Below are 115,343 nucleotides of genomic sequence, written 5' to 3'. Positions count from 1 at the left end.
ACTTGATGAAGCCGGTCAATAGCGCGCGATCGGCAATGATATTTATTAATCGCGGATACCCTTTGGAGAATCGATAAATTTTTCGTATCGCACTTGCTTTAAAAATTTTTCTGGTCGCCCCGGCAAAAGATAGACGGTATTCAATATATTTTTGCGTCTCCTTCAGCGATAGCGGCAAAATATTAAAATTTACCTCGATTCGCTGCCTGATGGCCCTGTTTTCAGGGCGAAGGAGAATATCATTGAACTCAAGCTGACCGACAAAAAATATGTTGATGAGCTTTGTGCCCTTTTTTTCAATATTTGAAAAAAGCCGGATCTCTTCCATTAGTGCCGGGCTTAACAATTGACATTCATCAATGATCAATACCACACGTCTACCCTGGTAGTAGGCATTAGATAAAAAATCATTAAAAGCGTTAAGGAAATCTCCCTTTGTTTCAAACGCCGCTGACAATCCATACAGTTTCGCCAGGTAATTAAAAAAATCAAGCGGCTCGAAAACCGGATTGTGAATCACCGCTACCTGGTCATTCTTATCAAGCATCTGGAGAAATGCATTGACAATAGTGGTTTTTCCGACCCCTACATCACCGGTTAAAAGCAAAAAACTTTTATTTTCCAAAAGTCCGTATTGAAGTGTGGCCAAGGCTTCCCGGTGCTTCTCGCCAAGCCAGAGAAACTCGGGGTCCGTATTAATCTGAAACGGTTTCTGTGTGAGCCGATAATGTTCGAGATACATGTTGCTTCCTTAAACTATATTGACCAAAATCTTTAACATTATAACTTGGGACTAGGTTTTGGGTATTAGGTAATAGGTATTAGGTTTTAGGTTTTGGGCATTAGGTATTAGGTTAATGAAATCAAAAAGTTATGGTCGGCACGGTGGCCGACCCTACGATGAATCGGGTTTTTCCCCATTCGTAGGGCGGGCCACCGTGCCCGCCTGAAAAATAGATAGAACAAATTTACCGTGCCTCCGTGCCTTTAAAGTTATTTATAGGCTCGGTCCCGGGCGCACGGCCCGGGGGGAATACTTCTAAATATACCCATCCGGATTCTTGGACTGCCAGCGCCAGGTATCCCGGCACATGGCATTAATATCCAGTTCCGCTTTCCAGCCCATCTCCGCCTCGGCAAGCGACGGATCCGCGTAGCAGGTCGCAATATCGCCTTCCCGGCGGGCCGTGATTTTATAAGGTATCGGTTGACCGGACATTTTTTCAAAGGCTGAAATCATTTCAAGCACGCTATAACCTCGGCCGGTCCCCAGGTTATAAGTTACCAGCCCCGGGTTTTTCTTAAGTTTATTCAGTGCGCAGATATGGCCGGCAGCCAGATCCATTACATGGATATAATCCCTGACCCCTGTGCCGTCAGGGGTCGGATAATCGTTGCCGTATACGGACAACTCCGGCAGTTTGCCCACCGCCACCTGGCTGATAAACGGCATCAGATTATTGGGAATATCATTGGGGTCTTCGCCGATCATTCCGCTGGGATGGGCGCCGACCGGATTAAAATATCTGAGAATGGCGATATTCCAGTTCTGATCGGCCGTATAAAGATCGCGCAGAATATTTTCAATATGGAGCTTGGTTTGCCCATAGGGGTTTGTCGGACAGACCGGAAAAGTTTCTTTGATGGGCACCCTATCGGGCTCACCGTAAACCGTGGCCGAGGAACTGAATACAATGTTTTGCACCCCATAGGCATTCATTAACTCCAATAATACCAGGGTGCCAGCGATGTTATTCCAGTAATATTTTAAGGGCATTAAAACCGATTCACCGACCGCCTTAAACCCTGCAAAATGAATCACCGCATCAAACGAATGGGCCTCAAATACTTGTGCCAGCGCTTTTTTATGCGTCAAGTCGGTGCAGGCAAATTCCAGATTGCGGCCGGTGATTTCCTGGATGCGCTCTAACGGAACCCGCTTGCTGTTGGATAAGTTATCCACCACGCACACATCATAGCCTGCCTCAAGCAGCAAAAGGCAGGTATGACTTCCGATATAGCCCGCTCCGCCGGTAACAAGTATTTTCATTTAGTTCGCGCGTAAAGTCTGTTAAAAATTTTTGTGCTTACCCAAAATAATCAGTTTTTAAATTTAACACTTTTAAGCCTTCAAGAAAACCCGGAAAAGGAGAACCGCAAGTTCTTTGGAAGTATTCCCCCCGGGCCGTGCGCCCGGGACCGAGCGTATAAATAACTTTAAAGGCACTGAGGCACGGTAAATTTGTTCTATCTATTTTTCAGGCGGGCACGGTGGCCCGCCCTACGAATGGGGAAAAACCCGATTCATCGTAGGGTCGGCCACCGTGCCGACCATAAATTCTTGATTTCATTAACCTAATACCTAATACCCAAAACCTAATACCCGTGAAGTTACTTAGAGGAAATATCGTAACCTAATCCGCATCATCCGTCTTGGCTGCCTGCCAGATCGCCTCCTTTTCATCCATCGGCATTTCGGACAGCCGTTTGCCGGCCTGCGCCGCGGTTTTTTCAATCGCATAAAACCGGTGGGCGAATTTCCGGTTGGAACGCCGCAACGCCGCCTCCGGGTCGATATCCAGTTTTCTGGCCAGATTGACGACGGAAAACAGGATATCCCCGATTTCCTCGGCCATATCCCGGCTGCTTTCCCCGTCCATGGCCGCAGAGAGCTCAGCCAGCTCTTCATCGATTTTTTCCCGGACCTGGGCCGGATGCTCCCAGTCAAACCCCACCCGGCTGGCGGTGGATTGAATCTTTAGCGCATACAAAAGCGCCGGCAGGCGCTCAGGCACGCCGGACAGAATGGATTCGCGCTTTTGCTTGCCGTTTTCTTTGCGCTTCAGCCGGTCCCAGTTGCGGATCACATCCCTTGCACCGCTGACCTGCGTGTCGCCGAAGACATGCGGATGCCGGTAAACCAGCTTATCGCACAAATAGTTGATCACATCCGTGACTTCAAACCGCTCCGCCTCTTTGGCCAGGGTGCTGTGAAACACCACCTGCAAAAGCACATCCCCAAGCTCCTCCATAACGGCTTCCGGGTCATCCTTATCGATCGCCTCCGCCAGTTCATAGGCTTCTTCAATCAGGTTTTTAACCAGGCTTTGATGTGTCTGCTCCGCATCCCAGGGGCAGCCACCCGGGGCCCGCAGGGTTTCCATAATTTTTACGAGTCGGTCAAATGCTTCCATTCAAATTATCCTTTATCTATATTTATTGTCCGGGGATATAGGACATTCCAAAAACAAGATCAAGCCGGATGAGCAGAACAGATTTTTAATAAGCCGCCAAGCTAATACCTAACACCAAAACCTATAATCAATCGAATATTGACAAATATATATTCAATATCTATTTTCACTTGTTAATTGGTAATCCTTTGACCGATTGGACATACACGGTGAGGCGGTTGCCATGAACTCCCTCTGAATTCTCCCCCCTGCCAGTAAACGACAGGAGAGAATTCAAACATGCATCCATTTCCATAGACTTTTAAATAGTGGTATATGACGGACTTTAAAAGCTATATAAAACTCAACGCTATTAACTTAAGATTAAAAATAGGCTCGGTTGTCATTTCGAGCGCCAGCGAGAAATCTTATAATTGGATGATTTTATAAGATTTCTCGTCACTGTCGTTCCTCGAAATGACAGCGGCTGAAGGCTAAAGTTAATGACATTGATATAAAACTCAACACTACGTTCCAAGCATAACGGTATGAGCAAAGGAGAGGGGCATGATTCATGTCGACAACCTGACCAAATTCTACGATGGCTTCTGTGCGGTGGACGGAATCTCCATAGATATCCAAAAGGGTGAAATCCTCGGGCTCCTGGGCCCAAACGGCGCGGGAAAAACCACCACGCTTAAAATGCTCACCGGCTATTTTCCGCCCACCTCCGGCACCATCGCGATAAATGATCTAAACATCAGCGATCACCTGCTGGAAATCAAGCAGATGATCGGCTACCTGCCGGAATCCTCCCCTTTTTACAAGGATCTCCTGGTCTATGACTATCTGGACTATGTGGCCAAAATCCGCGGCATTCCAAACACTGAACGCCACACCCGGATTAAATACCTGGCTGATCTCTGCGGCTTAAACCATGTGATGCACAAGTCCATCGGCGAGCTCTCCAAGGGGCTCAATCAGCGGGTGGGGCTGGCCCATGCCATGATGCGCGATCCCGAGATTCTTATCCTGGATGAGCCCACCCAGGGCTTAGACCCCAACCAGATCGTTGAGATCCGAAAAATCATCCGCAAAATCGGCGAAGAAAAAACCATTATTTTTTCCACCCATATCTTAAGCGAGGCGGAAGCCACCTGCGACCGGATCGTGATTATCAATCAGGGTAAAATCGTGGCAGACGGAGAGACGGAAACCCTCAAGCAGTCCGCCGGCCGGGAATCCACCATCCAGATAACCCTGGAAAACGCCGGATTTGATACGGTCAGCCAGACCTTAAAGCCGATAGAGGGCGTGGATTCGGTGGAAAAAATCGAGCAGACCGATGACGGGCGCCTGTCTGTTAAAATCGCCTGCCGGTCTGAATCCGACCGGCGCGAAGACATTTATAAAGCCATCAAGAACACGGACTGGGTGCTGCTTGAATTTTACCAGGAGACCCGAACGCTTGAAACCATCTTCAGCGATCTGACCCGGCAAATCAACAAGGACCTAACTTGAGCGTTCCAAATTTTAAAAAAGGGAAATTTTAATACTCTTTTTAGGGAGAACTGAAATGCGGCAAGCTACATACATCCTGCAAAAAGAATTAAAGGATTACTTTGTCACGCCGATCGCCTACATCGTGATCACCATTTTTCTCGTGGTGACGGGCTGGTTTTTCTTTTCCACCTTCTTTCTCTACAACCAGGCCAGTCTTCGGAATTTTTTCAACCTGCTGCCCCTGATCTTCTCGTTTGTGATTCCGGCGGTAACCATGCGGCTCTTTGCCGAGGAGCTGAGCAAAGGCTCATACGAGCTGCTAAGGACCATGCCCATTACATTCGGGGACATAATTGTCGGTAAATTCCTGGCCGGGGTGGTTATGGCCGCTGCCATGCTGCTGCCCACCATCGCCTACCCCATCTCGATTTCGTTTCTGGGCGAGCTTGACTGGGGACCGGTAATCGGCGGCTACATAGGCGCGATTCTCTTAGGCGGGGCGTTTTCCGCCATCGGCCTGTTTGCCTCGGCGGTCACCCACAACCAGATTGTCGCCTTTATCGTGGGCGCCGCCATCTGCTTTGCCCTCACGCTGGTTGACAAGATGCTGTTTTTCTTTCCGGAAGCGATTTTAAGCGTCGTGGAGTATCTGGGGGCGGATTTTCATTTCTCAAACATTTCCAAAGGGATCATCGACTCCCGGGATCTGATTTATTTTCTAAGCGTCATCTTTATCGGCCTCTACGCCACCTATCTGGTGCTGATGCAAAAAGAATAGTATAGGAGTGATCTATGAACCGGGCGGAAAAATATATCAAGTTTCTCATCTACGCGGCGGTGATCATCCTGATCAATGTGGTTGGGATCACCCTGTTTTTTCGGATTGATCTCACGGAAAACAACATCTACTCCCTGTCCAGGGCGAGCAAGCAGGCGGTGGCAACGATTTCCGAACCCATGACCATCAAGGTGTTTTTCACCGAAAACCTCCCGGCCCCGCACAACAACACCCAGCGCTACCTCCGGGATCTTCTGGAGGAATACGCCATTCATGCCAATGAGTACTTTAATTACCGCTTCTATAACGTGAGCCCCAGGGAGGAAGGCGTCACCCAGGAGGCCCGGGAGAATCAGGAGCTGGCTGAAAACTACGGCATCCGGCCGGTTGAAATCCGAACCGTGGAGCAGGATGAAATCAAATTTAAAAAAGCCTACATGGGCCTTGTACTGATCCACGGGGATCTGATTGAAAAAATTCCCGCGCTCACCTCAACCGAGCAGATCGAGTATGAACTGACCACCGCGATCAACAAGTTAAACAACAAAATCAGCAAGCTGGCAGGCCTGGAGGAGAAGGTGAACATCAAACTCATCATGTCCTCCTCCCTTGAGACGGTCGCCCCGTATATGGGCCTCAAGCAGCTGCCGCAGCTGCCGGAAAAGATCAAGGAAGCCGTGGCGGCGTTAAATGACAAAAACTACAACCAGCTGGCCTATGACTACGTGGATCCGGGCCAGGGCGATGAACTGGATCAAACCCTTGATAAGTACAATGTGATGAGCCTTAAATGGCCGGATATTCCTGAAGAAAATATCCGTGCCGGCCGCGGCGCCATCGGGCTTGTTATGGAACACAAAGACAGGGTCAAGCAAGTCCGGCTCATGGATGTGGTCCGGATGCCCATCATCGGCACCCGCTATGAGCTTATTGATACGGAGAATTTAAATGAAATCATCAATGAAAACATTGAAACCCTGATCGGCATCAATGAAAATATCGGCTACCTGGCCAGTCACGGGGCGCCTTCCCTTGCGGGGGGGATGGGGATGAATCAGCAGCAGGGCGAGAGCCTCCGCAACTTTAACATGCATTTATCGGAGAGCTATGCGGTCAAGCCGATCAACCTGTCCGAGGAGCCGATTCCGGAAAGTTTAAACTGCCTGGTCATCGCCCAGCCCACGAAAAAATTTTCCGATTACGAGCTCTTTAAGCTCGATCAGGCCCTGATGCGGGGCACCAACCTGGCGATTTTTACGGATGCCTACAAAGAGAGCGAACAGCCGCAGCAACAGCAGCAGTTCAATTTCAACCAGCCGGGGTATGAGCCCTTTGATTCGGGATTAAAAAAGCTTCTGGCCCATTACGGGGTCAGGCTGCGCGATGCCTTTGTCATGGACAAAAACTGCTACAAGCAGACCCTGCCCGCCCAGGCCGGCGGCGGCGAGCGGCCCATCTACTACGCGCCGGTGATTCAGCACCAGAACATCAATAGCGAGCTTGATTTCATGAAAAGCATCAAGGGGATGATCACCCTGCAGAATTCGCCGCTGGAGTTGGTGGACGAGCAGATCAAAAACCAGGGCTTACAGGCGCATGAACTGTTCGCCTCATCCAAGCAGTCCTGGCTAAAATCCGGCAAGACCAATTTAAACCCGATTTTCATGCAGCCGCCCCAGGCAAATGAAGAATTCAAGTCCTATCCCCTGGCCTACCTGGTTGAAGGCGAATTCAAGAGCTATTTTGAAGGAAAACCGATTCCGGCCAGGGATGCGGATGAATCTGAAAAAGAGGCATCCGCAGGCGATGAAAACGCTGACAAGCCCTCTGAAGCAAAAGAAGGTCCGGGCGATCCGGAAATTGACCTTTCCAAAATCGAAAGCGCCCAGGAGTTCGAGGCCGCCGGCCGGCCGGCCAAGCTGGCCATCATCGGCTCATCCGCCCTTTTAAAGGACAACCTTGTGGATCAGGAGGCCCAGAGCCCGAACACCACGTTTCTCTTAAATGTCATCGATGTATTAAACCACCGCAGCGATATCGCCGCCATGCGCGGCAAAACCCAGCGGTTCAATCCGCTGGATGAAACCCCGGCAGTGACCAAAACCGGCGTTAAAATCATAAACATCGCCGGCCTCCCGGTGCTGGTGGTGCTCTTCGGGCTGATTGCCTGGCGGCGCCGCCGGGTCCGCAGAAAACGAATCCAGATGATGTTTCAAGGCTGAAGAAAAATAGGAGAGGCAAACCATGAAGTCCAAAAAAGAATATATCATTCTGATTGCGGTTGCGATTGTCCTGATAATGTACCTGCTGCTCCATCAGTCCGACCGGACCCTTTATCAGCTGCCGGAGATGCCGGATCTTTCGGAAAAGGAAATCAGCCGGCTGGAAATTAAAACCCCGGATGAGACCATTGAGCTCAAAAAAGAGGCCGGCCAATGGGTTATCAAGCCGCAGGGCTACAAGGCGGCGGGCAAGAAAATTGATAAAATGATCGATACCTTAAAGGATTTCCAGTTAACCGCCCTGGTGTCGGAATCAAAAAGCTATACCCGCTACGAGCTGTCTCCTGATAAAAAAATAATGGTCAAGGCCTGGGCGGGGGGTGAGACGGTCCGGACCTTTGCCGTCGGCAAAGCCGCCCCGTCGAACCGGCATACGTTCGTCAAACTCCCGGATAACCCGAACGTCTACCATGCCCGAAACAATTTCCGCCGCAATTTTGACCAGCGATTGGCCGACCTGCGGGACAAAACCGTGCTGGCATTAAAAGCCGATGAAATTCAGGCCGTTGAAATAAACGATACGGACAGGCAGCTGAAAATCGCCCGCACGCAGACCGAAGCCGAGGTCGACGTTTCTTCTAACGCATCCGAAAAAACGGAAAAAACAAAGGAAGATACACCGGAAAAACCGGTCTGGCAGGATACCAAAGGCAATGAAGTGGAAGCATCCCAAGTGGAGGATCTCTTAAACAGCCTCTCGGGGCTCAAATGCAAAAGCTTCATCAATGACCGGGAAAAATCCGATTTTACCGATCCGATATATGAAGTCACTTTGACCGGGCCGGAAACCCATACACTGTCCATTTTTGAGAAGGCGGCAGAGGAAGATAATACCTATCCGGCGGTCTCATCCGGCAGCCAACACCCGTTTAACCTCTCCGCCCAAAAGGCGGAGAGCATTATGGAAGCCATTGATGAGGAATAGCCCATGACCCCAACCTCCCCCATTCGCATCGGCGCGCTGATTTCCGGCACCGGCTCCAACCTGGAAGCCATTTTAATGGCCTGTGAAACCGGCCAAATAAAGGGGAAAGTGGTATTTGTGGGCACAGACAACCCCGGGGCCAAAGGGCTGGAAAAGGCCGAAAAGCGGGGCATCCCCGCATTTGTGGTCGATTATTCAAAAATTATCCGGGATTTCAAGCAGAATCCGGATCCCATGCGGCTGCCGGATGACTATGACGGCGGCGAGATCATTTCCCGCCAGTCACTGTTTCCAAAGGAGGCGAAGCCCGAGAGAGTGGCCACCTATTTTGCCACCCGGGCCCTGGCAGAGGCTGAACTGCTTTCGCAAATGGCCGACCACCCGTTTGATCTGCTGGTGCTGGCGGGCTTCATGCGGAATTTAAGCCCCTATTTCATCGACCGGGTCAACACCGATCATATGCGGCCCAAAATCATGAACATCCACCCCGCCCTTCTCCCGGCATTTCCCGGCACTGACGGCTACGGGGATACGTTCCGCTATGGCTGCAAGGTGGGGGGCTGTACGGTGCATTTCATCGATTACGGCGAGGATACCGGCCCGATCATCGGACAGCGGGCATTTCCGATCGATGCGACCGACACCATCGAGAGCATCAAGAAAAAGGGGCTGACCCTGGAATGGGAACTCTATCCGGCATGCATCGCGCTTTTTGCCGAAAACCGCCTGGTGCCGGTCAAAATGACTTACACCTTAAAAAACGGCGAGACCCGGCAACGGACGGTGGTAAAAGTTATAGAAAATGATGTTTTCAAATAATCTCTCAAGTGCCGAGCACTTTGAGCATCAAAGGCAGCGCCAGAAAGGTGCCGATGCCGCTGCCCAGGTTGGCGAGGACAACGATAAGCAGGATGCGGGTGACGTTATTTTTCCAGAATCCCCGCACAGACAGGATATCATCGGACAGATTTTCAAAATCCTTGACTTTGGGCTTTCTGACAAACGCCTCCACCAGACCGGCCACCCAGCCGGCGGCAATCATGGGGTTTAAAGAAGTAAGCGGCGCGGCCACAATGGTCGCCAATATGGTGAGGGGGTGGGCCAGGGCAATAATGGCGCCCAGACCGGCAAAAATGCCGTTGACCGCCACCCACCAGGAAATCATGTCTTTCCCCTTTTCCGCACCGCCGAAAAAAAACCCCGTGACAATCAGCAGCAGAATAGCCGCGGGAATCAGCCATTTGAAAACACCCGCGCCCCGTCCCTTAGGGGGCACCGTCTCAAGCGGGGCGATATCAATATCTTCTGCGATATATTTCTGAATCCCGGGCACATGGCCGGCGCCCATCACGGCCACGGTCTTTTTGCCCGGCGCATGGCGGATCTTATGGGCCAGATACCGGTCCCGCTCATCGATCAAGATTTTCCGAAGCGAAGGATGGCTCTTTTCCAGTTCTGACAGGATGGACTCCAGCATATCCCTCTGCTTCATCTTCTCGATATCCGCCTCGTCAATCTCATCCACGCCGCCCATGGAAAGCAGAAGCTGGAAGAGCAATTTCAGCTTGCTCCACGCCCCGGTACTTCGCCAGGTGCGGGAAAGCGTCACGCGAATATCGCGGTCCGCGAGGCAAATCTCCGATCCGGCCGCTTCCCCGGCATTGATGGCCCGGATCATCTCCTCGCCCGGCTTGATGCCCAATTTATCCCCGATCCGTTTCTGAAACGAGGCCAGCAGAAAGTTGGCAAACAAGAGAAAGGCCTTTTTCTCCTTGATTACCTTGACGATATCCATCTCCTGCCACTGCTTCTGCTGAGTAATGGCCTGATACCGGGAGGGGCATAACTCCACACACACGGAATCCGGCTGTTCCGCTTCAATCAAAGCCTCCGCGGCCTCCGCGCTTTCCCGGGATACATGCGCGGTGCCCAGAAGTACAATTTCCTTCTCATCAACAGTCAGCCGATAGGTCGCGGCGTCCCCGCCTGATTCCGTCATCTATTTGTATTCCTTGTTAGATTGAGTCCGATAAATCCCCCTGCAAATCAATTTGGGATGCACACATTTTAGTGCGGATGTCAAGAAAAGACTGATTCCTGTTGCGTTGGCACCCATTGCTGATTAGTTTATTGTTGTTATGGCAGCGCTCATTTATAACGACATATACTCCTGGCAGGGCTGGGGCGGCAAATTGAAGCTGGCCAGCGGCAAATGCTGGCTGCGCATTTACGACCGCTCGCGCGGCGAGGGGCATTCGGTTCCGTTTCTCCGCCCCTATGTGATTATTGTCACTGACGTGGCGGAGAGCAAAATGTCCATCCGGAGCTGCGCCGGCCACATTGCCACCAACGTGACCCGCGAATTTGATATCGACCCGCACCGGATGCTCTATGTGGAGTATTACCCGGAGGTCACCTACGGGTCCAACAACCAGCACACCATTCCCGAACAGTATGTGGCGGTTGATTTCACCTGGTATGAATCCAGAGCCTTAAATCCCAAATGGCGGCAGCTAAAGCCGCCGCTTTTAGATATTGTTAAATCCCTGGTTGAAAATACCGAAACAATACATCAAGCAAGTACTTAATATTGATAATTATTTAATTTGCTTAGAAATAACTTTAAAGGCACTGAGGCACGATAAATTTGTTCTATCTATTTTTCAGGCGGGCACGGTGGCCCGCCCTACGAATGGGGAAAAACCCGATCCATCGTAGGGCCGGCTACCGTGCCGACCATAAATTCTTGATTTCATTGACCTTACACCTTATACCCGATACCTTAAACCGTGAAGAAGCATGTTACCGGAAAACGAGTTAAAATCCCAGCTCCGGCGAATTAACGGCAAAGGCTACAAGGCCTACAAGGACATCAAAGGCAGCTATCAATTCCCGAATTACCAATTAATGCTTGACCACATTCAGGGCGACCCTTTTGCTTCGCCAAGCCGCGCCCGGGTGCGCGTGGATCGCCAATCCGCGGGCTTTGCGCCGGCTGTCACCCAAAATAAAAGCCGGCAGGTGGCGGCCTGTGATTTTTTGACCCGCCGGTTTTTTGCCTCCTGCCGAAAAATTTCCAAAGGCCGCCGGGGCACCGGCAAGGGCGGCTTGATCACCATTGACGGACCGGGCCAGGAAATCCTTGAGCGCACCGCCATGGTGATCACCGACACCTATGTGGAGGCCCGGTTCCGGATCGGGCTTCCGGCCCATGGCCGAAAAATCGCCGGAAATGACGCGGAGGCCATGTTCTTTGACGAGCTGCCCCGAATCGTTAATCAGTCGCTTTTCAGCAGAAACCTGGACATGGAGGCGCTCGACCGGCATATCCAAACCGCCGAAGATGCGGATACGGCCAGATCCCTCTTGCCCGGGCACGGCCTGATCGCCTTTGTGGCAGACGGCAGCCTGCTCCCCCGGCGAAGCGGCATTGATTCCCGCCCCATGCCGGCCAAGGAGGCCATCGCCTTTCAATCGCCTGAGACTTACCGGGTTACGCTTGAGCTTCCCAACGCCGGCAGCGTATCCGGCATGGGCATCCCGGCCGGCGTCACCCTGATCGTGGGCGGCGGCTATCACGGCAAATCAACGCTTTTGGCCGCCATTGAACTGGGCATTTACAACCATATCCCGGGCGACGGCCGGGAACTTGCCGTAACCATAGAAAATACGCAAAAAATCAGGGCCTGTGACGGCCGGAATATCGAAAAAACCGATATTTCGCCGTTTATCAACAATCTGCCCTTTCAAAAGGAAACCGCCGCATTTTCCACCGAAAACGCCAGCGGCAGCACCTCCCAGGCGGCAAATATTGCCGAGGCCATTGAGGCGGGCGCCGAGGCCATCCTTTTGGATGAGGACACGTCTGCCACCAATTTCATGATCCGGGACCATCGCATGCAGCAGCTGGTCAAAAAAGCGCAGGAGCCCATCACCCCGTTTATCGACAAAGTGCGGCAGCTTTTTTCGGATAAAAACATATCCACGGTCCTGGTCATGGGCGGCTCAGGCGATTATTTCACTATGGCCGATCATGTGATCCAGATGACCGAGTACCAGCCCTATGATGTCACCGCCGCGGCCCGGGCCATCGCCATGGAAACCGGCACGGACCGCTGGAATGAGGGGGGCGGACAATTCGGCGACATCCGGCACCGCACGCCGCTTCCGGAAAGCTTTAATCCATACAAAGGCAATAACAAACTAAAAATCGCCGCCCGCGGGATTAATGAAATCCAGTTCGGCAGCGACAATATTGACATTTCCGATCTGGAACAGCTGGTGGATATCTCCCAGATTACCGCCCTGGGGCATGCCATCCATTATGCCGCAGGACATATTGACGGCCGCCGATCCTTAAAAGAGCTGGTCGAACAGGTTCTTGCGGATATCAATGCCCAGGGGCTGGACGCCTTAACCCCCTACATCACCGGCGAGATCGCCGAATTCCGGGCTCTGGATCTGGCCGCCGCCATCAACCGGATGCGGTCGCTCAAAATGCGGCAGTCCGGGTAAATTTTAACAATCAAAGCGAATTCACCCGGTCTACATACTGTGCGATTTTAAACTTTCGCTCAAGCCCCCTGGCATTCATGTAGCGGACCTTGCCGAAAATTTCCCGCTCCTGCCACGGCCGGTCGTGTTTGCCGAAACACCAGGCCACACCGGTGAAGCTGTTCGCATCCCGGCCGTCCAGTTCGTATTTGTTGTTTAAATAGAGCATGATGTCAAAGGCCTCGGCCGGATCTTTGGTCCATTCGATAATTTTTTTTCCCCAGTACATGCGCATGTAATTGTGCATCTTCCCGGTTACCATCATCTCCATCTGCGCGGCATTCCAGTAAGGGTCATGGGTTTCAGCCGCCTCAAACTGATCCCGGGTATAGACATAGGGGCGGGGATCTGACTGATGGGCTTTCAGGCTTTTCTGTGCCCACTGCGGCACGGCGGATTCATAGCTGTCATAGCCCGGATTGTGGTAAACAAAATTGATGCCAAGCTCCCGCCGGACCAGGAGCTGTTCAAGAAATGCCCATTTAGCGGTATCCGGCGCATCCGCACGGCTCACTTCCTGGTATACGGCTATCGGCGAAATCTGCCCGAAATGAAGATAGGGACTCAAATCCGACTGGCATTGGGCCACCGGATCCCGGGCCAGGGTTTCATAATCCGTCAGTTTTTCCCCGATAAACCGGTTCAAAAGGACCTTTGCCGCCTGCTGGCCGCCCTTAAATGCAGATACCGGGGAAACACCGGCATCTACCGATATTTCGGAAAGCAGCCGGGCCGGATCAACCGCCTCGGAAATGCCATCCGGCAGCGCCGCCGGAAGGCCGCGGCCGCGGGGAGCGGGAACCGGATCAAAAAATTCATCTTTCCGCTTTAAAACTTTGGGCCGCAATGTGCGGGCGGCGGTTTCCTCTTTTTCCGAGGCCACGGCCACCGGGACGATCACATCCGTCTCCACCGCGGTAAACGGACAGGTGATCGCTTTGGCCACTTTATCCCGCCACTCGCGTTGAATTCTTAAATACCCGACATCCGTTACCACCCAGGCCGCCTTTTCGGCCAGCTTGACAACAGAGGCGACCATTTCGCCCATCCGAAGGACAAAGGGGATATCCGCCCTGTCAAGGCCTGCCTGGACATCCCGGATGCCTTCCAGCATAAACTGGTAGTGGCGCAGATTGGCCTCCGGAAAATCCGGGGTCAGCACAAATCCGACAACAAGCGGAAGGTCCAGTTCATCCGCGGTTTGAGCGGCAAAGGCCAGGGCGTGATTGTATTCCGTGCGCTGGGCCTGCTGCATCCAGTACAAAACATAGGATCCGTCCCGGGGCGGGACCCCGATCAAGTGGCGTATTCGGGCCTCATGAATCATGTTTCCCTGCCTTTCTTTCAAGGAACTCAACAAAATATGTTTTTATTCCAAATAGTTTTGCCACTGTCATTCCGAGGAACGAAAGTGACGAGGAATCTTTATTTAAAGATTTCTCGCTGTCGCTCGAAATGACAGTATGGACGAATTTTGAAGGCCTTTTTTAGTTACTTTCTGCAAAAATGCCGTAGCGGCGGAATAAGCCGTTTTTACGAAGCCATCAGAAACTAAATATCCAGGACAGATCCGCGCCGATCATATCCGCCTCGGATTCGGGCTGATAGAGATCATACCCGCCGCTTTCCACCCGGTCAGAGGCCTTAAACCGAAGGGATTCATAAAAAATCCGAAATTTAAGCTGCCGCCACCGCCATCCGATGTGGGCAAACGGCGAAATGTCCGGTTCCGGTTCCAGATCGATATCCGGGCTTCCCTGCACAAAAAAGATGGCCTCGTTTCGCGTATAAATCGGCCATTTGATGCCCGCGGTCAGAAAAAACCGGCCGAATCGTTGCACTGGATAAACCGCGCCGGCGCCGATGCGTCCGCAGATTGTCCACCACCATTCCTCCACGCCGCCCACCCGGGTGCCCAGCTCAGTCCGGGTATCATCCAGATCCCGCAGCCACAGCCGGCCGCCCAACCCGGCAATGCCTTTTATCAGAAGGCCGGACGGCCACTGATATCCCGGCTCAAGATCAAAAAACGCAGCGCCCCCGATATAAGTCACATCGGTTTGAATCGGCAGAAGCGTCCAGGTATAGCCCTCATAATCCACCTCCCCGTAAAAAAGCGAAGCCCCCTGCCGCCAGCCGAACATCCCCTTGCGATAGGCCAGTTCCTGCTTCAGCCCATACAGAAGCCCGGTTTCCTCAACCAGCTGAATGCCGCCGGCACCGTATTCAGACCACTTAAAATGCTGGAGCCGAACCCCCAGGTCCAGCTGATAAGGCCCGGATTCCGGATTGGATTCAGCAACACCCGGGGCCGGCATCAGTAAACTGAATAGGAACAGCCCCAGCCAAACCAAATAAGACAATATGGATCGCCCGAACAGCAATCGCCCCGTCGGGCAAAGGCTGCCTTCTCCTGCCCCCCGTACCATCAATTACTGCCCCTCCCTTTCAGATGCCTGCCGGCTGCGTTTAAATCGACCCGTTTCAAGAAATGCGGCCACCTGGCGGCATACCTCAGCACTTTCCGCAATAAAGTTATGGGTGCGCGGCAGCACCAGAAAATCATTCATCCCCGGCAGTATTGTGCTTTCGACAGCCACCCGGCCGTCATCTTTTCCAGGAATAATCCATGAACCGATCGGATTAAAACTCCGGCTGCCCGCAATAATCCCGATTTCGGCATCTACTGGCGCAAGCCGCTTGGGCAGGCTTTGCGGGCCGGTGCCGAGGGTTTTGCCCGCCGGCCCGTAAATCCATTCAAAAAAGAACCAGCCGCCGAAGACATCCACCAGTTCGCTTCCCTGGTTGGGCGGACTGATCATTACGATACGGCTGCCCGGGGGCAATTGATGGGCCTGTAAATATTGGCGGAGGACAATACCTCCCATTGAATGGGTGACAAAATGGATTTTTTTATGTTCGTTCTCCCGGCATCGCCCCATTATCTCGGGTATATGCGTTTCAGCGATTTGTTTAACCGGATACCGGGTGGAGGGGTATTTAGCGTTTACCACCGTATATCCGGCTTCGGCCAAGCAAGCGGCAATCGAATCCATGGAAGACGGTCCCCGCCCCAGGCCATGAAGCAAAACCACGTATGCCGCCCTGTTTTCCGAAGCCGTGGGTTTAACCCGCGAGCAGCCCGTCAGCAGAACGGCAAACAGTCCAAGGACCAGTACGCCGCGAAAACAAAGACAGCAAACAAAGCCCCCAAGCCGCATATGATTGGAATGACACAACAAATTCATAACCCTGTTAAAATAACCGGACCGCCTTTCAGCGTCCCGCCGGCACCGGCCCCAAAATAATTCAGTAGATCTGCGTATCCTTTAAATTATGCCGCGCAATCGCAAAAAGGCAAAAAAATAATCATCTTTGGGTTTCCCCATAGATTTTGATGGTTGTTGCGGATAAAGATTTCGTGTTACAATTAAACTCAGTTTATATGTATAAACACAATTTCGGATTTATCGACGCCATGCCATTGCCTCATTTATGCGGCTATTTAACCCGCAAATATCAAGCCATCGCTTCTTATGCTAACAGATTATTTTCCCATCAGACACAAAATCCGAATAAAAACCGAAAAATCCGGGTTTTATTGGTCGTTTCAAATTCACAATTAAACACATAGGAGGTACAATGAAACGCATTCATTGGTTACTGGTAATTTTACTGGCAGCGGTTATCGCTCTGCCCGCGACGTCTGTGGCCGAGGTCACGACCGCCCGGGATGACAAAGGGGTCTGGTTTATCAAGGGCCATGAGTCGGACAGCATCTATGATGTATTCAAAGAGATGGGCTATGCCGTGGCCACGGACCGGCTCTGGCAGATGGAGAAATACCGGCGGTCCGCTAATGGGACACTGGCTGAAATTCTCGGGGCTGGTGAAAACAATAAATTTCTCAACCAGGATATTCTGGTTCGGGTCACCGGCTACAGCGACACGGAGCTGAGCGAGGGCTTTGATGCCCTGGATGCGGAAACCCGGGAGATGATCCAGGGCTATGTGGACGGGGTTAACCAGCGGATTAACGAGGTCTCAGCCGACCTGACCCAGCTGCCCATTGAATTTCATGGGCTGGGTCAAAAGCTTGGATTGGGCGGCCCCCTGGTGCCGGACCAGTGGACCCCGGAAGATATCCTGGCCTGGGAGGCCGCATTGCTGCGTCAGTTCGATCCGGGCGCCCAGTCGAGGGGGCAGCTTGATAATGCCCGGTTAATCCAGTATCTGCAGACCGCATTCGGAGAAAATTTGGGAATGCAGATGTTTAATGATCTGCGCTGGAAAAATGATCCGGATGCCCAGACCTATATCCCGGAATCCAAGGCCAATACCAATACAACCGCGGCAGCCGGCCCAAAAGCCGCCGAAACCCGCAAGGTTGCCAACGCTCCTTCAACTCCGGCTGAAAAGGAAAAGGCAATCGCCAATGTTCAGAAAATCAGCGAGCCCATGGATAATCTTTGGGCGAACCGGGTGGAGACGCTCAAACAAATAAACGCCTATGTTAAGATGGGCTCCTATGCCTGGGTGGTCGACAAAGACAAAACCGCCTCCGGCCGGCCGATTATTTATTCCGGCCCGCAGATGGGATTCTCCGTTCCTTCCATCGTCATGGAGGGCTCCATAGAGGCGGCCGGCTTAAACATTTCCGGCATGGCCATACCCGGCCTGCCGGGCATCGTCATCGGCCGCACCCCGCATCATGCCTGGTCCATGCAGGTGGGACATGCCCATACCGTGGACTATTATTTTGAGACGCCGGCGGAAGTTACCTTTCATCGCACGGAAACCATAAAAGTGGCCGGCCAGGAAAATGTTGAATACCCGGTTTTCCGCTCCGACCACGGGCCGATTATCTCCCCGCGGCCCTATGATCCGGCAGGCTATAATCCCGCAGAAGATGATCCCCTGATTGCCTGGCGCTATTCGCACTGGGGCAAGGAGTTTGAAACCATCAAGGCCTTCCTCAACCTGGCGCGGGCCCAGAGCATGGACGAATTCGGGGCGGCCTTGAGAAACGTCGCGGTCAGCCAGCATTTCTGCTATGCGGACCAAGACGGCAACATCGCCTACTGGATGTCCGGCATGGATCCGGAGCGGCCCGATGGATTCGACTACCGCTTTCCGCAGGGCATGCTGGGGCCCCAGGCGGAATGGAACGCGGACGAGCTTAAGCCGCTTTCCACGGACAGAAATACAGAACAGGGCTTCTACTGCGGCTGGAACAACAAGTCGAGCCCGGATTACCCCAATTCGCTAAACAACATGAGCTATTTCTTCGGCCCCTTTCACCGGGCCCACGTGATCGAGGAGTACCTGGAAAGCCACGACAATCTGACATTTGAAGAAATCCGGGATCTGGCATTGAATATCGCCACCACGGACTCCATCCGGGACGGCGGCAATCCCTGGGCCTTTGTTGAAACCTATTTCCGGGATGCGGTCAACAAAAACCAAACATCTGAAAGAACCCGGGCTTTGGCGATCATGGACGGATTTGACGGCCATTTTGTGAAAGGCGGAAAAGACAAATGGATGGACGGCAAAGACCGATCAGACGCCTGGATGCTCGCCAACATCTGGATCCAGGAGGTAATTGATCTCACATTTACGGATGAGCTGGGTAACGAAAACTCCGGGGTCTATGATCCGGAGGCGGCGGAAAACGACAACAACGTATATGATGCGGATACGGAAAACCCGGAGAAATGGAAAAACCCCACGGTGCTGTTTAACGTCATCCTCCACGGCCTGAATCCGGACAGCGCGATTTCAAACAACCACAGCTGGTTCGATAATGTGGGGACCCCGGATAACGTTGAAACCGCGGAAGGGATTATCGTCACCGCTCTGGATAGAGCCCTGGATAAACTCGGCGGACGTTCATGGGGCGTAAATAAGCGCGGGGTGATTGAATTCAAGCATGAACTGCTGGGCGAGGTCGTTCACACCATCCCGTTTGCCTCCCGCTCCACCTACGCGCACTGCGTTGAAATGGGCGGATCCGGCCCGCGACGGATTGAAAGCATGTTCCCGCTGGGCCAGTCCGGCAGTATTCTGGCCGGTCCGAATGGGGAGCCCCAGCTTGATGGGAATTTCCTTTCCATGATCGAGGTCTTTTACACATTCGCCCACCGGGATTTCCCGACCTTTGACTCCGGGGATGACGATGATGACACCTGCTTTATCGATGTCATCCGGCCAAGGTAAACGCGCCTTTGTAAAAATCTGCCGCCGCAAGCCCATACGGCCTGCGGCGGCAGCAAATACCTATTACATCATTTCAATTACTGACGCCATGGACACACCACCCCCGCCGCAAAGCGTGGCCATGCCCAGGGATTTTCCCTGTTTTTTCATGGCATACATCAAGGACACCATAATCCGGGCGCCGGTGCAGCCCACCGGATGGCCCAGGCCGATGCCGGAGCCGTTCACGTTCACGACTTCGCGGTTTAACCCCAGCTCCTTTTCACAGCCCAGATACTGGGCGGCAAAGGCTTCGTTAAGTTCGATCAGCTCAAAGTCGTCCAGCTTGTAATCGCTTTTTGTCAGCAGGTCCTTCACCGCGGGCACCGGGGAAAGTCCCATCACCGAAGGATGGCAGGCGCCTTTGCCGGTGGCCTTGATGCGTGCCAGGGGCTTAAGGCCAAGCTCCTTTGCCTTTTCCGCGGACATGATCACCATGGCGGCGGCCCCGTCATTAATCCCGCTGGAATTGCCGGCGGTCACCTTGCCGATTTTGGGCACAAATGCGGGCGGCAGCTTCTTGAGATCCTCCATGGTCAGACCGGGACGGAAATGCTCGTCCTTGTCAAAGACAAGCGGGTCCTTTTTCTTCCGCGGCACGGATACCGGCACCACCTCATCGGCAAAATCGCCTTCCTTGTTGGCCCGCTCCGCATTGTTGTGACTCCGCAATGCCACCTCATCCATTTCCTCCCTTGAGATATCGTGTTTCTGGGCGATGAATTCCGCTGTGTGGCCCATGATGTAGGGTTTTCCCACAAAATAGGAAAGCGGCGGCTGGGTCTCATCCACCGGCCCGTCCTCCGGATGCGGGATGACGTGGGAACCGCAGTGCAGCCCGCGGATCAGCGCATCCACCATCACGTCATCCTGCAGCCGGCAGCCCCAGCGGGCATTGGGCAGTACATAGGGGGCGCCGGACATGTGCTCCATCCCGCCGGCCAGAATCACATCCGCCATCCCCGCCTGGATCATGGCCATGCCGGAGAGCACGGACTCCATGCCGGAGATGCACACCCGGTTGATGGTTACCGCCGGAACAGTATCCGGGATGCCCGCCAGAAGCGCCGAAACCCGGGTCACATTTAAGGTGTCAACCGGCTCCATACAGCAGCCGAAGCGGATATCATCAATAATGCCCGATTCAATGCCCGCCCGGTCAACCGCCTCTTTCATGGCGATACTGCCGAGATGCGCCCCGTTCATATCCTTCAGGGTGCCGCCGAAAGCCCCGATGGCCGTCCGGCAGGCGGATACAATGACAACTTCCTTCATGGTCGTCCTCCTTTTAACCTTCTTTTAACCTTTGTTTTTTGCGATTGAACTGAAAAACGCGATAGCGTAAAAAACGTTTATGGGTCTTATTGAAATTATTTTAATCGCCGTCGGTCTCGCCATGGATGCCTTTGCCGTCTCCATTGCCGCCGGCACATCCGGCAGGCTCGGCGGCAAACGCGCCATATTCCGCCTGTCCTTTCACTTCGGCCTGTTTCAGGCCATGATGCCGGTAATCGGCTGGTATGCGGGCGTTTACATCGCCGCGCTGATTTCCGCCGTCGACCATTGGGTGGCTTTTGGCCTGCTGCTGTTCGTGGGCATCCGGATGATCAAAGGCGCATTTGAGACCGACACGGACGCATTTAAAGACGATCCCTCCCGGGGCGCAAGCCTCGTGATCCTCTCTGTAGCCACCAGCATCGACGCCCTGGCCGTGGGCTTAAGTCTTGCCATGCTGGAGGTCAACATCTGGTATCCGTGCGTCATTATCGGCGTCATCACCGCCGGACTCTCTGTCCTCGGCATCCAGGCCGGCAAATTTTTCGGCCGAAAGCTTGGCTCCCGCATGGAACTCGCGGGCGGCGTAATTCTGATACTTATCGGCTGCCGGATTCTTATCTCCCACCTGATCCAGGAGCTATGAGGCCGACTGATCAATCCACCGCGTAATACCCGGCACAGTCGTTTCCGCCCAGTCCTCTGAGAGCCGCTTTTGAATGAACTGCTGATACAATTGATGCACCAGATCCGCGGCCCGCTCCACATGCGCGATCTGCTCAAGCACCCGCTCTTCGATATCCTCGCTTTTCTCGGCCGGATTCTTCTCCGGCGGCTTTAGCCCGGTGATATTTAAGCTTTCGCCTTTGAGCTGGAACCGCCACTCCGCCTCGGGGGCCTTCATGATCAAACTGATCTCGGTAACCAGCGCCCCCTTTTTAAGGGCGAGCACCCCTTCCTCAAGCCCGGCCCCGTCCCCTTTGATGGTAATGGTTTCATCACGGTTCTGCCGGTGGTTTTCCAGCACAATCCGGTTGCCGATCTCAAGGGCTGTGCTTTCCGTCTCCGGAAATGCCAGACCGGAGCGGTCTGTTTCCATCATGAACCATAGCCAGGTCAGAAACTCATTGCCCAGGTATTTATACCGATTGTATGCCACGGCCACATCAAGCATTTGAACCTCCCTGGAAAAACGTCGGTGCCGCCTTATAGAGCAGGTCCTTCTGTTCATCCGTCAATCCGCAGGTTATCTCCGCCTCGGTGAAGGGAAACATCCGGATAATGGAGAGCTTAAAGGTCTTTGCAAAAATTGATTCCAGCTCCTCGTTGGCTGCCTTCTGCGTGGAAAAAAACCAGAGCGCCTGCCCCTCATAGTTCCAGATCACCTCGTAGACGTTAGGGGTGGCCGGGATTCTGACATAAAGACGCCGGGCCACCTCGTCGCGGAGTTCCTGCTTTTCGTTTTTGGTCAAACTGCTGCGCTCGGACTGCTTAAGCCGCTTTATCACCGCCATGTCCAAATGTTTTTTAAGCACCTTGGCGGGAATCTGTTTTTTATCGATGCGCAAAGAGAAGACCAGATAGGTGCCGAATACCAGGTTGACATTGTCAAAATCCGGCTGAAACGGATTCTCAAAGCAGGTCCAGCCGACGCTTTTCTCGGCCGGATCATTGTCAATTTCGCGGATGGCGTGATTTTTCAGCCGATCCCGCACCGTTTCAAGAAACGGGTCCGGAATACGGCCCTCCACCCGGTAGCGGGCGAGAGACATGGTAGCGGACAATAAACCCATAAAGATAAACCTTTAAAATAAATTTTTTTGAGATTTGGTGCCTGGAATTTGAAATTTTACATACAAAATGCCAAGGCACACCCATTTTTATCTCTGAGATAGCCCAAAGAAGCAAGTTTTTCGAAATAAAATATCCCCTTCTCATAAACCGCGAGCCGCTGTCCAGGCAAGTATTTTTTCCTGTAAAAAATCGGCCGGAATTGATATGAATGGAACCTGATGTCTATTCAGATATTTGAAATTAAATGAAAATCAGGAAGCGTCACCATGTATTTCATCGCTGATCTGCATATCCACTCCCGGTTTTCCCGGGCCACCGCCAAAAACTTAAATTTTGAAAACCTCTATATCGCCGCCAGGGAAAAGGGGATCACCGTGGTGGGCACCGGGGATTTTACGCACCCCGGATGGTTTGAAGAAATCCAGGAACGCCTTGTTCCGGCGGAACCCGGACTTTTCAAGCTCCGTGAGGATCTGGAAGCGGCATGCGAAAACCAGGTCATGGTAAAAGACCGGTTTCCTGTACGGTTCATGCTTTCCTGCGAGATCAGCAACATCTACAAAAAAAACGGGGTGACCCGTAAAACCCACAACCTGATTTTCCTGCCGGATTTGACCGGGGCCGCCCGGTTTAACAGCCGGCTCGAACAAATCGGCAATATCCGCTCAGACGGCCGGCCCATTTTGGGCCTGGACAGCCGGGATCTCCTTGAAATTCTCCTTGAAACATCAGACGAGGGCTTCCTGATCCCCGCCCATATCTGGACCCCGTGGTTTTCCATGTTCGGCTCAAAATCAGGCTTTGACACGGTCGGGGAGTGCTTTGAGGATTTAACCCCGCATATCCATGCGGTTGAAACCGGCCTTTCATCAGATCCGCCCATGAACTGGCGGGTGGGAAATATTGACGGGCTGACCCTGGTTTCCAATTCAGACGCCCATTCTCCGGCCAATCTCGGCCGGGAGGCCAACCTGTTCAACTCGGAGCTCAGCTATCCGGCAATTAAAGCGGCCATTGAAACCGGGGATTTGGAGGCTTTCGGCGGCACCATCGAATTTTTCCCCCAGGAGGGCAAATACCACCAGGACGGCCACCGCAAATGTCATCTCAACCTCCCCCCCAAAGAGGCGATCGCCTTAAACGGCATCTGCCCGGTATGCGGCCACCCGCTGACCCTGGGGGTGCTCCACCGCGTCGAGGCGCTGGCCACCCGGCCGGAGGGCGAAAAGCCGGAAAAGACGCATCCCTATTACAGCGTGATCCCGCTGGCGGAAATCCTCTCTGAAATCGTGGGCACAGGGCCGAAAACCAAAAAGGTCCTCTCCTATTATCAAACTGTGCTTGAAGCCCTGGGTCCGGAACTCGCGGTGCTGCATACCCTGCCGGTGGATGCGGTTGACGAAGCCGGGATTCCGCTTTTAACCGAAGGGATCCGGCGGATGCGGGCCGGCAGCGTGCATATCTTCCCCGGATTTGACGGCCAGTACGGGGAGATCAAAGTCTTTACCCCGGAAGAGCGCGACCGGCTCATCGGTCAGCAGGCGCTTTTTCAGGTGCCCAAGGCGCCTTCCAAAAAAACAACCGCCGGCCGGACGCCAGGCAAAAAAAAAACAGAAAAAAATGAGCCGGCAGGTGCGTCATTAAATGCCCCGCCGGCGGCGAAAAACCTCGAAAACGCTGCGGATACAGATTTTCTGGCCGGCTTGAATCCAGAACAGATGAAGGCGGTCAACCATGGCACGGGGCCGCTGATGATCGTGGCCGGCCCCGGCACGGGAAAAACCCGCACAATCACCTGCCGTATCGCCCGCTTGATTCAAACCGAAACCGCCCGGCCGCACCAGATCCTGGCGGTGACGTTTACCCACAAGGCGGCTGCGGAAATGAGCGAGCGGCTCGCCGCGTTTCTCGGAAAAGATGCGAAGCAGCCGCTGGCTGCCACCTTTCACGCCTTCTGCCATCGGTTTTTAAAAGAAACCGGGATTTCCGGTGAATTCTCCATTATTGATGATTACGACCGGCTGCAGCTGGTCCGGGAGGCCATGGCGCAGGTCAAACAGACGGACGCTGATATAAAGGGCCGGGCCATTGCCGTCAGTGACCAGATTGTCTGCGCCAAGCAGCAGATCTTAAGCCCCTGGGATGACCTGTCCGCTACTGCCGGCATTCTTGATGCCGATCAACTGGCCAGGGTCTACCAGGCCTATCAAGACCTGCTGGCCACCCAGCAGGTCTGCGACTATGAGGACCTGATTTTTAAAACCGTGGGGATTCTGGAAAGCGACAGGACTGTCCGGGAGGCTTACCAGCAGCGGTTTCCCTATGTGTTTGTGGATGAATACCAGGATTTAAACCATGGCCAGTACCGCATCATCGGGGCGCTTACCCGGGCGGAGGGAAATATCTGCGTCATCGGCGATCCGGACCAGTCCATATACGGATTCCGGGGTTCGGACGTTAAATTCTTTACCCACTTTACGACCGACTTTCCAGGGGCCGCCCAAATCCGCTTAACCCGGAACTACCGCTCGGCGGAGACAATCCTTGAGGCTTCGCATCAGGTGATCCAAAATCACAGTTTAAACGATCAGACCGGCCGGGTGACCTCCGGCATTTCCGGCCCGGAAACCATCCGGCTTTTTAATGCCGCATCTGAGAAAGCCGAGGCGGTTTTTATCGGCAAGACCATTGAGCAGATGGTGGGCGGCACCGGGTTTGATTTTGATGATTTCGGCGGCCATGAAGCCCGCCGGCATGGTGATTATAATGCCTTCTCCGATTTTGCCGTGCTTTTCAGAACCCGCGCCCAGGGCGATATCATCGCTGAGACCCTTACGCAGGCGGGCATTCCGGTCCAAATCGCCACCAAGGAAAACCTGTTTCGCCGCAAAGGAATCCAGGAACTCATGGCCTGCCTGAAGCTCCTGGAAGGCCTGGCCACCTATACGGATTTTGAGCAGACGGCCGGCGCGCTGGCACCGGATTTGACGGCAGAAGCCATCAAAGCGGTCAAAAACTGGGGATATGCCAACCACCTGACGCTAAACGGTCTGCTGACAGAAGCGGAAAGAATTCCCGTCCCGGAACTTACTGCCGCCAGCCAGGACCGGCTGAACACATTTTTTACGCGCCTTGCGGCCTGCGCCCGGGAGAGTTCGGGGCTTACCGTTTCCCAAAAACTTCAGTATTTAGAAGAGAAGCCGGGCTTTCAGTCTTTATGCCGAGTGGATGCCCATGCAAAAGAGGCGTTTTCCCGGCTCCTTGCGTCAGCCGCCCAATTCGGGGATGATACCGCCGCTTTTATTGAATCCGCCGCGCTTCAAACCGATCCGGACAGCCATGACAGCCGTAGCCAGAAGGTCTCGCTGCTTACCCTGCATGCGGCCAAAGGGCTTGAATTTCCGGTCGTTTTTATCGCCGGGTGTGAAGACGGCTACATACCGCTCCGGCATGCCGGGGGCCATGTGAGCGAGCCGGCAGAGGAGCGCCGCCTGTTCTATGTGGCCATGACCCGGGCCAAAACCATGCTTTTTTTATCCCGGGCCAAAAACCGGCGGATCTACGGGAAAAAAGAAGAAAGGCGACCCTCGCCCTTTTTAACCGATATTGACGCCCGGCTGCTGCAGGTGGAAGAAAGCGCGGCCAAACCCAAACCGGCCACGCAGAAACAGTTGAACCTATTTTAAAGGACTTTTTTATATGGAAGAACAGCTTATCAAAGAAATACCGCTTGAAAACAACCTCCGGCTGGAAATCTATGATGCCTCGCGGCCGCTGGCTGGCGACCGCTGGCTGGTTAAACTGACCGCCCGCATCCACATCCCGGTGGATGAGGCGTTAACCGATGCGGAAGCGGGGCTTCCGACCCCCTCGGCGGTCAAAGAACTGATCGGCGACAGCCTGGTGTTTGAGCAGAATAAAATCCGGCATTTTATTGACGAACGCGAAAAGGACGATATCTTTCAGGCCATGCTGGATAATTTGCTCAACCATTCGCTCACCTATCTTTCCCATCCGGAGTTTGCCAAACGCTACACCATTAAAACGTTTAAGGAGAAGGAAAAGCAGAAAGCCTGGCAGAGCAAGGCATGAAAACCACGGCCTTTCTATATATCCGGCTGTCCGGGATGCGCTGGTAAGGCGCCAAAATGCCGGTTGAATAATTCTTTTGGATTTGCCAATATAATCGAACTCAAAAAAATTTTATAGATTATCCATATGAAAGCCCGTATATACTCAGCCATGCGGCAGGGGCCGCGCAATACCCAGGAAGACTGCCTGCTGGCCGTCCAGGACATCTTTCAATCCGATGCGATTGAAAAAGAAAGTGAAGCGGAAGCGCAATCCCTGATATTTGCGGTTTGCGACGGGCTTGGCGGACACCAGGCCGGTGATCGGGCCAGCCATTTTGTCTGCAAACAGCTTAAAGCCAAATACCAGGCAAACGACTTTGAAACCCGGGACATCCCGGTGATAATGAGAAACATCCAGAATGCCGCCAGTCATCAACTGCCGGCCAATTCCGGCACAACCCTGGCCGGGCTGTTTGCCACCCATGAGATGATCCATGTGTTTAACACCGGGGACAGCCGGGTATACAAGCTGGATAAAAGTGCGGCCCATTATATCTCGCATGATCATTCGGTGGTGCAGGAGCTGATTGATAACTACCTGATTCTCCAGCAAACCGCCAGACACCACCCCTATCGGAACCTGGTGGATTTCGGGATCGGCCCTCTGTTTGTCGACGCGTGGGAAAATCATGCGGTGTTTGTGCACTCAGAGGCCTATCAAGCACCCGCCACCTTTCTGCTCTGCAGCGACGGATTAAGCGATCAAATGATGGAGACGGAAATGCATGACATTTTAATGCCAAGTCCTGTCAAAAGCGGCAGAAAGCTGTTGTCTGAAGTTTCTGAAAAGGGCCTGATTGATAATACCAGCTTTATTATTGTCCAGTTTTTATAATACAGAGATGATAACTGAAAAATTTTTGATCAAATTGACGCCCATTTTTCAGGCGGCAGGATAGGCGGAGCGGACAGAATGGAAGATATCATCAAAAAATGCCTGCCCACCTATGAAATTATCAGCCGCATTGGCGAAGGGGTCAATGGCGTTGTCTATCATGTCCGCGACAACCTGAAGGAACGCGCCGTCAAGGTGGTGCCGATCATGGTGGAGCGCTCCATCAACTATAAAACCACCAAGGATCTGGATTCCAAAATATCCCATGATTTTCATGCCGTGCAGGCCTATTACAGCAAAATCAAAGGCGACGGCGTAGTTGAAATTCATGATTTTCACCTGGTGGACAAGCAGGTATCCAAACAGGAGGCCAAAGCCTATCTGGTTCTTTTAATGGAGTACTGCCCGGACAACCTCCTGCATTACGTGCTCGACCATTACCCCCTGGCCCCGGACACATGCCAAAAACTGATGCGGGATCTGGCGGAAATATTAAAGCGGCTCTCGCACAGCCGCGTGGAATCATTTATTGTAAAGGATCTAAAGCCCTCCAACCTTCTGCTAAACAACGCCAACCAGCTGCTGATAGGCGATCTCGGAGGTCTGCAGCGCGTAAGCAGCATTTCAGCATCGCCCAATGCCCAGTTTACGCCCAACTGGTCCGCCCCGGAGATACTCATTCGCAGTGAAAGCACGGGCATTGCCAGCCTGGTCTATTCCTATGGGTTTGTCTCCTACTTTATCTGGTTCGGCGCACTTCCCTATGAAAATACGGATTTTAACGAACGTATCCGCCGGGTAAAATCCGATGGACTGGAATTTCCCCGAAAGGACATGCCAGAGCCCATCCAGCGCTTGATCCGGGAATGCGTCAATTACGCCCCAAAGGACCGGCCCGCGGATTTTGAGGCCATTTTAAACCGGCTGAACGGTAAAGCTGCCCCGAATAAGGAAAGGCCCGCCTCAGAGGACGCATCTACCGCCAAGCCGGCTAAAAAGACGCAAAAACTCAGGCCCCAATCGAGGCGATCCAAAAATAAGGACACCAAGCGCTCGGACATGCATAAGGCCGGGGATATCTGGGTGGAACCGGTAACCGGAATGGAATTTGTCTGGATCCCGTCCGGAGCCTACCGAATGGGCTGCGGCAACTGGGATTCAGAGGGCAACCGGGATGAATTCCCGGTGCATGAAGTTTATATCGACGGGTTCTGGATGGCCCGTTATCCGGTCACCCAGATGCAGTGGAAAAAGGTTATGTCCTCTTCCCTCTGGAAAATGGTCAAGGCGAATAATCCGGCCTGGTTCAAGACAGGGGATGCGCACCCGGTTGAGCAGGTATCCTGGCATGATACCCATGAATTCATCCAGAAACTTGCCTCGACAAACAAAGGGCGATACCATTTCCGGCTGCCCACCGAGGCGGAATGGGAGTATGCCGCCCGGAGCTGCGGCAAAGCGCATAAATTTTCCGGCGGCCAGGATCTGGACAAACTTGCCTGGCATTACGGCAACAGCAGCATGACCACCCAGCCGGTGGGCCAAAAACAGCCCAATCAGCTGGGACTATACGATATGAGCGGAAACATTTATGAATGGTGCCTGGATGTCTACCTGGAAGATGCCTATAAAAGACATGACCGAAAAAACCCGGTCATCAGAAACCAATCCGGGCGAAGGGTTATCCGGGGCGGCAGCTGGTCCAACTCCGCCCATGAGGTGCGCTGCGCCTACCGGGGCAATGTGTCACCGGATTTCAAGGGCAATTATATCGGCTGCCGCCTGGTCATGACCCCGGTCAGCCGGAAGATGGTGTTAGAATAACAAGAGCTGAACGATCTGATCGGCCAGCCCGCTAAGATTTAAGCCTTCCCCGGATCAAATTTTCGAATACGTCCACCGCATACCTTATTTCCCCCCACCCGGCGCGTTTGAGGTGCATGCCCACGGCCTGATAGGAAATCGGCTTGTTCCAGCCGGCAGCTATCTGCTGCTGGGTCATACCGGCCAAAGCACCCATTACCGCCCTGGCCTGATTCGGGGTCCAGCGCCCGGCAATGGCGCCGGCCAAAAAAAGCATGCCGTCTATGGCGCGGGTTGCGGCCTGGCCGTCCATGGCAAAGCGCAGAGTGCCTGACCCCGGTGCGGCCATGGATTCAAGGAGTTTTCCGGATCGCCTGAAGGCCGCCCCGTCCCCGCCGGAAATATTTCCCGCCGGCACATAATCCACCGGCCCGACCCCTATGGCCATCCGCACATCCGTCTCGCGCACCGGGGCATGCGCCCGGATAAATGCCCGAAAATAGAGCCCGGCCCGAAGTGCCGCAGCCGGTTCGGCAACAAGCATCTGCCAGCCGTCCCCCCGGAAAACATCCACCGGCTCGGGCATGGCCGCCCCAAACACCTGGTTTAACCGGCGCCCGCCCTCAAGTACCAGGTGATAAAGTTTTTGACGAGTTTCGGCCGACAAGGGGGAGAACCCGATAAAATCCCCCGAGATCACCGCATAATCGGCAGATAAACGGACTTGCATACCCAACCTTCCATCAACCACTATTTGTCCGGGTGCTGACCAGGAAAAAACACACCCCGATCAGCATGATTACCGCCCCAACGGAAAAGGCAAACTGCAGCTCAATCGTATCCATTATAATACCGCCGCAAAGCGAGCCGAAAAGCATGCCCAGGCTGTGGGCCACGGTGACCAGAGACATCACCGAGCCCATGGCCTGCCGACGGTTGCCGGCAATGACCGCCAGCGCCATGAGCGCCGGCATTGATATCCCCCCGCCCACGCCGAATATCATATTGGCGGCAAAAAGATCCCAGAACCCCTGGGCCAAAGCCAAAAGCAGCGTGCCGCCCGCCGCAATCAAACCGCCGAGCATCACCAGCCGCCGTTTATCCATCCGATCGGCAATCCAGCCCATGGGAATATGGAGCAGGCCGCTTACAAAAACGCCCAGCATGACCAGGATGCCAATGGCAGAGCCGGAAAGGGAAAAGCGGATATCCCCGTAAACCGGCAGAAACCCCCAGATGATGCCGATACACGTGGCATAAACGAGCCGGAAAACAAAGAGGCTCAGAATCATCCGGTCAACCAGCAGCTGGCGCCAGGGGCGGGGCTGATAGCCACTGACCACGATATACTCCCCGGCTCGCGGCGGCAAGCAGAAAAACGTCAGAAAAAAGGCCGTCAAGGCCAGTCCGCCCATGCAGGCAAAGGCCACCTGGAGGCTGAAAAAATCCTTGATCACCCCGCCCAAAAGCGGGCCCAGGCTTAAGCCCAGGAACACGGACATATTAAACATCCCCATGGACAGCCCTTCTTTGCCGGTAGGCGTGATATCGCCCACATAGGCTTGGGCGACCGGCATAATCATGGCCGAGGCAATCCCCTGGATGATACGGATCGTAATCAGGGTTTCAATGCGGGTGGCCATGATAAATGCAGCGGCCACCAGGAAATATCCGAACAATCCGAGCGTGATAAACGGCTTCCGTCCCTTTCGGTCCGACCAGCGGCCGAACCAGGGCAGAAAAAAGGTCCGGGTCAGGGAAAAACCGCCGAAGATAAGGGCGATGTATAGGCCGCTCGCACCCAGGTCATGGGCATACACCGGCAAAAGCGGTACAACAATGCCCACCCCGGTAAGGGTGGCAAAAATCGAAAAAAACAGGGTTGAAAATATTTTCGGGTCCATACGTTCCATACGGGCTACCCCATAACACCCATATTTATTATGCACAACGGAATTCGGCCGGGTTCCCACGGTGAATTTATTCTGGCGAGAAACCCCATAACCATGGGGTTTCTCGCATGTGAGGTCGGCACGGTGGCCGACCCTACAAAATGTCGGCATTGTCGCGTAGGGCGGGCCACCGTGCCCGCCTGAAAAATAGATAGAACAAATTTACCGTGCCGGGTTCCGATTTTGTCATGGGGCTTATTTATGGGGCTTATTTATGTTTGACACATCACCAAATCTCATGTAACCGATTTAACTTGAAGTATAAGTTCAGAATGGTTGCAGATCGCAGTGCCGGGAGAAACCGGTGCTTCAGGAAAATACGGTTTTATTTGAGGAGGTGTCGATGAAAAAATGGGGCGGAATCCTATTCGTACTTCTCTGCACGGCTTTGTTATTCCTAATCTTTAACGACCCGGCGCTTGCCACGGAGGCCGCGGAGGGCACTGCCGCCGCTGACCCCATAGCTGAACATGCCTGGTGGTTCTGGCCGGTGGTGCTGTTCGTTGTGACGTTTATAATGGGCATATTCGCGGTTTTGGGCGGCGTTGGCGGCGGGGTGCTGTATGTCCCCATTATCAGCGGTTTTTTCCCGTTTCATCTGGATTTTGTCAGGGGCGCGGGCCTGCTCGTGGCACTGACCGGCGCCCTGGCTGCCGGCCCCGGGCTTTTAAAATCCAGCCTGGCCAGTCTTCGCCTGGCCATTCCGGTGGCGCTCATCGCCTCTTCATGCGCGATCGTGGGGGCCATGGTCGGCCTGGCGCTGCCCACCAATCTCGTCCAGATCTTTCTCGGCGTGGTCATCATTTTTATCTGTATTTTGATGCTGACCGCCAAAAAATCCACTTTTCCTGATATCCAGCAATCTGACAAGCTGTCTTCGGTTTTAAGGATTTACGGCGTCTATTACGAAGACAGTCTGGGCAAGGACATTGACTGGAAGATTCACAGAACGCCGATTGGCCTGCTGCTTTTTATCGGTGTCGGCCTCATGGCGGGCATGTTCGGCTTAGGTGCCGGCTGGGCCAATGTGCCGGTTTTAAACCTCGTCATGGGGGCGCCGCTTAAAATCAGTGTGGCCACCAGCAAATTCCTGCTCTCAATTACCGACACCTCCGCTGCCTGGGTTTATTTGAACAAAGGCTGCGTCATCCCGCTGATGGTGGTCCCCTCGGTGGTGGGCATTATGCTGGGATCATTCGTCGGCGTTCGGTTGCTAAAAATCGCCAAGCCGAATATGATCCGCTGGATGGTCATCGCGATTCTGGCGTTTGCCGGCATCAAGGCACTTCTTAAAGGACTCGGAATCGGATAGCGATCAAGAATAAATTACAGGAGGCATCAAATGGCTCAAGTTGAAATCGATCTGGAAAAAGCCAGTAAAGAACAGCTCCTTTATGCCAATGTGCTCGAGAAAGGCATGTACCTCGGGCTGCTCGCCCTTCTTATCACCTTTGTCATCTATGTCACCGGAATTATGCCGCTTCGCATCCCGATGGAGGAGCTGCCGAAATACTGGCAGATGAGCTCCAGCGACTATCTGCAAATCGCCGGCATTGAGTCCGGCTGGGGATGGGCAAAACTGCTGGGATACGGGGATTTTCTGAACTTCCTGGGTATCGCCTTTCTGGCCGCGGTGACCATTATCTGCTACATCGCGATCATCCCCACATTGGTAAAAAAGAACGACTATGTCTATGCCACGCTGGCAGGCATTGAAGCCGCCGTCCTGCTCCTGGCCGCAAGCGGTTTGCTGGCAGCGGGGCATTAGCGCCCGTCGCATCAAAGGACTTTTTGCGAAGCCGTCAAGGTTTCAGGATGGGCATGCCACGCGCCATCCTGAAACCCGGGCGCCGCTTAAGAAAATCAATTAAGGCTTTTTTAGCTCAACAATCGTTGCCCCCCAGCCCCCGCCCGTCGCTTCCGCATCGGCAAACCGGGCGACCCGGTTATCTTTTTTCAGTATACTGTGCACCCGCTTTTTCAACACCCCCTGGCCTTTGCCGTGGATGATGCGAAGGGAATAGATCTCTTTTTCCAGGCAGGCGGCGATATAGTCATCCAACAGGTCTTTAACTTCCGCCGGCCGGAACGTATGCAAGTCAAGCGTGCCGTCAATGGGGATTTCGATAGGCTCCATGATCTTTCCTACAGACTTCTTCAAATTTGATTTTGCCATGCATTATGGAAGCCTAAAGGCTTCCGCTACATTGTCTCTGCTGTTAAGATAACTCATTGGTATTTCTATAATATTGGCATCACCCAATGTAGGGGCGGCCTTTATATGCACGGTGAATTTGTTCTATCAATTTTTCAGGCGGGCACGGTGGCCCGCCCTACGCGACAATGCCGACATTTTGTAGGGTCGGCCACCGTGCCGACCTTAAATGCGAACAACCCCATGGTTATGGGGTTGTTCGCCAGAACAAATTCACCGTGCCTTTATGTGCTGTTCATTTGTATTATGCCGGAGAATAAATTATGATATATATATACTATGGATTTTATCTTTTTGACAAAATTGGCCGGCATTGTCGGCATCGCCTATCTGCTGGGCGCCGTCCCGTTTGGCCTGATTCTGGTAAAAACGCTGAAGGGAATGGATCTGCGCCGAATCGGCAGCGGCAACATCGGCGCCACCAATGCCCGCCGGGCCGGCGGCTGGCCGCTGGGGCTGGCCACCCTGTGCCTGGATGTTTTAAAAGGCGCGCTGCCGGTATATCTGGCTGGCGCGGTATTTTCCACACCCCAAGTTCTGCCGGCGATGGGATTGACCGCCATAGGCGCCTGCTGCGGGCACCTGTTTCCGGTATATCTTAAATTTAAAACCGGCGGCAAGGGTGTGGCCACCGCGGCCGGCTGTTTTTCGGTTATTTCGCCCATATCCCTTTTAATTGCTTTCGCCGTGTTTATGTTCCTGGCCCTTCTCTCAAACCGGGTTTCCGTGGGCTCCATGGCCGCGGCGGTTTCCCTGCCCATCGCCGTGATGCTGGTTGAAAACGCATGGGGGCTTGCGGGATGCGCGGGAGTTATCGCGCTGCTCATCATTATCCGGCACAAAGACAACATCCAAAGACTCCGGACCGGCACGGAACCCACCATCACCTGAATTGGAACGCTCAATTTAGATATCAGATAAAGATGAGCGAGCCGATCACGGCCAGGAGGCCGGCCAGAATGAAATGGCTCTCCATTAAAAAACTCTGGCGAAATCCCGGCGAAAACTCGCCGTGTTCATGGATATAGAGAAAAATCATCATCATGAGCGGGCTCCAGCCGATCAGCAGCCCGGGCAAAGCGACCAATCCCGCGGCACTGGCGGCCCAGATAAAAACCGCCATGGCGCCGGACAGAATCTTTAACAGCCGCATGGTCCGTTTTTCGCCCAGCAGAATCGGTATGGTCTCCTTACCCACAATCCGGCTTCCCTGCATATCCATGATGTCAAAGAAAGCGGTCTGCACAAAGACCAGGCAGAAAATCCAGAAAAACACGGCCGTGGTCGACAGCTGAATACCGCTTCCGTGATGCAGGGCCGGCAGCAGCGTGGTCACAATTCCCCAGGCCAGGCCCACCAACACGGTTTTTGAACCGGGTATGTCCCGAATTTTGCTCTTCCGCCGGGCGCCCACGCCCTGGGGCACCAGGCTGACGTTGTAAACAATGCCCAGGCATCCCATAAAAAAAAGCAGAATAAAAAGAAACGGCCCTCTGGCATAGGCCAGCAAAAGCACGCCTGCACCTGCGGCAAAGGTCAGTGCGGACAGCCACATCCGATTGGCCTGATAAAATGTGGCCCGGTCCGGATCACTGTAGCGGTCCGTGGAGATATCGATCAGGTTGTTGAAGGTATGCATGCACAATAGATAGAGCATGGCGATCAGGAAATCCGAAAGCGCGGGGGTGATTTTCAGCAGGGCCACTGCCGCATAGGTCAGGCAGCCGGCGCCAAGCGCAAGATAAATATTGGAGAGCAGCAGATAACGCTGTACCTGAAAGGCCCATCGCCGAAAGCGCTGCCCCTTTCGCATCAACTGGTTTTCAAGGGCCCGGTAAACCCGCTTGATGATCCAGTTCGGCGTGGAAGCCCCGGCGGTAATACCCACATGCCGGCAGTTTTCCAGCTGCCGGATATCGAGTTCCGCTTCGGTTTCAATATGCTGGGCGGGTTTTCCGGTTGAGGCGGCAATGTCATAAAGCCGCCGGGTGTTGCCGGAGTCCCGGCCGCCCACCACCACCACCGCATCCACCGATGCCGTCATCGAATGGACTTCGGCCTGACGGTTCTCCGTGGAGTCGCAGATGGTATTAAAAACCTTGTAATGGGGATGGCTCTGCCTGACCCACTCGCGGACCTGTTCGAAAAATTTGGTATTCTGGGTGGTTTGGGCGACGATGATCGCTTTATCAAAATCCGGCAGCTGATCCAGGGCCTCGATGCTGTCCGCGGTATACCCCTCGCCGCCGGCATAGCCCAGCAGGCCTTTGACCTCCGGATGCTCGCGGTCGCCGATAATGATGGACGCATATCCCTGCTTGGCGTGCTTGGCGATAATGGACTGAACCTTGATCACCCGGGGGCAGGTGGCGTCAATCACCTGAAATCCGGCATCTGAGAGGGCCTGCCGCTGCGTCGGCGGGATGCCGTGGGCGCGAACAAGCACAATGCCGTCGCCGGATTCGGGGATTTCGTCAATGACCGTAATCCCCTTCTGTGCCAGAATGGAAAGCACCTGGGGATTATGAATCAGCGGGCCATAAGTATATATGGGCGCCCGGGATTTGTTTGAGGCGTCCAGGGCCATTTCCACCGCCCGCCGCACACCCATGCAGAAACCAGCGGTCCTGGCAATCGTGATTTTCATCTACTGGGGCGTTTTTTTGAAAAAAATCTTATGATCCACCAGGGCCAGAGAGTAAATTGCGGCCCTGACGAATTTTTGTTCACCGAAAATATTGATTAACCGGTAACCGCCCTCTTCGGGTTCAACGGTATCTACGGCTTCCATGATCAGCTCCTGCTGGTCGCCATCGATCATGTATGCACTGGCTTCGCACATAGTTCTATCCTTATATATTTGATTGCTACCGGGCTAATGCCGGTTTTAAATAAATTTCAATCAGTTCCTCGATCAGGTGGGGCAGCGGAATCGATGCGGTTCCGATGATCTCCGCATTTTCCTGGGACAAGGGGATCAGATATTTTTTGGCCGCACTTGAGGCCACCGCCTCAGCCATCCGGGGTGTCACCTCGCCCATCATGGCATTGGCCATGATAATGCCCACCGGCCCGATGATCATATCCACCCGGGAGACCGTCTGGACAATCGCGTTTTCCCCGGATGCCCCCCGGTTGGCACGGGCTTTGAGCATCTGGGCCGTGGCAATGGCATTGGTGCCTAACGCAATGATATCGACCTGCTCCTCAAAAAAATCCCGCAGGCGCTTGATGACCGTTGCCCCGATGCCCCCGCCCTGACCGTCAATAATGCAGATTTTAACCATAGCCCCCTGCTCTGGCTTTTCTTTAAAAATGCTTAATTTTTAAAAATAGGAATAATTCTATCGAATGCAAGTCATGGATCAATGCCATTAACTTAAGACTGAAAGTCGGCTCGGTTGTCATTCCGAGCGACAGCGAGGAATCTTTTATTTGCATGGCTTTTTAAGATTTCTCGTCACTGTCGTTCCTCGAAATGACAGCGGCGGAAGGCTAAAGTAAATGACATTGAGTCATAGATTATTCCACGCGGAAAAAGTTACTCATACAACAGCGGCGGTATAAATCGCTTAACACTCTGTCATAATTTGCGGATCTTACGCTGATGCTTCCGCTTCTGCTTGGGCGGCTTCTTGCCCGGCCCCTTTTTGCGGGTATCCAGCCTGCCTCCGGCATCCTCTTCCGCTTCCGGGGAAAGCCCCTTTACGTTCATATATTCCGCCATCTCCAGCTTCTGTTCAAACTCCAGAGAGTCAATAACGGCTGCCCCGTTGGATTCGGAGAACCCGGTGACTTCCCGGTCCGAGCTCACCACCAGGGCTTTTTGTCCCTCCCGCTTTGCCATGCGCTTGATCACGGCATCCGCTGACTCCCCGTGCCGGGAGAATCTAACATTAATGCCCTTTTCCCGGTCCGTCCGATCAAATACCGAATACTGGGCCGCCCCGTCAAACACCACGGTGATCTGATGCCCCTTCATCCGTTTATACGCCGCCAGCCGTTCCAAAAGCGTCTGGCGGCCGAGTTCCAGATCCTCTTGATCCATCGGGCCCATCGCGCGGGATTGCCGAATCAGATTATAACCGTCGACGATGATATGAAGTGCCATAAGTTGATGGACTCGTAAAAAATCGATTCCGGGACGGCAAAGAAAAAAGTTCAAGATCGCGGCGCGCAAATCCCGAGGAATGCAGCGTACTGACTCGTACGTGAAATTCCGAGGGATGCAGCGCAACAAAGATATTGGACTTTTTGCGAAGCCGTCATAAGTTACTCGGTTTTAAGCAGATTCAGAAGCCGGTCCAGGTCTTCATTACTGTAGAATTCAATCTCCACCCGGCCCTTCTGGCCCCGCCGGCGGATCTGGACCTTGGTGCCGAAGCGGTGCGACAAGTCCTCTTCAAGACTTGAAAAATAGATATCCTCGGGGCGCTTGGAGGGCTCCGGCTTGGGCTGGGCCTGGGCGTTTAACCGGTGAATCAGCTTTTCGGTCTCCCGGACCGAAAGATCCCTGGACAGCACCAGCTTAAAGGCCTTGCGCTGGATGGCGGCATTTTCCGCCCCCAGAAGCGTCCGGGCATGGCCCATGGAGAGCTTTCCCCCGCGGATCGCCGCCTTGATTTCATCCGGCAGATGGTTGATGCGCAGAAAGTTGGCGATTGCTGACCGGCTTTTGCCCACCCGCTCCGCGATATTTTCCTGGGTAAGCTCAAATTCGGTCATCAGCCGCTGATATGCCTCAGCCTCTTCCATGGGGTTTAGGTTTTCCCGCTGGATATTTTCAATGATGGAAATCTCGATCAATCCGGCGTTGCTGATGTCTTTTAAAACAACGGGCACCTTGTATACGCCCGCCATGCGCGCCGCCCGCAGCCGGCGTTCGCCGGCGATCAACTCATAGCCCCCTTTTGATTCCCTGACCAAAAGCGGCTGCAGAACGCCTTGGGTCCCGATGGATTCAGCCAGATCCGCCATTTCCTTTTCCGCAAATTCCCGGCGCGGCTGATAGGGATTCGGATGAATGCTGTCGATATCGCATTCAAAATAACTGACCGGTGCCTGGTCATCTGCATCGCCAATATCCGGAAAAAGGGCATCCAATCCTTTGCCCAGTCCGCTCTGGCGGCTTTTTTTGCGCTTTCCGGCGTTATCCTCCGCCTCTGTTTTTCCCTTCGGCATGATCATTCCATCCCCAAAAATCGTGGTTATTTGCCGCTTTTATGGCCGTTCATGATCTCTGCGGCCAGCGCTTTATAGCTTTCAGATCCGGGTGATGCGGGATCATAAAAAATAATCGGTTTACCGTAGCTGGGCGCCTCCCCCAGCCGAACCGTTCGCGGAATGCGGGTTTTAAACACCATGTCCTTGAAATAGGTTTCCGCGTTCTCCGCCACCTGTCTGGCCAGATTGGTCCGTCGGTCAAACATGGTCAGAAGGATGCCTTCGATTTTCAAGGCTGGGTTCATTCCCTGTTTGATCCGCTTGATGGTCTGGAGCAGCTGGCCAAGCCCTTCCAGTGCATAGAACTCGCTCTGCAGCGGAATGAGCACCGAATCTGAGGCAACCATGGCGTTCAGGGTCAAAAGGCTCAAGGAGGGCGGACAATCCAGAATGATATAATCATATCCGTCGGCACAGCGCGACAAAAGGGAACGCAGCACCTTTTCCCGATGGTCATCCGCCATCATTTCAACCTCAAACCCGATCAACTCCACCCGGGAGGGAATCATGGAAAGGCCCTTTACATCGGTATCGACAATAATGTCTGAGACCTCGGACTGACCGATCACCCCTTGGTAGAGGTTCCGGTCGATGGAGGCCTTGTCGATGCCCATACCGGTGGTGGCATTGGCCTGGGGATCACAGTCCACAAGCAGGGTCCTGGCCCCGGCTACAGCCAGTGCGGCGGAGAGGTTGATCGCCGTGGTGGTTTTACCGACCCCCCCTTTTTGATTTGCGATACAGATAATATGTGTCATAATAGTGCCTTTTAGCATAAAAAATGCCATTTGAAAAGCTGATAGAGCTGACATATATTATAGTTGTAAGAAATCCGGCAAATTTGCCGAACATGACAACCATACAGGAATTAAATGATAAAATTTCGCCAACCGATTGCGATTGGCATTGCCATCGCGTTTTTCATCACCGTTTCAATGCCCGCCGGAGTTTCCGCCATCACCGTGCAGGAGGAAAATGAACTGGCCAGGGAATTCCTTCAGGCGGTTAACCAGCAGTATAAAATCATCAAAGACCCGGCCATTGCCGACTATATCAACAAGATCGGCCGGCGCGTGGTGGCCGAGCTTCCGCAGCAGCCGTTTACCTATCACTTCTATGTGATCGAGCAGGACACCTATAACGCCTTTGCCGGCCCGGCCGGGCATATCTTCGTATTCAGCGGCCTGTTTGAAGCCCTGGACCACGAGGGCGAGCTTGCCGCGCTCCTGGCCCATGAAATTGCCCATGCTTCCTGCCGGCATATTTCGGAGATGATCGAATCCTCCAAAAAGACCAGCCTGGGTACGCTGGCGGGCGTTGTGGCAGGCATCCTGGTGGGGCTTGGGGGGGCTTCCGCCGTGGGCAGCGCCATCACCATCGGCTCCATGGCAGCCGGCGAATCCGCCGCCCTTGCCTACACCCGGGAAAAAGAAATGCAGGCGGACCAAATCGGCCGCGAGTATCTTCAAAAAGCGGGCTATGATCTGCACAGCATGCTCTCCCTGCTGAAAACCATCCGCTCCCAGGAATGGTTCGGCACGGATCAGATCCCCACCTACCTGCGGACCCACCCGGCCACGGAGGACCGGCTGACCTATCTGAACAACACTTTGTCAAACAAGCCGGCCCCGCCGCCAAAGAACACTTATGAATTCAAACGCGCCCGCATCCGGGTCTCCGCCCTTTACGGCAATCCGCGGGAGTCCCTGCGGCAATTCCAGCATTCGGTCAAAACCCAGCCGGAGGATCCCATGGCCCATTACGGCTACGGCCTGGCCCTTGAGCGAAACGGCAACCCCAGGGCGGCGGCGGAGCATCTGGAAACTGCCTACCATGCCTATGCCAGTGACCCCTATATGACGGAAGACTTGGGCAGGGTTTACTTTTTAAACGGTGACTATGAAAAGGCGCTGGAATTTCTTAAAAAAGCCGCCCAAGAGGTAAAAAACGGGCCGGACAGCCGGCTGTATCTCGGCCGGACCCAGCTGGCCATGGGCCGGACGGAAGCTGCCACGGACACCTTTTCCCGCCTGGCCGACGCGCACCCGGATTATCTGCCGGCGCTCTATTACTTGGGCAAAAGCTACTCGGAACAGGATGATCCGGGCAATGCCCATTATTATTTAGGCCTCTACCATATGGGCAAAAAGGACCCGAAAAATGCCGCCTTCCATTTCAAACAGGCGCTGAAAACCATCACCGATCCGGAGAAAGTCAAAAAGATCAAAGGCTTATTGGATAAATTGTAACCTTACACCTTATCAAAATGCGAGAACTTCATGGTAAAATTGCCGCGGCCCTGGGAGGCGGATCGGAGGGCGGTGGAGTAGCCGAACATCCTGGAAAGCGGCACACTGGCGGAGATGACCTGAATCTCGCCTTTGGCGGAAATCGAGTCAATTTTGCCGCCCCGGGCGTTTAAATCCCCGATCACCTCGCCCATAAAATCCTCCGGCACGAATACTTCGGTGTCCATGATGGGCTCCAGCAGATAGGGCTCTCCATTGCTGAAGGCCTCCCGGCAGGCCATGGTCGCGCACACCTTATACGCCAATTCCGACGACAAATGTTCCTTGAAACTCCCGCCGGTTAAGACCACCTCCACGTCAACCACCGGATACCCCATCAGCTCACCGTATTCCATGGCATCGTGGACGCCCTGGGAAACCGCGGGAATGTAGATATCCGGTATTTGCGCATCTGAGACCTTGGAGCGAAACGCCGTCCCGCTGCCCCGGGAAAGGGGTTTTACGGTGAGCTGCACTTGGGCATAATGCCGGGCGCCGGCGATTTCCCGGTCGAACTCCGCGGATCCGGCCGCCTCCCGCGCCATGGTTTCCCGGTATACCACCTGGGGTTTGCCCACATTCACATTGGTGTTGTACTCCCGCTTCATCCGGCTGATGACAATATCCAGGTGGAGTTCGCCCATGCCGGACAATATGGTCTGGCCGGTATCCTCGTCCTGCTTGACATGAAGGGTGGGGTCCTCATCCATTAACTTGGAAAGCGTGTGATCGAGCTTCTCCTGGTCATCGTGGGTCTTGGGTTCCACGGAGACGGAGATCACCGGCTTGTAATACTCGATGGCCTCCAGCAGCGCCGGCTCATCCGCCTGGCAGAGGGTCTGGCCGGTGCCGGAATCTTTCAGGCCCACCACGCCGACGATACTGCCCGGACCGGCTTCATCCAGCCGCTCCCGCTTGTTGGCATGCATCTTTAAAATTCGGGAGATTTTCTCTTTGCGTTTAAGGGTGGGGTTGTAAACCTCGCTGCCCGCCTTCAGATAACCGCTGTAGACCCGGACAAAGGAAAGTTTGCGGCCCTCAAACATCGAGACCTTGAAAATAAGCGCCACCAGCGGTCCCTTCTCTTTGGCGGAAAACGAGAGGGGTTCCTCGGTGTCCGGATGGATGCCCTCGATGGGAGGCGCCTCCACCGGGCTTGGCAAAAAGTCGATGACCGCATCCAAAAGCGGCTGAATGCCCTTGTTGCGCAACGCGGCCCCGCACAACACCGGGACCAGGGAAAGATTCAGGGTGGCGCGGCGGATGGCGGCAACAAGCTCCTGCACGGGAATTTCCCGCTCCTCGAGAAATGCCTCCATAATGGCGTCATCGGTTTCAGCCACCTGCTCGACCAATTTTTCCCGGTACGCCGCGGCCGACTCCATGAACTCCGGGTCAATATCCGTGGTATGAATCGGGGTCCTGGGGTCACTGGTCTCCCAGGTCATCTGCTGCATCTTCAACAGATCGATTACCCCCCGGAAATGGTCCTCACTGCCCACCGGCAGCTGGATCAGTAGCGGGCTGGCATTTAACCGCTCCGTTATCATCTCCACCACATTGAAAAAATCCGCACCCACCCGGTCCATCTTGTTAATAAAGGCGATTTTCGGCACCAGATACTTATCCGCCTGGTGCCACACGGTTTCGGACTGGGGCTCCACCCCGCCGACCGCGCAGAACACGCCGACCGCGCCGTCAAGGACCCGCAGGGAGCGCTCCACCTCAATGGTAAAGTCGACATGCCCGGGCGTATCAATAATCTGAATCTCCCAGTCCTTCCAGCGGCAGGCGGTCACCGCGGACGTGATGGTGATGCCCCGTTCCTGCTCATCCGGCATCCAGTCCATAACCGCTTCCCCGTTGTGGACCTCGCCGATTTTGTGCGAACGGCCGCTGTAGAAAAGCACCCGCTCGGTCACGGTTGTCTTGCCCGCATCAATATGGGCGACAATGCCAATGTTTCGAATTTTATCAATTTTTCTGCTTGGTTTCATCGTACCAACAACATATCTGCGTTTAATGGAAATCGGATATCGATATGCCCGGCCAGGGTATCGGCTTCCTGCCCGTCAATGAGCAGCTTCACGCGGTCCACGGCAGAAACATTCAATATCAGCGTATTAACAATCGAATAGACCGTCATCAGCTCCGTGCGGACCCCGCCAGAATGGCTGTTTGCCACCCCTGCGCCCAAGTCCACATAAGCGGTATGATCGGATGTTATATAAACCGCACGCAGCCGGGTATCCGACGGGATGGTGCGCACCAGTTCAGCGTCCGGTCCGTTTATAAGCGCTTGGACGATCCGGCGGCAGTAAGCCTGCGGATCGGTATTGTTACGTATATTTCTGGCCTCACTGACCAGATGCGCATTGCCCTTGTCAACAAAATACAGATAAACCGGATAGTCCGCATCCTCGGGCTCAGGCAGAATCTGCTCAACACCGCCCTCAAGCGGCGGCCCGGCCGCCTGGCATACCCCGACAGCGCATAGCCAGAAAACGATCAGAGCGGTCAAAAAAAACATCCGCACCATCCTGGCCGGGCCAATTTTTATGTATGCGGCCATACTTGTTATCATATCTGTTTCTCGGGACCAATAGTAACTTAACGGTTTAAGGTGTAAGGTATACGGTTTAAGGTTAAGGAAATCAAAACTTTATGCTTTAAGTCGTTCACGGTTCACAGTTCACGGTTCACAGCTCAATGTTATACAAACTTAGTGCCTTAGTGCCTGAGTGCCTCAGTGCCTCAGCCTCAGTGCCTTTAAAGTTATTTATAGCTCGGTACCGGGCGGCTCCGGGTGGGTTACTTTTAGATCACTTAATCTGACCTAAATTGGGCGTCTCCCAAAAATCGGTTTCCGCCGCCGCGACGCTATTAATTTCTTTTTACGAAGCCATAAAAATTGTCATAATCTATGTCAGCATGACCCGACTGTCAATCACGGCGAATTTGTTCTGGCGAGAAACCCCATAACCATGGGGCTTATCGCATGTAAGGTCGGCACGGTGGCCGACCCTACAAAATGTCGGCATTGTCGCGTAGGGCGCGCCACCGTGCCCGCCTGAAAAATAGATAGAACAAATTTATCGTGGACTGTCAATTGCATAAAACCATGCCCGCTGAAATGGATGTTTTTTATTTGTGGGTATATACCCATAACTGCCGCAACTTAAACAAGATCCCGTTTATCCGGCACATATTATGAATATTTTGCCATGAACTTTGCTTGACTTTGTCAAAACAATCGTGTCATATATTTAATCTTTTATTTTTGAATTTTTATTATGATTTTTATAAGTTAGCAAACTTGGCGGCCCTTTTCAAAAGGGCCTGCCAAACCACCTGTGAACGCGGCTTACCGGCGGGCAAAATTTTTCCGGCAAACCGCTGAAAAAGTGTATTGAGGAGGACGACCTCATGATCGTGGCCAAGCGTAAACCATTTGATGAAATTAAAAGCCTGATCCAGGGCTACAAAAAAATCCTTGTCGTGGGATGCGGCACATGTGTGGCGGTATGCCTGACCGGCGGTGAAAAGGAAGTCGGCGTGCTGGCGGCTGAACTGAAACTCAGCCAGAAATCCGAACCCGATTCCGCTGAATTCGGTGAGGCCACTGTCCAGCGCCAGTGCGACCGGGAATTTCTGGATGAACTCGACAATCTCGTGCCGGAATATGACGCCCTCCTGTCCATGGCCTGCGGCGCCGGCATCCAGTTTCTGGCCGAGCGATTTCCGGACACGCCGGTTTTCCCCGCAGTGGACACCACCTTTATCGGCGTCAACCAGGATGTGGGATGGTACGAAGAACGGTGTAAAGCCTGCGGCAGCTGTGTGCTCGGCATGACCGCCGGCATCTGCCCGGTCACCATGTGCGCCAAAAGCCTTTTTAACGGTCCCTGCGGCGGCACCAACGACGGCAGCTGCGAGATCCATAATGACCAGCCCTGTGCCTGGCAGATGATTTATGAACGGCTGGCCAGACAGGGACGACTTGATAAAATCATCGAAATCTGTCCGGCCAACGACTGGCGGAATCAAAAACCCCAGACGCTGATTCAGCCCGGTTACGAGGAGCGCCACGAATCAACAAAATAGCACCCAACACCAGACAGATTCGATAAAGAAAAAGGATATAGCCATGAAATCTGGAAGTAAACTTGAAAAAATACTGGAAGCCGGTCACTTTGCGTTTACCGGAGAGCTGGGCCCCCCGCGCGGGGCCAATATCGAGACCATTCGCAAAAAGGCCGAACCGCTGAAAGGCGTGGTGGATTCCGTCAATATCACGGACAACCAGACCGCCGTGGTCCGGATGTCAAGCTGGGCGGCGAGCCTCCTGGCCCTTCAGGAAGGCCTGGAACCCAACTACCAGATGGTCTGCCGGGACCGAAACCGCCTGGCCATGCAGGCCGATATTCTCGGCGCCTACGCCATGGGCATCCGTAATATGCTCTGCCTGTCCGGCGACCACCAGCAGTTCGGGGATCACCCCCAGTGCAAGGGCGTTTTCGACATTGACTCCATGCAGCTCATTCAAACCGTCTCCACCATGCGGGAGGAGGGAAAGTTCTTAAACGGCCAGGAGATCGATGACCCGCCGCGGATGTTTATCGGCGCAGCCGCCAACCCGTTTGCCGAGCCCTTTGAGTGGCGCGTCTACCGGCTGGCCAAAAAAATCAACGCGGGCGCGGATTTCATCCAGACCCAGTGCATCTATAATATGGAGAAGATGCGCGAATGGGTCAAACGGGCGAGGGATATGGGACTGACCGAAAAGGTCTACATCCTGGCCGGGATTACGCCCATGAAAAGCCTTGGTATGGCCCGATACATGAAGAGCAAGGTGCCGGGCATGGATGTGCCGGATGAAATCATCAACCGGCTCAAAGGCGTGGAAAAGAAAAAACAGGGCAAAGAAGGCATTGCCATCGCCTGCGAGCAGATCCAGGAATTTAAGGAGATGGAAGGGATCTCCGGCATCCACCTGATGGCCATCGAGTGGGAGCACCGCGTGCCCGAAATCGCCGAGATGGCGGGCATGCTGCCAAGACCCGAGGTTTAACCCGGCAACCCATGATATCTGCGACGCATGAATGGCAAGATCCGTCCATACTGCCGCCGCCAAGGACAAAAAGGAGAATTCAATAGAAAATGGAACCCAAACAAGTCATGATCATGGGCGGAGGCATCGCCGGCCTGACGGCCGCCACAGAGCTGGCCGAATTCGGTGTGAACGTCCATTTGGTCGAAAAAACCGGCTTTATGGGCGGCTATGCCATCGGTTACACCTGTAAAGCCACGGATGAATGCCTCCAGTGCGGTGCCTGTGCCGTTGAGAAAACCCTGAAGGCCGTCACTGAAACACCGACCATTCAACTGCACCCCAAAACCACGGTTGAAGCGATCAATTCGGACAACCACAAGTTCTCGGCCACCCTTAAAACGGCCCCCCGCTATATCGACCCAAAAAAATGCACCAATTGCGGCCTCTGCTTCACCCAGGCGCCGGCGGAAGGACTGGTGCTGCGGGGATACAGCAAAAACAATCACCCGTTATACGTGATTACGGAAGAAGGCGTTCAGCAGCACCGCGATTTCTTTGCCTCCGTATGCCCCGAAGGGGCGATTTCAGTGGATGCCGCGGCGCAATCGGCATCCCTTAGCGTGGATGCCGTAATCGTGGCCACCGGATTTGAGCCTTTTGATCCGAACGAGAAACCCACCTACCGGTATGCGGATTACCCGAATGTGGTCAGCGGCCTGGAGATGGAGCAGATCAAACGCGAACACGGAATGATTCTCCGCCCCACGGACAAGCAGGTCCCCGAAAAAGTGGCCTTTATCCAATGCGTGGGCAGCCGCGATGAACGGCTGGGGCACTTGTGGTGCTCCCGGGTCTGCTGCCCCTATGCTTTGCGCTCCGCGCGATCGGCTAAACACAAATCACCGGATATGGACATCACCATCTTCTACATGGACATTCAGAATATTGGTAAAAACTTCCCGGCCTTCTACCAGGTCTGTAAGTCGGACTTCCGGTTCATCCGCAGCATTCCGGTGGATATCTTTCCGGAAGAAAACGACCGCATGACGCTTCGGATTTTTGATGAAGCCCAGGGCGCACCAGCCATGGAAACCTTTGACCTGGTGGTGCTGTCTACCGGAATTATGCCGAATTCGGACAATCAAAGCCTCTCAGACCTCTTAGGCATTGAACTGGACACAGATGGATTCTTCGCCCATGCGGAGGCGCTCAACCAATCAATCACTTCACAAAACGGCATTTTTGTTGCCGGCACCGCCAGCGGCCCGAATACCATTGCCGGTTCAATGGCCCATGCCGGCCAGGCGGCGGGGGAAGTGCTGAAATACCTGGGGGTGACCAAATGACAACCGCAAAAAACACCCAAGAAACTGAAAAAATTGAGATTGCAACGGATGTAATGGTCATCGGCGGAGGTTATACGGGGCTTAAAGCGGCCCGGGCCATTGCAGAAAACGGCTTTCATGTCATCCTGGCCGATCAGGAGGAGGCCGATAACCTAAACCGGTTCTCGCTGCTGGGGATTGCCGCCCCCATGGAAAACCAGCTCAAGGAATTAAAGGACGCGGTTGCTGCAGATGAGCGGATCGAATTTCTGCCCGAGGCGGATATCAATGAGGCCGCCGGGGTGACCGGGGATTTTACCATCCGGCTCACCAGCCAAGGCGAAGCACTGGAGAAAACGGTCGGCGCGGTGGTCGTGGCCACGGATATCGTCTCCGCCCCGCTGAACCATATTTACGGCCTTGAGCTGTCCGATAAAGTGCTCACCCTGTCCGATTTTGAAGAAAAACTTACTGATGCGGAATTTCAAAACAAACTGAAAGGCGACCAGGCGGCCGTGGCATTTTTGGCGGGGTTTGCCCAGGAGGGCAACCCCCTGCTCATGAAGCGGATCCTTGACGGGGTCCTGGCTGTTGCTGAAGCCTCCGGCTCCGGCGCCACCCCCTATGTATACATCAACGACATCAAAGTGGCCGGCGATAACCTGGAGCGCCTTTACAAAGAGGGCCGGGACAAAGGGGCCATTTATTTCAAATTAAACGCGGCCCCGTCCATTGTGCAGCAGGGGGATGCACCGGTGATCGGATTCCATGATCCGGTGGTCCGCTCGGATATTGAACTTGACCCGGATTTTGTGGTGGTCGAAGAGGCCATGACCGCCAACCAGATAAATCCCGAACTGGCGGAGATCCTGCGGATCGACCTGGGCCCTATGGGGTTTCTGCAAACCGACAATATTCACCGCTTCCCGGTCAACTCAAACCGGGAGGGCATCTATGTGGTGGGCTCCAGCCGGGACATCCAAAACCTCTCCGATGCCTGGACGGATGTGGAAAACACCGTGATGCAGCTCAAACAGCTTCTGGGCGACGGCACCCGGGAAGTTCCCAGATTCCGGGCCGTGGTGGACCGGGAGAAGTGCGTCACCTGCCTTACCTGCTTCCGCTGCTGCCCGCACGGGGCCATCTATTGGGATGACAAGGCGGTGATTTCGCCGGTCGCCTGCCAGGCCTGCGGCATATGCGCCAGCGAATGCCCGCAGGAGGCCATTCAGGTCACCGGATATGCGGATGATGAAATCACGGAGCAAATCCGGACCGCGGTATCGGCGGTGAAAAACGGGGCGCCGAAGATCATCGCCTTCTGCTGCGAGAACTCATCCCTTGAAGCCGGCAAAACCGCCGCGCTTTTTCAATACCAGGTGCCGGACGGGCTTCGCATGATCCGCGTGCCATGTGCCGGAAAGGTCGATATCCACTACGTATTGACCGCGCTGATCGAGGGGGCTGACGGGGTTCTGGTGATGGCCTGCCACCCGGGCAACTGCAAATCCGAGACCGGCACCACATTTGCCCGGTGGCGGATCGCCAATGCCTACCGGATGCTTGAGGAGACGGGTATTGATAAAAACCGGCTCGAATTTGTGACCCTGGCATCAAACATGGCCCCGGATTTTGCAAAAATCGCTGTTGAAATGGAGCGCCGAATCGGATAAAAAGGCCATTGACCTTTTTGTTCAATGAGATTAAATTTATAACACCTTATGCTGAAAGTTACTGTTTTTCGGAACTTATCAGCCGGATCGACAGACGGATCTACAGAATAATTGGAGGAAAACCATATGGGAGAGGCGGCAATCAAATTAGGCGGGAAAAAACAAAGCACCTTTATTGATAAGGTAAAGGAAGTCCTACCGGAAGGAGGCAATCTAAACCTTTGCCTGACCTGCGGGGCATGCTCTTCGGGATGCCCGGCCACCGGCTTAGACGGCATGGATCCCCGGAAATTTCTTCGGATGGCGGCCTTAGGGCTTGACGAAGAGGTCACCACCACAGACTGGGTCTGGCACTGCACCATGTGCCAGCGCTGCATCTATGTCTGCCCGATGAAAATCGACATTCCGCGGCTGGTCTTTTTTGCCCGGCAAAGCTGGCCCCGGGAAAAGCGGCCCAAGGGAATTCTGGGTTCCTGCGACATGGCCTTAAGAAACGACTCATGCAGCGCCATGGGCGCATCACCCGAAGATTTTGAGTTTGTTGTGGGAGACCTGCTCGAAGAATACCGGGAAGCGCAGCCCGAGTTCAAGGATATGCAAGCACCCATTGACAAGCAGGGCGCAGAATTCTTCCTGAACCAGAATTCCCGGGAACCGGTCACAGAGCCGGATGAACTGCTTCCCCTGTGGAAGATTCTTCACAAGGCCGGGGTTGACTGGACTTACGGCAGCAAGGGCTGGGGCGGTGAAAACTACTGCATGTTCCTTGCCGATGACGAGGGCTGGAAACATATTGTGCAAACATCCATCAATCAGGCAAAGGAGTTGGGGTGCAAAACGTACCTCAACACCGAATGAGGGCACGTCACCTTTGCAGTCCTGGAAGGACTGAGAAAATACAACATCGACAAGGGCGACATGGAAATTGCCACCATCTATCAATATTACGCCAAATGGATCCGGGAGGGCCGGCTTGAAGTCAACTCGGACTGGAACAAGGATCTCCAGGTCAAATTCACCGTGCAGGACCCCTGCCAGATCATCCGCAAAACTTACGGGGACGCGGCGGCCGACGACATCCGCTTTGTGCTCAAGACGGCGGTCGGCGAGGAAAACTTCATCGACATGACCCCGAATAAATCCAACAACTTCTGCTGCGGCGGCGGCGGCGGGACGCTTCAGGCCGGCTATACCGAGCAGCGCCGGTCATTCGGCAAAGTCAAACACGATCAGATCGTGGCTACGGACGCGGACTACTGCATCACAGCCTGCCATAACTGCCATGCGCAGATCCACGACTTGACCGAGCATTTTGAGGGCAAATACCACGCCGTCCACCTCTGGACCATCCTGTGCCTGGCCATGGGCATCCTCGGGCCGAATGAACGGGAGTACTTGGGCGATGACTTGAAGGATGTCAACATGTTCCACCCGGAACAGGCAGAGATGTAGATGTAAAATTCTTATTATACTCTTATTAAATTCAAAGGGTGCCCTTTCCGGCACCCTTTTTTATTGCTTTATAGAATTAGCCAAAATGCTGGGTTTCGCAAGCTCAACCCAACCTTTTCATTGGATTGAGACGGCTTGACAAAAAAAGAACCAAATGACATGTCAGGCCAACGGGTCAAAAATACCGGCCATCTTTAAAACGGTCTGCCATTCGGATTCGGCAACCGCACCCCGTTCCCCGCAGGCGGTGCCGTCCGGGGAATTTTTCAGGTCCTTAATCGAAAATGCAGACGGCTCGGACTTCATGAGCCAGTATCGGCGGGATGGATTTATTATCCGGCATATGCTTCCTCTTCCTCATCCTTTTCAACTGGGTTCGGCCACATTCCGGGACGGCTCGCTGGCAATATGAATCGTCCGGGTGGGGAAGGCAAACCCGATACCTTCGGTTTCAAACGCCTCAAAAATCCCCAGGTTGATCTTTTCCTGGATATCCATATAAACCGCGTAATCCGGGCTCAGCACGTAGTAGACCACCTCAAAATTCAATGAAAAATCCCCGAACTCCTTGAAATGGGCCCGATCAAACCGGGTTTGCTCAACATTCTCGATAATCCGTCGAACTGTTTCCGGTATTTTTTTAAGCTTCTCCGACGGGGTATCATAGAGTACCCCGAATGAAAAAACCACGCGCCGCTCCCAGAAATTCGCATAATTGCGGATTCGGCTGGAAAGGAGATCACTGTTGCCGAAAACCAGCAGCTCCCCGCCCAGGCTGCGCAGCCGGGTGGTTTTCAGACCGATTTTCTCCACCGTTCCCAGATGATCCCCGACAATAATGAAGTTCCCGACTTCAAACGGCTTATCCAAAAGAATGGAGAGGCTGGCGAACAGGTCGCTTAAAATATTCTGGGTGGCCAGGCCGATGGCAATACCGCCGACGCCCAGACCGGCGATCAGGGTGGTGACATTGACCCCGATATTTTCCATAATCACCAGCAAAACCGCCGACCACAGCACAAACCGGCCGAACAGGGTCATCACCGTGACCCCGGAACTGGTCAAAGGATCCTCCACCCTTCGGCCCACATACTCCTTAAGCCCGGCGTAAACGAGATAATGGCCCCAAAGACCGATTTGAAGGAGCACGGCCGCAAAGGCCACGGATTCAATAAGCACCATGGCCTGAGCAGGCAGCTCCAGCCAAAGGGAGGCCAGAAGCAGGGCCAGCAGAAACAGCACAATCCGCTTGGTCCGCTGGAAGATCTCCGCCAGCACCCCGGAAATATTGGTTCTGATAAACATCCGGCCGGCCTCGAAGCGTTTGACTATCCATCGCTTCAGCACGTTAAACACGAGGTTCAAAACGAGCAGGGTGGCCAGGGCTGCAGCCCACAGGGTTATTGAATTGCCCAAAACCGAAAATTCCAGAAATTCCATCATGCCCCACCTCCCTTCAATCTAAAAGCCTCCGGTGTTTGAAAATCCGTTCCGGATCAAAAACCTAAATTGACAGTAAAATCAATCAAAATCTAACCCCTGCTGATTCGCATTGCAAAAAAACTATATAACAAGCAAGGAAGGTCAGGCGGGCAGGCACTCCAGCCACAAAAACTGATAGGGCGACAGTGTAAGCCCCTCGCCGTTTGGGAAGGAATGGCCGGTCACCCGATCCACGAACTGCGTAGCTGCAGTGGCGGTATTTAGCTGAGACTGCGGCAGGGGCTGCTCAAATTCCGAAAAATTATTGATCACCACCAGCCGCTGGCCGACATACTCCCGGATGAAACCGAACAAATGGACGTTTCCGGTGTCAAACACCTCCATATAGCCATTTCTAAGCGCCGGCAGTTTTTTGCGAATCCCGATCAGGTGGCACAGTTCATTGTAAAACCGCCATTCCAGGGCTTCCGCATTGTTCAAATCCTTTCCGGATGCCCACCGCTGGCGCGAACGGTGCACCCACCGGCTGTCTGCGGCTTTGGCCGGGTCGGACAGAAACGTATAATCGTTTAACATACCCCATTCATCACCCAGATAGATCAGGGGAATACCGCCGGCGCTCAGCATGATACTGCGCAGCAGGTTGATCCGCCGCACGGTAGCCTCAATCAGCCCATCATCCCCGGCATCCAGTGCGGCTTCAAGCCCCGCCAGGGAGGCCAGGGTGCCGGAAATCCGCAGATCCCCCGTATCCGGATTGTATTGAAACGGCATGCCCCGGGCAAAGGAGTCGGGAAACCGGCCGGTATAGAACTCATTTAGAAACTGCCGGTGGCCTTTCGGGTCAATGCCCACCTCCCGGGCATCCGCATCATCAAAGGTCCATCCGATATCATCATGGCAGCGCAGATAATTGACCCAGGCGCATTCCGGGTGGATCCGAATCCGCTTCTTCATGGCATTATTTAAAAGCTTGACCTCCCGGGTGGCCAGGGCTTCCCAGAGAAGCGCCATCAAAAGCGGATTATAGGACAACTGGCATTCCTCCGGACCGATATAGCGGATCACCTCATCCGGATGCACGATGGCCTCGGATTTAAACAAAAGAGACGGCGCGGCGATCCGGGCCAGGGCGTTGAACGCCTGGATAATCATGTGGGCTTCCGGCTGGTTTTCGCAGTCCGTGCCCAGCCGCTTCCAGATAAAGGCCACCGCGTCCAGCCGAAGCACTTGTACGCCCACATTGGCCAGAAACAGCATTTCCTCGGCCATTGCCCGGAACACGGCCGGATTGGCATAGTTTAAATCCCACTGAAAGCTCTGGAAGGTGGTCCATACCCACCGGCCCATGTCCGGATTCCAGGTAAAACTGCCGCGCCGGCTATCCGGAAAGATATCCCGCAGATGCCGCTGGTATTGATCCGGAAGCGTTCTGTCCGGAAAGGTGTAATAATACTCCTGAAAATCCGAATCACCGGATTTCGCCCGCTGGGCCCAGATGTGCTCATCCGATGTGTGATTCATGACAAAATCGAGCACCAGGCTGACCCCCTCGTCATGAAGAATCCGGGCCAGCGCGGACAATTCCTCCATGGTCCCGATATCCGGATTGATCGCCCGGTAGTCGCTCACCGCATAGCCGCCGTCGTTGTACCCGTGCGGCACGGCAAAAAGGGGCATCAGATGCAGGTATGTCAGCCCGGTCTGCTTGAAATAGGTGATATGCTCAGGCAAGCTGGCCAGCTTGTCACTGAACAGATCCACATACAGCACGCCGCCGACCATCTCTTCGGATTGAAACCAGAAGGGATTTTCTTCCCGGGCCGCGTCCAGCCGCTTGAGATAATCCGGCCGCTCTGACCAGCTCCGCAAGGCTGTGGCGAGAATCTGCTCCAGATGATAGAAAAAATCATACTGCCACCCATAGAGATTCACCAAAAGCCGGAACAGACGTTCCCATTCCCGGCGCAGCCTGGTTTCAAAAGCCTCCCACAGCTGCTGATGGATCTCATCCTCCGGGCCCATTACCGGCCGTATCCGCGGTATCAGCCGCTCAAGAGATTTTTCCGCCTGTCGTTGTATCCAGTCGCCATTCATAAGTAGTCAAAAATAACGAATGTAAAATAAATGTCAATACCCGGTCGCGCCATAGGCAGGGCTAATTTGTTCTGTATCCAAATCGAAATCGAAATCGGGATCGGGATCGAAAAAAATATGAACCTTGGACACGAAAAACTGGACGTCTATCGCCTTTCAATAGGCTACGTTGCATGGGTTTACGAGAAGGCCGACAGCCTGAACGGAGTCCATCGGCCCGCCCGGGATCAATGGCTTCGGGCCAGCCAGTCGATACCGCTCAATATCGCCGAAGGTAATGGCAAGACCGCGGAAGCCGACCGAAGGCGTTATTTCGAAATCGCTCGTGGCTCCGCGCTTGAGTGCGCGGCGATTCAAGATGTGCTGGTTGTCGGCAAGGCGCTGGACAAGATGGAAAGCCGGAACCGCAAGGATGAACTCGACCGTATGGCCGCGATGCTCAGCCGTCTCGGCGGAAGAGGATACCAAGTTCGAGAGGATCAGGAAGTCTACAGCATCGATCCCGATCCCGATAGCGATTTCGATTTGGATTTCGATCCCGATAGCGAAGAAAACGAATCCCAACCTTAGCGTTAACAGGACCGGGGGTATGGATTTTGCGGTTAGAACAAATTTACCGTCACGCCATAGGTGCAATAGATAACCCCCTATGGTTTCCGCTACCTTTTTCGTGTTGCCGGTGGAGGTATAATATATTAGATTAAAATTTTGATCGAACCCCAAAGGGCTGGCAGATGAGCGTCCAAAACAAGGAAATCCGGGATATTTTCAACCAGGTGGCCGATCTCATGGAAGTCAAGGGGGTCAATCCGTTCCGGGTCCGTGCCTACCGGGAGGCCGCCCGGTTCATAGACGGCATGAGCGAACAGATGCACAAACTGGTGCAGGACGAAGCCGATCTGACCCGGTTCCGGGGCATCGGCAAGGATCTTGCCGAAAAAATAAAAGAAATTGTGGCGACCGGCCAGCTTGAGGACCTTCAGGAACTAAAAACCGAACTCCCGCCCACATTGCTCGATCTGCTGGCGATTCCGGCCCTGGGCCCCAAAAAAGTGGCGGCCATCTACCATAAACTTGGCGTTTCCACCGTGGAGGAGCTCAAAACCGCCGCCCAAACCGGTAAAATCGCCGAACTTGAGGGTTTTGGCAGAAAAAGCCAGGAAAAAATCTTAAACTCCATCGGCAAGCTGAAAAAAGATGCCGGCAAGCGGATCCTGTACAGCGATGCGGAACCCGTGGCCGCCGCTCTGGCCGAGCACATCAGAAACCAGGCAGGCGCCAAGCAGGTCACCATTGCCGGCAGTTTCCGCCGCGGCAGGGAGACCGTGGGGGACCTTGACATGCTGGTAACCTGCAAGCGGGGCCATGAAGACGACATCATGAAGGCGTTCGTGGAGTTCGAAGACGTCGCCCGGATCGACGCCCACGGGCAGACCAAAAGCTCGGTGCACCTGCGCTCCGGGCTGCAGGTGGATCTGCGGATTGTACCGCAGGTGAGCTACGGCGCGGCGCTCCATTACTTTACCGGCTCCAAAGCCCATAACGTGGCCGTGCGCAAGCTGGCCGTTGAAAGGGATTTAAAAATAAACGAATACGGCGTGTACAGAAATGAGGAGCGAATCGCCGGCGAGACCGAAGAAGCCGTGTATGAAACCGTGGGGCTTTCCTATATCGAGCCCGAACTCCGGGAAAACATGGGCGAAATCGAGGCGGCCCAAGCCGGTGCCCTGCCGGATTTGATCACCGTCGCAGACATCCGCGGGGATCTGCATCTGCACACCCTCAGAAGCGACGGCCGAAACACCATTTCCGAGATGGCCGAGGCAGCCGTAAAACGCGGCTACGAATATTTTGCCGTTACCGAGCATTCCAGGCAGGTGGCCATGGCCGGCGGGCTCAATGAAAAGCAGCTCCGGGACCACATGGCCGAAATCGACAAAATCAATGAGAAAACAGACGGCATTACGATCCTCAAAGGCATAGAGGTGGACATTCTGGCGGACGGGCGTCTTGACCTGCCGGATGCGGTTTTAAAGGAACTTGACGTGGTCATCGGTTCGGTGCATTACCAGCAGCGGCTGGCCGGGCCCAAACAGACCGAGCGGATCATCCGGGCCATGGACAACCCCTATTTTCAAATCCTGGGCCATGCCACCGCCCGGCTCATCAACCGGCGGGAGCCAATGGATGTCGACCTTGAGGCCATTATTGACGCCGCCCGGCAGCGCGGCATTACCATTGAATTAAACAGTCAGCCCGACCGGCTGGATCTGCCGCATAATTATTGCAAAACAGCGGCCGGGCGGGGGGTTAAAATCGTTATTTCAACCGACGCCCACAGCACGGACAACCTCAATTACATCCGAAACGGCGTCACCGAGGCCCGCCGCGGGTGGCTGACCAAAAACGATGTGCTCAACACGCGGCCGTTAACGGAGCTTTTGACGGCGTTGAAAAGAGGATAGAGTAAGTGTCATTAACTGAGCTCCTTCCGCATGTCATTTCGAGGAGCGATAGCGACGAGAAATCTTAAAAATTATCCAGTTAAAAGATTTCTCGCTGCCGCTCGAAATGACAGCCGCGCTCACTTCAAAACTTAAGTTAATGGCATCAGGCATAGAATCATTACGCAATACTTGAGGAAAGGAGGCTTTAAAATGGAGGTCAAGGGAAACACATTTATTGTCACCGGCGCCGCGTCCGGACTGGGCGAGGCCACAGTGCGCAGCCTGGTGGCGGACGGCGGAAATGCCGCCATTTTCGATCTCTCGGATGAAAACGGCGAGGCGCTCGCAAAGGAACTGGGAAATGCGGCCATCTACTGTCACACGGATGTCTCGGATGAGACCTCGGTTCAGGCCGGCGTTCAGAAAACCATGGATGCGTTCGGCGCGATCAACGGGGTCATCAACTGCGCCGGTATCGGCATCCCGGCCAAGGTGGTCGGCAAAAAAGGCCCCATGGATCTCAATAAATTCACCAAAACCATCCAGGTCAACCTGGTGGGTGCCTTCAACGTCATCCGGCTGGCCGCCCCGCACATGATCGAGAACACCCCGAATGAAGAGGGCGAGCGCGGCATTGTCATCAACACCGCCTCTGTCGCCGCCTTTGAAGGCCAGGTGGGCCAGGTGGCCTATGCCGCCTCCAAAGCCGGAATTGTCGGCATGACGCTGCCCATTGCCAGGGAATTCGCCGATCACGGCATCCGCGTGATCACCATCGCGCCCGGGCTGTTTGACACCCCGATGTTTGCGGCCCTGGGCGATAAGGTCCGGGAGTCCCTGGAAGCCCAGCTCCCGTTTCCGTCGCGCTTCGGCAAGCCCTCGGAATTTGCGCAGATGGTTCAGTCCATTATCGCCAATCCGGTGCTAAACGGCGAGACCATCCGGCTGGACTCCGCCCTCAGGATGCCGGCGAAATAAAAAGGGTGTAGGGTTTGTGGACTTAAAGGATGTTTTTAATAACTTCAAAGGAGACTACCATGAGAAAAGTTGCCATCGTGGGCACCGGGCATACCGATTTTATGTCCGATGCGCCGAAAACAGAGGTTGAAATGTTTTGCGAGGCAGGGACCGAGGCCATGCAGGAGGCTTCGGTCGTCCCGAAGGATATCCAGGCCCTTTACTGCGGCAACGTGTTCGGCGACTTTGCCGAAGGCCAGGGCATGATTCAATCCTATATCGCCAATGAACTGGGCTGCCATCACGTGCCCGCCACCCGGTTCGAGGGGGCCTGCGCGTCCGCCACCCTGGCCATCCGGGACGCATTCATGTGGGTGGCCTCGGGCTTCTATGATGTGGTGCTGGTGGGCGGCACGGAAAAGGCCACCGCCATGGGCACGCCGCTCGCCACCCGGACCTTTGCCATGGGCAGCGACGCTAAATATGAGTTTCCGGCAGGTATTACGTTTCCCGCTTACTTCGCCCTGCTGGCCAATCTTTATGCATACAAATACGAGGTTGCCATGGAACGGCTCCGGGAGCAGATGTCCATGATATCCGTGCAGTCCCATTTCTACGGCACCAAAAACCCGCACGCGCAGTTCAAGCACAAGGAAATCACTATGGATCAGGTGTCCAAGGGCTTTGTGGTGGCCTCCCCCTTAAGGCTCTTAGACTGCTGTCCCTTCTCCGACGGCGCGGCCGTCCTGGTGCTGGCCTCTGAAGAAAAAGCCAAACAGCTTACCGACAAACCGGTCTACATCACCGGCATCGGCCAGGCCTCCTCCCCTAAAATGAGTGCCCAGGCGCCTTTCCTGCCGCGGATTCGGGCCCGGGAGCTCTCAGTCAAACAGGCCTATGATATGGCCGGCATCGGCCCGGAGGACATCGACCTCTGCGAACTCCACGACTGCTTCAGCATTGCCAGCATTATCGCGGCGGAAAACATGGGTTTTGCGGAAAACGGCAAAGGCGGCGAACTCTGGGAAAAGGGCGAGACCAAGATCGACGGGAAAATCCCCATCAACATTTCCGGCGGATTAAAGGCCAAGGGACACCCCATCGGCGCCACCGGCGCCTCCCAGACCTGTGAGGTGGTCCGTCAGTTAAGAGGGGATATGGCGGCCGAAGGGCGCCAGGTGGAAGGCGCCAAAACCGGGCTGGTGGACACCCTGGGCGGCGACGGCATTATCAGCAACTTGATCCTGCAGACAGGCGTCTAACGAAACATAGGAGGGCAAAAATGGAATACAAACTTTCATTTAAAGAATATCATAAGGCGCTCATGAAGAATAAACTCATGGGCTTGAAATGCAAAGAATGCGGCACAGTGACCTGCCCGCCGCAGATGAGCTGCAGCAGCTGCACGGGCTTTGATCTGGACGTGACGGAATTAAGCGGCAAGGGAAAAATCACAACCTATACCACGGTCTACGTGGCGGCCGAGGGGCGGGAAAGTGAAGCCCCCTATATCATCGTACTGGTGGAACTTGAGGAAGGGCCCTGGATTATGGGCAATCTCTATGATCTGGACCCGTCCCGGGCTTCCCTGGATCTGATCGGCAGGCCCGTCCAGATGGGGACCCGGATTTTTCCCGGGGACAAATATTCGGACGGCCCGGCCGCCCGGCCGGCATTTAGGTTTGCTGATTAAGGGCATAGGGAAAAAAGCGATTTGGGATAACAGCAAAGCAAAAAATATTTGTTGTTATTCCAAAACGTTCCGCCTCTGTCATTCCGAGGAGCGCCAGCGACGAGGAATCTTAAAGATTTCTCGCTCCCGCTCGAAATGACAGTATCGAAGGAATCTTAAAGATTTCTCGCTGACGCTCGAAATGACAGTATGGACGGATTATGGGGGCCTTTTTTAGTTACTTTCGGCAAAAATGCCTTGGCGGCGCTATAAACCGCTTATTAAAAAGCCACCAGGGGAGCACAGAGCAGTCCAGTGCGGAACAGACTACTCCGAGCTGCCTGCTCCCTTTTCCGCAAACTTCTCGCGCAGCATCTGGCCCAGTTCGCTTTTTTCTTTCGGCTCCGGCTTTAAGCTGAGCCTTATCTTTTTTTCTTCTGGCAGCACCTCGATAACGCGGGCCTCGATGGTTTGTCCCACCTCAAACTGCTCAAGGGGGTTCCCCCCCTTTTTAGCCGGAATTTCGGAAACATGGACCAGGCCCTGGACGCCCTCATCTATTTCCGTGAAAAGCCCGAAACTGGTGATGTTAATGATTTTTCCGGTTACCGGGGTACCCGGCAGATAGGTTCGGGCCACTTCCTCCCAGGGATGCGGATACAGCTGCTTAACGCCCAGGCGGACCCGCTGGTTCTCCCGGTCAATATCCAGGATTTTAGCGGTCACCGTATCGCCCCGCTTATAATGCTGGGCCGCCGACTTGATCTCCTCGGTCCAGGACAAGTCGGAAACATGAACCAGGCCGTTGATGCCTTCCTCAATGGCCACAAAGATGCCGAAATCGGTCACCTTTTTGACATTGCCCTCGATCACCGAGCCCACGGGATAGCGCTCATGAAGGGTATCCCAGGGATTGGGCATCAGCTGCTTCGTGCCTAAAGTCACCTTCATGCTGCTCTCATCCACATCCAGGACCTTAACGGAAACCTTCTCACCCACGTCATATAATTTGGCCGGGTGCTTCATGGTTGTCCAGCCCAAATTGCTGACATGCACCAGCCCGACAATACTGCCTAACTCCACAAACAGGCCGTAATCGGTAATGTTGTTGATGGTGCCTTCAATCACATCGCCCTTGTGGATACGCTTGATGGCCGCTTCCTTTTCGCGCTGATAGGCCTCTTCCAAAAGCACGCGCCGGGATAGCACCACATTTTCACTTTTCCGGTCAAACTGCAGCACCTTAAACTCCTGCTCCGTATCCAGCCAGGCATCAAAATCATTGATTCGCTTCACATCCAGCTGGGAGGCCGGCAGAAACGCGGATATGCCCACATCCACGATAAAACCGCCCTTTTTCCGGGAAACGATTTTACCGGTTACGGTTTCCCCGGAATCATACTTCTTCTGCAGCTCATCCAGGCGCCGGACCTGTGCCACCCCATGCCGGGAGAGCACCGGATAGCCGTCCTCATCTTTGTGGACCAGCACCACCTGGACCCGATCACCGATATTCAGATGAAACTCTCTGTTATTATCAAGGAACTCCGCCTTCGGCACTTCGCCCTCTGTCTTGTAGCCGATATCGATGAGCACCCGCTCATTATCCATATCAACCACTTCCCCCTCGACGATTTCACCGGTCTTAAATTCCTTGAATGTCTGCTCATAAACGGCCATCAGGTCTTCGCCGCTCATTTCCGAAAATTCATCCATCCCCGGCTCCGCTGATTCATTTGGGGAAAAACCGTCCGCCTGCCTGCTATATTCCGTATGTTCCGTATACATATGTATGCACCTCCAAATTGACTTATCCCGCCAATCGACCAACAAAAAAAGCATCCTATCCAATAAGGGACAAGATGCCTCGCATCATCCAAGCGACATCCATTTTCACCAGCGACTGAAGCAATGAATCAACGCATACCGCCTTGCCCCTAAGCAATGAACCGATTACCGATTATTCCGGGATTACATAATAAAATAACAATAAAAAACCGGTTTGCAATGGGACAGGCCACGGTAAATTTGTTTTATCTGTCTTCAGGCAGGCACGGTGGCCTGCCCTACGAGGGTTAACGCAGAAATTGCGTAGGGTCGGCCACCGTGCCGACCAATATGACGCAGAAATTACGTAGGGTCGGCTTCAGGCAGGTACGTTAGCCTGCCCTTCTACGAGGGTTAATGCAGAAATTGCGTAGGGTCGGCCACCGTGCCGACCAATATGACGCAGAAATTACGTAGGGTCGGCCACCGTGCCGACCAATATGCAGAAAACCAATGCCCTTTAATACCTCTGTTCGGTTAGAACGGATATATCACCACGCGTCGGTTGTTCTTCTGGCCCCGGCTTTCGGTGATCAGCCCGTAGCGGACAATCATCTCGTGCTGAAGGCGGCGTACATAGGGGGAGCGGGGGGTTAATTCGATGGGAAGGCCTTTTTCAAAAACCCGGCTGACCGCTTCCTCGGCCTCAAACAGCGCCTGCGGTTTTTCCCCGGGCTCGGTATCGCCGTTGTTTTCGCCGAAAACGCTCTGCATGAATTTTTCAATCTGGGTCACGGTATTGCTTTTGATCACGTGAAGGGGCACCCCCTTTTTCTGAATCTCAAGCAGCTGCCGGGGTTTTCGCTTTTCCTGGGATTTCAGGGTAAGCACCATGTCCGCCCGCTCCAGATCGGCAACCAGCTGAACCGGCACGCGAAACTTTTGAATCGCCTGCTCCAGGCGTTTGCGGCTCACGCCGTAGGTAAAAATACGCAGGGGCCGGTCCTTGGACGGCGCATAATCCGGCACCTTCCCCATTCCCGTCGGTTCGGCCGGCCCCTCACCGGCCCGGGTCTCCACCCGCCCGTCGTCATGGCGGATTCTTAGCTCCGGGGTTGCCGGCGTGCCTTTTAACAGCGCATCCACCACGTTTGCCAGGGCATAATTGACCGCCAGGCGGTCCCGGTCCAGAATCTCAACCAGTACATTGAACGTGGGCGGGGCTTTTCTCTCGAGGATCGACTTCTGCGTCCGCCGGCGCCGCGCCTCTTCGTCGGACAGGGTCACGGACTGAACCCCGCCCAGGAGATCCGCAAGTGTGGGGTTCTGCAAGAGATTCTCAAGGCTTCGGCCGTGGGCGGTGGCGATCAGCTGCACACCGCGCTCCGCAATGGTTCGCGCGGCCAGCGCTTCGGCCTCGGTACCGATTTCATCGATCACGATCACCTCGGGCATGTGGTTTTCCACCGCCTCGATCATCACCGCGTGCTGGCGGTCGGTGGACGGCACCTGCATCCGCCGGGCCCGGCCGATGCCCGGATGCGGGACATCCCCGTCACCGGCGATCTCATTTGACGTATCCACAATCACCACCCGCTTGTTCATCTCATCGGCCAGCACCCGGGCGGATTCGCGCAGCAGGGTGGTTTTGCCCACGCCCGGCGGGCCGAGCAGCAGAATAGACGAGCCGCTTTCAATCACATCCTGCAAGATATCCACGGTGCCGAAAATCGCGCGGCCCACCCGGCAGGTAAGCCCCACAATGGCGCCCAGACGGTTCCTGATGGCCGATATCCGGTGCAGGGTCCGCTCGATGCCGGCCCGGTTGTCCCGGGTGAACCGGCCGACCCGCTCCACCACATAGTCGATGGCCGCCTGGGTTACATTTTCATCGGACAAAACCTTCATGCCGCCCGGAAACCGGGCTTCCGGCGGCCGGCCCAGATCCAGAACGATCTCGATCAATTCGTCCTGGGGATTGATCTGATCGACTGCCCCGCGAATATCCGGCGGCATCACGGACAGCAGCAGTTCAATGTCATCCGGCGATGTTATCTGATAGGGCTGCATGACTGGCTCCAATCCCAATTTTGCCTCTAACCGTAAGTAAAAATTTACTTTTTCTCGACAGTTTCATAAGCAGCGGCCTAATCCGCCGCGACGGTATTTTTGCAGAAAGTAACTCAATAAGGTCTTCAAAATCCCTCGGTACTGTCATTTCGAGCGGCAGCGAGAAATCTTATATTTAAGATTCCTCGTCGCTCGCGCTCCTCGGAATGACAACCTCTAAACCGTCCGGGATAAAAAAGGCGGCGTCGAAGCCGGGAAGGGTTAAAACGGCATATAGAACTCAGACTCCTGGCCGTAGTGCTTAACCTGGGCCTTGGGATAGTGTTTTTTGAATAAATGGATCATGGCGACATTCTCGCTCATCACAGTGGCGGTAAATGCCTTGTATTGATTCTGTTTGGCGATTTCTTCGAGCACATCCAGCAGGTAGCGGCCGATGCCCATGCTCTGGTAATCCTCCCGGACCAGAAACGCCACTTCCGCCTGGTCCGTATCATCTTCGCCGTAATAGGAGCCGATGGCAATGATTTCCTTGTATTTGCCCTTCTGGACGAGCCCCACGATACTCATGTTTTTCCGGTAATCCACGGTGGCCCACTGCTTCTGGAGCATCTCCCGCTTAAACACCCGTTTCTGATGGAAAAACCGGTAGTAAATGCTCTGATCCCGCAGGGAGTAAAAAAAGTTCCGGATGGCGAACTCGTCCGAGGACAGAAGGGGCCGGAATTCCACGGATTTGCCGCTGGGGAGATCCAGGTAGGATTTATAGTTTTCCAGAAAAATCAGATCCTGCCGGCTGGGCGGCACCTGATCCGGAAAAATGTAGTGCCGTTTTTTGGCATCGTCAATCAGCCCCTCCCGGAATTTGGGATGGGCGATCTGGGTGAGTTCCATGACCCGCTGGTAGATGCTTTTGCCGTGAAGCTCGGCAATGCCGTATTCTGTGACCACGATATCGATATCGCCGCGGGTGGTGGCAATGCCCGCGCCTTCGCTCAAATGTGACACAATCCGGGAGACCTCCCCGTTCTGGGCGGTGGACGGCAGCGCGATAATGGAGAACCCGTTTTTGGCCATCTTGCTGCCCCGCACAAAATCCACCTGGTCGCCGATGCCGCTGTAGAAAAGATAGCCCTTGGAGTCCGTGCAGATCTGGCCGGTCAGATCCACCTCCAGGGCGGAGCTGAGTGAAATAAAGTTATCGTTTCGGGCAATTACATTCGGATCATTCACAAACTCAGAGGCCCGGAAGTAGAACATGGGATTGTTGTCCACATATTCATAAAGCTCTTTGGAGCCCATCACCAGGGAGGCCAAAATCCGGTTGGGCAGAAGCGTCTTTTTCCGGTTGGTGATGACCTTTTCCCTTAACAGCGGCAAAAGGCCGTCGGTGATCACCTGGGTGTGGATGCCCAGATCCTTTTTGCCTTTCAGATAGGGCAGAATGGCATCCGGCAGATGGCCGAAGCCCACCTGGAGCGTTGCCCCGTCATCCACCAGCTGAATTACGTAATGGCTGATCCGCTCCACCACCTGCTGATTCTTGATGGCGGGAATAAATTCCACCATCGGCTCGTCATGATAGACCAGGTAATCGATTTCATCCACATGGATATGGCTGTCCCCCCAGGTGGTGGGCATGCGCGGATTAACCTGGGCAATCACCGTTTTGGCCATTTTCAGGCCGGCCAGGGTGATATCCACGGAAATGCCCAGGCAGCAGAACCCGTATTCATCCGGCGGACTCACCTGAACCAGGGCCACATCCAGGTTGATCTGCCCGGAATAAAACAGCTCCGGAATCTGGGACAAATAGGCCGGCAGGTAGTCGATTTTTCCCTCAAACGCGGCCTGCCGCATGTAAGGGCTGATAAAAAAGAGCTTCAGGGAAAACCGGGACGAGAAACCTTCCTCGTGAACGTATTCGGATAGCGTGGATGAAAGCATCTGATAGATGACGATATCCTGAACGGATTGATCCGTCACCATGGCCCGGATGAGCTCCTGGGGCTCGCCGCAGCCCGTTCCGATAAAAACGCTTGAACCGTTTTTGATTTTCTGAACCGCCTCTGCCGCCGTCAGTTTCTTATCCGCAAACCGGCCTGTCAGCACCATTTTCCCATGCTCCTCTTATCCAAGTATTTAAAATCACACCCTGGACAAATCATAACCAAATATTAAGCGCTTGGCAATTTAAGAAAAAAACCGCTAAATCGACTCCAGCTCGGTCAACACCCTTATCTCCGGCGCCTCGGCGGCAAACTCCGCAGCCCTCTCCATAAATGCCTTAAAATGCGGGGTGGCGCTGTGGGCAGTGAGTGCAGCCATGTCCTGGTAGCGTTCGATAAAAATAAAGGTGTCCGGATCCTGTTCATCAATATTTAAGGAATAGTTAATGGTGCCCTCTTCATCTGCCACCCCGGCCATCAACTCTTTAGCCGCTGCCAGGGCCGCCTCCCTTTTCTCCGGTATCACCGGAAGCTTCGCAATCACTGCAATCATAACTCATACCTCCTTTTTTTTCCGTCTTAATCTTATTTTCCGTCTTACTCTTACTCTTAATCTTACTCTAATATATACTGAATCATTCCAAAACGTTCCGCCCCTGTCATTCCGAGGCGCGCCAGCGACGAGGAATCTTTCCAAAAATCGGGGTAAAGTAGAGGGCAGGCGGGCCTGTCTTTTCTCTACCCCTACCCCATTTCAATGGTAGTGCCAAGACCAAGATGTAGTTTTGTATTATACTGTTTTTTCAATATGTTTTCAAACCGGGGTGTTCAAAATCAGGTTGATGCTTTTTAGCCTCAAATCGCAAATCGGGGGACACCATACAAGTTTTATCGATGGGAGGGAAAATTAACATGGTGTTTCCGGAGTTACGCTCTGCCCTTCGTGGTCTCTTGATCAACTTGTAAGCCTTTTAAACCGACCTTTAAAGCCCAAAAACCGGGACGAAAACCGAAAAAAAATAAATAGGTATGTCCCCGGGTTTCTGTGTCCCTTGAATTGCAGGTATCTTTTAGATACCTGTTGACTATATATAAGATATGTATTAAATTTTTCTATAAATACGAAAAGAGGTAAAAACAATGGTAAAACCACTTAAAAGCAATAAAGAAGTTCAAATGTCAATAAAGATGGAGCCGGAACTGCGGGATCAATTCATGGCGGCAGCGGCTGCACAGCATCGGCCTGCGGCACAGATTGTGCGCGATTTGATGCGTTCGTTTATCGTCTGTCAGGAGATGCCGAATGCTGATACTATTGAGGCGATTCAAGCTGTCGAGCGCGGCGAGTTTACGACCCATGCCAGTACTGCTGATCTTTATCGCAAGCTTGGCATCTGATGGCTAATCGAAAAATTCACACCTCCAGCAAATTCGAGAAAGATGCCGCGCTTGCAGTCAGACGCGGCAAGGATACAACAAAACTTCGGGCCATTATTGAATTGCTGGCGACCCATCAACCCATACCCCGCGAGTTCAAGGATCACCCCATCAAAGGAAACTGGAAAAACTGCCGGGATATACACATTGAGCCGGACTGGCTGCTTATTTATAAGACCGACGATGAAAATCTCTGGCTTGTTCGAACCGGCTCCCACGCGGACCTTTTTGGAGGATAAGAATTCAGTCTGCTTATTTACAATCAATGGGGGACACCATAAAAGTTTTATCGATGGGAGGAAAAATTAATATGGTGTCCCCCCGATTTGTTTAACCCGCCCTCCGGAGCAAGAATGCTATTTTTCTAAGACAATCGCGCCCGGGGCGCATTCATCAGCAGCCCTCTTTACGCTTTCTTCATGTTCAGCCGGAACTGTTTCTTCCCTGACAATGCCTATCATCTGATCATCATCGTAATCAAATACTTCGGGACACACCTTGTGGCAATTGCCGTCTCCCATACAAAGATCATAATCGATTCTAACCTTCATGTCATATCCCCCGATAGATTTTCTGTTTTTAAATATAACTGAACCCCCTATGATTATCCCGGCAGAACGGATGAGCCCATTTCAAGGCGTTCCTGAATCGCTTCTTTTATGGCATCCAGGCCGGCCATGCCGGATGCGGCGCTTTCCACCGCATCGTCAGTCTGCCGGGCAACAGCGCGCTTGATATCGCTTTTGAGTTCAGCCTGGCGCTTTGCCAGGGTTTGTTTTAAACCGGCTTTCAGGGTATCGTCTATGTCTGATGCGATTCGCACATCCGGTTTTCCAATGGTGCCGCCGAGCTCCGCGGACAGGTCAAAGGAGCGGATGTTCTGCAGCGTGTCAGTCAGGCCACTGATAAGGAGGTTATCCGCTTGATCGGATTTCACCTTGAAACCGGCGGTGTCAAAGACCGCCTGAATATCAGCATCCAGCTTTTCTCCGGCGATCCGTATGCTGCCATTTGCATTGCCCACCCGGGCGGACTCCAGAAGCACCGCCAGGTCCTGCCGGTCCAGAAGCGTAAAATCCGACAGCGGGTATTGTTTTAAGTTAAATTTTACTAAATCTTCGGGGCTTTTTGGATTAGTCCGATCCAGGTGTCCCTCTGCCGCCAGCGTCCCGGCGTCTTTCAGACCGGAGCCTGAAAAGGCGAATACAAGCGGCCGGCCAAGCACCTGCTGATTGGAAGAAAAATCCTGAAACTGCCCGGTTGCAGTGCCGCCGCCCACTTCCATGGCCAGGTCCGCTGTTTTTATCCAGTATTCAGGAATCTGTCGGCGCGGGGCAAATTCCACATCAATGCCCTCGCCCCGGCGGCGTTTTTCCTCTTTTTCGCCGGCACGCATCATCCCGGCGAGATAAGGCGAAAGCCGCTGGTACCAGATAAGGCTTGTTTCCACCCATTGCGCGTACCTGGGGCCGAAAACAAGGGCGGACATATTGCCGATGCCCTCGGGCGAGAGCGCATATTTTTCCGTAAGTCGCTCTGCGTCCCGGGCCGGCGCATTTTTAAGATCTTTCAGGCGCTCTTGAAACTCAGCCCGGATCCGGGAGAGATCCTCCCTTGCGCTGCGAAGCGCCTCAAGGTCTTTTTTAATATCTTGCCTGATTTCCCGGACCTCGTCCACTTTACCAATAGCGCCCATCACGCCGCCGGACAGCCCGGAATCCGCCCGCAGTTTTTTAATCCGCGCCTTGTATTCCTGAAAGGTTTCTTTATCCGGAAGCTCATCCAGCCGCGCCTTGAAATTTTCTCTTGCAGAGGCAATATCCGCCTTGAGCGCTTCTGCTTCTTCAATGGTCGCCAGCTTCTCGTTTTCCAGGATCTCTTTTGCGTTTTTTGCCGCCAAAGAAGGAAACTCGCCCAGCTTGGAGCGGAGCCTCTCGCGGATTTCAGCGCCTTTTTCAGAGAATTTTTCACTCTCCGGAAGCGCGCCCGAAGTTGTCCGTTCTTTATCAAACGCAAGGCCTGTCGCGGACATATCCTCCACAACAGTTTTACCTTTGATCAGATGACCCGGGTTGAATGTCATCCGAATCCTTTCGGCCACAAGTGCATTTCGCATGGGCTGCTTCGGGTTGGTGACCTGAAGGCCGTTTAATTGAAGGCCTAAAGGAAAAAGTATCAGGTCTGCCGACGCAAGCTCAACTTTCGCACCCACCGCCTTTGTGCCGGTGCGTTCCACCATGTATTCTGCCGCATAGTCAACCACGAGATACCAGACAGCCGCGCATAAGGCGGCGATTACAACAAAAGCGGCGAGTCCGGGCCATCGGATCAATCGATTCATACGGGGTTCCTCCATCCGGATACGGTGCGGTATGCCGAGTAGATGCGGCTTCCCTTGACCATCTGGGCAAGCCGGGTCTTTTCCAGCCAGGTCATGAAGTGCTCGCGGTAGCGCCGAATCAGGGCGTTGGACGCAAAATACAGGGGAAGGAAAAGCACCAGGGCCGCAATAAAGCCGCCCATGACCACCGTGTTGTTAAAGCGGGTGAGGTGCCAGAATCCGGAGTCATAAAGAAGGCGCCAGAACCCCTCTAAGGCGTCCGCAGATAAAACCGCCATGCCCAGCCAGTGGAATAACGGGTCAAGGAGAAAAGCGACTGCGGCAAATACAAGCCAGCCCAGGATAAAACCGGTAAGATTGACGCGCAGGACCAGTACCAGAAAAATCAGCAGCACGTGCTGCAGGGTAAAAAACGGCATAAAGGCAAGAAACAGGGCCAGGCAGAACGCGGCACTGATCTGGCCGGGGGCGGCTTCCGCGTTTAACACTTTTAAAAGCTTTGCCAGCAGGGTGATCATATCCGGCTTCCTTTCCGGTACTGCGGAGAATAGTCAACATCAGATGTTTTTTTATGTCTGCCCAAACAAAAATTATATATTGAAAATATAACAGGTCATTCACTAATTTCAAATAGCCGCGGCGCGATCGCCTTAAACGGGGGACACCACTCTTCCCCCAAACCGTACGCCAAAGAAGCAGAATTCATTCTTCGGCAGGAATGCCTTTACAACCGCCTTCCTATGAAACATCCCGAATGCCCCATAGAATGCAGATTTAATCATGGTTGAGGATACTGGCTTGCCCACCCGATAACTCCTTTTTCCGTTAAACTTTTGCCTCATTATTTTTCGTATGTTATTAAAAAATTTCTGTATTTTCTGGTAAGTGCCTTCTTGCGCAAAAACCGGAGCCGATCTTATGATACTCAACACATACCGCCGTAATTTCCAAGAAATCAATCAGGCATTGCATGCTTATTTTCGGATTAAACCCGGGCAACGCCATTGAAGGTAACTTCACCATTGAGATTGATCACATTGAAAGTTGCCCATGCCAACACTTTTGAACGTTACCAATAATTTTTTACCTTAATTTCTATAAACTGGAAGAGGCAAAAATTATGAGTGATTATTTAAGCCCACTCTTAATAGACGAAGATAAGATTGCTAAAGAACTCATCAAGCGCAAAAAGAGTTACATTGAAAAAACTATTAATGGAAAAAACAAAAAAATTCTTGAACAAAAGGCAAATATCGAGGCTGAAGAAGGTTGGTCTATATTAAGGAAAAATAAGAAATCATATAGATTAAAAAAAGATAAGCCTGCGGATGAACAGCTTGAAGACGAATTGTGGTCAATAATGGCTAAAATGGAATTTGATGAACTTAGCGAGGGACGACAATTTACAGTAAATGTTGGGAAAGACGTAAGCCCAAGACAAATTGATGTTTTCGCAAAAGATAGGGAATCTGCAATATTTATAGAGTGTACTCGTTGCGAAACCCCAAAGAAAAAAAATATGAGTAGTCTTATTGAGAAGATAAGCAGCATACATCCTCAAACCGCGCGTTCTGTGTCCACCCACTATGGCAGAACTCCAAAACTAAAAGTAAGATGGATAATAGCTACAAGAAATATTGAATGGGGAGAAGCAGACCTTGCTAAAGCTGCAGAAAAAAAAATTGTAGTTCTAAGAGATCAAGAAATCGACTATTATAAAAAATTAACGGATCATTTAAAAAAAGGAGCTAAGTATCAATTTTTAGGACATATATTTGCCAAAGAAAAAATAAGCGGCTTAGACATAACTGTTCCAGCAACGAAAGGTAAAATGGGTGATAAGAATTTTTACAATTTTTTAATAAAACCAGCTGATTTAATGAAAATTGCCTATATAAGCCACAAAGCAAGCAGAGATATGGAAGACCTTGAAACTTATCAGAGAATGCTTGTTCCTTCGAGATTAAAGAAAATTTCGGAATACATAGATGATGGAGGACAATTTCCCACAAATATTGTAATTAATATTAAATCCAAGAGTGGTGTCAGGTTTGACAAAAAAGAAAAGATTGGTGAATCAGCGTTTGGAATACTTCAATTGCCTGATATGTATGCCTCTGCTTGGGTGATTGATGGGCAGCACAGACTTTATGGCTATACACATAGCAAGAGATTTAAGTCTGATGAAAATTCTACATTACCAGTCCTAGCGTATGAAAATTTATCTCCAACTCAAGAAGCAGAGCTTTTTGTTGATATTAATTGCGAACAAGTCAAGGTTTCTAAAAGTCTCCTTGTTGAACTTTATGCTAACTTAAACTGGGAAGCAGATAAGCTTGAAGACAGAATTGCTGCCTTACGTTCACGAATTGTGATGGCATTAGACCAGCGCAAAAGTTCTCCAATTTATGGAAGAATTAAAACGACATCTAATGATAAAAGCTATTACAGATGCTTGTCGATAACTTCCTTTCATGAGGGATTAAAAGAAAATAAATTCTTTGGCGACATTAAGGGTGAAACTATTACTCCCGGGCCTTTTATTGATAAAGACATTAAATACCTTGAACATACACTAAATAAATCAGTTGAGATATTATCTGAATATCTGTCATTGTTTAAAAATGAAATACCTGCGCATTGGGAATTAGGTGATGCAAAAGGTGGGTATCTATGCACCAATAATGGGATTAGAGCTTTAATGAAAGTCTTAAAAGGAATTTTTTGGCATCTTGAGAAGAACGAACATTTAGAGCTTTATTTAATGAAGCCCGAAGAGATAATCCCTTACATTAAAACATATATTGAACCGGTAGTTGATTATTTTAAAAACGCTTCAAAAGAAACTATGGCTCTTTTTAGGAGTAGACAAGCATTAAAGGGTGTGACAAACAATTCGTTAAGAATGATGAGTTTTATACATTCAGAATTTGGTGATTTTTTACCGCCCAACCTTGAAAAATATCTTGAAACCATGGATGAAGAAGGCACAAAAGAAGCTCAGGCTAAGATTGATGAGATTCAAAATAGATTATTCAATGTTATCCTAAAAGTTTTAAAAGATAACTTCAAAGATGATAATGAAGAATGGTGGTATGAAGGTGTCCCCGAACCAGTGAGAAGAGAATGCGTGAAGAAGCAAGACCAAGAGCGTGGCGTCAAAAACAAAGAACAATATATTTGCCTAATTGATTATAAAACAATTGCCAGCGCGAATTGGAACTTATTTAAAAAATATTTTTCCTTCACATCAGATGGCGGAAAAGATAAGCAACTTAAATGGTTAGTAGATTTAAATGAGATAAGAAATATTACACATCACACTGAAAAATGGCCTGTCACAAAAGAGCAAGCTGATTTTGTGCGCGGTATCCATGCTAAAGTTATGGATCAATTTACCCCTTCTGGTTAATTGTTTATAATTTATTGTTATTATTTAATATTATATGAACAAAAGGGGAGGGTTTATATATTTTCTTTAAGTATATCTTGAAAAATATGACAATCTTTGCATCTTTTCTTAAATATCTTTAAAAGCTCTGTATTTTTTTTTGAGGGATTATCATCAAAGTTTACTTCATCAGTCTTTGTTTTTCCCATTTTCTTGCTCACCTTTGAATCTTCTCTTTTTGAATGGCATGAACCCTCAACTTTTCCATCAGCTAAAGTGTTATTTTTTGCTCTCACCCCTGATTGATATCTGATTTCTTTTGATAATGGAATGCCTAATTTTCTCTCAATTTCATTATAAAAGATCTCTTTGATTTCATTGTCAATAAAATTATCCCTCCGACTATTAGGAATTAATTCTGGAGAATCAACATGAATCTCGCCAATCATATAGCTATTAAAACGATTCTCTCTAAAACAGCTATCAAGTAAGTGATTATCACCAATCTGGATATCTCCAACTCTAACTCTGATACCTGATGTTAAGTCTCCTTTTGTAATTGCACCCAAAAGATCCTTCCGCTTTCCATACCATCCATATGCGACTACAGAACCCTTCGCCCTAATCTCGAAAAATTCAACTCCAACAATATAATCGTGTCCCTTAGATGTTAATTTCACCATATCGCTATATGGTTTATAAACTTGATCACCGTTCAAGATAATTTCATGATGACTAAAATTATTTATTTTTGATGATAAAAACTTATCGATATCTTTGGCAAAAGACAACTCATTATAATTGAATGGAACTGGAGCTGTAAAACTTATAAAATCATGAAGCTTTTTGATGTCCATTAAATGATTTCTGAAACTTTGGACTCCTTCTAATTTAACTTCAAAATAGCTAATTCCCTTCCTTTTACCGTTTTCGTGATAAAAATATGTGCAATTATCAAACAATTGCTTCAAAGAAGAAGTCTTTTTCTGAGTTCCAGACACAAAATTTCGAAGAGCATTACAGTCCCATTCCTGTATTGATTCGATGCCTTCCCCTTTGGACTTAGTTCTAAATATTGCACGTTCACAGAAGGCAAGTCCCCCCAAACGACCAATTCCTCGAAAGCCGCGTAACCTTTGTTCTTTTTTTGAACTCAGACCGATAGAGCTTAGAATTTCTTCAGCATGATCTGCCGATATTCCGAAACCTTCATCGTAAATCTTGATTGATTTTTCTTTCGGGTCTAAATCAATATAAATTTTTTTATTTTTAGATTTTGTAGCCCGCAATGCAAAATCAATCGAATCAGCAGCGTTCTGAATATATTCACGATAAATAGACATCGGATTATTATACATGCCTGCTGTTAAAGTTTCCAAGAGATACATCCCAGCTTTAAAAGCAGACTTTTTGCTACTTTTCTGAATCATACAAAATACCTTATTATGATTAATTTTTAAATAATTTCAAATTCTGTTCAGTCTTTTCTTTCGGAAAATAGAGTTGCAATATATTTCGCAACTTTTTATTTTTAATATAAACTGTGGCGGTTTTTAGGCTCTTTATTGTTCTGTTTGTACATAATAAATCTAATAATTCATTTTTTTCATTATTTGTTAATGCTCTGAATTTGTTTAGCCATTCAATTTCTTCGCTTTTTGGTTCGAAGCCTCGGTTCATTAATATACTTTCTGGCATATGCAATATTTCAAGAAATTTTGCTGGACTTTCTCCAAATGCCCTATAAAAAAAAACTTCTGATGTCATAACCGACCCTTTTAAAACATTAAGGATTCTTTGAACTCCACGGATAAACTGATAGTTCCAGTTAGGTTCACTGACATAGCTTCTATCTTTATGAAAAATTGGAATATATTTCATGGGAAATGAATAAATTGCTAAATCGAGTTCTTTATTCAAATCTATATTTATTTTAAGCCGTTGCCATAAATCTTCAGGAGTATCATCGTAGTTATAAAGAATGTAATTAGACAAATGCTGAATCTCATATTTTGCAGCAAGTCTTATTTTCTTTTCATAAATTTCTCTATCGGATATATGGTCAAAAGCAATACGGAGCGGGTGAAGTGCAATTTTAGATAATAATTTTATATGCTTCTCTTTCATTAATCTGGCATCAGTACCCTGATTAAAATCTACATATCTTTGCTTTGAGATTGTTCTACCATTTTTGGTATAGGTGAATTTTGCCCCTTTTTCAAAACCCAGCTCGATTATGTCATTTATTATTTTTTCAAATTTTTTTGAAGCTAATATATTATTGTCAAATAAAACAAGATGTGTTTTTTCACCATATCTCTTGGTTATTTCTTCAACATATGGCTTTATGCCCTGATAATCTATAAATTCTGGCTCAAGTATCGGCACCCCACAAAATTGACATTTTCTTATACATCCCCTAGTGGCATATCCAAAATAACTATCTTTAATTAGAGAATATTCTTGTGTCGACTCATTAAATAATTCGTAATCAGGAATCATATTTTCAACAATAAGTTCATTATCCTCATCTAAAATTCTTGGTTCATTTAAAAGTCCTTTTAAAGGCAATATACCTGTAGCCTTCCAAAGCTCTTTTTTCATAAGACTTGCCAAGATTCCGCCTACAAATATTTTTGATAAATCGTCACCAACTATCTTTTTATAATACAGAATAGTTTCTACCGTTGTTTTCCACTGGAAGGTAAAGAGGCTTGAGACATAAATCCGGTCCCAATATTGGTAATAGGCTTCATCTTTCATTCCCTTATAAAATGTCACCTTATCATCTAATTCTTTGTGATAAGCAGATATCTTCATCAATCCCAGTGGAGGAAATTTTGTGCTGAATCCGGGTTCTACAAGAAGGATATTTCGCGACATTTAATCAGAACTCCTTAATAATTTTTCAACATTTATATCATAGCTTTAAATCGTTGTCTATCCCTTTTTCTCTGAGCCTAAAAGATGATATGAAAAAGAAAATCAATTCAACTTCGATTAATTTTTTATTCAAACTTAAGCTGGACAACTCCATCATTTGATGGAGATTTAACTGCTTAAAAATACATTTAAATTCTGGAAAATCCCGAAAATGTAGTGCCAACAAGTTTACCGAATATGCTTGCAATTAAGAAAAACAATATATAATTTGATTCCAAGTTAGACCAAGCTAACATACTGATTAATGCCTATTAAACCCTCAAAAACCCCAACTTCAAGGCTTAAACCCACTTTTTTAACCCCAAAACAACAAATAATTTCAAAATGCCGAGCGAGATAGCTGCTCATTTCCAGCCACAACGAACGCAATATAGAAATAAAAACCCGTAACTCCGCAATTTCTGAATTCGGGGACACAATACGATTCTGGGTCGGACCAAGATAAACGATTGATATAATAACAATAAAATGCTAAAAAGAGACAAATATAGGCTTTAAATACATTTTTTTAGCACCAAAAACAGTGGTTTAACTTTAAAATCAGAATTCAAACTTATAATGAGAAAGAAGCATCCTTAAGGGCATATTTTTATCGCCCAAAAGGGCATTTTAAGCCCTAAAAACGCTTATTTTTAGAACGTTTTCCAACAAAATACATAATATTAGCTTGGTCCGACCAGAGATCCCACTGATGCCGGATCGAAAATTCACAATTGGCAATTTTTTTCGGTAACGAAATAAAAGCCAATAATGAATGGTGAATTCTCAGTTGGGAATTGTAAATCCGAAAACGGACAAAATAAATGGAAGTAACGTTAAATCCCGTTGAATCTCGAATTCTCGGGGCATTGATCGAAAAACAGATGGCCACGCCGGACTACTATCCGCTGACCTTGAATGCCCTGGTCAATGCCTGCAACCAGAAAAACAACCGGAACCCGGTCTTGAGTCTGGATTCTTCGGAAGTGGAGCTCGCCCTAAATTCGCTCCGGGAGCAGCGCCTGGTCTGGCAGGTCCGGACGCATGGAAGCCGCGCACCGAAATACGAACAAAACCTCAATGATTTCGCCGATTTTTCCAGGCGGCAGCTGGCCCTGATCTGCGAACTGCTGCTGCGCGGCCCCCAGACCCCGGGCGAGTTGCGCACCCGGGCTTCCCGATTGATTGAATTTCAGGGGGTGCGGGCAGTCGAGTATACCTTGACAAAGTTAATGGAACACGAAAAAGGGCCCTTTGTTACCCAATTGCCCCGCCGACCCGGGCACAAGGAAAATCGCTACGCCCACCTGTTCGCCGAAGTCGACGAAGAGACCGAGTCCGCCGCCGAGGCTTCTGTGGCCGCCCCCGACGTCCAGGCCGTTTCCGACGGCGACAACGCTCGCATAGAAGCACTGGAGCAGCAGGTCAGCGAGCTATCCGAACAACTGCGGCAATTGGCCGAGGAATTTCGAGCGTTCAAGGCGGAATTTGAGTAGGATTCAATCCGTTCCCCCCGCCTCCGGCTATCCAGCACCGGCGGTCGTCGGCCGGTTCAAACCTTGACTTGTGATTAAATATCTCCATTAATCAATAATCAAGGTGACCCCATCAGATTGCATGGGTACCGTCTTGACCTCCGGACATCCCGTCGTAATATTTAGATTTTAGTCTTTTTATTTATGAGGCAGGAGGATTCCATGACGGCTAACAACAGACAAGGACCCCCGGATGCCGGGTGGCGATTCGACAACAGCTATGCCCGGCTGCCGGAGGCTTTCTATGCCCGGCTCGACCCGGTGCCTGTGCGCGGGCCGAAACTCGTGGTTTTTAACGCCGAGCTGGCACGGATTCTCGGGTTGAATGCCGATGTCCTGAACAGCGAGGAGGGCGCCGCCATCTTCTCCGGAAATACGCTTCCCAAGGGGGCCGAGCCTCTTGCCCAGGCCTATGCGGGGCATCAGTTCGGCTCTTTCACCATGCTGGGCGACGGGCGCGCGATACTGCTCGGCGAGCAGGTGACACCGGAAGGAGAGCGCTTTGATATCCAGCTCAAAGGGTCCGGCATGACCCCGTTTTCACGAAGGGGGGACGGCCGCGCGGCACTGGGGCCCATGCTTCGGGAGTATATTATCAGCGAGTCCCTCCATGCCTTAGGGGTTCCCACGACCCGCAGCCTTGCGGTTGTTACCACCGGGGAGCCGGTGTACCGGGAAACCGCCCTGAAGGGGGCGATTCTCACCCGAACGGCATTGAGTCACCTTCGCGTGGGCACTTTCGAGTATGCCGCGGCCAGGGGCGACCTTGACAACCTCCGCGCGCTGGCTGATTACACAATCCAGCGGCACTTTCCCCATCTGGCTGCGTATGCGAACCCTTATCTCGCACTGCTTGCCGAGGTTTCGGACCGGCAGGCATCCCTTGTCGCCCGATGGATGCTGATCGGTTTCATCCATGGCGTTATGAATACCGACAATACGTCCCTTTGCGGTGAAACCATTGATTACGGCCCCTGCGCGTTCATGGACGCCTACGACCCGAATACCGTCTTCAGTTCCATCGATTTCCACGGCCGATACGCCTACGGCAGGCAGCCACAGATCGTCCAGTGGAATCTTGCCCGGTTTGCCGAGGCGCTGCTGCCGCTCATTGACGAGGAACCGGAAGCGGCCGCGGCAATGACAAAAGAGAAACTTTCCCGGTTTCCGGAGGCCTTTCGCGACTACTGGCGGGCGGGCATGAGGGCCAAGCTGGGCCTGATGACCACGGAAGCGGATGACGGCGCCCTCGCGGCGGATCTGCTCGATGTGATCAACCGGCACGGCGCGGATTTTACCAACACCTTCCGCGCTCTGGCATCCGATCCCCTGCCGGAAACCGCCATGTTCGAGGCCCGGGATTTCAAGGAATGGCATGAACGCTGGCGGGTCCGGCTCAGCCGTCAGCCCGGTTCGTGGGAGGCATCCCGCAGGCTTATGTACAGCGCCAACCCGGCGGTCATTCCCCGAAACCACCGGGTGGAAGAGGCCCTGGAAGCGGCCGTTCAGCGGGCTGATTTCACGGTTATGGAAAAACTGATGGAGGTGCTGTCCCAGCCCTTTGAGGACCCGCCGGAAGCCGCCGGCTATCACCTGCCGGCACCGCCGTCGGCGCAGCCCTATCAAACCTATTGCGGCACATGAACCGCATGAGGGCGGCAAACTGCCTTTTATTTGCCGTCACAAAACAAGCCCGTATTAAACTTTCGGTAAAAATCAGATTCCGGGGGCACCTTGCTTAATTATTGACAAAGACAAATGAATTTTTAAAGGCGTCACAACGAATAATCACATGAAAATTAATCGTTTTCCGCTGATGAATTTTCAAATGGATTGGCCCCCGGTTTTCGGTGGGATTCAGTTTGATTTAAAGGGAAAAACGGGTTAAAAGGATCTATGCCAACAATTGAATACCATTGCCAGAAATGTGCTCATACCTTTAAGCAGGTTGTCTTAAGGGGAGATGAGGAACAGCCCGCAACGTGCCCGAAGTGCAAGAGCACTGAAGTGAAGCCTTCACATAGAGCGGAGAGCCTCTTTAACGGTATCTCCAATTTCAGTTCTCTGGCCGGGGATACCAACTGAACCCGGTGAGGTCGTGGCAGGGGCTGTCACATTACACTTTATCAGGGGGGCAAAAAGACGAAGGGCAGACCAACCGCAATTCGGGGACACCTTGCTTAATTATTTACAAAGACAAATGAATTTGATTTCTATTTCAATAGAGAGTTTTTACTCAAATTTGCAAAAGACTGTCGCAGGTGGCTGCAGCAACTTTTCAAAGCAAAAAAGCGGTATCGGCTGGCGATTTTAAAATATTCTCTTACATCAAATCACATACATCTTTATCCGCCCTTCCGGTTTTCCTCGAACATTTCCACCGGCATCCGGTGTTCCAATTTCCAGACCATCCGTATGGGGCGTTCGCTCTGGTAGCTTTGGCAGGCTGCAGGGCCAAGGTAGGTGAATGGAACCGTGCAGTTATTTTGCTGCTTATGGCTGCGGGCAAAGATCAAAATCGTGTAACCGCGCTGGGTATGATGGATGAGGTTTTGGCCAGTGTTGGTATTTTGCCGGGTGTTTGACTGGGACTCCCAATGCAGCAGCTCCCGGCTGATCGGAAAATCAGCGTACATGGTGGAGGGTGAAAACTCCTTTTCTGTCTTCTGAAAGGTGATCATGACGCCGTAGGCTTTTATATCCGGAAGATGAACGATGCCGACACCTCTTTGGCCGGCTGTTTCAAGGGAGGCCTGCCCCAGGGCGGCTAAAATGTCTTTGAATCCGTATTGGGCATGAAGCTCCAGTGGGCAGGCAAAAGGCAGATCCGGCCGGATGCCGGCAACCGGTGTTTCAGATTCAGCCCATGTCAGTATTTCCTCCATATCGTCAAGGATGGTGGGGTTTTGTGTGATGAAAAAATTACCCTTGAACCGTGTCAAAATATGAAAAGTTCATTGAGTGCTGTTCATTGAGAGCTTGACAAAAATCTATTTTTCATGCATATAAAGGCTTCAAATTGAGAATGACATTTATTAAAAACTAGACTTTCTCTGAGCAGTGCCGATATTATTTATATAGTTGGGAAGGCCGAATATGGCGGTTTGTTGAGCTTGTCTCACCCAGCAATTACTCGGTCGGGAGAGCCGCATTAAGCGGTTCGTTGGGGTTCATTCCTCACCCGGCTACGACATTTCTTACCCCAAGTTGATTAAACCCAACTTGGGGTTTTTTTTGTTGTCCATGGAGGCACAATGTATCTTTTGTATTTAGATGATTCTGGTTCTATCCCCAACCCAACCGAAGACTATTTTGTATTAGGCGGCATTTGTGTCCCTGAACGGTCTATGAATTGGCTGTCGACGCAATTGGATGATTGCGATAATTCAGGTAGGATTTGACGACAGCCACATCCGCTTCTGCCCATTCCAGGGCCAGTAACCGGTCATGGCCGGTCCATTGAACGGCATGGTGTTCTGCGGGTTCAATGCGGCCCCGGGTTATCCGGCAAACAAAGGGATGAAGCCGGATATGAAGATCCGGATAAGCATGGCTTGAGGGCGGCAGCATGGTTTTGATTTGGATCTCAATGCCCAGTTCCTCCTTGATCTCCCGGATTATACAGTCTTCTGCAGTTTCTCCCGGATTGATTTTTCCGCCGGGAAACTCCCATTTAAACGGCATGGCCATGGCCGGGCCGCGCTGGGCTGCCAGAACCTGGCCGTTATGCTCAATAATTGCGCAGGTGACGTCAATGGGGCCATTGCTATCAGGTGCCTTGCTGTTTTTGCGGTGTTCAGATGTGTTTTCGGGCATATGACAGGCGCCTTGTCAATCCTTTGGGGATACTGTTTTTGGCAGGCGGAGCTTGTGAAAGTGAATCCAATTTTGCAGATTATTCGGCGTTTGTAAAGTCCCTGGCAAACCTTTCCGGTAGAATTTGAATGAAATTTCGGGGAGTATCCCTATTTCAGGACGCAAATTCACTTTTCAGCCGCTCCCTTTCTATGGCAAAATAAACATCAATAAAACAGGAGGTGTTATGCAAAAGGACATGCATTATTTCGGGGTTTATGCCATGGCCAGGGCTGCCGGTATGAAGACAGGTGCGGCAGAAGTGGCTGCCACTGCCAGCCAGTATGTGGATGACGCGATATGGGATAAGGAAGTTTTTTCGGAAGACGGCCGCAGCATCTTGACCGAACTGACCGCGCACAAGCTGTTGAATCTCAAAAACGCCGATCGTGAAGACCAGCGCAAAGTCTGGCTGCCGTTTCACTTTCTGCCGGGCGGTGAAGGGGATAGCCCAACCGGGCGCCTGGCCTGCCGAATGAACAGCCCGACTGCCAAAAAGCTGGTCCGCCATAATACGTCAGTTGCGGCGGAAACCCCCTATGGGCTGCATCTTTTGGGCATCACGGCCCACGTTTACGCGGATACTTTTGCCCATCAGGGGTTTATCGGCGCAAACCACGCATATAACGGCATAGAGACCGGAAGCATCGACGTTGAGGTTTCAAGCGAGGGGATTCTGGATTATATCCAGGATAAAGCCAATGCGTTCTGGAAAGAAATCGTTTCATTCGGGCTGAGCCAGTTATTTCCCCTGGGGCACGCCGCCGCAGCGACGTATCCGGACCGGCCCTACCTGCGCTGGCACTATACCCGCGAAGTGGATGGAAACCGGATTGAACGGGACAATCCAAAGGACTTTCTCAAGGGATGCAAGGCCCTTTATGAAATGTTTGCCGACTATCTGGACAAGGTGCCAGGGCACGGGCAAAGCGGCGCGGCGCGGCAATGGGGCAAAATTCGCGGCACGGTGAAGCGGATTATTGAAGCAGAAGGGACAAAGGATGAGCGCATCCGCACATGGAAAGCGGCCATGCGGGAGAACCGGCTCTTTGGCGGCAGCACACGGGTGCCCGTGTACAAGGGGCCCAAATGGTCGGCAAGCATAGACGATCTGGAGCCCGGCAAAATTCCGAAGGACATGAAAAAACTCCCGGTTTACCGCTTCTACCAGGCGGCCCGGATTCATCGGGCGCATGTGCTGAGCAATCTGCTTCCCGGCAGCGGCATTATTGCGGCATAATTTTGACGGCTTCGTAAAAAGTCCAATATCTGCGTTGCGCTTCATCTTGCAGGCGCTAGGGCACTGAGTTTTTCACACTGTAAACCGGGAGCTGTGCCGCACGCCTTTTTAAAAAATCGCCCTAAATCCTCTTAAATCCCCCTAAATCCCCCTTTTAAAGGGGGATTTAATGGAAATTGCCTTTTTTTAGTAGGTTTTGGCAAAGGGGGACTTAGGGGAAATTGCCTTTTTTTAGTAGCCTTTTCCAAAGTCAAAGGCGTTCAGCGTACGACCAAGTACTCCTCATTCCTCGGAGATTCGCGCGCCTGCTGCCGGTTGTGTCCTTAAAAGACCTGAACGACCGGACGCTGCGACTGCATGGCACCGGTTACATCCGGCGAAGGGTCCGGCTGGAATACGGTAAAGGAGCGGGCGGCCCCAGCAAGTCCGGTCTGATGCTCTGGGCCTCAAACACCTTTGGAACTGTCTGGAACATGGACGACAACGTGTCATAGACGCTCTTCAGTTGTCCGCCGGCATTTTCCGGCGCCTGGGTTTGGATGAAAAAATTCATTGCGAAATCCTCCTTTTTTGTCTTTTATAAGATTTCGACGGCAGCCTTCGGGTCGGGCTAAAATAAGCAACGGAATTATCATATTAAAACATAAACCGGGGGCAAGGCATTAGCAAACATGAGGTCTGCCATGGAATTATTGCCTAAATTGCATTATTCAGAGAGGAAAATCTGATGCATCGAATCTTTCTGCTTACAGCATTATTTTTTATATCCGGCTGCCTCGGTATCCCCGAGGGCATAGAGCCCGTTGACGAGTTTGAAGTCAATCGCTACCTGGGTAAATGGTATGAGATTGCCCGGCTGGATCATTCGTTTGAACGGGGCCTGAGCCGGGTATCTGCTGATTATGCGTTACGCGATGATGGGGGGATCAGGGTTGTCAACAGAGGCTTTTCTGAGAAGGAAAATCAATGGAAGCAGGCGGAAGGCAAAGCCTATTTTGTTCAAAGTCCGGATGCGGGGTATCTGAAGGTTTCTTTTTTTGGCCCATTTTACGGCTCTTATGTAATTTTTGAGCTGGATAAGGAAAAATATCAATATGCTTATGTGTCTGGTCCCAATCGGAACTATTTATGGCTTCTGGCGCGGACGCCTGAAATTGATCAGAAAAGGATTGACCGGTTTATTGAAAGGTCAAGAGAACTGGGCTTTGATGTGGACAATCTAATTTTCGTGGCCCATGAATAGGCGTTTAATTCGTAATTCGGGGGACACCACGTCCACCTTGCCGCCGTACCCAAAGAGAAAGACAGCCTTTGAAGCCCAAAAAGCCAGGACGAAAACCGAAAAAAAATAAATAGGTATGGTGTCCCCGGATTTTAAACCCCGTTATAGCCGCAGATGCGGTCAACATTGTCCGTAATTCGGTCCAGCTCTGCTTCAATCTTTTTGCAAATGCCTGAAAATTCCTCTTCCGTCGCATCTTTCGGGATAAAAACGGGCTCGGCGAAATCGACAACCATTTTGCTGAATGGTTTGGGCAAAATCGTCTTGTCCCAGGCCCTGGGGAAGGTAATCACCCGGGTGCCCGAACACGTCATGGGAATAAACCAGCTACCCGTTTCCCTGGCCAGCACGGCCATGCCTTTTTTCATCTTTCGAGCCGGTCCGCGGGGACCGTCAACCGGCGTACCGCATAAACGCTTCTCACTGAAATCCTTCATATAATCAATCATTGCCTCAAGTGCCTGCCCACCTGCCTTGGATGATGATCCCCTTACCGGTGTATAACCCAAATGCTCAGCAATCCGGGCGGTTAGCTCCCCATCCCGGCTGCGACTAATCATGATTCCCCGGGGACCGAGGGTGCGGAAAAAATAAAACAGAAAGATAGAATGCCGATGCCACGATCCGGCAACCACGTTGCCGGTGCCCGCATCCTTGAAATATTTTTCATAAACCGGTCTGTTGCGTATTTCGACGCGCACGGTACCGAACCACAACCGGGCGAGCGTCACCACTGCATAGGCCGTGAGTTCAAGCTTAAACTTGGTGATCCAGGACGGCTTTCGATTGGACATGAGGCGATTCCAAAATGAATTTTTGATTTCTGTATATCCGAACGGCGCCGGTTATAAAACAAATCGATATTTTTAAATAATTTTACGGATTCTTTCATTTCGTGCTCAAAAGAATTTGATGGTGCCCTGGTATCGATATTTATCTCATTTCACAAGCTTAAATCGGGGATAATCCCGGGATACTTCAGACAATTACCGCCGCTGCACCACTACCACGCCCGCTGCCACTATAATCAGGCCGATAACGTCTGTTGACCGGAGCGTATCGCCGAATGCAACCCATGCCATGATCATGGTTACCGGCGGCCCCAAATAAAAAAGGCTTGCCACACGCGTTGCATCGAGCCGGGAAAGCAGCAGCCACATCAAGGCATAGGCTGCCAGGGAGACGCCGAGAATGAGCCACACCATAGCGCTTATGAAGGTCGGCTCCCAGCGGGTTGCTAAACTTTCAAGACCTATCGCGGGGATCGTTGCCGCCAAAGCTGTCGCCAGACTCTGGTAGAAAAGCGAGAGATCCCCGGGAAGGCGATGGGTGCGGCCGTGCACCTCTATGTACCTTTGGAGCAGACTTGCCGCCGTGATCCCGACCACGGACCCGAACGGAATAAAGTAACCAAAAACGGATCCCGCATCGTTAAGGTTGGTCCGCGCGCCCACGGCAATAATCACCCCGCAGAATCCGACGAACAATCCGAACCAGCGCTTAAGGGGCGTATGTTCCCCCACAACGGGACCGGACAAGGCACCGGTGAGCATCGGCTGGAGAGCCACGACAAGGGCAACAATGCCGGCGGGAACTCCCTGTTGCAGCGAGAAGAGCACGCAACCCAGCCATACGCCATGGGCCAGGAACCCGACAAGTGATGCAATGGCGGCATCGTAAAATCCCGGCCAGCGCAGCCGGCCGCTTAGCGCCAGGTAAATCAGAAGAATGCATGTCAGCGCCCAATAACGCCAAAACAGAAGGGTAAACGGCCCGGTAAACGGCAGACCATATTCCGCACCGATGAATCCCGAATTCCAGAGCAGGACGAAACCGACTGCCAGGCATGCCGTAGAGGAAACCATGATGCAGGTATAAAGGTCCTTCCATCCAAGAATTTTAAATCAGCCGAATCCATTGATGTGCAGGCTGTGGGGGGAGAGCAAAGATTATTGACTTTTTACGAGACTGTCAATCCTGGACGGTTTCAAAGGACTTTACATACACTTCCAAACCTTCCGGATAGCTTTCAGGTTGCTGTACCTGATCAGATTTGAAAAAGTAAGCAATCCCTTTAAAGCTGTATGACGCCTCATCGCCGGCTGACAGGTAACTGATCTTATCTTTCTGCACTTCTCTTTTAACTTGCTGCGTTACAAACCATTCTCCGCCGACCATAACTTCTGAACATGATTTGCATCGCCCCGTGATCACAATGTTCTTTATATCATAAGGGCTTGTATTTTTGACTTTTCCTTTTACGTTAAGGGAGATGGAAGTCTTTTCACTGTCCTGTTCAAGGGAAAATTCCTCCTCCGTAATCTCCAGCGATCCCTGCTTTTCTTTGTTACAGGATGTAAGGCAGCAGGAAATCAACAGGCAAAACAGAATAGCAACAATGGTTCTGGCAGTATGGCGCATGATAAAATTCCTCGCATTTTAAAATGTAAAGATGTAAAATAACGACTTGCTTAGATGGAATTAATTCAGATAATTAACAAAATTTCAATCAAGATGTCAAGTTGTACTTAAACCTTTACGATACGGCTAATCCGCTCACACCATATGCGTATTCCGGCGCGGATTGCCTTTTCAGATCAGAATGCTGCAGGTCATGAACTGCCATCTCAATAAATAAGTGGGGGGCAAACCTCTGCGTGCACCAGACCAAAAGGGGCGGAATGGCCGGATTATGGGGCCGCGTTTTATACCGGGCGTTGGGCGCCTGGGCGATAGCATAGACAGGAAATTTATATGGACTATTCAAACATCCTTAACGAATTGAACAAGGCTTCATTATTTGATCTATATCGTTTGAAAGTTGCGATCAATCAGCAGCTTGAAAACCCTCAGCGTTTGTCTGAAATAAAAAAAAGATTAAAGCCCGGCCAAAATATCAGTTATTTCGATGAAGAAGAAAACAGGCTTATTGACGCAAAAGTATTAAAAATCATGAGGACCCGGTTGCTGGTTCAAAACATTCATGACCAGAAAAAATGGAACATACCGCTTTATTATGTCAATCTTGATGAAGTAAACACCGATATATCCGACCAATCGCAAGAAGGGCTTAGCAAAAGCCAATTAAAGGTTGGGGACCTGGTTGGTTTCCGGGACAGAGTCAATGATGATGTGAACGGAAAAATCATTCGATTAAATCAAAAAACAGCTACAATCATTACAAGCACAAACACCAAATGGCGGGTTCCTTACGAACTTTTGCATTTTATTTATGATATCGAACAAGTGGGGCCATACTTAATTGAAGATTAACCGTTTGAGGAAAAATTTTAATCCGATAAGCAGTTAATGCACAACCAGCCAGTCAACCGGATGAAAAACACCCGCCGACGGTGATCGGCGGGCTTCTGAATAACAGCCCTATGATAAATTAACGGAAGAATAATGACGCATCGAATCTTTTTGCTTACAGCATTATTTTTTATGTCCGGCTGCCTCGGTATCCCCGAGGGCATAGAGCCCATTGACGAATTTGAAGTCAATCGCTACCTGGGTAAATGGTATGAGATTGCCCGGCTGGATCATTCGTTTGAACGGGGCCTGAGCCGGGTATCTGCTGATTATGCCTTACGCGATGATGGGGGGATCAGGGTTGTCAACAGAGGTTTTTCTGAAAAGAAAAATCAATGGAAGCAGGCGGAAGGCAACGCCTACTTTGTTCAGAGTCCGGATGCGGGGTATCTGAAGGTTTCTTTTTTTGGCCCGTTTTACGGCTCTTATGTAATTTTTGAGCTGGATAAAGAAAAATATCAATATGCCTATGTGTCTGGTCCCAACCGGAATTATTTATGGCTTCTGGCGCGGACGCCTGAAATTGATCAGGAAAAGATTGACCGGTTTATTGAAAGGTCAAGGGAACTGGGCTTTGATGTGGACAATCTGATTTTCGTGGCGCATGAATAGCCGGAGAAATATCAAATTTTAAAAGATGATTGAGGGCGGCAATTCATCCCCATGGTTAAAATATCAATAATAAAATCCCGAAAAACAGAGCCAATGCGCCAAAAACAACAAGAAGATGCAACACGGTGCCGATCTGAATTCTTTTTTGTTTCTCAATAAGCTCCTCAACCTGCCGGTCATTTAATCCCTTGCAGTGAGGGCATTGTGACTGGGACCGATCATAAGCAAGAGAGCATCTGTCGCATTGTTTCAAATTGTTTGATTTTAACTGTTGGCGAAGCAATATTGCCCGTGCAAGCAAACTCATAAAGTGGCTTCTCTTTTATTGCATTCTGAAAATCAAGATCGTCCAAACTTTAATTTTTGAGGCCGTTTCTAAGTCTAAGCGTTATTGACCGGCTTTAACCTTTTCATACCAGTTTTTTCTGCCTTTAAAAATCACAAAATATTGTGAGTCCGGTGTTTGTGGAAATGCTGCGTATGGCTTTTTACATTCTTCACTCACCTATTGAAATTATTGATCAACATTATTGGCAACATGTTGCATTCGTACCCTATACCAGGTCAATATGCCTATCCCGGCCCTATCGCTTTCCGCACCTTGACCGCTAATTCCTGCATCGAAAACGGTTTCTGGATGAATTGAACGCCTTCATCTATCACCCCTTTATGGGCAATCACATCAGCCGTATAGCCCGACATGTATAAAATTTTGAGTCCGGGCCGGCTCATGGCCATTTGCGAGGCCAGATCCCGCCCATTCATCTCCGGCATAATCACGTCGGTGATGAGCAAATGGATTGTTCCATTGTATGCTTCAAATAGTTGCAATGCCGCAGATGGATTTCCAGCAGTCTGAACGGTGTAACCCAGCCTTTCGAGTATCTGTCTGGACATTTGGAGCACAGGTATTTCATCTTCGACGATCAGGATGGTTTCCGTTCCTGTGGGTAATTGCCGTGTGGGTTCTTTTGCGGGCTCCAAAGCGGATTCTTCCGTTTCATGACGGGGCAGGTATATTTTAACAGTCGTTCCCTTTCCGGGTTCGCTGTCTACATTGATAAAGCCGTTGTGCTGTTTGACAATGCCGTATATCATAGCCATGCCGAGGCCGGTTCCTTTCCCGATCTCTTTGGTGGTAAAAAATGGTTCAAACAGATTCGCCAGCGTCTCCTTGTCCATGCCCGAACCATCATCGCTTACGGAAAGCATGACGTATTGTCCGGGAACAAAATAAGGATAAAGGTTACAATAATCGTCATCAACCTCGACATTGTTTGTTTCTATTTTAATTTTGCCCACATCGGCAATTGCATCCCGCGCATTGACGGCAAGATTGGCCATGGTCTGGTCAACCTGGGAGGGGTCTAATTTTACCGGCCAGAGATTGTTGCCCGGGTGCCACACAAGCTCAATATTTTCGCCGATCAAGCGTTGCAGCATTTTCAGCATGCCGGAAATGGTGTCATTTAAATCGAGCTGCACCGGATTGATGGTCTGCTGCCGGGCAAAAGCCATTAGCTGCCGGACGATGTCGGCGGATTTTTTTCCAGCGGTATATATTTCCCGGATCGTTTCGCGGAGGGGATCTGACGGGTCCATCATGTCGATGGCCATTTCGGCATAACCATTTATAATGGTCAGCTTGTTATTGAAATCGTGGGCCACGCCACCCGCCAGACGTCCGACGGATTCCATCTTCTGGGCCTGGTTGAGCTGGGCCTCAAGACGTTTTTTCTTCCTCTCAGCCTCTTTACGCCAGGTAGTATCAGCAGATACGACCGTTAGGTATTCAATATTACCATTGTCATTAAAAACTGGTATGAGTGCGGATTCAAGCCATACATCATTTCCTTCGATATCATTAGCCAAAGTTTCTATTATAATCGTTTCACCGGTATCTTTTACTTTCCTCAAATTTTCTGTCATTTCATTTTGAAAAGCTTCCGGGAAAAAATAAAACGGATAGGGCTTCCCGTAAACTTCTGATTCTGACTTATCATCAATTTTAAGCATTTTAAAACCACTTGCGCTCATGTACTGAAGGTTGAAATCAAGACCAACGATTTTATGGCAGACCGGCGAATGGTCCAGCAATGCTTGATTTCGCCTCTTTAAAAAAGACAAATTTTTTTCTCCCTGTTTGCGGTCGGTGACGTCTCTTGCAACCCCTCGAAAACCGATCACCTTGCCATTGGTATCTCTCATTAAAGAAACAGAGGTGTCCACATAGCATTTTTCCCCGTCTTTTCTTATAAGCGCCCAGTCAAATGTCTTTATCGATGCTCCGGTAGTAAATACTTGATTAAATGCCTGAAAAACTTTTTCGGTATTATTTTTATCCGTTAATTCCCTAAAGTTCATCCCCATTAATTCGGCACTTGAATAGCCGAGTATCCGGCACGCGGAATCATTAAAAAAAGTTAAATTTCCGGCTGTATCCACCTCAAAATAGCCATCTTCGATACTGTCCAATATGGTCCTGTATTTCTCCTCGCTCGCTCGTAGCAACGCCTCGGCATGCTTGCGCTCGGTGATATCCTCGACCTCGGCAATCTCCATCTCCTGGCCTTCGAAAACAAGATGGTAGCTGTTGACCTGAACAGGAAACGTCGTACCATCCCGCCGCCGGTGCTCTGACTCAAAGCTGAGTTCCTTTCCTTCCCGGTACAGGTTCCACTGCTCTTGCCGCCTCTTTTGGGGATAATGCGGGTCCACGTCCCAGACGTGCATCGACAGAAGCGCCTCGCGTGAATAGCAGAGTTTTTCAGCTGCCGTCTCATTGACATAAGTGAACTTCCCCTCGGGCGAAATCCAAAAGACGCTGAGGGGAGATTTGTCCACCGTGAACTGGGTTCTGCGAAGAGCGTCTTCCGAGCGTTTTTGTTCTGTAATATCTTCAACAATCCCCGTGCAGCCGATAATGGTTCCCTCCTCAATTATCAAGGGAGAAAAATAAACTTTTATCGGGGTCGATTTTTTTGCCGTCACGGAGTGGTAAGTATCTTCGTAAAAGGCATTGCTGCCTGCGAGGGCTTTGCGCAATTCCTTGACGAGTTTTTGGTCGGGCAGCTTTTTCATGTCCAGGCCGACCAGAGCCTCTCGGGAAGAACCAATGATTTTGACAAAATTGTCGTTGCATGAAACGATAACCCCGTTTTCATCAACATGAAATACGCCCAGGGGCGACTGCTCAAACAACAGCCGGTAATGTCTTTCATTTTGTACAGCTGCTTCTTTGCTTTCCCGTAATTGCTGTTCTGCTATCCTGCGCTCCGTAATGTCTCTTGAACTTAGTATGATTCCTTGCGGATTATTGTTTTCATCCTTTAAAAAAGTGCCCCTTGTTTCAATCCAAAGGTAAGATCCATCCCTGCATCTGCATCTATACGCAATTCTATGGGGAGCACCAGATGCAACAAGCTCTTTGTACGCTTCAAGTACCCGGGGAAGGTCTTCGGGATGCACAAAATCCATTACGTTTTTTGCTGTCAGGGATTCCAGCTCATAACCGAAAATTTCATGGGATTTGCCAACAAACTTGAGGTTGCCTTCTATGTCTGCAAAAGAAACTAAATCGAGCATATTTTCAGTGACTGTCGTCAAAATCTCATTTTGATACTCGGATTCTCCGGACCTGCCGCGCAACTGCTCGTTTTGCAGTTCGGCCTCAATCTGCTTTACCTGCAATTCATAAAACTGTTGTTGAATTTCTTCAGGTGTCATGGAAGAAAAATCGGGTTGTTGAATGGCTTTGGCTTTTCGCTCTGCTTGTTCGCGGATTTGTGCAGGGTTGAATAATGAGGTCGTATTGGATTGCATTCGTGGAGTGTTTTTCTTTTCATCCGTCATAACGGGCTCCAGGGATTGTTATGTCAATAAATCCATCGGGAGTATGGCTTGAATGGTTTTCCAGTAAGAATCTTTATAAACCCTTTGGGCCGCCCAGTAAGCTTGAACATCCTGCAAGTAAAACATATTTCTGATGGATATTATTATATATATTAATAACTGTACCGATTGGTTGCAATGGTAAAATATGAAATGGTGGGGAGACATTTATTGGGGGGTTCAGTGCAACATGCGGCTATAAACTTCAGCTATGCGAATTTTAGGACCGCTCAGCACTCTCAAACAGAAAAGACAGTAATGCCGGCCTTTGGTCCGCCGCAGGGCAATACCACATATTGTATGCCCCATTTTTATCGGATAGCTGACGGGTTCTTTTTGCATTCCTGACTCCACCTGCCATTTTTGCTCCTCAGGAATATGGCAAGCTATGCTGTGGAGTCAGTTTTCAGAGATTTCAGTATCGGCAACAATTCGGGCACATCGTCTTGAATTATGCTCCAGAGGGTGTCGTTATCAATGCCGAGATATCCATGAATGAGCTGGTTGCGGGTGGCGATCATCATCCGCCAGGGAATCTCAGGATGGGCAGCGCGAAAATCTTCAGGAATGTGGGTTGCGGCTTCACCGATTAACTCCAAGTTGCGCAGGGTGGCGTCATATGTCATCCCGCTCACCTCGAAACCTGCTTGGTCAAGGCCTTCAGTGTAGGACAGGACTTTTTCAGCAAAACCGATCATATCGTCGAGGTAAAAACGCCATTCACGTTTGCTGGTATCAGACATTGACCCGCTCCCGTTCAATATAAGGGCGCAATTCCGTTCGCAGGGCCTTTTCGGTCACCAGATCGACCGGGCAGCCGAGAAGATCCTCCAAGTAGAACTGTACACCAAAATAGCGCCTGGAGGTGGCTGGACCGTCAAAGGCTACCAGTATATCAACATCACTGACACTGGTTGCATTGTCACGGGCAGTGGAGCCGAATAATGCCAGCATAGTCACCTCAAATCGGGCCTGCAATTCGGGTTTACTGCGGCTCAGCAGTTCAAGGACGCGCTGTCTATCCATTGTTCAACCCTGAAGAGATGGTTCTAAAAATCCTCACACTAACGAAATCATTATGCGCGCTATGGCCATTCAAGTCTACATAATATTATAACATCTGCTATTCGGTATACAAGTTAAATGTCAGGGTATGAATAAGGGTTTCTCTGCAACTATCGATTGGAACCAGAGCTGTGCTCGGAAGGCCGAAATTCTGATCGATCCAGGATTTTAAAAATCCTGCCTTCCAATATAACCATTCCTACTCAAAAATCTCCAGCACTTACACCGCAAGATCTTGACAGAATACATTTACAGGGATAACATCTGCGCATAATTTTTGCGCACAAGGAGGACACATGAAAGCAGTTAATTTTTATAACACCAACGCGCCAAAAAAGGCTGCCAATCTCAGCATCAACAGCGATCTTCTCATGAAGGCAAAAGAGCTCCATATAAACCTTTCAAATGTTCTGGAAAATCATCTTATAGAAATGCTGGCCGAGGCAAAACAGCATGAATGGAAGAAAGAGAATCGAGATGCAATTGAGGCCTACAATCATCGCATCCAGACAAAAGGTGTTTTCAGTGAAGGCTTGAGGAAATTTTGATGGCTCAATTCGATGTGTATGGAAATCCCAACCCGGAAACAAATCAAGAAATTCCTTATTTGCTCGATGTTCAGGCCGACTTGCTCGATACGCTGGCAACACGAGTGGTTGTGCCTCTTATAAATGCCTCGGCTGCGGGAAAACCTCTCCGGCATCTCAATCCCGAATTCACGGTCAATGAAACCCCGGTTATTATGTCTACCTCCGAGTTAGCCGGTATTTCGGTCCAATCAATAGGGCAAAAGGCGGGCACCCTTAAAGATCGGCGCGATGAGATAATTGCAGCACTGGATTTTTTACTCACCGGCTTCTGAAGTTCTGAAGCGGTTGATAATCTCGCCTGCCATACCCGCCCCGGAAAGCAAAATGCGTTATCTGTTTTAAAGCGAGATGGCCACAACTCCCGTTTGTTTCTTTAATTTTCAGAATTTGGTTGGCCGGTTTGCTATTTTATTATCCACATTGCCAATCTTGAAATTGTTGGGCGAGATTATTGGCGACAGTATTTAAAACCTCCGCCATCCCCATATATTTTTGAGCCTGCTCTTATAAAGTTGTCCTTGTTTATCCCCTGGTTTTGATATAAAAATTTAAGCATGAGATTGATTATTATAATAAGCAGTTTCGAATTCATTTTTATTTTTTACGAATAATATGAAGAAAAAAACCCGTGGGCAAACATACATAGAAGCAGAACAATACGGAGCTCCTCCCTTAGCTCGATTCAACTATATGCCTCGCATCATAGGCTTTCTCCTTTATGGAATTGTTTTAAGCACCATATTTTACAAGAACCCGGGTATTCTCCTCTGGTCGGCCATATTTCTTCAGGTTATTGTGTGGCCCCACATTGCGTATCTGGCCGCAAAATACAGCAAAGATGGGAGAAAAGCCGAATATCGGAATTTGTATTTTGAAACATTTTTATGCGGGATATGGATTAACCTGGTCTCTTTTCAGCTCTGGCCGTCAAGCGTTTTTTTTGTTGGTACAACAATAAACCAGCTGGCAACAGGAGGCCTGAGCCTTTTCAGAAATTCCTTGTTTTGCTTAGGCATGGGCCTGCTTTCCGCCGGATTATTCAACGGGTTTGATTATACCCCGCGATCCAGCATTGCAACGGCTTATGCGTGCATTGGCTTCCTTGTTCTTTATTCATCGCTTGTCGCTTATTTGAGTTTTGCGAGCTCGAAAAAGCTGAGTGAAAGCAGAAAGTCATTAAAAAAAGCGCATTTGGAAATAGAAGAGAGGCTAAAAGAAATTAAAAATGAAGTTGACCGGCGTAAAATAGTGGAAACCGAGCTGGTCGGATCCCTGTCTCTTATGGAAGCGATCCAGAATTCAGTAGCCGAAGGTATTTTGGCAATTGACGCCAACGGCAAAGTAATTGCCACAAACGATAGATTCGCAAAGTTGTGGCGCATCCCCGCTGATGTCCTTGAGACAAAAGACAACGAAAAATTCTTTGATTTCGTTCTGGGCCAGCTTGATAAGCCTGAGTCTTTTTTCTCCAAGGTCTGGCAGATGCATGATAAACCAGCGGAGATTAGCCGGGATATTTTGAAATTCAAAGATGGCCGGGTGTTTGAGAGTTATTCCCAGCCATTGATGATAGAGGGGCGGCATGAAGGACGGGTATGGAGCTTTCTCGATATTACCGGGCAAAAGCGGATGGAAGAAGAACTCAAAGTTACGCTTGAAAAAGTCGAATCAGTGAACCTGAACCTGGAAAAAGAGACGGCTTTCGCAAATGAAATGGCAAAGCAGGCCGAAGCAGCAAACCTTGCCAAAAGTCAATTTTTGGCCAATATGAGTCATGAAATCAGAACCCCGATGAACGCGGTGATAGGCATGTCCCATCTTTTGGCGGATATGGAATTATCGAAAAAACAGCAGCACTATGTCGATACAATTAAGCAAAGCGCGGAGTCGCTCTTGAATGTTACCAATGACATTTTAGACTTTTCCAAAATTGAAGCAGATAAAATGGAGCTGGAAAATATTGATTTTGATTTGTTTCAGTTACTTAACGAGATAACCGGCATGATGGAAATAAAGGCCCGCGATAAGGAACTGGAATATTCTTGTCGGATTGATCCGAACGTTCCCCAATATGTTTCAGGTGATCCGGGCCGGATCCGTCAGGTTTTGGTAAACCTTATCGGAAATGCCATTAAGTTTACACATAGCGGCAAAATTCAAATACAGGTGGATTTGGTTCAGAATAAAGCTCCGGCTGATGAACCGCAGATAATGTTGAAATTCAGTGTCCTTGACACCGGTATCGGGATTTCAGCTGAAAAAGTGCAAACACTTTTTGATGCCTTTACCCAGGCGGATGCATCAACGACACGGCAATTCGGGGGAACCGGTCTTGGGCTGTCTATTGCTAATAATCTTATCGCGATGATGGGCGGACATCTCAATGTTTCAAGCCAGTTGGGAGAAGGCAGTGTATTTACATTCACATTGGTCCTCGATAAGAAAACAGGGGCGGAAGCGGAAATAATAGAAAAGAAAACAACAAGTTCAGCAGATACGAATAAAACTTACGGAGCAGAGATGAAGCACCGGCCGAAAATCCTTGTTGCTGAAGATTTTCCAGCCAATCAGGATGTTGTTCAAGGGTTTCTTGAACGTTTTGGCTTCACTGCCCATGTTGTTGAAAACGGTAAAGAAGCCATCCGGGCTCTTGAAAACGATGACTATGACTTGGTGCTGATGGATGTCCAGATGCCCGAGATGGATGGCATTGAAGCCACCGAGATCATCCGTGACAAGTCTTCAAAAGTAAGGAATCATAACATTGCCATTATAGCCCTTACGGGCCATGCCATGGAAGGAGATCGAAGCAGTTATCTAAATATGGGCATGAACGATTATATTGCCAAGCCCACCAAACCGGATGATCTCTATGATGTTGTGAAGAGAAATTTACCACCCCAGATCTAAAATAATGATCCATTACCCCGGTTTCGGCAACTGTCCAAAAACTTGAATTCTTTATTCTATGGGCCATTGATAACAGAATTGCCGGTCCGGAAAACAAATCCAACGCCAAATCAGTGTTTAAAATGTTTTATTTTCCCGATATTGATTGTCTTTAAAACAAAATCTTTATGCTTATGTTTGATTGAAATAAAGATACCAAATTATAGACTCTTAGGTTTAATGAAAATATTCAATGCGGCTCGACGTTTTGTCATATTCTCTGGTGTTTCTAATTCCCATTAGCGCATATCTCGGCTACTGGCTCGGAGGGTTTTATACCTTTACAACACCTTTTTTAGTCTTCGGAATTGGACCACTTCTGGATTCCCTTATCGGTATAGACACAAGAAATCCAACGGACAAAAAACAAAAAGTTTTTGACGCTGAAAACCTCTATAAAATGATGACCCTATTTAGCGTCCCGGTTCATCTTATAGTTATTTTCTGGGGCGCTTATGTGTTTAGCTACGGAGATTTGTCTCTTACGGAGCGGATAGGTCTTATTATCTCCGTAGGGATAACCTCCAATATTTTGGGCCTCAGCGCAGCCCATGAACTGGCCCATCGGGTCAATGGAAAATTTGAAGTACTACTTTCTAAAATAATTTATGGCAGCATATGGTACATGCACTTTGGAATTGAGCATGTCGTGGGACATCACCGGTGGGTTGCTACGCCAAGGGATCCGGCAACTGCTCTTCTTGGAGAGTCTATTTATAAGTTCCTGCCAAAATCAATTTTTGGCGGATTTAAAAGCGCCTGGGAGTTTGAAGCCAAGCGAATGAAAAAAAAGAATAAAGCGGTTTGGCGTATGGGCAACCCAATGGTGGTCGCTCTGGTCGCGCAGGGGGTCTATACTGTTCTTTTTGCAGTGGTATTTGGCGGGCTTGGCATTTTGTTTCTTTTTGCGCATAATTTTATCGCAATTGGCTTGCTTGAAATTACAAATTATGGTGTTCATTATGGGTTGCTGCGACAAGAAGTCGAGCCTGGAAAATTTGAACCGGTTCGCCCCTGGCACGCCTGGAACTCAAGCAATTGGCTGAGCAACCATTTTCTATTCAACATACAACGCCATTCCGACCATCATTACAAACCCGGCACTCGCTATCATTTGCTTCGTCATTATAATAATGTTCCCCAGTTACCCACCAGTTATGCGGGAATGATATTAATGGCAATAATTCCCGCATTATGGCGCAAAATAATGGATCCACGGGCCCTGGAATTCAGACAAAGCTAAAAAGGCAGGGGGGATGAATAAAAGAAAACCGCAGACTGAAACAGCACCCAGTTCAACCCCTGAAGGCCTTGATATTGTGCCCCGCTGGCCGGAGTTTGACTTTTCAGGTGTCGGCAAATACTGGCTGAAAGATCCGTTTACCTCTCAATTTATGAACGCCCTTTCCATTGTAGTGCCCCTCTCGGAAAAAACAGTCATCGATATTGTCAGAAAATACGCGGATAACATTACCGATCCGAAACTGATCCGTGAAATGGATGCGCTGATCCGGCAGGAGGGCCGACACACGCTGATGCACCTGCGGTGCAATGATCTGCTTAAAAATTGCGGGTATTCGGCTCTCCGCCCCTTTGAACGCTTTCATAAATTTTTTATCAGGTCACTGCGCAGGGTTTCACCGCCTGCGTGGGAATTGGCCATGCCTGCAGCGTTTGAACATTTTACATCCGCTATCAGCAGGGATTTTATTGTCAACCAGGCGTTCTGGACGGCCGACCTGTCCAATGCCGCCATTGATTTCACCAACTGGCACGCACTGGAGGAACTGGAGCACCAGGCTGTGTGCTATGATGTGTTTTCAGCTCTGGAAAAACGGACCTGGCTGTTGACCCTGTCCCTGTTCTTTATATGGATGCCGGCGACATTGGTATCGGTCTACGGGCTTCAGTTTTATTTTCTATTGAAAGATGGGATACTGCGCAAACCCAAAAATTGGGGATCTTACCTGAAATTTATCTTTCAAACCCTGCCGATGCTCACAAGAGGCGCGTCAAAATACGCCGATAAGGGGTTCCGGCCCTGGAGTGCGAAAGATGTTCAAATTTATCAGGGTCAGAAACGAAAGATACAACATATCATTTCCTGATCAAATATTGCCGTAAAAAAGAATAAAGGAAGCGCTGACAATGCTATGCCATATCCCCCACGTACTTTCCAAGGACAGCGAGTGGGTCATTTTTCTGCACGGTCTGGGCGGCAATTCCAATATTTATTACAAACAGGTCGATGAATATAAAAAACATTTCAACCTGATGTTTATCGATCTGTTCGGTCACGGCTGCACCCTTGAACAGCTAAACGCCTACACGTTTGAAACTCTGGCCAAGAGTGCCATTAATGTCATGGACGAGGAGAATATCACATCCGCACATATCGTCGGTGTTTCCCTGGGCACCGTTGTGATGGATGCCTTCAGCATATTGGCTCCCGACCGGATCAAAACCATGACGCTGAGCGGAGCGGTCCAGGGATATGATTTCAGAGCACGGTTTCTGCTAAAATCAGGTGCCTTGCTGCAGTGGGTGATCCCATATATGTGGCTTTACAAATTGTTTGCGTTTATCATGATGCCCAAAAAAAGCCATGCCGCCTCTCGACAAATTTTTGCCCGTGAAGCAAAGAAACTGGGCGGCCGGGAATTTCGAAAATGGTATAAACTAATGGAATCTTTGGAGCCTTTTTATGCTTCATTGCCCGACCAGCCCCAAAACACAATTCCCCGACTGTATATTTCAGGCGATGAAGATCACCTGTTCCTGCCGTTGGTTATTCAAAGTTACCTGCGTGACCCTCAGGCATCTATCCATATTATTGAAAAATGCGGGCATGTCTGCAACATTGAGAATCCCGAAGAATTTAATCGGGTTTCCCTGTCTTATTTAAACAGCTACCCGGACCTTCCCAAACTTCAACATATCCCGAAACATACCCGGGCCCATAAAATTGCCATGAAATTTCAGATGAGCGACAGTTAAGGCAATAAATTTGCCCTTTTTAGAGTCCTCATTTAGTCATTAAAATTAATCAACATGATGGCAATGTGGTGCTGACATTCCTTTGGCGCAGGACCCTTCGGATTGCGTTGATTGACTTGACCGAATCAGCCAGAATGGAAGCTAAGCGGTCATTTTGTGTTGACGAATCCACGATTGCATGGCCTCGGGGGACATCACTTCAGGGTTACCATAATCTTTTTCATCCGCATCTTCTAATTCTGGCGGCAGATGATCAATAATGCTTTCCAAGTCCTTGTGGTCAATGATCTCCTCGTCAATTACACGCGCCATTTTTTGACTGGCAGGTGTTTGGAGCAGATTATATCGTCGCATGGACTTTAAGAGTCCCAGAAGCAGCATCTCCCACGTAGTCATCGGCTGCTGCTTTGCTGTTGCCGATTCAGCCGAAGAATCGAGAAAGGCAAACGGGGTTTGCGCAAACGCTTCATCGCGGGCAATGAAAGCTGCCATCCAATCGGTGTCAAAAGAAAAATCAAAAACCGTTGGGTTGGAAATGATCTCTTGGAGAAGATGGCTCTCGTAAAGTTTAAAAGCAGCTTGCGTATCCAAAATGCCGCGGGAAAATATAGCCTGTCCAATCATGCGCTGCATGTGACGCAAATTTTTGATGCCGATACCCCAGCGGGCGCTGTCTTTAACCAGCACCGAATCAGGATGCTTGCGGTTGCCGAGTACGACCCTTATGCCGTCTTGTATAAACGGCCTCAGCAAAAGGCCTATTTGCCCTAAATGCACGGAATTGTCTGCGTCGGTATAGATAACCGCGTCCGCGCCATCCGCTATTGCCTGGCTGCAGCCCAGAATAATCGCGCCTGCCTTTCGCGAATCATCAACCGAGGCGAGACCGCGCAGCGGGCCTGAAGTGGCAGGCAGATATTCGGCCAGAAACATAATCCGGATTTTATTATCTCGATCATACTTGGACGCAATTTCGCGGGCCGCTTGACCGCTGCCGTAAGGGCAGCCATCATCAACAGGGTAAAGGGTCCAATCGACAGCGGTTTCCCGGCAGATCCATTCTAATTGACGAATTTTATTGCGCAGTGAGTCTTCACCATGCGGATTGGCAGCGCTTTTCGGCTGCAGCCGGTTTTGTTCGCCCCACATGGCAAACACGACGCCAACTTTCAGCGGCCGGTCGTTTTTCAAAAGTAAGGAGCGCGAATCCACCAATTTGGCGGCTATCTTAAATTCCAGTGGGGCTATTGGCCGACGTGACATTTCTACCACATCGGCAATCTCAATATTTCTATCAAGAATCGCATCGGACAGCTTCAGCAATCTCGTCTGGTGGCCAGGCTCTGTTAAATCAAAGTCTTCTTTGGCATCGGCCATTAATGGCTCAAGATCGTTTATGGTGCCCTCCATGCTTTTTTTATTAAGGGTTTACCGAAAGGCGATATCGTAACCGCTGAATAAACCCAATCCTTGCGGAATGAATCCGTTATGCCATGATCCGCCAAAAATTACAAAGCATCTGATGCTGATAATTCGGCAACATTTGTTCATCAAGTTTTAAAAAATCCGCAAGCTAAAACTTTCTGGTTGATTCAGAATTATCAAGACTGGTTAATTTAAATCTTCGTGGTTCAAATATTCATTATGTCACTAAAAAGACATAATAGAAAAAATACAGTAAACAATAGATCGCCTGATGCAGCGTAAATTGAAAGCCTTTCTCCTTTTCCGATTTTGAACAAGTAAATCCAGCTTGCGGCAACGGCAATTTTACCAATAATGCCCATCACAATAATGCCGTAAAACAATATCGGATTGATGGCGATCAAAAAATAACCAATACCGAAGATCAGCACAACAATCCAAAATGCCCGATTTAAGAATATTGTGATAAAATCGTCAGTTCGAACGCCGTAATATTTTTCCAAATTCAAAGCAGGTCTCAAAATTCCATCCACTGCGCCCAATAAATTCCAACAACCCGCAATAACGAAAAACCATTGCCATGCCTGGTAGCTCCACTGCAAGGGATTCAAAATCATAGCTTTTTCCTTACCTCGCCCACTTTTCAGGTTCTGTCCGAAGATGAAATCGAGCGCATCTATTTTGATGCCCTGGGGATTATCGAAAGTGATGGCGCCCGCGTGGAGGGTGAAGCCGCCCTGGCGCAGTTTAGAAATAGCGAGGCGGCGGTAACCGATACCAACCTGGTGCGCATCCCGACGGTTCTGGTGGAATCAGCCCTGCGCAGCCATCCCCGAAAAATTGTGCTTGCCGGCCGAAACCGGGGATTATCAACATAAAGAAAGCCAAAACCAATGTTTGCTGAGGAACATCACAGATAAAAAATCGCCGCTTATTTGATTAATGCGAGTATCTGATCGAGGTCCGCGTGGTCTCCGGCAGATTGGTCCCGGTGCTCGAAAAGGAGCTTATCGCCGGGGCCTATCAAAAAAATGCCTCCCTGCTGCCAGTGATCTCCGGCGGTTGAGCTTTGGCGGAAACCATTTTTTATTGCACCGATGCCGCGCAAAATTGAGGCAGGCCCCAATGTGCGCCCGATACCGCGCACCAGTTTGAAAGCGCGATATGCGGCCAGATCCATATTTACATAAATTTCACCGGTAAATCCGTATTTTGCAATAAAATCCTGCGCCTGGTCAGGGCTGCCGCTTCCAATGGCAACCAGTGAGATGCCGGCTTTATCAAGTTGATCCTTAACAGCCATCAAAGCAGCTAACTGCTGCTTGGCAAAAATTCAACCAAAATGGCGCAGAAACGAAAGCAGGATCGGCCGATTGAGCCACAGGGATTCAATATCTATGGAATCGCCTTTTAAATCTTTGACTTCTACATCCGCTAAACGCGGCTTTAACTCGTCGTAGGTCATATTGTTCTCCTTTATTCCGATGTTTATTTTCACACCCGCAATCTGGCAGCCGCGACTTTTTTGTTCAAGCCTTGAGTCTGGTCTTACGCCAGTCAGCCGTCATTATCCAGACTCTGTAGAGAGAATTTAAATCTGTAAATCTGGGGGCATAAATCTGGGAACACCTATTAATTTTTCCTACCATCGATGAAATTTGTATGGTGTCCCCCGATTTAAGTAGCAAAATACGCTGCATAGGACAATTTTTTTTGATGTTTTGGACGGATTGTGTTATATGTTTAAACATTGTTTTTTTAAATAAATAATGGGTCTGTCTGAATTATGGCAGACATAAAATTTTGAAAGGAATTGTAAATGAATCAAACGGATGCGTGGTATGAGTACCCTTACAACCTGGTCGATATGTTTGAAGACAGTGTGAAAAAGTTTGCTGATCGTCCGCTGGTGGGCATGAAAAATGCCGACGGCGAATATGAGTACAAAACCTATGGGGAGGTTGCCCGGCGGGTGGACAACCTTCGGGGCGGCCTGGCGCAAGTGGGCATCGACAAGGGAGACGGCGTCGGTTTGATCATCAGCAATTCGGAAGCCTGGGACGTGATCGCATTCGCCACTTATGGCAGAGGCGCCCGGCTCGTTCCGATGTATGAAAAAGAACTGGAGAGCACCTGGCGATATATCATAAATGACAGCGCCATTAAGGTCCTGTTTGTTGTAAATGAGGATGTATACAATCAGGTGATCGGCTGGGTTGATGAAATAGAGACCCTTGAAAAAGTGTTTATTATTTACGGCACCGGTAAAAACAGCATGGCTGCGGTTGAGCAAATGGGGCAAAAAAATCCTGTAGCCTCTGTAAAACCGGATCACAGTGATATTGCCACGCTGATTTATACGTCCGGCACCACCGGCGACCCCAAGGGCGTGCTCCTCAGCCACGGCAACTTTACCACCAATGTCCTGGCTTGCTCACGGGCGTTTCCCCATATTGATGAAAACGTCAGAACACTGTCTATATTGCCCTGGGCCCACAGTTTCGGACAGACCGGTGAACTCTATTTCGGGGTTTACGTTGGCGGATCGACCGGTATCATGGAATCTGTGGATACAATTGTGGAGGATATGGCAAAAGTTCAGCCGACTGTGCTCATTGCCGTACCCCGGGTGTTTAACAAGGTTTATGCCCGTATTCACAATATGATGCGGGAAGCAGGCGGTTTGAAGGAAAAACTTTTTAACGCCGCCAAAAAAGAGGCGGAAAAAAAGCGGGAGACCGGAAAGGCTTCGATCAAGTTCAAAATTTTGGACAAGCTGGTGTTTGGAAAAATCCGCGACCGATTCGGCGGCCGATTAAAAGAGGCGATTACCGGCAGCGCGGCAATGAATAAGGAAATTGCCCAGTTTTTCATTGATATCGGCATTCCCACATATGATTGTTACGGTCTCACAGAAACCACCCCGGCCATGACCATGAACTCCCCGGCGGCCAACCGGCTTGGCAGTGTGGGACGTGCCATTGAAAAAGTCACCGTGGTCATCGATAAAGGATTTGTCGGTCAGGACAGTGAAGACGGGGAAATCGTCTGTTACGGCCCCAATGTCATGCAGGGCTATCACAACAAGCCGGAAAAGACCGCGGAAGTCATCGTAAATGATCCAAAACTCGGCAGGGGATTCCGCACCGGCGACCGGGGGCGGCTGGACAAGGACGGCTTTCTCTTTATTACCGGCCGTTTTAAAGAAGAATACAAACTGGAAAACGGCAAATACGTGCACCCGGCTTCGATAGAAGAAGATATTAAATTAAATGCCTATGCGCTCAATGCCATGATCTATGGTGAGGGAAAACCCTATAATGTCTGTCTGCTGGTCCCCGATTTTGAAGCACTGACATCGGTGGCCGAAGAAATGGGGTTTGACGATAAAAGCCCGGAAGATTTGATCAAAGAAGAAAAAATTTATGATTTCTTAAAGACGGAAATTACCAATCACCTGAAGAAAAAATACGGCGGCTATGAAATTCCAAAGAAATTCATTCTTCTCTCCGAAGATTTCTCACTGGAAAACGGCACGCTGACGCAGACCATGAAACTCAAACGCGGCAACGTATTCGAAAAATATCAGGATCAGCTCGACGCACTTTATAATTAAAAAAAGGATAAGAATTCAGCATTATCGGCAGATACAGATAAAAATCAGATTGCCGCTGAAACAGCCCGCTCTGCACTTGCCAATGCGCCTTCAAGGTGGCCGCCAAAATGGTCTGCGGTTTCACTGCCGGCAAAGTGCAGCATACCATCCCAGATGCTGGTTTTCCCGGAAGGCGGCTGGAACTCGGGATGATTGTGGGCAGCCCGCTGGTCATATTCAGTGGCTGTAAATTCTTCCTTTGCCCCATCCTGGTATTGGGTTGAGCATGGGCCAATACCAGGATGGGCCCAGATCAGAAAAAAGCCCTGATGCTCCGGGCTTAAAATTCTGCCCCCGAGACGGGAACGGGCTTCAAGCAAAGCCAGGGATTTTGCCCTGGCCGCCAGCAGAAAGGCCGCATAAATTCCGCTGAGGCCGCCCCCAATGATAATCGTGTCAACTTCTTCCGTCTGCATATCTTCCTTTAGTTGCGGATCGGCCCGTTTTTGCAGGAGACCGGGCTTTACAGGGAGTTCCGGCTTTGATAATTGAATCTTTATTAAGATGGGGCTTATGATGACCCTTCACTGCCACAGTTTCGCTCCAGCCCCCCTTTCCCCCAATTAATTAACCAAAGGATTCCAGATGGTTTTCAAAGCCTTGAATAACAAACTAAAAGCCTATTTTATTGGTCCATATGCGGACGCCTCTTTTGTTATTCAGCAAAAAGCGCAAGTACTGCTGTGGATTCATATTATTCTGATTCCTGTCACCATGGGATATCTTGTTTTCAATGCCTATCGATATGATCCGCCGGGATTTCTTCTTATTGGAACAATAGATATCGTTTTTATCGGCATTATGCTTTTGGGAATCTTTCTGATTCGGCAGCACCGATATAATACGGCCGTTTACATAAATATTTGGGTCGGTTCCGCATTGGTTGTTCTGGGGCTTTATGCGAAGACCAATGTCCAAATAGAAACGGGCGCCAACAGCTTTCTATTGCTTGTTCTCGCCGTTATTGCCTTTACCGCAATGTTTGCACGGAAAAAGGGGCTCCTGATAACTTCCCTTGTTTTCCTGGGGGTGATCATAATTAATTTTTTTGCCGTTCATCCCTATGTTCGCCCCGAGGTTCAATTCAACCATATCTCCCATTTTTTAAATGCTTTGATTTCACTGATTATTCTTTTCTGCCTGTCTTTTTTTAACGGGATGATCACAAACAATGCCCTCCTTAGAACACAGGCGGAATTAGAGCGGAATGTGGAACTCAATGAAACGCTTGAAGACAGAGTCAGGGAAAGAACAAGGGAACTGCAGGAACATATTGATCACATCAAGGTGCTAAAGGGCTTGCTGCCCATATGCTCCTCCTGTAAAAAAATCCGTGACGATAACGGTTACTGGAATCTGCTGGAGGAATATATGCATAAGCATGCTGATGTAAAATTCAGCCACGGCATTTGCCCTGAATGTGCCGCTATCCTTTACCCGGAAATTTATGGAAAGAAAAAAACAGAGTAAACAACATTTTATTGATCTGCCAATAGGATAATTTTTAAAAAAGGGAAAATGAATGTATAGAAACTATATCATAAAAATTCTCATAATCGTCCTTCCGGCACTGATTGCGGTTGGTGCCGGTTATTGGAACATAAAGGAGACCCGCACCATGGCTTATGCAGAGAAAAAAACAGACGTTGAACACATGATTCCCCCGATAGACCAAAAAACGCCGGCGCATACGGAGACGGCGACCTTTGCCCTTGGGTGATTCTGGGGGCCTGACTCCCGGTTCGGGAGTATACCCGGGGTGATCCGGACCCGAGTGGGCTATGCCGGCGGGGAAAAGAGAAACCCGACATATTACAGCCTGGGTAACCATACGGAAACCCTGCAGATCGACTATGATCCGGAAAAGGTGAGTTATAAGGACCTTCTCGATGTTTTCTGGAAGAGCCATAACCCGGCCAGGAGCGCCGGGAGCCGGCAGTACATGGCGGCCGTGTTCTTTGACGGGGAAAAACAGAAAGAACTGGCCGGGGCCTCAAAAGCGGCGGTCGCCGACAGGACCAAAGCGAAAATAGAAACCCGGATACTGCCGTTAAATGCGTTTTATCGGGCGGAGGACTACCACCAGAAATATATGCTCCGGCGAAGCAAAACGCTGATTACCGCGTTCCAGGATATTTACCCCACAACCCAGGGGCTGGTTGACTCCACGGCGGCCGCCCGGGTGAACGGCTATCTCGGCGGACACGGCGGCTGCGCCATGCTTAAGGAGGAGATCCACGAACTGGGGCTTTCCGAAGATGCGAGCCGCTTTCTGCTTAGATCCGTCTGCAGGGAATCATGAAAAATCCCCCCAAATCCCCCTTTTAGTGATATGGCGCCCCCCCTGTGCATCCGCCCTATGCACATCTCAAAACTGTTCAGCCAACTGAATTGATTTGTGCTGACGAATATGCTCAAATCCCGTTCGATGATCATTGGATGAAAGGCGGCGAAAAGGTGATGAACCTGCTTAAAGGGTTGCGGTAGTCAGGTTCAACCGCTATTCAAGGCTCCCTTTCGCCAAAAAATCGCAAACATTTATATGATCCGAATGGGCAGACATGGTATAAACAGGAAAATTCATGATCCGAAACAAAGCGCCGAGAGAGGGAGGGCAGCCATGAACCATCTGGTGGACGTTTTAAAGGAACGTTGTCGGACGGATGCGGATAACGCCGCTTTTCTGGTGAAGCGGGACGATCGATGGGAACCGACAACCTGGGCAGACGTCGATGCCGAATCAGACCGGATTGCCGCCGCGCTTCTCGCCATCGGGCTGGAGAAGGCCGACAGCGTCTGCATTCTATCCAGCACCCGGCTGGAATGGACCCTGTCGGACCTCGGGATTATCAAAGCCGGCGGCGTCAGCATCGGGATTTACCAGACCCTTTCCGGAGAGCAGGCGGCTTATATTCTGGCCGATTCACAGGCAAAATTTCTGTTTATTGAAGACCCCGGGCAGGCGGAAAAAATTCTGCCCCATCTTCCCGAGCTGCCTCATCTCCAAAAAATCATCCTCTTTGATGGCCGCCCGCAAAACGGCCGCATGGTTGCCATGGACGCGTTTTTGCAGCAAGGGGCAGACAAATTGGCATCCGCTCCCGATTGCGTCAATGAGGTTATTTCATCCATTGCCCCCGAAGACCTTGCCCTGATCATTTACACCTCGGGCACCACCGGACCGCCCAAGGGGGCGATGCTGACCCACAAAAATTTTCTGGCCGAGCTGGCCGCCACCGACGCGATCGATCAGGAGCATGTCGGCGATCTGATGATGTTCTTTCTGCCGCTTTCCCACGTCGGGGAGCGGATCGCCCAGTTCATGAGGATCCGGCGGGGGATCACCGGGGCATACGTGAAGGACATCACGAAAATTTTAGACGATATCAGAGAAATCAGGCCTACTTTTTTCGGCAGCGTCCCCCGAATTTTTGAAAAAGCCTATTCCAGAATCCGTGCAGAAGTGGATGCATCGCCGGCCTGGAAGCAGCGGTTGTTTGCCTGGGCGGAGCAAACCGGCAGGGCCGCCAGCCGGCACATCCAGGAGGGCAGCGTATTGCCGCCGGGGCTGAAAGTTCGATACCGCATCGCAGATAAGCTGGTGCTTTCAAAAATTCGGGATCTGTTCGGCGGAAGAGTGCGCTATTTTCTCTCCTCAGCGGCGCCCATTTCAACGGAAATCCTGGAATTCTTCCATGCCTGCGGCATGACCATCCTGGAAGGCTACGGTCAGACCGAGATTTCCTGCTTTTGCACACTGTGCACGCCAGACGCTTATCGGTTCGGGTCGGTTGGCAAGGCGCTGCCCGGTGTTGCGCTTAAAACCGATGAAGACGGGGAAATACTGGTGAAAGGAGATATCGTGTTTCCCGGCTACCACAATCAGACGGAACTCAACGCCAAAATCCTGACCGCGGACGGCTGGATCCGTACCGGCGACCTGGGGCGGATTGACGATAACGGGTACCTGTGGATCACGGGCCGCAAAAAGGACATTATCATCACATCCGGCGGCAAAAATGTCACGCCGTCAAACATCGAACATCTAATCATGGGCCATCCGTTGATCGAACATGCCATGGTCCACGGAGATCGGCGCAAATACCTCACCGCTCTGATCTCCCTTTCCCCTGAAAACCTGAAAGAATGGGGAAAAGCAAGCGGGTACACTGATTCGGATCATGAGGCCCTGACCCGGCTTCCCGAGGTCACGGCCGAGGTGCAGCGGGCGGTGGACGAGGCCAACGCGCATCTGGCCAAATTCGAGACGGTCAAGAAGTTCGTCATTCTGCCCAAACCATTTGACATTGAAACCGGGGAACTCACCCCCACCATGAAAGTCCGCCGCCGGCAAGTGGAGGACAAATACATAGATCTCCTGGACGCCTTGTATGCTGAAAATTGAATTTCTTTAAAATTTGGAACGCTCAATTTCAGGTGGCAATTATTCACTAAAAGCGTTACTTTGATCAGTAAATGGACTCCACAAGCTATATCAATATCGAGCGGATCAAGCTTTTCCTGGCCCTTTCCCGGACGCCGCACGGCATGCTGGATATGGCCACGCCGGCGTTTGCGGTGCTCTTATACCTGCAGGGCGTTCCGTCCATGCGCGTTGTTTTGATCGGCCTTCTGACCGCGTTTGCCGGATACACGGCTGTGTATGCGTTTAATGATATCATCGACTACCGCTCGGACAGAAAACGCTTCACCCAGCCCCAGGCGGATACCGGCGGCTACCTGGACTCCATTATGGTGCGCCACCCTATGGCCCAGGGGCTGCTATCGCTCAAGGAGGGCATTGTCTGGGCGATGGGCTGGTCCGTTGTGGCGCTCGTGGGCGCGTACCTCTTAAATCCGGTATGCGTGCTGATTTTTCTGGCCGGTGCGGGCCTTGAAACTATTTACTGCCTGCTCTGGCGGGTGAGCCCGCTTCGGGCCGTGGTCAGCGGATTTGTCAAAAACATGGGCGCGGTGGCGGCGATCTTTGCCGTGGACCCCCACCCCTCGCCGGTTTTTTTGCTGATTTTGTTTCTCTGCCTGTTTTTCTGGGAGATCGGCGGCCAGAACATTCCGGCGGACTGGACCGATATTGAGGAAGACCGGCGCTTTGACGCCAAAACCATTCCCGTGCGGCTGGGCGAGGAAAAATCGGCCGCCCTGGCCCTTTTATGCCTGGTCCTTGCGGTTTTCCTGGGTGTAATTCTTTTTCTGATGAGCTATCCGGATGTTAAATGGATGGCGGCGATGCCGATAGTACTCCTGATTGGGTTTCTGCTGCTTTTGCGGCCGGCCTTCCAGCTTTACCTGACAAAGCAGCGGGAATCCGCCATGGCGCTTTTCAACAAGGCCAGCTACTTTCCCGTCTCCATGCTGATTGTTTCCTTTATATTGATTTTTTTTTGAACTGAAAAAGGAGATGCTGTTCATGAGACGATTCGCCCTTATTTTCCTGGGCATGAGTCTGTTACTGGCCCCCGGCCTTTCCGTCTGCGCTGCCGCGGACACGGAACCGAACTGCAACATTCAGGAAGAAAGCTGCACCCAGACGGTGGGCGGGCGCACGGTGGAGCTTGATATCACGCCAAAGCCGGTTAAGGCCATGGAAGAGCTGACCTTCCGCGTGAGCGTAACCGGGGATGATCTCAAAAAGCCCCCGCACATTGATTTGGGCATGCCGGCCATGGAGATGGGGCCGAACCAGGTGACCATGAAAAAAGTTTCCGATTCGGTTTATAAGGGCACAGGTGTGATCGTGCGATGCCCGAGCGGAAAAACCATCTGGGAAGCCGAAGTGACGATTCCGGGCGCGGGCCAGGCAAGCTTTATATTTGATGTTGTCTACTAGCCCGATTTACCTTATCTTTTTTACTTCCGGTCTTGCCGTGGGCTTCGGCCACTGCATCGGCATGTGCGGCCCGATTGTGATATCGCTTTCCTTAAACATCAGGGACCGTTCCTCTCTTTTCCCCAATCTCTTCTATAACTTCGGCCGCACTATCACCTACGGCATTTTGGGCGCGATTATGGGCGGGGCCGCCTCGTTTACGCGGTTTACCCAGGGCATCGGCGGCATCCAGCAGGGAGTGATGATCGGGGCGGGCATTCTGATTGTGGTGATGGGTGTGGCCATGACCGGATGGTTTCCTGCCCACCGCCTTTTCGGCAATTTCACGCCGGCCGCGCAGATGATCAACAAGTATTTCAAGCGGCTGTTTGCCCATCAGAACAACCTGGTGTTTCTGCCCATCGGCATGCTTCTGGGGCTGCTCCCGTGCGGGCCGGTCTATACCGCCATGATCGCCGCGGCCCGGACCGGGATGGATGCGGCCTCAACAATTGAGGGGATACTTTCGGGTGCGGCCGTGATGGTCTGTTTCGGCTTGGGGACGATCCCCGCGCTGCTAATTTTGTCACAGATATCAAACGTCCGGTGGTTAAAGCGCCGGGATTTGATATATAAATTCGGCGGGGTGCTGATGATCGGGATGGGGATTTATTTTGTGTGGAAGGCGGTCATATTTTAAGACTAAAGGGGTTTCCGTCCCAGATGAATCGCGGCGATGCCGTTGGTGAGGCGTTTGTAGGCGACATTGGTAAAGCCGATGGCCTCAAGGATCTCCTTTAATTCGTCGGCTGAGGCAAACATCCGGATGGTTTCGGAAAGACAGCTGTAGGACTGGCTGGAGCCGGCCAGGAGGGTTCCCAGAAGCGGCATCACATGGAAGGAATACCAGTCATACAGGGTCCGGAAAACGGGGTTTACCGGCTTTGAAAACTCCAGGCACATAATTTTGCCGCCCGGCTTTAACACCCGGTACATTTCGGAAAAGCCTTTTTTGAGGTGCGTGAGGTTCCGGATACCGAATCCCACCGTGGCCGCGTCAAACAGGTCCTCCGAAAAGGCGATCTGTTCCGCATCGCCCTGAATATAATGGAGATGCCGGGCAAGGGATTCATTCCGGGGCCGGTCCCGGCCGGCTTCCATCATGGCCCGGTTCATGTCATAGATAAACACGTTGCCGGCCGCCCCGATCCGCCGGGCCGCAAAAACCGCCAGGTCCCCGGTGCCGCCGCACACATCCAGCACCTGATCCCCCGGTTTTAAATCCAGCATGCGGATGGCAGTCCGCTTCCAGGCATAATGGATGCCGAAGCTCAAAAGCGTGTTCATAAAGTCATACTTGGGCGCCACCCGGTTGAAATGCTCAAGTACCGCCTTTTCCTTCTCCTCGCGGCTCATCTCCCGGAACCCGAAACGGGCGGTGCCGGATGCCTCCACATATTCATCAAACATTTTTTCCCGGCCGCTTCGATCAAACCATCCGGGGATGTTGAATAGTTTCATGTGCCTCTAATCCTGTTTCGTTTTAATCTTACTCGCCGGTTTTCTTCAGATGCAACATATAGTTCATCGGGGCGGACCGGGTCAGATAGGCGCGGCCCATGAACGGCAGATACAGAAACCCCGAGCAGTCGAGCACGGAAAGCCCGGCTTCGCAGGCCCACTTTTCAAGCTCCCGGGGCCGGATAAATTTGTGGTAGTGATGCGTCCCTTTTTCAACAATTCCAAGCACATATTCGGCAATCAGAATCACCATCAGCCGGGAAAGCCAGGTCCGGTTGATGGTGGACAGGAAAATATCCCCGCCGGGCTTGGCCAAACGCTCGCAGGCCGCCAGAACGGAGCCGGGATTCGGCACATGCTCCAGCAATTCCATAGAGACAATGATATCGAAGCGCTCCGGCATCTCCATGGCCAGGGGTTCGGCCGAGGCCTCGCGGTAGTCAATGGAGAGCCCGGAAATTTCCCGGTGGGCCCGGGCGGCGGAAAGGGCGGATGGGGCCAGATCAATGCCGGTCACCCGGCCGCCGGCATGCGCCAGGGCCTCTGAGAGGATCCCCCCGCCGCAGCCGATATCCAGAACCTCGCGGCCGGCGATGTCCGCGCGGTCGGCAACATACTTAAGGCGCAGGGGATTTATGTCATGAAGCGCCTTAAGGCTTCCCTTCCGCTGCCACCAGTCGGCCGCGTGATGCTCAAAATAGCGGATCTCGGCGTCATCGATATTTTTTTCCGCCGGGTCCATCAGGCAATATCAATCCCGGCCTCGGCAAACAGGGGCCGGATAAACTCAAGGCTGGCACGGCCGGCCACTTCCGGCCCGTTGGCATAGGGATAGAGCTCAAGGGTGATATCCCCGCCATAGCCCAGCCGCTTCATGGTTTGAAACACTTCGGCAAAATCAACCGCCCCGTCTCCGGGTACCAGGTGGTGATGTATCCGGCTTTTTCCGATATCTTCCAGGTGAACGTGGCCGACCCATTCAAAAAGATCTTCCAGGGCATGGGCCGGGTTTTCACCGGCACAGAAGAAATGGCCGATATCAAAGTTGATGCCCACCTGCGGGGAATGGACATCCTTGATAAACTCCCTGAATTCCTCGGTTCGCTCGATCAAAAGATCCGGCTCCGGCTCCACCAGGAGTTTGATGTTGAGCTCTTCGGCCAGCGGGATGACGCTTTCCAGTCCCTGGTGAAAAAGCTCCATGGCCTCTTTTCGGGTCCCATTGGTCAGGGGGCCGCCGGGGGGAATCGAAATGTTGCGGCAGCCCAGGGTCTTTGCGATATGCAGACACTGCTGGGTGTGCTGAATGCGGACCAGGCGACGCTCCGGCTGCTCTTCGATCCAGGAGGGCAGATAGGTGTTGCCCACGGCAAACAGGGTGAAGCTGTTTAGATTGGTAACCCGAAGATTGTTTATATCAAGCACCTGTTTGATACCGTCAAGCGCCTCCTGATCAAAATCCGGCGGATACAGGTGGGGCCGGTCGCACATGATCTCCGTTCCGGCAAATCCTAAGGCCGCGATTCTTCTGAGCGCCTCGGCAATGCTGTATTGGGTGAATGCATTGGTGCTGTAGCCGAATATCATTTAAAACTCCTTGCTCACCCGGGTGTTTAAATCATTCTCAAAATTGTCGAGTGCCGCCAGCTGGCCTTCAAAGCTTGCCGGCGCATCCCCGAAGGTCTTTTTAAAGTAAAAGGCAAGCTCCGGGATGAGGCCCGCACACCCCGCTGTTTTCGCTGCCGCCGCCCAGCGCGACAGATCCAGCACCATGGGCGCAGCCAGAATGGAGTCCCGGCCCTGGAGGTTTAAGCGAAGACTCATGGGCAGCCCGAAAATGCTCTCAAAATCGATTACATCCCAGGCCTCTTTGGCATCGCCCCGGGGCGGGTAGTAATCGATATGCACCTTGTGGGCGGATTTTCCGTATTGGCGCATGCCGGGAGAATAACCCAGCACATCCGCCAGCACATCGGTCTTGTTCTCGAGCTTGCATGCGGCATGCTCCGGGTCCATCAGGTTTTCGCCGTCCGCGTTGCCCAGTATGTTCAGGCTGTACCACCCGTTGACAAACAGGGCCCGGGCCCGGAATGCGGCCGCCAGGACCACCTTGAAGTAGGTCTGGCCGGTTTTTCCGTCCCGGCCGGCGATGGGAACGCCGGTTTCCCGGGCGGTATTGACGACCGACGGGATCTCAACAGCATTGGGCGTAAAATTGACCACCGGCACGCCCGCTTCCACCGCCGCCAGCACATAGGGAATATCGCTAATGGGCGGCTCGCTGACCGCGGCATAGAGGTCTGAAAGATTTAAAAACCGGTCCAGATCATGGCAGTTCCCTGCGGGCAGGAGGTTTACCAGCACCGGGGCATGATCGGGAAACTCCCCCATAAATGCCTTTATTTCCGCCTTTATCTGCTCGACCTGCGCTTTCAGCGGCGCGCCGGGTTCCGGGGCCGCCTTTACCGGCAATCGGTCGATAGTTTCCGCATAGGGGCGCCAGATGCCTTTTTGCAGAACCCCCTGCCGGGCAAGCGCATCGGTTATAGAACCCTCGCTTATATCCCAGCCGGCGATTTCAGTATCCACAGGCTTGCCCAGCCAGTCAAACTTTTCGCCGGTCATCAGGTAGGGCAGAATCAGGTCCGGGTTATCTTTTACCGCGCATACCGCCGCCGCCAGGGTCGATCCGATCGCCCCCCTGATGCCTGCAGCGAGTATCAATACGCCTTTATTGGAACTATTTGTCATGGATTATCCCATTTCCGTCGTCTTAATCTTACTCTTAATCTTAATCCCGATTAATTCCCGCCATTTTTACCCTCATCCCAGCCTTCTCCCAGAGGGAGAAGGGGACTTAAGGAATCGGCCTGACTCAATCGTACTCAGTCCCGCGTGAGCGGGACGGTTCTCGTACTCGTAATCGGGATACTTAAAGGCCGATTACGAGTACGTGTACGTGTACGAGTGCGAACAATGGCGAAGCGAAAACATTATTTCCCTGCCCCGGCAAACGACGCCGCCGGCACCGCCTCCCCCTTTGTCTCCTCTGCCTGTTGCTTTTCCCGATGTTTGGCGGCCCGGGTACTTAAGCGCAGGGTATTGCCGGTCACGCTGAGGCTTGAGAGCATCATGGCCGTCACCGCCACCAGGGGATTTAAAAGTCCGCTCATGGCAATCGGAATGCTGACGATATTATATATAAATGAAAAAATCAAATTCTGCCGGATGGTTCGGGTCACATTTCCGGCAAGCGCATAAAAATAAAGGATCTGGCGGGGTTCATTGCCCATCAGGGTTATGGCCGATGCCTCCCGTCCGATCTGCCGGCCGCTGTGTACGGCGATCCCCAGATCGGCGGAGGCGAGCGCGGGCAAGTCATTGACCCCGTCGCCCACCATGGCCACCTGAAACCCCTTGTTTTTCATGGAATTGACGAATTCCGCCTTCTCCTCGGGCCGCATGCCGCCATGGGCGTCCGTGATGCCAAGCTCCCTGGCCACACGCCGGGTTGCCGGCCCGCCGTCGCCTGAAATAAGCGAGACGGCGATATTTTTATTCTTAAGCGCCTGCACCAGGGCGGCGCTCGATGCCCGCAGGGTGTCGCCGAATCGAAACACCGCGGCGATTCTGCCGTCAACACTCATATAGACCTCGGATACCGCCCGGCCGGATTCGAAATCCCGGCTTTTGTTGATAATATCGGCATCTGGAATATGGTCTGCCAGAAACCGGGCGGCGCCGATCATGACCCGGCGGCCGCTTATATCGCCGGAGATGCCGTTTTCGGTTTCCGCCGCGCCGTTTGCGGCGGCCGGTGTAACACCCTTTTCCCGGGCGGCGCCGACAATGGCCTCGCCAATGTAGTGCGTAGAATAAGCCTCCAGCCCGGCGGCCAGTTCCAATACCGACGCCTCTGAGTGTCCCTCCGGGGTGTCAATTTCCAGCAATTCCCAGACCCCTTTTGTAAGGGTCCCGGTTTTATCGAAAATAACCGCATTGATCTGATCAATCCGGTCAAACGCCGAAAACTCATGCACCAGGATGCCGGCCCGGCCGGCCAGCGATATCCCGGCCACCCGCGCTAAAGGAATGGCCACCCCCAGCGCGCACGGGCACGAGATGACCATCACTGTGATCGCCCGGATCCAGGATTCACGAACGCCCAGCCCAAATCCCAGGCAGACGGCCCCGGTCGCCAGCGCCAGGAGGATGATGCCCGGCACAAAAAACCGGAGCACCCGGTCGGTCACGTCTTCAAGCCCGGTTTTGCCGGCAAGCGCGTTTTCCATGATCGCGGTCAGCTGCCCGACCATTGAATCCCGCCCCACAGCTGTGGCCCTGATCTTCAAGTCTCCGGAGAGGACCCGGGTGCCGCTGCTCACCCGGTCGCCCGCGGTTTTATCCACCGGCCGCGCCTCGCCGGTGAGCGAACTCTCGTCCACGCGGGCGGCTCCCTCAATGATCCGGCCGTCCGCGGCAATCACCTCATCGGCCATCACCCGGAACATATCCCCTTCGGAAAGCGCCGACGCCGCCGCGTACCGGCCCTCGGGAAAAGACCCGCTGATGATCCGGGCCTTTTTCGGCTGAAGGGCAA

The 115,343-nt window shown here is 51.4% G+C and carries 101 protein-coding genes and 1 pseudogene (2 of these 102 only partly in view); 51 read left to right on the top strand and 51 right to left on the bottom strand.

All coding sequences use genetic code 11. From position 1 onward, the window contains the following. From U5L07_17745 to mazG, 3 genes are all read right to left on the bottom strand, one after another. Positions 1-742, bottom strand: partial view of an AAA family ATPase gene (locus U5L07_17745; protein ID MDZ7833593.1) — the 5' portion only. It extends 467 nt beyond the left edge of the window; the window shows 742 of its 1,209 coding nt (coding positions 1-742); its start codon is at positions 740-742; its stop codon lies off the left edge, out of view. Between the two features lie 297 nt (positions 743-1,039). Continuing rightward, positions 1,040-2,050 (bottom strand): UDP-glucose 4-epimerase GalE, encoded by a 1,011-nt coding sequence (gene galE, locus U5L07_17740; protein ID MDZ7833592.1) that lies wholly within the window; start codon positions 2,048-2,050, stop codon positions 1,040-1,042. Positions 2,051-2,414: 364 nt separating this feature from the next. Continuing rightward, positions 2,415-3,194, bottom strand: a complete 780-nt coding sequence (gene mazG / locus U5L07_17735; protein ID MDZ7833591.1) for a nucleoside triphosphate pyrophosphohydrolase — start codon at positions 3,192-3,194, stop codon at positions 2,415-2,417. A gap of 546 nt (positions 3,195-3,740) precedes the next feature. Here mazG and U5L07_17730 point away from each other — a divergent pair. Genes U5L07_17730 through purN form a run of 5 tightly spaced genes read left to right on the top strand, consistent with a single transcriptional unit; the run spans position 3,741 to position 9,480 of the window. Continuing rightward, complete coding sequence (locus tag U5L07_17730; GenBank protein ID MDZ7833590.1) at positions 3,741-4,694, top strand: ATP-binding cassette domain-containing protein; 954 nt, start codon at positions 3,741-3,743, stop codon at positions 4,692-4,694. Positions 4,695-4,749: 55 nt separating this feature from the next. Further along, positions 4,750-5,454 (top strand): ABC transporter, encoded by a 705-nt coding sequence (locus U5L07_17725; GenBank protein MDZ7833589.1) that lies wholly within the window; start codon positions 4,750-4,752, stop codon positions 5,452-5,454. Between the two features lie 14 nt (positions 5,455-5,468). Then, positions 5,469-7,676 (top strand): Gldg family protein, encoded by a 2,208-nt coding sequence (locus U5L07_17720; GenBank protein MDZ7833588.1) that lies wholly within the window; start codon positions 5,469-5,471, stop codon positions 7,674-7,676. 22 nt (positions 7,677-7,698) lie between these two features. Continuing rightward, positions 7,699-8,661: a DUF4340 domain-containing protein gene (locus U5L07_17715; GenBank protein ID MDZ7833587.1), complete on the top strand. Its 963-nt coding sequence runs from the start codon at positions 7,699-7,701 to the stop codon at positions 8,659-8,661. A 3-nt stretch (positions 8,662-8,664) separates the two neighbouring features. Beyond that, positions 8,665-9,480, top strand: a complete 816-nt coding sequence (gene purN, locus U5L07_17710) for a phosphoribosylglycinamide formyltransferase (GenBank protein ID MDZ7833586.1) — start codon at positions 8,665-8,667, stop codon at positions 9,478-9,480. Positions 9,481-9,484: 4 nt separating this feature from the next. Here the strand turns inward: purN and U5L07_17705 are convergent, their stop codons facing one another. Next, entirely contained in the window at positions 9,485-10,660 is a 1,176-nt protein-coding gene (locus U5L07_17705) for a TraB/GumN family protein (GenBank protein MDZ7833585.1), read from the bottom strand. Positions 10,661-10,799: 139 nt separating this feature from the next. On the opposite strand from U5L07_17705, the gene U5L07_17700 reads away from it, so the two are divergent. Continuing rightward, positions 10,800-11,249, top strand: coding sequence for a hypothetical protein (locus U5L07_17700; GenBank protein MDZ7833584.1), 450 nt, complete (start codon positions 10,800-10,802; stop codon positions 11,247-11,249). Between the two features lie 211 nt (positions 11,250-11,460). Continuing rightward, complete coding sequence (locus tag U5L07_17695; GenBank protein MDZ7833583.1) at positions 11,461-13,176, top strand: ABC-ATPase domain-containing protein; 1,716 nt, start codon at positions 11,461-11,463, stop codon at positions 13,174-13,176. Between the two features lie 10 nt (positions 13,177-13,186). Here the strand turns inward: U5L07_17695 and U5L07_17690 are convergent, their stop codons facing one another. From U5L07_17690 to U5L07_17680, 3 genes are all read right to left on the bottom strand, one after another. After that, positions 13,187-14,542: a deoxyribodipyrimidine photo-lyase gene (locus U5L07_17690; protein MDZ7833582.1), complete on the bottom strand. Its 1,356-nt coding sequence runs from the start codon at positions 14,540-14,542 to the stop codon at positions 13,187-13,189. Between the two features lie 217 nt (positions 14,543-14,759). Beyond that, positions 14,760-15,578, bottom strand: a complete 819-nt coding sequence (locus tag U5L07_17685; GenBank protein ID MDZ7833581.1) for a hypothetical protein — start codon at positions 15,576-15,578, stop codon at positions 14,760-14,762. A 69-nt stretch (positions 15,579-15,647) separates the two neighbouring features. After that, positions 15,648-16,463: an alpha/beta fold hydrolase gene (locus tag U5L07_17680; GenBank protein ID MDZ7833580.1), complete on the bottom strand. Its 816-nt coding sequence runs from the start codon at positions 16,461-16,463 to the stop codon at positions 15,648-15,650. Positions 16,464-16,857: 394 nt separating this feature from the next. On the opposite strand from U5L07_17680, the gene U5L07_17675 reads away from it, so the two are divergent. Further along, positions 16,858-19,434 carry a penicillin acylase family protein gene (locus tag U5L07_17675; GenBank protein MDZ7833579.1) on the top strand — a complete coding sequence of 859 codons (2,577 nt, stop codon included), beginning with the start codon at positions 16,858-16,860 and terminating at the stop codon, positions 19,432-19,434. Between the two features lie 63 nt (positions 19,435-19,497). On the opposite strand, the gene U5L07_17670 is transcribed toward U5L07_17675, so the two are convergent. Further along, complete coding sequence (locus U5L07_17670; GenBank protein ID MDZ7833578.1) at positions 19,498-20,748, bottom strand: acetyl-CoA C-acyltransferase; 1,251 nt, start codon at positions 20,746-20,748, stop codon at positions 19,498-19,500. A 79-nt stretch (positions 20,749-20,827) separates the two neighbouring features. On the opposite strand from U5L07_17670, the gene U5L07_17665 reads away from it, so the two are divergent. Further along, complete coding sequence (locus tag U5L07_17665; protein MDZ7833577.1) at positions 20,828-21,394, top strand: manganese efflux pump MntP family protein; 567 nt, start codon at positions 20,828-20,830, stop codon at positions 21,392-21,394. On the opposite strand, the gene U5L07_17660 is transcribed toward U5L07_17665, so the two are convergent. Both U5L07_17660 and rdgC read right to left on the bottom strand, forming a co-directional pair. Beyond that, positions 21,389-21,922 carry a hypothetical protein gene (locus tag U5L07_17660; protein ID MDZ7833576.1) on the bottom strand — a complete coding sequence of 178 codons (534 nt, stop codon included), beginning with the start codon at positions 21,920-21,922 and terminating at the stop codon, positions 21,389-21,391. The genes U5L07_17665 and U5L07_17660 overlap by 6 nt on opposite strands. After that, positions 21,915-22,541, bottom strand: coding sequence for a recombination-associated protein RdgC (gene rdgC, locus U5L07_17655; GenBank protein ID MDZ7833575.1), 627 nt, complete (start codon positions 22,539-22,541; stop codon positions 21,915-21,917). The genes U5L07_17660 and rdgC overlap by 8 nt, the downstream gene beginning before the upstream one ends. Positions 22,542-22,808: 267 nt before the next feature. Here rdgC and U5L07_17650 point away from each other — a divergent pair, with 267 nt between their 5' ends. The 4 genes from U5L07_17650 to U5L07_17635 all read left to right on the top strand — a co-directional run bounded on the left by U5L07_17650 (position 22,809) and on the right by U5L07_17635 (position 29,334). Then, positions 22,809-26,228, top strand: coding sequence for a UvrD-helicase domain-containing protein (locus U5L07_17650; GenBank protein MDZ7833574.1), 3,420 nt, complete (start codon positions 22,809-22,811; stop codon positions 26,226-26,228). 13 nt (positions 26,229-26,241) lie between these two features. Next, complete coding sequence (locus U5L07_17645) at positions 26,242-26,634, top strand: hypothetical protein (GenBank protein MDZ7833573.1); 393 nt, start codon at positions 26,242-26,244, stop codon at positions 26,632-26,634. A 126-nt stretch (positions 26,635-26,760) separates the two neighbouring features. Continuing rightward, complete coding sequence (locus U5L07_17640) at positions 26,761-27,510, top strand: PP2C family serine/threonine-protein phosphatase (protein MDZ7833572.1); 750 nt, start codon at positions 26,761-26,763, stop codon at positions 27,508-27,510. Positions 27,511-27,588: 78 nt separating this feature from the next. Continuing rightward, positions 27,589-29,334, top strand: a complete 1,746-nt coding sequence (locus tag U5L07_17635) for an SUMF1/EgtB/PvdO family nonheme iron enzyme (GenBank protein ID MDZ7833571.1) — start codon at positions 27,589-27,591, stop codon at positions 29,332-29,334. A 31-nt stretch (positions 29,335-29,365) separates the two neighbouring features. Here U5L07_17635 and U5L07_17630 read toward each other — a convergent pair whose 3' ends face one another. Beyond that, a complete protein-coding gene (locus U5L07_17630) occupies positions 29,366-30,043 on the bottom strand; it encodes a hypothetical protein (GenBank protein MDZ7833570.1) in 678 nt (225 codons plus the stop codon). A gap of 13 nt (positions 30,044-30,056) precedes the next feature. Continuing rightward, the gene (locus tag U5L07_17625) at positions 30,057-31,226 is read right to left on the bottom strand and encodes an MFS transporter (protein MDZ7833569.1); all 1,170 of its coding nucleotides are present in this window, start codon (positions 31,224-31,226) and stop codon (positions 30,057-30,059) included. 382 nt (positions 31,227-31,608) lie between these two features. On the opposite strand from U5L07_17625, the gene U5L07_17620 reads away from it, so the two are divergent. Both U5L07_17620 and U5L07_17615 read left to right on the top strand, forming a co-directional pair. After that, positions 31,609-32,577, top strand: coding sequence for a sulfite exporter TauE/SafE family protein (locus U5L07_17620; protein ID MDZ7833568.1), 969 nt, complete (start codon positions 31,609-31,611; stop codon positions 32,575-32,577). Between the two features lie 30 nt (positions 32,578-32,607). Next, the gene (locus U5L07_17615; protein MDZ7833567.1) at positions 32,608-33,033 is read left to right on the top strand and encodes a hypothetical protein; all 426 of its coding nucleotides are present in this window, start codon (positions 32,608-32,610) and stop codon (positions 33,031-33,033) included. A 99-nt stretch (positions 33,034-33,132) separates the two neighbouring features. On the opposite strand, the gene U5L07_17610 is transcribed toward U5L07_17615, so the two are convergent. Further along, positions 33,133-33,402, bottom strand: coding sequence for a Smr/MutS family protein (locus U5L07_17610; GenBank protein ID MDZ7833566.1), 270 nt, complete (start codon positions 33,400-33,402; stop codon positions 33,133-33,135). Positions 33,403-33,774: 372 nt separating this feature from the next. Here U5L07_17610 and plsY point away from each other — a divergent pair, with 372 nt between their 5' ends. Next, positions 33,775-34,371 (top strand): glycerol-3-phosphate 1-O-acyltransferase PlsY, encoded by a 597-nt coding sequence (plsY, locus tag U5L07_17605; protein MDZ7833565.1) that lies wholly within the window; start codon positions 33,775-33,777, stop codon positions 34,369-34,371. Positions 34,372-34,393: 22 nt separating this feature from the next. On the opposite strand, the gene ispH is transcribed toward plsY, so the two are convergent. From ispH to U5L07_17575, 6 genes are all read right to left on the bottom strand, one after another. Then, a complete protein-coding gene (gene ispH, locus U5L07_17600) occupies positions 34,394-36,127 on the bottom strand; it encodes a 4-hydroxy-3-methylbut-2-enyl diphosphate reductase (protein ID MDZ7833564.1) in 1,734 nt (577 codons plus the stop codon). Continuing rightward, positions 36,128-36,322 (bottom strand): CooT family nickel-binding protein, encoded by a 195-nt coding sequence (locus tag U5L07_17595; protein ID MDZ7833563.1) that lies wholly within the window; start codon positions 36,320-36,322, stop codon positions 36,128-36,130. A 25-nt stretch (positions 36,323-36,347) separates the two neighbouring features. After that, positions 36,348-36,767, bottom strand: coding sequence for a DUF3842 family protein (locus U5L07_17590; protein ID MDZ7833562.1), 420 nt, complete (start codon positions 36,765-36,767; stop codon positions 36,348-36,350). A 296-nt stretch (positions 36,768-37,063) separates the two neighbouring features. Beyond that, complete coding sequence (locus tag U5L07_17585) at positions 37,064-37,591, bottom strand: NYN domain-containing protein (protein MDZ7833561.1); 528 nt, start codon at positions 37,589-37,591, stop codon at positions 37,064-37,066. A gap of 161 nt (positions 37,592-37,752) precedes the next feature. Beyond that, entirely contained in the window at positions 37,753-38,661 is a 909-nt protein-coding gene (locus U5L07_17580) for a ParB/RepB/Spo0J family partition protein (protein MDZ7833560.1), read from the bottom strand. A gap of 26 nt (positions 38,662-38,687) precedes the next feature. Beyond that, entirely contained in the window at positions 38,688-39,461 is a 774-nt protein-coding gene (locus tag U5L07_17575) for an AAA family ATPase (GenBank protein MDZ7833559.1), read from the bottom strand. Positions 39,462-39,575: 114 nt separating this feature from the next. Between U5L07_17575 and U5L07_17570 the strand changes: the two genes are divergently transcribed. Next, positions 39,576-40,952 carry a M48 family metalloprotease gene (locus U5L07_17570; GenBank protein MDZ7833558.1) on the top strand — a complete coding sequence of 459 codons (1,377 nt, stop codon included), beginning with the start codon at positions 39,576-39,578 and terminating at the stop codon, positions 40,950-40,952. Between the two features lie 2 nt (positions 40,953-40,954). Here the strand turns inward: U5L07_17570 and fusA are convergent, their stop codons facing one another. Continuing rightward, on the bottom strand, positions 40,955-42,988 hold the full coding sequence (gene fusA, locus U5L07_17565) for an elongation factor G (GenBank protein MDZ7833557.1): 2,034 nt from the start codon (positions 42,986-42,988) through the stop codon (positions 40,955-40,957). Further along, complete coding sequence (locus U5L07_17560) at positions 42,985-43,521, bottom strand: GerMN domain-containing protein (protein ID MDZ7833556.1); 537 nt, start codon at positions 43,519-43,521, stop codon at positions 42,985-42,987. Before U5L07_17560 ends, fusA begins: the two co-directional genes overlap by 4 nt. An 896-nt stretch (positions 43,522-44,417) precedes the next feature. Here U5L07_17560 and U5L07_17555 point away from each other — a divergent pair. The 5 genes from U5L07_17555 to U5L07_17535 all read left to right on the top strand — a co-directional run bounded on the left by U5L07_17555 (position 44,418) and on the right by U5L07_17535 (position 50,494). Beyond that, entirely contained in the window at positions 44,418-45,095 is a 678-nt protein-coding gene (locus U5L07_17555) for a methylenetetrahydrofolate reductase C-terminal domain-containing protein (GenBank protein ID MDZ7833555.1), read from the top strand. 43 nt (positions 45,096-45,138) lie between these two features. Continuing rightward, positions 45,139-46,062, top strand: a complete 924-nt coding sequence (locus U5L07_17550) for a methylenetetrahydrofolate reductase (protein ID MDZ7833554.1) — start codon at positions 45,139-45,141, stop codon at positions 46,060-46,062. 89 nt (positions 46,063-46,151) lie between these two features. Then, on the top strand, positions 46,152-47,390 hold the full coding sequence (locus tag U5L07_17545) for an FAD-dependent oxidoreductase (GenBank protein MDZ7833553.1): 1,239 nt from the start codon (positions 46,152-46,154) through the stop codon (positions 47,388-47,390). Beyond that, entirely contained in the window at positions 47,387-49,042 is a 1,656-nt protein-coding gene (locus tag U5L07_17540) for a hydrogenase iron-sulfur subunit (GenBank protein ID MDZ7833552.1), read from the top strand. Before U5L07_17545 ends, U5L07_17540 begins: the two co-directional genes overlap by 4 nt. A gap of 126 nt (positions 49,043-49,168) precedes the next feature. After that, on the top strand, positions 49,169-50,494 hold the full coding sequence (locus U5L07_17535; protein ID MDZ7833551.1) for a (Fe-S)-binding protein: 1,326 nt from the start codon (positions 49,169-49,171) through the stop codon (positions 50,492-50,494). Between the two features lie 162 nt (positions 50,495-50,656). Here the strand turns inward: U5L07_17535 and U5L07_17530 are convergent, their stop codons facing one another. From U5L07_17530 to U5L07_17520, 3 genes are all read right to left on the bottom strand, one after another. Continuing rightward, complete coding sequence (locus U5L07_17530; GenBank protein ID MDZ7833550.1) at positions 50,657-50,800, bottom strand: hypothetical protein; 144 nt, start codon at positions 50,798-50,800, stop codon at positions 50,657-50,659. Between the two features lie 60 nt (positions 50,801-50,860). Further along, positions 50,861-51,937 (bottom strand): mechanosensitive ion channel family protein, encoded by a 1,077-nt coding sequence (locus U5L07_17525; GenBank protein MDZ7833549.1) that lies wholly within the window; start codon positions 51,935-51,937, stop codon positions 50,861-50,863. A 141-nt stretch (positions 51,938-52,078) separates the two neighbouring features. After that, complete coding sequence (locus tag U5L07_17520) at positions 52,079-53,962, bottom strand: alpha-amylase family glycosyl hydrolase (GenBank protein MDZ7833548.1); 1,884 nt, start codon at positions 53,960-53,962, stop codon at positions 52,079-52,081. A gap of 138 nt (positions 53,963-54,100) precedes the next feature. Between U5L07_17520 and U5L07_17515 the strand changes: the two genes are divergently transcribed. The 5 genes from U5L07_17515 to U5L07_17495 all read left to right on the top strand — a co-directional run bounded on the left by U5L07_17515 (position 54,101) and on the right by U5L07_17495 (position 59,131). After that, positions 54,101-54,604 carry a four helix bundle protein gene (locus U5L07_17515; GenBank protein ID MDZ7833547.1) on the top strand — a complete coding sequence of 168 codons (504 nt, stop codon included), beginning with the start codon at positions 54,101-54,103 and terminating at the stop codon, positions 54,602-54,604. Positions 54,605-54,768: 164 nt separating this feature from the next. Beyond that, positions 54,769-56,499 carry a DNA polymerase/3'-5' exonuclease PolX gene (gene polX, locus U5L07_17510; protein ID MDZ7833546.1) on the top strand — a complete coding sequence of 577 codons (1,731 nt, stop codon included), beginning with the start codon at positions 54,769-54,771 and terminating at the stop codon, positions 56,497-56,499. A gap of 192 nt (positions 56,500-56,691) precedes the next feature. Then, positions 56,692-57,459, top strand: coding sequence for a 3-hydroxyacyl-CoA dehydrogenase (locus U5L07_17505; protein ID MDZ7833545.1), 768 nt, complete (start codon positions 56,692-56,694; stop codon positions 57,457-57,459). 59 nt (positions 57,460-57,518) lie between these two features. After that, a complete protein-coding gene (locus U5L07_17500) occupies positions 57,519-58,700 on the top strand; it encodes a propanoyl-CoA acyltransferase (protein ID MDZ7833544.1) in 1,182 nt (393 codons plus the stop codon). A gap of 20 nt (positions 58,701-58,720) precedes the next feature. Further along, positions 58,721-59,131, top strand: a complete 411-nt coding sequence (locus tag U5L07_17495) for a Zn-ribbon domain-containing OB-fold protein (GenBank protein ID MDZ7833543.1) — start codon at positions 58,721-58,723, stop codon at positions 59,129-59,131. A 306-nt stretch (positions 59,132-59,437) separates the two neighbouring features. Here U5L07_17495 and U5L07_17490 read toward each other — a convergent pair whose 3' ends face one another. The 4 genes from U5L07_17490 to U5L07_17475 form a co-directional block, all read right to left on the bottom strand. Further along, positions 59,438-60,898, bottom strand: coding sequence for a S1 RNA-binding domain-containing protein (locus U5L07_17490; protein MDZ7833542.1), 1,461 nt, complete (start codon positions 60,896-60,898; stop codon positions 59,438-59,440). A gap of 516 nt (positions 60,899-61,414) precedes the next feature. Continuing rightward, positions 61,415-62,947 (bottom strand): R3H domain-containing nucleic acid-binding protein, encoded by a 1,533-nt coding sequence (locus tag U5L07_17485; protein MDZ7833541.1) that lies wholly within the window; start codon positions 62,945-62,947, stop codon positions 61,415-61,417. Between the two features lie 261 nt (positions 62,948-63,208). Next, entirely contained in the window at positions 63,209-65,062 is a 1,854-nt protein-coding gene (locus U5L07_17480) for a GNAT family N-acetyltransferase (protein ID MDZ7833540.1), read from the bottom strand. 93 nt (positions 65,063-65,155) lie between these two features. Beyond that, positions 65,156-65,449: a putative quinol monooxygenase gene (locus U5L07_17475; protein MDZ7833539.1), complete on the bottom strand. Its 294-nt coding sequence runs from the start codon at positions 65,447-65,449 to the stop codon at positions 65,156-65,158. Positions 65,450-66,036: 587 nt separating this feature from the next. Here U5L07_17475 and U5L07_17470 point away from each other — a divergent pair. Both U5L07_17470 and U5L07_17465 read left to right on the top strand, forming a co-directional pair. Then, positions 66,037-66,294 (top strand): hypothetical protein, encoded by a 258-nt coding sequence (locus U5L07_17470; GenBank protein MDZ7833538.1) that lies wholly within the window; start codon positions 66,037-66,039, stop codon positions 66,292-66,294. Next, the gene (locus U5L07_17465) at positions 66,294-66,572 is read left to right on the top strand and encodes a type II toxin-antitoxin system YafQ family toxin (protein MDZ7833537.1); all 279 of its coding nucleotides are present in this window, start codon (positions 66,294-66,296) and stop codon (positions 66,570-66,572) included. Before U5L07_17470 ends, U5L07_17465 begins: the two co-directional genes overlap by 1 nt. 117 nt (positions 66,573-66,689) lie before the next feature. Here U5L07_17465 and U5L07_17460 read toward each other — a convergent pair whose 3' ends face one another. Genes U5L07_17460 through U5L07_17450 form a run of 3 tightly spaced genes read right to left on the bottom strand, consistent with a single transcriptional unit; the run spans position 66,690 to position 69,192 of the window. Next, positions 66,690-66,884, bottom strand: a complete 195-nt coding sequence (locus U5L07_17460) for a ferredoxin (protein MDZ7833536.1) — start codon at positions 66,882-66,884, stop codon at positions 66,690-66,692. 53 nt (positions 66,885-66,937) lie between these two features. Beyond that, the gene (locus tag U5L07_17455; protein ID MDZ7833535.1) at positions 66,938-68,674 is read right to left on the bottom strand and encodes a TIGR03545 family protein; all 1,737 of its coding nucleotides are present in this window, start codon (positions 68,672-68,674) and stop codon (positions 66,938-66,940) included. Further along, positions 68,671-69,192 (bottom strand): TIGR03546 family protein, encoded by a 522-nt coding sequence (locus U5L07_17450; protein MDZ7833534.1) that lies wholly within the window; start codon positions 69,190-69,192, stop codon positions 68,671-68,673. The genes U5L07_17455 and U5L07_17450 overlap by 4 nt, the downstream gene beginning before the upstream one ends. Before the next feature lie 602 nt (positions 69,193-69,794). On the opposite strand from U5L07_17450, the gene U5L07_17445 reads away from it, so the two are divergent. Beyond that, complete coding sequence (locus U5L07_17445; GenBank protein MDZ7833533.1) at positions 69,795-72,086, top strand: DGQHR domain-containing protein; 2,292 nt, start codon at positions 69,795-69,797, stop codon at positions 72,084-72,086. A gap of 53 nt (positions 72,087-72,139) precedes the next feature. Here the strand turns inward: U5L07_17445 and U5L07_17440 are convergent, their stop codons facing one another. Next, a complete protein-coding gene (locus U5L07_17440; protein MDZ7833532.1) occupies positions 72,140-73,495 on the bottom strand; it encodes an ATP-binding protein in 1,356 nt (451 codons plus the stop codon). A 19-nt stretch (positions 73,496-73,514) separates the two neighbouring features. Next, positions 73,515-74,948, bottom strand: coding sequence for a hypothetical protein (locus U5L07_17435; GenBank protein MDZ7833531.1), 1,434 nt, complete (start codon positions 74,946-74,948; stop codon positions 73,515-73,517). 863 nt (positions 74,949-75,811) lie between these two features. Here U5L07_17435 and U5L07_17430 point away from each other — a divergent pair. Together U5L07_17430 and U5L07_17425 are read left to right on the top strand one after the other, a co-directional pair. After that, positions 75,812-76,483 (top strand): YceH family protein, encoded by a 672-nt coding sequence (locus U5L07_17430; protein MDZ7833530.1) that lies wholly within the window; start codon positions 75,812-75,814, stop codon positions 76,481-76,483. A gap of 201 nt (positions 76,484-76,684) precedes the next feature. Beyond that, positions 76,685-78,166 carry a YdiU family protein gene (locus U5L07_17425; GenBank protein MDZ7833529.1) on the top strand — a complete coding sequence of 494 codons (1,482 nt, stop codon included), beginning with the start codon at positions 76,685-76,687 and terminating at the stop codon, positions 78,164-78,166. Positions 78,167-78,867: 701 nt separating this feature from the next. Here the strand turns inward: U5L07_17425 and U5L07_17420 are convergent. Together U5L07_17420 and U5L07_17415 are read right to left on the bottom strand one after the other, a co-directional pair. Next, positions 78,868-79,464, bottom strand: coding sequence for a DUF3427 domain-containing protein (locus U5L07_17420; GenBank protein ID MDZ7833528.1), 597 nt, complete (start codon positions 79,462-79,464; stop codon positions 78,868-78,870). A 403-nt stretch (positions 79,465-79,867) separates the two neighbouring features. Beyond that, positions 79,868-80,338 (bottom strand): (deoxy)nucleoside triphosphate pyrophosphohydrolase, encoded by a 471-nt coding sequence (locus U5L07_17415; protein MDZ7833527.1) that lies wholly within the window; start codon positions 80,336-80,338, stop codon positions 79,868-79,870. Positions 80,339-80,564: 226 nt separating this feature from the next. Here U5L07_17415 and U5L07_17410 point away from each other — a divergent pair, with 226 nt between their 5' ends. Continuing rightward, the gene (locus U5L07_17410) at positions 80,565-81,617 is read left to right on the top strand and encodes a DUF6765 family protein (GenBank protein MDZ7833526.1); all 1,053 of its coding nucleotides are present in this window, start codon (positions 80,565-80,567) and stop codon (positions 81,615-81,617) included. Positions 81,618-81,984: 367 nt separating this feature from the next. Here U5L07_17410 and U5L07_17405 read toward each other — a convergent pair whose 3' ends face one another. Continuing rightward, positions 81,985-82,170 carry a hypothetical protein gene (locus tag U5L07_17405; GenBank protein ID MDZ7833525.1) on the bottom strand — a complete coding sequence of 62 codons (186 nt, stop codon included), beginning with the start codon at positions 82,168-82,170 and terminating at the stop codon, positions 81,985-81,987. A 174-nt stretch (positions 82,171-82,344) separates the two neighbouring features. Between U5L07_17405 and U5L07_17400 the strand changes: the two genes are divergently transcribed. Further along, entirely contained in the window at positions 82,345-82,860 is a 516-nt protein-coding gene (locus U5L07_17400; GenBank protein ID MDZ7833524.1) for a lipocalin family protein, read from the top strand. Between the two features lie 131 nt (positions 82,861-82,991). Here the strand turns inward: U5L07_17400 and U5L07_17395 are convergent, their stop codons facing one another. From U5L07_17395 to U5L07_17385, 3 genes are all read right to left on the bottom strand, one after another. Next, positions 82,992-83,693, bottom strand: coding sequence for a lysophospholipid acyltransferase family protein (locus U5L07_17395; GenBank protein MDZ7833523.1), 702 nt, complete (start codon positions 83,691-83,693; stop codon positions 82,992-82,994). Between the two features lie 192 nt (positions 83,694-83,885). Then, positions 83,886-84,764: a DMT family transporter gene (locus U5L07_17390; protein ID MDZ7833522.1), complete on the bottom strand. Its 879-nt coding sequence runs from the start codon at positions 84,762-84,764 to the stop codon at positions 83,886-83,888. Positions 84,765-84,870: 106 nt separating this feature from the next. Beyond that, entirely contained in the window at positions 84,871-85,320 is a 450-nt protein-coding gene (locus tag U5L07_17385) for a hypothetical protein (GenBank protein MDZ7833521.1), read from the bottom strand. A 333-nt stretch (positions 85,321-85,653) separates the two neighbouring features. Here U5L07_17385 and U5L07_17380 point away from each other — a divergent pair, with 333 nt between their 5' ends. Both U5L07_17380 and U5L07_17375 read left to right on the top strand, forming a co-directional pair. Further along, on the top strand, positions 85,654-86,172 hold the full coding sequence (locus tag U5L07_17380; protein MDZ7833520.1) for a hypothetical protein: 519 nt from the start codon (positions 85,654-85,656) through the stop codon (positions 86,170-86,172). A gap of 132 nt (positions 86,173-86,304) precedes the next feature. After that, complete coding sequence (locus tag U5L07_17375; GenBank protein MDZ7833519.1) at positions 86,305-86,823, top strand: lipocalin family protein; 519 nt, start codon at positions 86,305-86,307, stop codon at positions 86,821-86,823. A gap of 573 nt (positions 86,824-87,396) precedes the next feature. On the opposite strand, the gene U5L07_17370 is transcribed toward U5L07_17375, so the two are convergent. The 3 genes from U5L07_17370 to U5L07_17360 form a co-directional block, all read right to left on the bottom strand. Continuing rightward, positions 87,397-90,675 carry a PAS domain S-box protein gene (locus U5L07_17370; GenBank protein ID MDZ7833518.1) on the bottom strand — a complete coding sequence of 1,093 codons (3,279 nt, stop codon included), beginning with the start codon at positions 90,673-90,675 and terminating at the stop codon, positions 87,397-87,399. A 425-nt stretch (positions 90,676-91,100) separates the two neighbouring features. After that, complete coding sequence (locus U5L07_17365) at positions 91,101-91,457, bottom strand: DUF86 domain-containing protein (GenBank protein ID MDZ7833517.1); 357 nt, start codon at positions 91,455-91,457, stop codon at positions 91,101-91,103. Then, positions 91,450-91,740 (bottom strand): nucleotidyltransferase family protein, encoded by a 291-nt coding sequence (locus tag U5L07_17360; GenBank protein MDZ7833516.1) that lies wholly within the window; start codon positions 91,738-91,740, stop codon positions 91,450-91,452. Before U5L07_17360 ends, U5L07_17365 begins: the two co-directional genes overlap by 8 nt. A gap of 335 nt (positions 91,741-92,075) precedes the next feature. Between U5L07_17360 and U5L07_17355 the strand changes: the two genes are divergently transcribed. The 6 genes from U5L07_17355 to U5L07_17330 all read left to right on the top strand — a co-directional run bounded on the left by U5L07_17355 (position 92,076) and on the right by U5L07_17330 (position 98,315). After that, entirely contained in the window at positions 92,076-92,327 is a 252-nt protein-coding gene (locus U5L07_17355; GenBank protein MDZ7833515.1) for a type II toxin-antitoxin system CcdA family antitoxin, read from the top strand. Further along, a complete protein-coding gene (locus U5L07_17350; GenBank protein ID MDZ7833514.1) occupies positions 92,327-92,641 on the top strand; it encodes a CcdB family protein in 315 nt (104 codons plus the stop codon). Before U5L07_17355 ends, U5L07_17350 begins: the two co-directional genes overlap by 1 nt. 340 nt (positions 92,642-92,981) lie before the next feature. Further along, entirely contained in the window at positions 92,982-95,279 is a 2,298-nt protein-coding gene (locus U5L07_17345) for an ATP-binding protein (GenBank protein ID MDZ7833513.1), read from the top strand. Between the two features lie 232 nt (positions 95,280-95,511). Further along, positions 95,512-96,561, top strand: coding sequence for an alkane 1-monooxygenase (locus tag U5L07_17340; GenBank protein MDZ7833512.1), 1,050 nt, complete (start codon positions 95,512-95,514; stop codon positions 96,559-96,561). 13 nt (positions 96,562-96,574) lie between these two features. Continuing rightward, the gene (locus tag U5L07_17335; GenBank protein ID MDZ7833511.1) at positions 96,575-97,426 is read left to right on the top strand and encodes a metal-dependent hydrolase; all 852 of its coding nucleotides are present in this window, start codon (positions 96,575-96,577) and stop codon (positions 97,424-97,426) included. A gap of 40 nt (positions 97,427-97,466) precedes the next feature. Beyond that, positions 97,467-98,315 carry an alpha/beta hydrolase gene (locus U5L07_17330; GenBank protein ID MDZ7833510.1) on the top strand — a complete coding sequence of 283 codons (849 nt, stop codon included), beginning with the start codon at positions 97,467-97,469 and terminating at the stop codon, positions 98,313-98,315. 141 nt (positions 98,316-98,456) lie between these two features. On the opposite strand, the gene U5L07_17325 is transcribed toward U5L07_17330, so the two are convergent. Together U5L07_17325 and U5L07_17320 are read right to left on the bottom strand one after the other, a co-directional pair. Beyond that, complete coding sequence (locus U5L07_17325; protein MDZ7833509.1) at positions 98,457-99,725, bottom strand: glycosyltransferase; 1,269 nt, start codon at positions 99,723-99,725, stop codon at positions 98,457-98,459. Between the two features lie 221 nt (positions 99,726-99,946). Continuing rightward, complete coding sequence (locus U5L07_17320; GenBank protein MDZ7833508.1) at positions 99,947-100,342, bottom strand: hypothetical protein; 396 nt, start codon at positions 100,340-100,342, stop codon at positions 99,947-99,949. Between U5L07_17320 and U5L07_17315 the strand changes: the two genes are divergently transcribed. Further along, positions 100,316-100,618: a trimethylamine methyltransferase family protein gene (locus tag U5L07_17315; GenBank protein MDZ7833507.1), complete on the top strand. Its 303-nt coding sequence runs from the start codon at positions 100,316-100,318 to the stop codon at positions 100,616-100,618. The two genes, U5L07_17320 and U5L07_17315, sit on opposite strands and share 27 nt — an antisense overlap. 53 nt (positions 100,619-100,671) lie before the next feature. On the opposite strand, the gene U5L07_17310 is transcribed toward U5L07_17315, so the two are convergent. Then, positions 100,672-101,205 carry a peroxiredoxin-like family protein gene (locus tag U5L07_17310; GenBank protein ID MDZ7833506.1) on the bottom strand — a complete coding sequence of 178 codons (534 nt, stop codon included), beginning with the start codon at positions 101,203-101,205 and terminating at the stop codon, positions 100,672-100,674. A 354-nt stretch (positions 101,206-101,559) separates the two neighbouring features. Between U5L07_17310 and U5L07_17305 the strand changes: the two genes are divergently transcribed. Continuing rightward, positions 101,560-103,356: a long-chain fatty acid--CoA ligase gene (locus U5L07_17305; GenBank protein MDZ7833505.1), complete on the top strand. Its 1,797-nt coding sequence runs from the start codon at positions 101,560-101,562 to the stop codon at positions 103,354-103,356. A 44-nt stretch (positions 103,357-103,400) separates the two neighbouring features. On the opposite strand, the gene U5L07_17300 is transcribed toward U5L07_17305, so the two are convergent. Beyond that, on the bottom strand, positions 103,401-103,811 hold the full coding sequence (locus U5L07_17300) for an NAD(P)-binding protein (protein MDZ7833504.1): 411 nt from the start codon (positions 103,809-103,811) through the stop codon (positions 103,401-103,403). A gap of 169 nt (positions 103,812-103,980) precedes the next feature. On the opposite strand from U5L07_17300, the gene U5L07_17295 reads away from it, so the two are divergent. The 7 genes and pseudogenes from U5L07_17295 to U5L07_17265 all read left to right on the top strand — a co-directional run bounded on the left by U5L07_17295 (position 103,981) and on the right by U5L07_17265 (position 109,922). Then, positions 103,981-104,865: a hypothetical protein gene (locus U5L07_17295; GenBank protein MDZ7833503.1), complete on the top strand. Its 885-nt coding sequence runs from the start codon at positions 103,981-103,983 to the stop codon at positions 104,863-104,865. Positions 104,866-104,917: 52 nt separating this feature from the next. Then, positions 104,918-105,115, top strand: coding sequence for a hypothetical protein (locus tag U5L07_17290; GenBank protein MDZ7833502.1), 198 nt, complete (start codon positions 104,918-104,920; stop codon positions 105,113-105,115). Between the two features lie 12 nt (positions 105,116-105,127). Next, positions 105,128-105,697, top strand: a pseudogene (locus tag U5L07_17285) (peptide-methionine (S)-S-oxide reductase). A 318-nt stretch (positions 105,698-106,015) separates the two neighbouring features. Next, positions 106,016-107,800, top strand: coding sequence for a long-chain fatty acid--CoA ligase (locus U5L07_17280; protein ID MDZ7833501.1), 1,785 nt, complete (start codon positions 106,016-106,018; stop codon positions 107,798-107,800). 71 nt (positions 107,801-107,871) lie between these two features. After that, on the top strand, positions 107,872-108,801 hold the full coding sequence (locus U5L07_17275; protein ID MDZ7833500.1) for a UbiA family prenyltransferase: 930 nt from the start codon (positions 107,872-107,874) through the stop codon (positions 108,799-108,801). A gap of 22 nt (positions 108,802-108,823) precedes the next feature. Then, on the top strand, positions 108,824-109,243 hold the full coding sequence (locus U5L07_17270) for a hypothetical protein (protein MDZ7833499.1): 420 nt from the start codon (positions 108,824-108,826) through the stop codon (positions 109,241-109,243). Next, the gene (locus tag U5L07_17265) at positions 109,230-109,922 is read left to right on the top strand and encodes a sulfite exporter TauE/SafE family protein (protein MDZ7833498.1); all 693 of its coding nucleotides are present in this window, start codon (positions 109,230-109,232) and stop codon (positions 109,920-109,922) included. The genes U5L07_17270 and U5L07_17265 overlap by 14 nt, the downstream gene beginning before the upstream one ends. A 2-nt stretch (positions 109,923-109,924) precedes the next feature. Here the strand turns inward: U5L07_17265 and ubiE are convergent, their stop codons facing one another. The 5 genes from ubiE to U5L07_17240 form a co-directional block, all read right to left on the bottom strand. After that, on the bottom strand, positions 109,925-110,743 hold the full coding sequence (gene ubiE, locus U5L07_17260) for a bifunctional demethylmenaquinone methyltransferase/2-methoxy-6-polyprenyl-1,4-benzoquinol methylase UbiE (protein MDZ7833497.1): 819 nt from the start codon (positions 110,741-110,743) through the stop codon (positions 109,925-109,927). 28 nt (positions 110,744-110,771) lie between these two features. After that, the gene (gene ubiG / locus U5L07_17255; protein MDZ7833496.1) at positions 110,772-111,485 is read right to left on the bottom strand and encodes a bifunctional 2-polyprenyl-6-hydroxyphenol methylase/3-demethylubiquinol 3-O-methyltransferase UbiG; all 714 of its coding nucleotides are present in this window, start codon (positions 111,483-111,485) and stop codon (positions 110,772-110,774) included. Next, on the bottom strand, positions 111,485-112,330 hold the full coding sequence (locus U5L07_17250) for a sugar phosphate isomerase/epimerase family protein (protein ID MDZ7833495.1): 846 nt from the start codon (positions 112,328-112,330) through the stop codon (positions 111,485-111,487). Before U5L07_17250 ends, ubiG begins: the two co-directional genes overlap by 1 nt. Further along, complete coding sequence (locus tag U5L07_17245; GenBank protein MDZ7833494.1) at positions 112,331-113,494, bottom strand: inositol-3-phosphate synthase; 1,164 nt, start codon at positions 113,492-113,494, stop codon at positions 112,331-112,333. A 242-nt stretch (positions 113,495-113,736) separates the two neighbouring features. Next, a protein-coding gene (locus U5L07_17240) for a cation-translocating P-type ATPase (protein MDZ7833493.1) crosses the window boundary here: on the bottom strand, positions 113,737-115,343 show its 3' portion. 946 nt of this gene lie beyond the right edge of the window; the window shows 1,607 of its 2,553 coding nt (coding positions 947-2,553); its start codon lies off the right edge, out of view; it ends in the stop codon at positions 113,737-113,739.

The sequence above is a fragment of the Desulfobacterales bacterium genome, assembly GCA_034520365.1.
Classification (GTDB): domain Bacteria; phylum Desulfobacterota; class Desulfobacteria; order Desulfobacterales; family Desulfosalsimonadaceae; genus M55B175.
This window is presented reverse-complemented; position numbering and strand designations above follow the sequence as displayed.

What these genes read in the sequence shown, in the direction of transcription:
- U5L07_17335 (MDZ7833511.1), top strand. Translation starts at nt 96,575, where the DNA reads ATGAATAAAAGAAAACCGCAGACTGAAACAGCACCCAGTTCAACCCCT.
- U5L07_17495 (MDZ7833543.1), top strand. Translation starts at nt 58,721, where the DNA reads ATGGAATACAAACTTTCATTTAAAGAATATCATAAGGCGCTCATGAAG.
- U5L07_17660 (MDZ7833576.1), bottom strand. Translation starts at nt 21,922, where the DNA reads ATGCTTGATGTGGCCGTGGCATACAATCGGTATAAATACCTGGGCAAT.
- ubiE (MDZ7833497.1), bottom strand. Translation starts at nt 110,743, where the DNA reads ATGAAACTATTCAACATCCCCGGATGGTTTGATCGAAGCGGCCGGGAA.
- ubiG (MDZ7833496.1), bottom strand. Translation starts at nt 111,485, where the DNA reads ATGGACCCGGCGGAAAAAAATATCGATGACGCCGAGATCCGCTATTTT.
- U5L07_17715 (MDZ7833587.1), top strand. Translation starts at nt 7,699, where the DNA reads ATGAAGTCCAAAAAAGAATATATCATTCTGATTGCGGTTGCGATTGTC.
- U5L07_17455 (MDZ7833535.1), bottom strand. Translation starts at nt 68,674, where the DNA reads ATGAATCGATTGATCCGATGGCCCGGACTCGCCGCTTTTGTTGTAATC.
- U5L07_17530 (MDZ7833550.1), bottom strand. Translation starts at nt 50,800, where the DNA reads ATGAAGTCCGAGCCGTCTGCATTTTCGATTAAGGACCTGAAAAATTCC.
- U5L07_17290 (MDZ7833502.1), top strand. Translation starts at nt 104,918, where the DNA reads ATGTATAGAAACTATATCATAAAAATTCTCATAATCGTCCTTCCGGCA.
- U5L07_17435 (MDZ7833531.1), bottom strand. Translation starts at nt 74,948, where the DNA reads ATGTCGCGAAATATCCTTCTTGTAGAACCCGGATTCAGCACAAAATTT.
- U5L07_17280 (MDZ7833501.1), top strand. Translation starts at nt 106,016, where the DNA reads ATGAACCATCTGGTGGACGTTTTAAAGGAACGTTGTCGGACGGATGCG.
- U5L07_17720 (MDZ7833588.1), top strand. Translation starts at nt 5,469, where the DNA reads ATGAACCGGGCGGAAAAATATATCAAGTTTCTCATCTACGCGGCGGTG.
- rdgC (MDZ7833575.1), bottom strand. Translation starts at nt 22,541, where the DNA reads ATGGGTTTATTGTCCGCTACCATGTCTCTCGCCCGCTACCGGGTGGAG.
- U5L07_17620 (MDZ7833568.1), top strand. Translation starts at nt 31,609, where the DNA reads ATGAAAAAATGGGGCGGAATCCTATTCGTACTTCTCTGCACGGCTTTG.
- U5L07_17545 (MDZ7833553.1), top strand. Translation starts at nt 46,152, where the DNA reads ATGGAACCCAAACAAGTCATGATCATGGGCGGAGGCATCGCCGGCCTG.
- U5L07_17700 (MDZ7833584.1), top strand. Translation starts at nt 10,800, where the DNA reads ATGGCAGCGCTCATTTATAACGACATATACTCCTGGCAGGGCTGGGGC.
- U5L07_17405 (MDZ7833525.1), bottom strand. Translation starts at nt 82,170, where the DNA reads ATGAATTTTTTCATCCAAACCCAGGCGCCGGAAAATGCCGGCGGACAA.
- U5L07_17330 (MDZ7833510.1), top strand. Translation starts at nt 97,467, where the DNA reads ATGCTATGCCATATCCCCCACGTACTTTCCAAGGACAGCGAGTGGGTC.
- U5L07_17385 (MDZ7833521.1), bottom strand. Translation starts at nt 85,320, where the DNA reads ATGCGCCATACTGCCAGAACCATTGTTGCTATTCTGTTTTGCCTGTTG.
- U5L07_17730 (MDZ7833590.1), top strand. Translation starts at nt 3,741, where the DNA reads ATGATTCATGTCGACAACCTGACCAAATTCTACGATGGCTTCTGTGCG.
- U5L07_17725 (MDZ7833589.1), top strand. Translation starts at nt 4,750, where the DNA reads ATGCGGCAAGCTACATACATCCTGCAAAAAGAATTAAAGGATTACTTT.
- purN (MDZ7833586.1), top strand. Translation starts at nt 8,665, where the DNA reads ATGACCCCAACCTCCCCCATTCGCATCGGCGCGCTGATTTCCGGCACC.
- U5L07_17245 (MDZ7833494.1), bottom strand. Translation starts at nt 113,494, where the DNA reads ATGACAAATAGTTCCAATAAAGGCGTATTGATACTCGCTGCAGGCATC.
- U5L07_17325 (MDZ7833509.1), bottom strand. Translation starts at nt 99,725, where the DNA reads ATGGAGGGCACCATAAACGATCTTGAGCCATTAATGGCCGATGCCAAA.
- U5L07_17350 (MDZ7833514.1), top strand. Translation starts at nt 92,327, where the DNA reads ATGGCTCAATTCGATGTGTATGGAAATCCCAACCCGGAAACAAATCAA.
- fusA (MDZ7833557.1), bottom strand. Translation starts at nt 42,988, where the DNA reads ATGAAACCAAGCAGAAAAATTGATAAAATTCGAAACATTGGCATTGTC.
- U5L07_17595 (MDZ7833563.1), bottom strand. Translation starts at nt 36,322, where the DNA reads ATGTGCGAAGCCAGTGCATACATGATCGATGGCGACCAGCAGGAGCTG.
- U5L07_17410 (MDZ7833526.1), top strand. Translation starts at nt 80,565, where the DNA reads ATGCAAAAGGACATGCATTATTTCGGGGTTTATGCCATGGCCAGGGCT.
- U5L07_17380 (MDZ7833520.1), top strand. Translation starts at nt 85,654, where the DNA reads ATGGACTATTCAAACATCCTTAACGAATTGAACAAGGCTTCATTATTT.
- U5L07_17470 (MDZ7833538.1), top strand. Translation starts at nt 66,037, where the DNA reads ATGGTAAAACCACTTAAAAGCAATAAAGAAGTTCAAATGTCAATAAAG.
- U5L07_17415 (MDZ7833527.1), bottom strand. Translation starts at nt 80,338, where the DNA reads ATGCCCGAAAACACATCTGAACACCGCAAAAACAGCAAGGCACCTGAT.
- U5L07_17475 (MDZ7833539.1), bottom strand. Translation starts at nt 65,449, where the DNA reads ATGATTGCAGTGATTGCGAAGCTTCCGGTGATACCGGAGAAAAGGGAG.
- U5L07_17625 (MDZ7833569.1), bottom strand. Translation starts at nt 31,226, where the DNA reads ATGGAACGTATGGACCCGAAAATATTTTCAACCCTGTTTTTTTCGATT.
- U5L07_17490 (MDZ7833542.1), bottom strand. Translation starts at nt 60,898, where the DNA reads ATGTATACGGAACATACGGAATATAGCAGGCAGGCGGACGGTTTTTCC.
- U5L07_17355 (MDZ7833515.1), top strand. Translation starts at nt 92,076, where the DNA reads ATGAAAGCAGTTAATTTTTATAACACCAACGCGCCAAAAAAGGCTGCC.
- U5L07_17395 (MDZ7833523.1), bottom strand. Translation starts at nt 83,693, where the DNA reads ATGTCCAATCGAAAGCCGTCCTGGATCACCAAGTTTAAGCTTGAACTC.
- U5L07_17695 (MDZ7833583.1), top strand. Translation starts at nt 11,461, where the DNA reads ATGTTACCGGAAAACGAGTTAAAATCCCAGCTCCGGCGAATTAACGGC.
- U5L07_17480 (MDZ7833540.1), bottom strand. Translation starts at nt 65,062, where the DNA reads ATGGTGCTGACAGGCCGGTTTGCGGATAAGAAACTGACGGCGGCAGAG.
- U5L07_17610 (MDZ7833566.1), bottom strand. Translation starts at nt 33,402, where the DNA reads ATGGAGCCTATCGAAATCCCCATTGACGGCACGCTTGACTTGCATACG.
- U5L07_17675 (MDZ7833579.1), top strand. Translation starts at nt 16,858, where the DNA reads ATGAAACGCATTCATTGGTTACTGGTAATTTTACTGGCAGCGGTTATC.
- ispH (MDZ7833564.1), bottom strand. Translation starts at nt 36,127, where the DNA reads ATGAAAATCACGATTGCCAGGACCGCTGGTTTCTGCATGGGTGTGCGG.
- U5L07_17390 (MDZ7833522.1), bottom strand. Translation starts at nt 84,764, where the DNA reads ATGGTTTCCTCTACGGCATGCCTGGCAGTCGGTTTCGTCCTGCTCTGG.
- U5L07_17690 (MDZ7833582.1), bottom strand. Translation starts at nt 14,542, where the DNA reads ATGATTCATGAGGCCCGAATACGCCACTTGATCGGGGTCCCGCCCCGG.
- U5L07_17500 (MDZ7833544.1), top strand. Translation starts at nt 57,519, where the DNA reads ATGAGAAAAGTTGCCATCGTGGGCACCGGGCATACCGATTTTATGTCC.
- U5L07_17440 (MDZ7833532.1), bottom strand. Translation starts at nt 73,495, where the DNA reads ATGATTCAGAAAAGTAGCAAAAAGTCTGCTTTTAAAGCTGGGATGTAT.
- U5L07_17590 (MDZ7833562.1), bottom strand. Translation starts at nt 36,767, where the DNA reads ATGGTTAAAATCTGCATTATTGACGGTCAGGGCGGGGGCATCGGGGCA.
- U5L07_17400 (MDZ7833524.1), top strand. Translation starts at nt 82,345, where the DNA reads ATGCATCGAATCTTTCTGCTTACAGCATTATTTTTTATATCCGGCTGC.
- U5L07_17640 (MDZ7833572.1), top strand. Translation starts at nt 26,761, where the DNA reads ATGAAAGCCCGTATATACTCAGCCATGCGGCAGGGGCCGCGCAATACC.
- U5L07_17265 (MDZ7833498.1), top strand. Translation starts at nt 109,230, where the DNA reads ATGTTGTCTACTAGCCCGATTTACCTTATCTTTTTTACTTCCGGTCTT.
- U5L07_17580 (MDZ7833560.1), bottom strand. Translation starts at nt 38,661, where the DNA reads ATGCCGAAGGGAAAAACAGAGGCGGAGGATAACGCCGGAAAGCGCAAA.
- U5L07_17670 (MDZ7833578.1), bottom strand. Translation starts at nt 20,748, where the DNA reads ATGAAGGAAGTTGTCATTGTATCCGCCTGCCGGACGGCCATCGGGGCT.
- U5L07_17305 (MDZ7833505.1), top strand. Translation starts at nt 101,560, where the DNA reads ATGAATCAAACGGATGCGTGGTATGAGTACCCTTACAACCTGGTCGAT.
- U5L07_17425 (MDZ7833529.1), top strand. Translation starts at nt 76,685, where the DNA reads ATGACGGCTAACAACAGACAAGGACCCCCGGATGCCGGGTGGCGATTC.
- U5L07_17445 (MDZ7833533.1), top strand. Translation starts at nt 69,795, where the DNA reads ATGAGTGATTATTTAAGCCCACTCTTAATAGACGAAGATAAGATTGCT.
- galE (MDZ7833592.1), bottom strand. Translation starts at nt 2,050, where the DNA reads ATGAAAATACTTGTTACCGGCGGAGCGGGCTATATCGGAAGTCATACC.
- U5L07_17460 (MDZ7833536.1), bottom strand. Translation starts at nt 66,884, where the DNA reads ATGAAGGTTAGAATCGATTATGATCTTTGTATGGGAGACGGCAATTGC.
- U5L07_17665 (MDZ7833577.1), top strand. Translation starts at nt 20,828, where the DNA reads ATGGGTCTTATTGAAATTATTTTAATCGCCGTCGGTCTCGCCATGGAT.
- U5L07_17705 (MDZ7833585.1), bottom strand. Translation starts at nt 10,660, where the DNA reads ATGACGGAATCAGGCGGGGACGCCGCGACCTATCGGCTGACTGTTGAT.
- U5L07_17585 (MDZ7833561.1), bottom strand. Translation starts at nt 37,591, where the DNA reads ATGGCACTTCATATCATCGTCGACGGTTATAATCTGATTCGGCAATCC.
- U5L07_17645 (MDZ7833573.1), top strand. Translation starts at nt 26,242, where the DNA reads ATGGAAGAACAGCTTATCAAAGAAATACCGCTTGAAAACAACCTCCGG.
- U5L07_17505 (MDZ7833545.1), top strand. Translation starts at nt 56,692, where the DNA reads ATGGAGGTCAAGGGAAACACATTTATTGTCACCGGCGCCGCGTCCGGA.
- U5L07_17450 (MDZ7833534.1), bottom strand. Translation starts at nt 69,192, where the DNA reads ATGATCACCCTGCTGGCAAAGCTTTTAAAAGTGTTAAACGCGGAAGCC.
- U5L07_17540 (MDZ7833552.1), top strand. Translation starts at nt 47,387, where the DNA reads ATGACAACCGCAAAAAACACCCAAGAAACTGAAAAAATTGAGATTGCA.
- U5L07_17680 (MDZ7833580.1), bottom strand. Translation starts at nt 16,463, where the DNA reads ATGAATTTGTTGTGTCATTCCAATCATATGCGGCTTGGGGGCTTTGTT.
- U5L07_17430 (MDZ7833530.1), top strand. Translation starts at nt 75,812, where the DNA reads ATGGAAGTAACGTTAAATCCCGTTGAATCTCGAATTCTCGGGGCATTG.
- U5L07_17630 (MDZ7833570.1), bottom strand. Translation starts at nt 30,043, where the DNA reads ATGCAAGTCCGTTTATCTGCCGATTATGCGGTGATCTCGGGGGATTTT.
- U5L07_17345 (MDZ7833513.1), top strand. Translation starts at nt 92,982, where the DNA reads ATGAAGAAAAAAACCCGTGGGCAAACATACATAGAAGCAGAACAATAC.
- polX (MDZ7833546.1), top strand. Translation starts at nt 54,769, where the DNA reads ATGAGCGTCCAAAACAAGGAAATCCGGGATATTTTCAACCAGGTGGCC.
- U5L07_17360 (MDZ7833516.1), bottom strand. Translation starts at nt 91,740, where the DNA reads ATGGATAGACAGCGCGTCCTTGAACTGCTGAGCCGCAGTAAACCCGAA.
- U5L07_17485 (MDZ7833541.1), bottom strand. Translation starts at nt 62,947, where the DNA reads ATGCAGCCCTATCAGATAACATCGCCGGATGACATTGAACTGCTGCTG.
- U5L07_17575 (MDZ7833559.1), bottom strand. Translation starts at nt 39,461, where the DNA reads ATGACACATATTATCTGTATCGCAAATCAAAAAGGGGGGGTCGGTAAA.
- U5L07_17525 (MDZ7833549.1), bottom strand. Translation starts at nt 51,937, where the DNA reads ATGATGGAATTTCTGGAATTTTCGGTTTTGGGCAATTCAATAACCCTG.
- U5L07_17300 (MDZ7833504.1), bottom strand. Translation starts at nt 103,811, where the DNA reads ATGCAGACGGAAGAAGTTGACACGATTATCATTGGGGGCGGCCTCAGC.
- U5L07_17570 (MDZ7833558.1), top strand. Translation starts at nt 39,576, where the DNA reads ATGATAAAATTTCGCCAACCGATTGCGATTGGCATTGCCATCGCGTTT.
- U5L07_17520 (MDZ7833548.1), bottom strand. Translation starts at nt 53,962, where the DNA reads ATGGGCCCGGAGGATGAGATCCATCAGCAGCTGTGGGAGGCTTTTGAA.
- U5L07_17465 (MDZ7833537.1), top strand. Translation starts at nt 66,294, where the DNA reads ATGGCTAATCGAAAAATTCACACCTCCAGCAAATTCGAGAAAGATGCC.
- U5L07_17370 (MDZ7833518.1), bottom strand. Translation starts at nt 90,675, where the DNA reads ATGACGGATGAAAAGAAAAACACTCCACGAATGCAATCCAATACGACC.
- U5L07_17275 (MDZ7833500.1), top strand. Translation starts at nt 107,872, where the DNA reads ATGGACTCCACAAGCTATATCAATATCGAGCGGATCAAGCTTTTCCTG.
- U5L07_17550 (MDZ7833554.1), top strand. Translation starts at nt 45,139, where the DNA reads ATGAAATCTGGAAGTAAACTTGAAAAAATACTGGAAGCCGGTCACTTT.
- U5L07_17295 (MDZ7833503.1), top strand. Translation starts at nt 103,981, where the DNA reads ATGGTTTTCAAAGCCTTGAATAACAAACTAAAAGCCTATTTTATTGGT.
- U5L07_17560 (MDZ7833556.1), bottom strand. Translation starts at nt 43,521, where the DNA reads ATGTTTTTTTTGACCGCTCTGATCGTTTTCTGGCTATGCGCTGTCGGG.
- U5L07_17250 (MDZ7833495.1), bottom strand. Translation starts at nt 112,330, where the DNA reads ATGATATTCGGCTACAGCACCAATGCATTCACCCAATACAGCATTGCC.
- U5L07_17615 (MDZ7833567.1), top strand. Translation starts at nt 32,608, where the DNA reads ATGGCTCAAGTTGAAATCGATCTGGAAAAAGCCAGTAAAGAACAGCTC.
- U5L07_17270 (MDZ7833499.1), top strand. Translation starts at nt 108,824, where the DNA reads ATGAGACGATTCGCCCTTATTTTCCTGGGCATGAGTCTGTTACTGGCC.
- mazG (MDZ7833591.1), bottom strand. Translation starts at nt 3,194, where the DNA reads ATGGAAGCATTTGACCGACTCGTAAAAATTATGGAAACCCTGCGGGCC.
- U5L07_17635 (MDZ7833571.1), top strand. Translation starts at nt 27,589, where the DNA reads ATGGAAGATATCATCAAAAAATGCCTGCCCACCTATGAAATTATCAGC.
- U5L07_17340 (MDZ7833512.1), top strand. Translation starts at nt 95,512, where the DNA reads ATGCGGCTCGACGTTTTGTCATATTCTCTGGTGTTTCTAATTCCCATT.
- U5L07_17650 (MDZ7833574.1), top strand. Translation starts at nt 22,809, where the DNA reads ATGTATTTCATCGCTGATCTGCATATCCACTCCCGGTTTTCCCGGGCC.
- U5L07_17555 (MDZ7833555.1), top strand. Translation starts at nt 44,418, where the DNA reads ATGATCGTGGCCAAGCGTAAACCATTTGATGAAATTAAAAGCCTGATC.
- U5L07_17375 (MDZ7833519.1), top strand. Translation starts at nt 86,305, where the DNA reads ATGACGCATCGAATCTTTTTGCTTACAGCATTATTTTTTATGTCCGGC.
- U5L07_17365 (MDZ7833517.1), bottom strand. Translation starts at nt 91,457, where the DNA reads ATGTCTGATACCAGCAAACGTGAATGGCGTTTTTACCTCGACGATATG.